99 protein-coding genes, 5 tRNA genes and 1 pseudogene (1 of these 105 running past the window's edge) are annotated in these 113702 nt (G+C 62.9%); 34 read left to right on the top strand and 71 right to left on the bottom strand.

Annotated elements, in window-relative coordinates; translation table 11 throughout:
- A protein-coding gene (locus tag ACF8C6_RS05925) for a glycerophosphodiester phosphodiesterase (protein ID WP_277688939.1) crosses the window boundary here: on the top strand, positions 1-310 show its final stretch. 410 nt of this gene lie to the left of the window's left edge; 310 of the gene's 720 nt are visible here — the last part of the coding sequence; the start codon falls outside the window, past its left edge; the stop codon is at positions 308-310.
- 339 nt (positions 311-649) lie between these two features.
- Here the strand turns inward: ACF8C6_RS05925 and sthA are convergent, their stop codons facing one another.
- The 10 genes from sthA to ACF8C6_RS05875 all read right to left on the bottom strand — a co-directional run bounded on the left by sthA (position 650) and on the right by ACF8C6_RS05875 (position 11180).
- Positions 650-2044: a Si-specific NAD(P)(+) transhydrogenase gene (sthA, locus tag ACF8C6_RS05920; RefSeq protein WP_277688940.1), complete on the bottom strand. Its 1395-nt coding sequence runs from the start codon at positions 2042-2044 to the stop codon at positions 650-652.
- A gap of 106 nt (positions 2045-2150) precedes the next feature.
- On the bottom strand, positions 2151-2384 hold the full coding sequence (gene nqrM, locus ACF8C6_RS05915) for a (Na+)-NQR maturation NqrM (protein ID WP_277688941.1): 234 nt from the start codon (positions 2382-2384) through the stop codon (positions 2151-2153).
- On the bottom strand, positions 2381-3376 hold the full coding sequence (locus tag ACF8C6_RS05910; RefSeq protein WP_392498431.1) for an FAD:protein FMN transferase: 996 nt from the start codon (positions 3374-3376) through the stop codon (positions 2381-2383). The genes nqrM and ACF8C6_RS05910 overlap by 4 nt, the downstream gene beginning before the upstream one ends.
- A gap of 151 nt (positions 3377-3527) precedes the next feature.
- Positions 3528-4754 (bottom strand): NADH:ubiquinone reductase (Na(+)-transporting) subunit F, encoded by a 1227-nt coding sequence (gene nqrF / locus ACF8C6_RS05905; protein WP_277689018.1) that lies wholly within the window; start codon positions 4752-4754, stop codon positions 3528-3530.
- 7 nt (positions 4755-4761) lie between these two features.
- A complete protein-coding gene (nqrE, locus tag ACF8C6_RS05900) occupies positions 4762-5370 on the bottom strand; it encodes an NADH:ubiquinone reductase (Na(+)-transporting) subunit E (protein WP_277688942.1) in 609 nt (202 codons plus the stop codon).
- Positions 5370-6038: an NADH:ubiquinone reductase (Na(+)-transporting) subunit D gene (locus ACF8C6_RS05895; RefSeq protein WP_277688943.1), complete on the bottom strand. Its 669-nt coding sequence runs from the start codon at positions 6036-6038 to the stop codon at positions 5370-5372. Before ACF8C6_RS05895 ends, nqrE begins: the two co-directional genes overlap by 1 nt.
- A 3-nt stretch (positions 6039-6041) precedes the next feature.
- The gene (locus ACF8C6_RS05890; RefSeq protein ID WP_392498429.1) at positions 6042-6827 is read right to left on the bottom strand and encodes a Na(+)-translocating NADH-quinone reductase subunit C; all 786 of its coding nucleotides are present in this window, start codon (positions 6825-6827) and stop codon (positions 6042-6044) included.
- A complete protein-coding gene (locus ACF8C6_RS05885) occupies positions 6820-8028 on the bottom strand; it encodes an NADH:ubiquinone reductase (Na(+)-transporting) subunit B (protein ID WP_277688945.1) in 1209 nt (402 codons plus the stop codon). The genes ACF8C6_RS05890 and ACF8C6_RS05885 overlap by 8 nt, the downstream gene beginning before the upstream one ends.
- 3 nt (positions 8029-8031) lie before the next feature.
- Positions 8032-9369, bottom strand: coding sequence for a Na(+)-translocating NADH-quinone reductase subunit A (locus ACF8C6_RS05880; protein ID WP_392498428.1), 1338 nt, complete (start codon positions 9367-9369; stop codon positions 8032-8034).
- 344 nt (positions 9370-9713) lie between these two features.
- Positions 9714-11180 (bottom strand): glyceraldehyde-3-phosphate dehydrogenase, encoded by a 1467-nt coding sequence (locus tag ACF8C6_RS05875; RefSeq protein WP_392498688.1) that lies wholly within the window; start codon positions 11178-11180, stop codon positions 9714-9716.
- 133 nt (positions 11181-11313) lie between these two features.
- Here ACF8C6_RS05875 and mfd point away from each other — a divergent pair, with 133 nt between their 5' ends.
- Genes mfd through ACF8C6_RS05860 form a run of 3 tightly spaced genes read left to right on the top strand, consistent with a single transcriptional unit; the run spans position 11314 to position 17901 of the window.
- The gene (gene mfd / locus ACF8C6_RS05870; protein WP_392498427.1) at positions 11314-14754 is read left to right on the top strand and encodes a transcription-repair coupling factor; all 3441 of its coding nucleotides are present in this window, start codon (positions 11314-11316) and stop codon (positions 14752-14754) included.
- Positions 14755-14765: 11 nt separating this feature from the next.
- The gene (locus ACF8C6_RS05865) at positions 14766-15290 is read left to right on the top strand and encodes a CsiV family protein (protein ID WP_392498426.1); all 525 of its coding nucleotides are present in this window, start codon (positions 14766-14768) and stop codon (positions 15288-15290) included.
- Between the two features lies 1 nt (position 15291).
- The gene (locus ACF8C6_RS05860) at positions 15292-17901 is read left to right on the top strand and encodes an SNF2-related protein (RefSeq protein WP_392498425.1); all 2610 of its coding nucleotides are present in this window, start codon (positions 15292-15294) and stop codon (positions 17899-17901) included.
- Positions 17902-17904: 3 nt separating this feature from the next.
- Here ACF8C6_RS05860 and ACF8C6_RS05855 read toward each other — a convergent pair whose 3' ends face one another.
- From ACF8C6_RS05855 to ACF8C6_RS05840, 4 genes are read right to left on the bottom strand one after another with little or no spacing between them, the layout of a single operon-like run.
- Complete coding sequence (locus ACF8C6_RS05855; protein ID WP_392498424.1) at positions 17905-18645, bottom strand: S-methyl-5'-thioinosine phosphorylase; 741 nt, start codon at positions 18643-18645, stop codon at positions 17905-17907.
- A gap of 9 nt (positions 18646-18654) precedes the next feature.
- The gene (nagZ, locus tag ACF8C6_RS05850) at positions 18655-19653 is read right to left on the bottom strand and encodes a beta-N-acetylhexosaminidase (protein WP_392498687.1); all 999 of its coding nucleotides are present in this window, start codon (positions 19651-19653) and stop codon (positions 18655-18657) included.
- 22 nt (positions 19654-19675) lie between these two features.
- Positions 19676-20200, bottom strand: a complete 525-nt coding sequence (locus ACF8C6_RS05845) for a L,D-transpeptidase family protein (protein ID WP_392498423.1) — start codon at positions 20198-20200, stop codon at positions 19676-19678.
- Positions 20201-20240: 40 nt separating this feature from the next.
- The gene (locus ACF8C6_RS05840) at positions 20241-20945 is read right to left on the bottom strand and encodes a TetR/AcrR family transcriptional regulator (RefSeq protein ID WP_277688952.1); all 705 of its coding nucleotides are present in this window, start codon (positions 20943-20945) and stop codon (positions 20241-20243) included.
- A 242-nt stretch (positions 20946-21187) separates the two neighbouring features.
- Here ACF8C6_RS05840 and lexA point away from each other — a divergent pair, with 242 nt between their 5' ends.
- Positions 21188-21799, top strand: coding sequence for a transcriptional repressor LexA (lexA, locus tag ACF8C6_RS05835; protein ID WP_392498421.1), 612 nt, complete (start codon positions 21188-21190; stop codon positions 21797-21799).
- Between the two features lie 15 nt (positions 21800-21814).
- The gene (gene sulA, locus ACF8C6_RS05830; RefSeq protein WP_392498420.1) at positions 21815-22285 is read left to right on the top strand and encodes an SOS-induced cell division inhibitor SulA; all 471 of its coding nucleotides are present in this window, start codon (positions 21815-21817) and stop codon (positions 22283-22285) included.
- Positions 22286-22337: 52 nt separating this feature from the next.
- On the opposite strand, the gene ACF8C6_RS05825 is transcribed toward sulA, so the two are convergent.
- From ACF8C6_RS05825 to ACF8C6_RS05795, 7 genes are all read right to left on the bottom strand, one after another.
- The gene (locus tag ACF8C6_RS05825) at positions 22338-22571 is read right to left on the bottom strand and encodes a hypothetical protein (protein WP_277688955.1); all 234 of its coding nucleotides are present in this window, start codon (positions 22569-22571) and stop codon (positions 22338-22340) included.
- Between the two features lie 68 nt (positions 22572-22639).
- Positions 22640-23158 (bottom strand): DUF6586 family protein, encoded by a 519-nt coding sequence (locus tag ACF8C6_RS05820; RefSeq protein ID WP_392498419.1) that lies wholly within the window; start codon positions 23156-23158, stop codon positions 22640-22642.
- Between the two features lie 92 nt (positions 23159-23250).
- Positions 23251-25857 (bottom strand): type I DNA topoisomerase, encoded by a 2607-nt coding sequence (topA, locus tag ACF8C6_RS05815; protein WP_392498418.1) that lies wholly within the window; start codon positions 25855-25857, stop codon positions 23251-23253.
- 90 nt (positions 25858-25947) lie between these two features.
- Positions 25948-26202, bottom strand: coding sequence for a DUF1653 domain-containing protein (locus ACF8C6_RS05810; protein ID WP_392498417.1), 255 nt, complete (start codon positions 26200-26202; stop codon positions 25948-25950).
- Positions 26203-26262: 60 nt separating this feature from the next.
- Entirely contained in the window at positions 26263-27438 is a 1176-nt protein-coding gene (gene fadA, locus ACF8C6_RS05805) for an acetyl-CoA C-acyltransferase FadA (protein WP_392498416.1), read from the bottom strand.
- Positions 27439-27468: 30 nt separating this feature from the next.
- Positions 27469-29616, bottom strand: a complete 2148-nt coding sequence (fadB, locus tag ACF8C6_RS05800; protein WP_277688959.1) for a fatty acid oxidation complex subunit alpha FadB — start codon at positions 29614-29616, stop codon at positions 27469-27471.
- Positions 29617-29956: 340 nt separating this feature from the next.
- Positions 29957-30394, bottom strand: coding sequence for a hypothetical protein (locus ACF8C6_RS05795; protein ID WP_392498415.1), 438 nt, complete (start codon positions 30392-30394; stop codon positions 29957-29959).
- An 84-nt stretch (positions 30395-30478) separates the two neighbouring features.
- Here ACF8C6_RS05795 and ACF8C6_RS05790 point away from each other — a divergent pair, with 84 nt between their 5' ends.
- Entirely contained in the window at positions 30479-30922 is a 444-nt protein-coding gene (locus tag ACF8C6_RS05790; RefSeq protein WP_277688961.1) for a universal stress protein, read from the top strand.
- Positions 30923-30926: 4 nt separating this feature from the next.
- Here ACF8C6_RS05790 and ACF8C6_RS05785 read toward each other — a convergent pair whose 3' ends face one another.
- Both ACF8C6_RS05785 and ACF8C6_RS05780 read right to left on the bottom strand, forming a co-directional pair.
- A complete protein-coding gene (locus tag ACF8C6_RS05785; protein WP_392498414.1) occupies positions 30927-31613 on the bottom strand; it encodes a DUF6901 family protein in 687 nt (228 codons plus the stop codon).
- A gap of 20 nt (positions 31614-31633) precedes the next feature.
- On the bottom strand, positions 31634-33553 hold the full coding sequence (locus tag ACF8C6_RS05780; RefSeq protein ID WP_392498413.1) for an ATP-binding cassette domain-containing protein: 1920 nt from the start codon (positions 33551-33553) through the stop codon (positions 31634-31636).
- Positions 33554-33717: 164 nt separating this feature from the next.
- Here ACF8C6_RS05780 and ACF8C6_RS05775 point away from each other — a divergent pair, with 164 nt between their 5' ends.
- Complete coding sequence (locus tag ACF8C6_RS05775; protein ID WP_392498412.1) at positions 33718-35646, top strand: transglycosylase SLT domain-containing protein; 1929 nt, start codon at positions 33718-33720, stop codon at positions 35644-35646.
- 80 nt (positions 35647-35726) lie between these two features.
- On the opposite strand, the gene ACF8C6_RS05770 is transcribed toward ACF8C6_RS05775, so the two are convergent.
- Positions 35727-36530: an MOSC domain-containing protein gene (locus ACF8C6_RS05770; RefSeq protein WP_392498411.1), complete on the bottom strand. Its 804-nt coding sequence runs from the start codon at positions 36528-36530 to the stop codon at positions 35727-35729.
- Between the two features lie 125 nt (positions 36531-36655).
- Here ACF8C6_RS05770 and ACF8C6_RS05765 point away from each other — a divergent pair, with 125 nt between their 5' ends.
- The gene (locus ACF8C6_RS05765) at positions 36656-38347 is read left to right on the top strand and encodes a methyl-accepting chemotaxis protein (protein WP_392498410.1); all 1692 of its coding nucleotides are present in this window, start codon (positions 36656-36658) and stop codon (positions 38345-38347) included.
- 15 nt (positions 38348-38362) lie between these two features.
- Here ACF8C6_RS05765 and ACF8C6_RS05760 read toward each other — a convergent pair whose 3' ends face one another.
- The 5 genes from ACF8C6_RS05760 to ACF8C6_RS05740 all read right to left on the bottom strand — a co-directional run bounded on the left by ACF8C6_RS05760 (position 38363) and on the right by ACF8C6_RS05740 (position 45132).
- Positions 38363-39289, bottom strand: a complete 927-nt coding sequence (locus ACF8C6_RS05760) for a chemotaxis protein CheV (protein ID WP_277688967.1) — start codon at positions 39287-39289, stop codon at positions 38363-38365.
- A gap of 129 nt (positions 39290-39418) precedes the next feature.
- Positions 39419-40318, bottom strand: a complete 900-nt coding sequence (yegS, locus tag ACF8C6_RS05755) for a lipid kinase YegS (RefSeq protein WP_392498409.1) — start codon at positions 40316-40318, stop codon at positions 39419-39421.
- Positions 40319-40389: 71 nt separating this feature from the next.
- Positions 40390-41949 (bottom strand): FGGY-family carbohydrate kinase, encoded by a 1560-nt coding sequence (locus ACF8C6_RS05750; protein WP_392498408.1) that lies wholly within the window; start codon positions 41947-41949, stop codon positions 40390-40392.
- Positions 41946-43532, bottom strand: coding sequence for a glycerol-3-phosphate dehydrogenase/oxidase (locus ACF8C6_RS05745; protein WP_392498407.1), 1587 nt, complete (start codon positions 43530-43532; stop codon positions 41946-41948). Before ACF8C6_RS05745 ends, ACF8C6_RS05750 begins: the two co-directional genes overlap by 4 nt.
- A gap of 1 nt (position 43533) precedes the next feature.
- On the bottom strand, positions 43534-45132 hold the full coding sequence (locus ACF8C6_RS05740; protein ID WP_392498406.1) for an FAD-binding oxidoreductase: 1599 nt from the start codon (positions 45130-45132) through the stop codon (positions 43534-43536).
- A gap of 123 nt (positions 45133-45255) precedes the next feature.
- Here ACF8C6_RS05740 and ACF8C6_RS05735 point away from each other — a divergent pair, with 123 nt between their 5' ends.
- Complete coding sequence (locus ACF8C6_RS05735; protein WP_392498405.1) at positions 45256-46284, top strand: AraC family transcriptional regulator; 1029 nt, start codon at positions 45256-45258, stop codon at positions 46282-46284.
- Positions 46285-46293: 9 nt separating this feature from the next.
- Here the strand turns inward: ACF8C6_RS05735 and glp are convergent, their stop codons facing one another.
- Both glp and moaB read right to left on the bottom strand, forming a co-directional pair.
- Positions 46294-47490, bottom strand: coding sequence for a gephyrin-like molybdotransferase Glp (glp, locus tag ACF8C6_RS05730; protein ID WP_392498404.1), 1197 nt, complete (start codon positions 47488-47490; stop codon positions 46294-46296).
- Positions 47487-48026: a molybdenum cofactor biosynthesis protein B gene (gene moaB / locus ACF8C6_RS05725; RefSeq protein WP_392498403.1), complete on the bottom strand. Its 540-nt coding sequence runs from the start codon at positions 48024-48026 to the stop codon at positions 47487-47489. Before moaB ends, glp begins: the two co-directional genes overlap by 4 nt.
- A gap of 65 nt (positions 48027-48091) precedes the next feature.
- On the opposite strand from moaB, the gene mobA reads away from it, so the two are divergent.
- The 3 genes from mobA (at position 48092) to ACF8C6_RS05710 (ending at position 49150) form a co-directional block, all read left to right on the top strand.
- Positions 48092-48691, top strand: coding sequence for a molybdenum cofactor guanylyltransferase MobA (gene mobA, locus ACF8C6_RS05720; protein WP_392498402.1), 600 nt, complete (start codon positions 48092-48094; stop codon positions 48689-48691).
- 60 nt (positions 48692-48751) lie between these two features.
- Positions 48752-48973 (top strand): YgdI/YgdR family lipoprotein, encoded by a 222-nt coding sequence (locus ACF8C6_RS05715; RefSeq protein ID WP_277688976.1) that lies wholly within the window; start codon positions 48752-48754, stop codon positions 48971-48973.
- 100 nt (positions 48974-49073) lie between these two features.
- Positions 49074-49150: transfer RNA gene (locus tag ACF8C6_RS05710), tRNA-Pro, on the top strand.
- A 105-nt stretch (positions 49151-49255) separates the two neighbouring features.
- Here the strand turns inward: ACF8C6_RS05710 and ACF8C6_RS05705 are convergent.
- Positions 49256-49332 (bottom strand) — tRNA-Arg (locus ACF8C6_RS05705).
- Positions 49333-49689: 357 nt separating this feature from the next.
- Here ACF8C6_RS05705 and ACF8C6_RS05700 point away from each other — a divergent pair.
- Entirely contained in the window at positions 49690-50019 is a 330-nt protein-coding gene (locus tag ACF8C6_RS05700; protein ID WP_277689021.1) for an Arc family DNA-binding protein, read from the top strand.
- A 54-nt stretch (positions 50020-50073) separates the two neighbouring features.
- Here the strand turns inward: ACF8C6_RS05700 and mgtE are convergent, their stop codons facing one another.
- Positions 50074-51516, bottom strand: a complete 1443-nt coding sequence (gene mgtE / locus ACF8C6_RS05695) for a magnesium transporter (RefSeq protein WP_392498401.1) — start codon at positions 51514-51516, stop codon at positions 50074-50076.
- Positions 51517-51822: 306 nt separating this feature from the next.
- Here mgtE and ACF8C6_RS05690 point away from each other — a divergent pair, with 306 nt between their 5' ends.
- Complete coding sequence (locus ACF8C6_RS05690) at positions 51823-52326, top strand: hypothetical protein (RefSeq protein ID WP_392498400.1); 504 nt, start codon at positions 51823-51825, stop codon at positions 52324-52326.
- A gap of 39 nt (positions 52327-52365) precedes the next feature.
- Here ACF8C6_RS05690 and ACF8C6_RS05685 read toward each other — a convergent pair.
- The 18 genes from ACF8C6_RS05685 to grxD form a co-directional block, all read right to left on the bottom strand.
- Positions 52366-52442: transfer RNA gene (locus tag ACF8C6_RS05685), tRNA-Arg, on the bottom strand.
- Positions 52443-52506: 64 nt separating this feature from the next.
- A tRNA-Arg gene (locus tag ACF8C6_RS05680) sits at positions 52507-52583 on the bottom strand.
- 104 nt (positions 52584-52687) lie between these two features.
- Positions 52688-52778 (bottom strand) — tRNA-Ser (locus tag ACF8C6_RS05675).
- A 61-nt stretch (positions 52779-52839) separates the two neighbouring features.
- Positions 52840-53025, bottom strand: coding sequence for a carbon storage regulator CsrA (gene csrA / locus ACF8C6_RS05670; protein ID WP_003244478.1), 186 nt, complete (start codon positions 53023-53025; stop codon positions 52840-52842).
- Positions 53026-53213: 188 nt separating this feature from the next.
- Positions 53214-54452, bottom strand: a complete 1239-nt coding sequence (locus ACF8C6_RS05665; RefSeq protein WP_392498399.1) for an aspartate kinase — start codon at positions 54450-54452, stop codon at positions 53214-53216.
- A 101-nt stretch (positions 54453-54553) separates the two neighbouring features.
- A complete protein-coding gene (alaS, locus tag ACF8C6_RS05660) occupies positions 54554-57178 on the bottom strand; it encodes an alanine--tRNA ligase (RefSeq protein WP_392498398.1) in 2625 nt (874 codons plus the stop codon).
- Between the two features lie 184 nt (positions 57179-57362).
- Entirely contained in the window at positions 57363-58355 is a 993-nt protein-coding gene (gene astE, locus ACF8C6_RS05655) for a succinylglutamate desuccinylase (RefSeq protein ID WP_392498397.1), read from the bottom strand.
- Positions 58356-58364: 9 nt separating this feature from the next.
- Positions 58365-58649 carry a topoisomerase II gene (locus tag ACF8C6_RS05650; RefSeq protein ID WP_277688982.1) on the bottom strand — a complete coding sequence of 95 codons (285 nt, stop codon included), beginning with the start codon at positions 58647-58649 and terminating at the stop codon, positions 58365-58367.
- Positions 58650-58660: 11 nt separating this feature from the next.
- Positions 58661-60007, bottom strand: coding sequence for an N-succinylarginine dihydrolase (gene astB, locus ACF8C6_RS05645; RefSeq protein WP_392498395.1), 1347 nt, complete (start codon positions 60005-60007; stop codon positions 58661-58663).
- The gene (astD, locus tag ACF8C6_RS05640; RefSeq protein WP_392498394.1) at positions 60007-61470 is read right to left on the bottom strand and encodes a succinylglutamate-semialdehyde dehydrogenase; all 1464 of its coding nucleotides are present in this window, start codon (positions 61468-61470) and stop codon (positions 60007-60009) included. The genes astB and astD overlap by 1 nt, the downstream gene beginning before the upstream one ends.
- Positions 61467-62492, bottom strand: a complete 1026-nt coding sequence (astA, locus tag ACF8C6_RS05635; protein ID WP_392498393.1) for an arginine N-succinyltransferase — start codon at positions 62490-62492, stop codon at positions 61467-61469. Before astA ends, astD begins: the two co-directional genes overlap by 4 nt.
- Positions 62493-62588: 96 nt before the next feature.
- Positions 62589-63605 (bottom strand): arginine/ornithine succinyltransferase subunit alpha, encoded by a 1017-nt coding sequence (aruF, locus tag ACF8C6_RS05630; protein ID WP_392498392.1) that lies wholly within the window; start codon positions 63603-63605, stop codon positions 62589-62591.
- Between the two features lie 173 nt (positions 63606-63778).
- A complete protein-coding gene (locus tag ACF8C6_RS05625; protein ID WP_392498391.1) occupies positions 63779-64999 on the bottom strand; it encodes an aspartate aminotransferase family protein in 1221 nt (406 codons plus the stop codon).
- Positions 65000-66332: 1333 nt separating this feature from the next.
- A complete protein-coding gene (locus ACF8C6_RS05620; protein ID WP_392498390.1) occupies positions 66333-67136 on the bottom strand; it encodes a transglutaminase N-terminal domain-containing protein in 804 nt (267 codons plus the stop codon).
- The gene (locus ACF8C6_RS05615) at positions 67133-68083 is read right to left on the bottom strand and encodes an alpha-E domain-containing protein (protein ID WP_277688989.1); all 951 of its coding nucleotides are present in this window, start codon (positions 68081-68083) and stop codon (positions 67133-67135) included. Before ACF8C6_RS05615 ends, ACF8C6_RS05620 begins: the two co-directional genes overlap by 4 nt.
- 11 nt (positions 68084-68094) lie before the next feature.
- Positions 68095-69504 (bottom strand): circularly permuted type 2 ATP-grasp protein, encoded by a 1410-nt coding sequence (locus ACF8C6_RS05610; RefSeq protein ID WP_392498388.1) that lies wholly within the window; start codon positions 69502-69504, stop codon positions 68095-68097.
- A gap of 553 nt (positions 69505-70057) precedes the next feature.
- Entirely contained in the window at positions 70058-70789 is a 732-nt protein-coding gene (locus ACF8C6_RS05605) for a type 1 glutamine amidotransferase (protein ID WP_277688991.1), read from the bottom strand.
- A gap of 257 nt (positions 70790-71046) precedes the next feature.
- Positions 71047-71376 (bottom strand): Grx4 family monothiol glutaredoxin, encoded by a 330-nt coding sequence (gene grxD / locus ACF8C6_RS05600; protein ID WP_277688992.1) that lies wholly within the window; start codon positions 71374-71376, stop codon positions 71047-71049.
- Positions 71377-71557: 181 nt separating this feature from the next.
- Between grxD and ACF8C6_RS05595 the strand changes: the two genes are divergently transcribed.
- A complete protein-coding gene (locus tag ACF8C6_RS05595) occupies positions 71558-72292 on the top strand; it encodes an ABC transporter substrate-binding protein (RefSeq protein ID WP_277688993.1) in 735 nt (244 codons plus the stop codon).
- On the opposite strand, the gene ACF8C6_RS05590 is transcribed toward ACF8C6_RS05595, so the two are convergent.
- Together ACF8C6_RS05590 and ACF8C6_RS05585 are read right to left on the bottom strand one after the other, a co-directional pair.
- On the bottom strand, positions 72289-74397 hold the full coding sequence (locus ACF8C6_RS05590; protein ID WP_392498386.1) for a molybdopterin oxidoreductase family protein: 2109 nt from the start codon (positions 74395-74397) through the stop codon (positions 72289-72291). The two genes, ACF8C6_RS05595 and ACF8C6_RS05590, sit on opposite strands and share 4 nt — an antisense overlap.
- A gap of 180 nt (positions 74398-74577) precedes the next feature.
- Positions 74578-75009: a hypothetical protein gene (locus ACF8C6_RS05585; RefSeq protein WP_277688995.1), complete on the bottom strand. Its 432-nt coding sequence runs from the start codon at positions 75007-75009 to the stop codon at positions 74578-74580.
- A gap of 325 nt (positions 75010-75334) precedes the next feature.
- Between ACF8C6_RS05585 and argF the strand changes: the two genes are divergently transcribed.
- Positions 75335-76252, top strand: a complete 918-nt coding sequence (gene argF / locus ACF8C6_RS05580) for an ornithine carbamoyltransferase (RefSeq protein ID WP_277688996.1) — start codon at positions 75335-75337, stop codon at positions 76250-76252.
- On the top strand, positions 76249-77352 hold the full coding sequence (locus tag ACF8C6_RS05575) for an ABC transporter ATP-binding protein (protein ID WP_392498384.1): 1104 nt from the start codon (positions 76249-76251) through the stop codon (positions 77350-77352). The genes argF and ACF8C6_RS05575 overlap by 4 nt, the downstream gene beginning before the upstream one ends.
- 23 nt (positions 77353-77375) lie before the next feature.
- On the opposite strand, the gene ACF8C6_RS05570 is transcribed toward ACF8C6_RS05575, so the two are convergent.
- Positions 77376-78152 (bottom strand): PhzF family phenazine biosynthesis protein, encoded by a 777-nt coding sequence (locus ACF8C6_RS05570; protein ID WP_392498383.1) that lies wholly within the window; start codon positions 78150-78152, stop codon positions 77376-77378.
- Positions 78153-78492: 340 nt separating this feature from the next.
- Between ACF8C6_RS05570 and ACF8C6_RS05565 the strand changes: the two genes are divergently transcribed.
- Positions 78493-79746, top strand: coding sequence for a hypothetical protein (locus ACF8C6_RS05565; protein WP_392498382.1), 1254 nt, complete (start codon positions 78493-78495; stop codon positions 79744-79746).
- An 84-nt stretch (positions 79747-79830) separates the two neighbouring features.
- Complete coding sequence (locus ACF8C6_RS05560; protein WP_392498381.1) at positions 79831-80613, top strand: type IV pili methyl-accepting chemotaxis transducer N-terminal domain-containing protein; 783 nt, start codon at positions 79831-79833, stop codon at positions 80611-80613.
- Between the two features lie 2 nt (positions 80614-80615).
- On the opposite strand, the gene ACF8C6_RS05555 is transcribed toward ACF8C6_RS05560, so the two are convergent.
- From ACF8C6_RS05555 to ybaK, 3 genes are all read right to left on the bottom strand, one after another.
- Positions 80616-81401, bottom strand: coding sequence for a substrate-binding periplasmic protein (locus ACF8C6_RS05555; protein WP_392498380.1), 786 nt, complete (start codon positions 81399-81401; stop codon positions 80616-80618).
- 41 nt (positions 81402-81442) lie between these two features.
- Positions 81443-82930 (bottom strand): glycerol kinase GlpK, encoded by a 1488-nt coding sequence (gene glpK / locus ACF8C6_RS05550; RefSeq protein WP_392498379.1) that lies wholly within the window; start codon positions 82928-82930, stop codon positions 81443-81445.
- A gap of 66 nt (positions 82931-82996) precedes the next feature.
- Positions 82997-83467, bottom strand: a complete 471-nt coding sequence (ybaK, locus tag ACF8C6_RS05545; RefSeq protein WP_392498378.1) for a Cys-tRNA(Pro) deacylase — start codon at positions 83465-83467, stop codon at positions 82997-82999.
- A 276-nt stretch (positions 83468-83743) separates the two neighbouring features.
- On the opposite strand from ybaK, the gene ACF8C6_RS05540 reads away from it, so the two are divergent.
- Both ACF8C6_RS05540 and glpD read left to right on the top strand, forming a co-directional pair.
- Positions 83744-84502, top strand: a complete 759-nt coding sequence (locus ACF8C6_RS05540) for a DeoR family transcriptional regulator (RefSeq protein WP_392498377.1) — start codon at positions 83744-83746, stop codon at positions 84500-84502.
- Positions 84503-84776: 274 nt separating this feature from the next.
- Entirely contained in the window at positions 84777-86300 is a 1524-nt protein-coding gene (gene glpD / locus ACF8C6_RS05535; protein WP_392498376.1) for a glycerol-3-phosphate dehydrogenase, read from the top strand.
- Positions 86301-86358: 58 nt separating this feature from the next.
- Here glpD and ACF8C6_RS05530 read toward each other — a convergent pair whose 3' ends face one another.
- The 3 genes from ACF8C6_RS05530 to ACF8C6_RS05520 form a co-directional block, all read right to left on the bottom strand.
- The gene (locus tag ACF8C6_RS05530; RefSeq protein ID WP_392498375.1) at positions 86359-87384 is read right to left on the bottom strand and encodes an alpha/beta fold hydrolase; all 1026 of its coding nucleotides are present in this window, start codon (positions 87382-87384) and stop codon (positions 86359-86361) included.
- Positions 87385-87505: 121 nt separating this feature from the next.
- Positions 87506-89110 carry an ATP-binding protein gene (locus tag ACF8C6_RS05525; RefSeq protein ID WP_392498374.1) on the bottom strand — a complete coding sequence of 535 codons (1605 nt, stop codon included), beginning with the start codon at positions 89108-89110 and terminating at the stop codon, positions 87506-87508.
- Positions 89107-89823 carry a response regulator gene (locus tag ACF8C6_RS05520; protein ID WP_392498373.1) on the bottom strand — a complete coding sequence of 239 codons (717 nt, stop codon included), beginning with the start codon at positions 89821-89823 and terminating at the stop codon, positions 89107-89109. Before ACF8C6_RS05520 ends, ACF8C6_RS05525 begins: the two co-directional genes overlap by 4 nt.
- A gap of 733 nt (positions 89824-90556) precedes the next feature.
- On the opposite strand from ACF8C6_RS05520, the gene ACF8C6_RS05515 reads away from it, so the two are divergent.
- The 9 genes and pseudogenes from ACF8C6_RS05515 (at position 90557) to ACF8C6_RS05475 (ending at position 101741) form a co-directional block, all read left to right on the top strand.
- A complete protein-coding gene (locus ACF8C6_RS05515; protein ID WP_392498372.1) occupies positions 90557-93433 on the top strand; it encodes a ribonucleoside-diphosphate reductase subunit alpha in 2877 nt (958 codons plus the stop codon).
- 399 nt (positions 93434-93832) lie between these two features.
- Positions 93833-95077 carry a ribonucleotide-diphosphate reductase subunit beta gene (locus ACF8C6_RS05510; protein ID WP_392498371.1) on the top strand — a complete coding sequence of 415 codons (1245 nt, stop codon included), beginning with the start codon at positions 93833-93835 and terminating at the stop codon, positions 95075-95077.
- Positions 95078-95252: 175 nt separating this feature from the next.
- Positions 95253-95462 (top strand): annotated as a pseudogene (locus ACF8C6_RS05505) (DUF4062 domain-containing protein); the annotation flags it as partial.
- A gap of 30 nt (positions 95463-95492) precedes the next feature.
- A complete protein-coding gene (locus ACF8C6_RS05500; RefSeq protein WP_392498370.1) occupies positions 95493-96176 on the top strand; it encodes a hypothetical protein in 684 nt (227 codons plus the stop codon).
- 1534 nt (positions 96177-97710) lie between these two features.
- On the top strand, positions 97711-97866 hold the full coding sequence (napE, locus tag ACF8C6_RS05495) for a periplasmic nitrate reductase, NapE protein (protein ID WP_392498369.1): 156 nt from the start codon (positions 97711-97713) through the stop codon (positions 97864-97866).
- A 19-nt stretch (positions 97867-97885) separates the two neighbouring features.
- On the top strand, positions 97886-98143 hold the full coding sequence (locus ACF8C6_RS05490; protein WP_392498367.1) for a chaperone NapD: 258 nt from the start codon (positions 97886-97888) through the stop codon (positions 98141-98143).
- Positions 98143-100647: a nitrate reductase catalytic subunit NapA gene (gene napA / locus ACF8C6_RS05485; RefSeq protein WP_392498366.1), complete on the top strand. Its 2505-nt coding sequence runs from the start codon at positions 98143-98145 to the stop codon at positions 100645-100647. The genes ACF8C6_RS05490 and napA overlap by 1 nt, the downstream gene beginning before the upstream one ends.
- Before the next feature lie 11 nt (positions 100648-100658).
- Positions 100659-101135, top strand: a complete 477-nt coding sequence (locus ACF8C6_RS05480; protein ID WP_392498365.1) for a nitrate reductase cytochrome c-type subunit — start codon at positions 100659-100661, stop codon at positions 101133-101135.
- Positions 101136-101144: 9 nt separating this feature from the next.
- The gene (locus ACF8C6_RS05475; RefSeq protein ID WP_392498363.1) at positions 101145-101741 is read left to right on the top strand and encodes a cytochrome c3 family protein; all 597 of its coding nucleotides are present in this window, start codon (positions 101145-101147) and stop codon (positions 101739-101741) included.
- A 191-nt stretch (positions 101742-101932) separates the two neighbouring features.
- On the opposite strand, the gene ACF8C6_RS05470 is transcribed toward ACF8C6_RS05475, so the two are convergent.
- From ACF8C6_RS05470 to olsB, 7 genes are all read right to left on the bottom strand, one after another.
- Positions 101933-103090, bottom strand: a complete 1158-nt coding sequence (locus tag ACF8C6_RS05470; protein ID WP_392498362.1) for a phosphatidylserine/phosphatidylglycerophosphate/cardiolipin synthase family protein — start codon at positions 103088-103090, stop codon at positions 101933-101935.
- On the bottom strand, positions 103087-103662 hold the full coding sequence (locus tag ACF8C6_RS05465; protein WP_392498361.1) for a YceI family protein: 576 nt from the start codon (positions 103660-103662) through the stop codon (positions 103087-103089). The genes ACF8C6_RS05470 and ACF8C6_RS05465 overlap by 4 nt, the downstream gene beginning before the upstream one ends.
- Positions 103663-103940: 278 nt before the next feature.
- Positions 103941-104276 carry an amidase gene (locus ACF8C6_RS05460; protein ID WP_392498360.1) on the bottom strand — a complete coding sequence of 112 codons (336 nt, stop codon included), beginning with the start codon at positions 104274-104276 and terminating at the stop codon, positions 103941-103943.
- Positions 104273-105370 carry a serine hydrolase domain-containing protein gene (locus ACF8C6_RS05455; RefSeq protein WP_392498359.1) on the bottom strand — a complete coding sequence of 366 codons (1098 nt, stop codon included), beginning with the start codon at positions 105368-105370 and terminating at the stop codon, positions 104273-104275. The genes ACF8C6_RS05460 and ACF8C6_RS05455 overlap by 4 nt, the downstream gene beginning before the upstream one ends.
- A 90-nt stretch (positions 105371-105460) precedes the next feature.
- The gene (locus ACF8C6_RS05450; protein ID WP_392498358.1) at positions 105461-106246 is read right to left on the bottom strand and encodes an MBL fold metallo-hydrolase; all 786 of its coding nucleotides are present in this window, start codon (positions 106244-106246) and stop codon (positions 105461-105463) included.
- Positions 106247-106349: 103 nt separating this feature from the next.
- Positions 106350-107123, bottom strand: a complete 774-nt coding sequence (locus ACF8C6_RS05445; RefSeq protein WP_392498356.1) for a lysophospholipid acyltransferase family protein — start codon at positions 107121-107123, stop codon at positions 106350-106352.
- 5 nt (positions 107124-107128) lie between these two features.
- Positions 107129-107872 (bottom strand): L-ornithine N(alpha)-acyltransferase, encoded by a 744-nt coding sequence (gene olsB / locus ACF8C6_RS05440; protein ID WP_392498355.1) that lies wholly within the window; start codon positions 107870-107872, stop codon positions 107129-107131.
- Positions 107873-108010: 138 nt separating this feature from the next.
- On the opposite strand from olsB, the gene ACF8C6_RS05435 reads away from it, so the two are divergent.
- A complete protein-coding gene (locus ACF8C6_RS05435) occupies positions 108011-108892 on the top strand; it encodes an acyl-CoA dehydrogenase family protein (RefSeq protein WP_392498354.1) in 882 nt (293 codons plus the stop codon).
- A gap of 49 nt (positions 108893-108941) precedes the next feature.
- On the opposite strand, the gene fpr is transcribed toward ACF8C6_RS05435, so the two are convergent.
- Positions 108942-109721, bottom strand: coding sequence for a ferredoxin-NADP reductase (fpr, locus tag ACF8C6_RS05430; protein ID WP_392498353.1), 780 nt, complete (start codon positions 109719-109721; stop codon positions 108942-108944).
- A 116-nt stretch (positions 109722-109837) separates the two neighbouring features.
- Between fpr and ACF8C6_RS05425 the strand changes: the two genes are divergently transcribed.
- Positions 109838-110764: a LysR family transcriptional regulator gene (locus tag ACF8C6_RS05425; protein ID WP_277692063.1), complete on the top strand. Its 927-nt coding sequence runs from the start codon at positions 109838-109840 to the stop codon at positions 110762-110764.
- A gap of 6 nt (positions 110765-110770) precedes the next feature.
- Here the strand turns inward: ACF8C6_RS05425 and ACF8C6_RS05420 are convergent, their stop codons facing one another.
- From ACF8C6_RS05420 to ACF8C6_RS05410, 3 genes are all read right to left on the bottom strand, one after another.
- The gene (locus tag ACF8C6_RS05420) at positions 110771-111130 is read right to left on the bottom strand and encodes a PilZ domain-containing protein (protein ID WP_392498352.1); all 360 of its coding nucleotides are present in this window, start codon (positions 111128-111130) and stop codon (positions 110771-110773) included.
- 61 nt (positions 111131-111191) lie between these two features.
- The gene (locus ACF8C6_RS05415; protein ID WP_392498351.1) at positions 111192-111617 is read right to left on the bottom strand and encodes a DUF4124 domain-containing protein; all 426 of its coding nucleotides are present in this window, start codon (positions 111615-111617) and stop codon (positions 111192-111194) included.
- Between the two features lie 69 nt (positions 111618-111686).
- Positions 111687-112061: a tol-pal system YbgF family protein gene (locus ACF8C6_RS05410; RefSeq protein WP_392498350.1), complete on the bottom strand. Its 375-nt coding sequence runs from the start codon at positions 112059-112061 to the stop codon at positions 111687-111689.
- Positions 112062-112219: 158 nt separating this feature from the next.
- Between ACF8C6_RS05410 and pyk the strand changes: the two genes are divergently transcribed.
- The gene (pyk, locus tag ACF8C6_RS05405; protein WP_277692073.1) at positions 112220-113671 is read left to right on the top strand and encodes a pyruvate kinase; all 1452 of its coding nucleotides are present in this window, start codon (positions 112220-112222) and stop codon (positions 113669-113671) included.
- Positions 113672-113702 lie beyond the last annotated feature (31 nt).

The following is a 113702-nucleotide window of genomic DNA, read 5'->3' as shown; positions in this document are numbered from 1 at the left end:
CGTCACCAGCAGCTCCCGCGAGGTGCTGCGTGCGCTCCGTCGCCTGACCCCGGAGCTTTCCCGCGGCCTGGTCGCCGAGTACAACTGGCTCGACCCGCTAAAGGTAGCCGCCCATCACGGCTGCTCTATGCTGGCGTTGAACTGGACGCTGTGCACGCCGGAGCGCCTGCTCAAGGCCCAGAGAGCCGGGCTGCATGTCTCGGTATGGACGGTGAACGAACCTTCGCTGATGCGGCGTCTGGCCGACTTCGGCGTAGACAGCATCATCACCGATTTCCCTGGCCTGGCAGTGGATACGCTCAAGCGCTAGCTAGCAGCTCCTTGTAGCCCGGATGAAATCCGGGAAACAGGCGGCCACACTCCCGGATTGCATCCGGGCTACGGCTCTACTCGGACACCCCCTCTCCCATTTATGGGAGAGGGTTAGGGAGAGGGGCGCACAGGCCACTCGGGGTAGCCTGATACAACCCTCTCCCCCGCCCCCTCTCCCGCACGCGGGAGAGGGGTGAAAGCAAAAAACCGGCCCTAGGGCCGGTTTTTTCTTGCAGCGTCGCGCCTGGTCAGAAACTCTCCCGGTTCGGCCAGCGCCAGTCGCGGGAGTGGCTGAACGGACTCTCCCCGACCGGCTCAGGCCACCGGTCGGAGCCGCTCAAAAAAGCCGGTTGAGCCCGTCGAACGCCGCTACCCGATAAGCCTCGGCCATGGTCGGATAGTTGAAGGTGGTATTGATGAAGTACTTGATACTGTTCGCTTCACCCTTCTGGTTCATGATCGCCTGACCAATGTGGACGATCTCCGAAGCCTGGTAGCCGAAGCAGTGTACGCCGAGAACTTCCAGGGTTTCACGGTGAAACAGGATCTTCAGCATGCCCACCGGCTCATGGGAGATCTGCGCCCGCGCCATGCCCTTGAAAAACGCCTTGCCGACTTCATACGGGATCTTGGCCTGAGTCAGCTCCTTCTCGGTCTTGCCGATCGAGCTGATCTCCGGAATGGTGTAGATACCGGTCGGTACGTCATCGACGAAGCGCCAGCTGTCATTCTCCACCGCGCTGCCGGCGGCCGAGCGGCCCTGGTCGGCCGCCGCGCTGGCCAGGCTCGGCCAACCGATCACGTCACCGGCGGCGTAAATGTTCGGCACCGCGGTACGGTAATGCTGATCGACTTCGATCTGGCCACGGCCATTGGCCTTCAGGCCGATGTTCTCCAAGCCCAGCTTGTCGGTGTTGCCGGTACGGCCGTTGCACCACAACAGGCAATCGGCCTTGATCTTCTTGCCCGACTTGAGATGCAGGATGACGCCGTTTTCGAGGCCCTCGATGCGCTCGTACTCCTCGTTGTGACGGATCAGCACATTGTTGGTTCGCAGGTGGTAGCTCAGCGCATCGGAAATCTCGTCATCGAGGAAGCTGAGCAGCTGGTCGCGGTTATCGATAAGGTCGACCAACACACCCAGACCACTGAAAATCGAGGCGTACTCGGAGCCGATCACGCCGGCACCGTAGATGATGAGGCGGCGCGGGGTATGGGTCAGGCTAAGAATCGTGTCGCTGTCATAGATACGAGGGTGGTTGAAGTCGACATCGGCAGGACGGTAGGGCCGCGAGCCGGTGGCGACGATCACCTGCTTGGCCACCAAACGCTCAACCACACCGCTGGCGCAGACCACCTCCACGGTGTGCTCATCGTGAAAGCTGGCAGTGCCGAAGAAGACATCGACGCGATTGCGCGCGTAATACCCAGTGCGCGAAGTGACCTGCTTGGCAATCACACGCTCGGCGCTCTTCAGCACGTCCGGGAAGGAAAACCAGCGCGGCTCACCGATCTGGCGGAACAACGGGTTAGTGTTGTATTGCATGATCTGGCGCACCGAGTGGCGCAGGGCCTTGGACGGGATTGTGCCCAGGTGGGTGCAGTTACCCCCGACCAGCGGACGGTTGTCGACCACTGCCACCTTGCGTCCAGCCTTGACGGCGTTCATCGCCGCGCCCTCGCCTGCCGGCCCGGAACCGAGCACCACCACGTCGTAGTTGTAGACCGCCATGCTTACTCCTTTCAGAACTGCTCAGGGCGCCCGTGGCGCCCTGCAGATGCCTTCACGGCACTTTTTGTCATCGCCCCAGCTTAGCCGGGGCGTTTTGCCCGGCACATTAGCGCTTGGTAGCGTCGTAGGCGAGCGTTGCATCCACTACATCAGCGTTCTTGTCGCGATTGACCTCTTCACACTTCTCGCGACTACCGCCACAGATCGAGCACTCCTTCTCGATACCCAGATTGGCGATACCGCCGCAGGAGCCGGCGATGGGCTTGCGCCCGAAAATCACACCGATGGCCATACCCAGCACCACCAGCAACATGAAAGCGAAGACCAGAAGCCAGGTCATGGGGACTCTCCTTCGCCGAAACGGCGAGTGAATGCGGGCGTCGCACGGGTGGCGAAGCCCTGGTCGGTACGGGTGACGAAGAAAGCGGCGATGTCCTTGCCCTCGGCATAGGCGTAGCCGCGCTCAGGGCCCAGCACCATCAATAGAGTAGACAGCCCGTCGGCACGCAAGGTCGATGGATCGACCACGGTAACCGAAGCCAGACGATGATCGATCGGGGCGCCGGTCTGCGGGTCGAGCGTATGCGAGTAACGTTTGCCGTCTTCCTCGAAGTAATTACGGTAATCGCCGGAAGTGGAAACCCCCAGCCCATCCAGCGGCAACACCTTCTGCGCCACCTGGTGATCATCGCGCGGCGCCTCGATGGCGATACGCCAGGGCGAGCCATCGGGCTTGTGTCCGGCCGCGCGCACCTCACCCGTCACATCCAGCAGGTAGCTCTTCACGCCCAGCTCGCCCAGGCGCGCGGCAATACGGTCGACCGTGTAGCCGGCGGCGATGCTGTTGAGATCGACCTGTACGGCCGCATCCTTGCACAGGCGTCGCTCGCCAATCTGCAGATGCGCATGCCCCACACGGGCACGCGCTTCGGCGATCTGCTCGGCACTGGGCACTTTCTCGCCGCGGGCCTGCGGGCCAAAGCCCCAGAGATCGAGCAAGGGTTCCAGGGTCAGGTCGAAAGCGCCATTGCTTTCGGCGCTCAGCACGTCGCCCGCACGCACCAGTTCCAGTACCGCAGCGGGCATGGCACGGCAACTCTTGGCCGGCAGGCGATTGAATTCGGATAGGTCGGAATCGCTGCGCCAGGTGGACATCTGCTTATCCACCTCAGCCAGCAGGCCATCGACTTCGGCCTTGAGCGCGGCGGGCTCGGGAGTACCCTCGCCCGCCACGTACTTGAGCGAGTAGTGGCTGCCCATGGTCGGGCCGCCGAACTGCTCGATCTTCTCGCCGCAGCCGACCAGCAGAACGCTGGACAGCAGGGCGAACAACGCAGGAAAAACTTGGTTTGAGTGGCGTAGCGAGCGCCGCGTATTGGGTCTCAGCCAGCGCGCAGGAACCGCAGTGTACGAGTAGTACATGAGGATTCCGAGCACTGCCTGAGGCACAAGACGCAAGCGCAGCAGCCAATCAGGCTGAGTTTTAACCACCGAAATCGTCCAGCAGGATGTTCTCGCGCTCGACGCCCAGGTCCAGCAACATCTTGATCACGGCAGCGTTCATCATGGGCGGGCCGCACATGTAGAACTCGCAGTCTTCCGGCGCCGGGTGGTCCTTCAGGTACTGCTCGTACAGCACGTTGTGGATGAAACCAGTCAAGCCGGTCCAGTTGTCTTCCGGCTGCGGGTCGGAGAGTGCCAGGTGCCACTCAAAGTTGGGATTCTCCGCGGCCAGCTGATCGTACTCTTCAACATAGAAGGCTTCGCGCAGCGAGCGCGCACCGTACCAGAAGCTGATCTTGCGCTTGGAGCCCAGGCGCTTGAGCTGGTCGAAGATGTGCGAACGCATCGGCGCCATACCGGCACCACCACCGATGAAGACCATTTCGGCCTCGGTTTCCTTGGCGAAGAACTCACCGAAGGGGCCGTACACGGTGACCTTGTCGCCCGGTTTGAGGTTGAACACCCAGGACGACATCTGACCTGGCGGCAGATGATCCTTGCCCGGCGGCGGCGAGGCGATACGGATGTTGAATTTGACGATGCCCTTCTCTTCCGGGTAGTTGGCCATGGAGTAGGCGCGGATCACGGTCTCGTCGACCTTGGACACGTACTTCCACTGGTTGAACTTGTCCCAGTCGCCACGGTACTCGGGCTGGATGTCGAAGTCCTTGTAGTTGACCACGTGCGGCGGGCATTCCAGCTGCACGTAGCCACCGGCGCGGAAGTCCACGCTCTCGCCTTCCGGCAGGCGCAGGGTCAGCTCCTTGATGAAGGTGGCGACGTTGGGGTTGGACTCCACCGTGCACTCCCACTTCTTCACGCCGAACACCGACTCTTCCACCTCGATGTGCATGTCCTGCTTGACCGGGGTCTGGCAGGACAGGCGCCAGCCCTCACGGGCCTCGCGCTTGGTGAAGTGCGACTCCTCGGTCGGCAGCATCTCGCCGCCGCCGCTCTCGACAATGCACTTGCACTGGGCGCAGGTGCCGCCACCACCACAGGCCGAGGACAGGAACACGTTGTTCGCCGCCAGGGTCTGCAGCAGCTTGCCGCCGGCCGGCACGGTGAGGGTGCGCTCACCATTGATGACGATGTTGACGTCGCCGCTGGACACCAGCTTGGCGCGCGCCACCAGGATGATCACCACCAGCGCCAGAACGATGGCGGTGAACATGCCGATGGCCAATACGATTTCAAAACCCATCAGGTGCTCCTTACAGCTGAATACCGCCGAACGACATGAAGCCGAGCGACATCAGACCGATGGTGATGAAGGTGATGCCCAGGCCCTGCAGGCCATCCGGCACATCGCTGTACTTGAGCTTCTCGCGGATGCCGGCCAGCAGTGCGATGGCCAGGGCCCAGGAAAAGCCGGAACCAACGCCGTAGACCACGCTCTCGGAGAGGTTGTAATCACGTTCGACCATGAACAGGGTGCCACCCATGATGGCGCAGTTCACGGTGATCAGCGGCAGGAACACGCCGAGGGCGTTGTACAGGCTGGGCACGTACTTATCGAGCAGCATCTCGAGGATCTGCACGATGGCGGCGATCACACCGATATAGCTGAGCAGGCCGAGAAACGACAGATCCACGTCCGGCAGGCCAGCCCAGGCCAGCGCACCGTCCTTGAGCAGGTAGGCGTAGATCAGGTTGTTGGCCGGCACGGTGATGGTCTGCACCACGATCACGGCGATGCCGAGACCGATGGCGGTTTCCACCTTCTTCGAAATCGCGATGAAGGTACACATGCCGAGGAAGAAGGCCAGCGCCATGTTCTCGACGAACACCGCCTTCACGAACAGGCTGAGGTAATGCTCCATCAGTAGGCCTCCTTGTTGGACACCTGAGGTGCCATCTTGAAGCTCGGTGCTTCCACCTGGTCTTTCTTCCAGCTACGCACAGCCCAGATGAACAGGCCGATCAGGAAGAACGCCGAAGGTGGCAACAGCAGCATGCCGTTGGGTTGGTACCAGCCGCCGTCATTGACGGTCGGGAGGATGGTGTAGCCAAACAGCTTGCCGGCACCGAACAGCTCGCGGATCACACCCAGTGCAACCAGAAACGCGCTATAGCCCAGGCCGTTGCCGATACCATCGAAGAACGACAGCAGCGGCGGATTCTGCATGGCGAAGGCCTCGGCACGCCCCATCACGATACAGTTGGTGATAATCAGGCCGACGAACACCGACAGCTGCTTGGACAGCGAGTAGGCGAATGCCTTGAGCACCTGATCGACCACGATCACCAGCGAGGCGATGATCACCATCTGCACGATCATGCGGATGCTGCTCGGAATCTGGCTGCGAATCATCGAGACGAACAGGTTTGAGAAAGCACACACCAGGGTCAGTGCAACAGACATCACCAGGGCGGTCTTGAGGTTCGAAGTCACCGCCAGGGCCGAGCAGATACCGAGGATCTGCAGACCGATGGGGTTGTTGTTGAACAGCGGATTCAACAGGACTTCTTTATAGGTCGGTTGCGACATCGCTTATGCCTCCCCTTTGCTCAGCTTGGCCAGGAACGGGCCGAAGCCGTTCTCACCAAGCCAGAAATGCAACAGATTGTTCACGCCATTGCTGGTCAGCGTGGCACCGGCCAAGCCGTCCACCTGATGCTCAGCCTTCGGCGACTGCGGATCGACACTGCCCTTGATGATTTCCACCGCCAGGGCACCGTTGTCATCGAACAGGGTCTTGCCGACCCATAGGCCTTTCCACTTCGGATTGTCCACCTCGCCGCCAAGGCCCGGAGTCTCCCCGTGCTGGTAGAAGCCGAAGCCAACCACGGTGTTCAGATCGCCTTTGACCGCGATGAAACCGTGCAAGGTCGACCACAGACCATAGCCACGCACTGGCAGGATCAGGGTCTGCAACTCGCCGTCCTGCTCCACCATGTACACGGTCGTGAACTGCTCACGGCGCTTGATCGAGGCAATGTCCTGCTCACCGGACAGCACCACGGACAACTGAGGGTCCTTGGACGCCTTGAGCGGGTCGAAGGTGGCCGGGTTCTGCGCATCGGAGAAAGTACCCTCCCGCAGATCCACGACCTTGGCCTGGATACGCTCGCCGAACAGTGCTTTGACCTCTTTGGCGCTCATGCCAGCCTCACCCAGACCAGCAATGGCCAGGATGCTGCGCTGCTTGTCCAGCTGACGGTTTTCCACCTGGGTGGGCTTGAGCGCTACGGCAGCACCGGCGACGAACACCGAGCAGACCAAGCACACCAGCACCGCGACGGTGAGGGTACGTACAGTCGATTCTTTGTTAGCCACGTGCGAGCCTCCGCTTGATGTTGGCCTGCACCACGAAATGGTCGATCAGCGGTGCACAGAGGTTGGCGAACAGAATCGCCAGCATCATGCCTTCCGGGAAGGCCGGGTTGACCACGCGAATCAGCACCACCATCAGGCCGATCAGCGCGCCGAAGATCCACTTGCCGGTATTGGTCATGGACGCCGACACCGGGTCGGTGGCCATGAAAATCATGGCGAAGGCAAAGCCGCCAACCACCAGATGCCAGTACCAGGGCATGGCGAACATCGGGTTGCTGTCCGAGCCAATGGCATTGAACAGCGTGCTGGTGGCGATCATGCCCAGCATGACACCGGCAACGATGCGCCAGGAGGCGATCTTGGTCAGCAGCAGGAAAGCGCCGCCGATGAAGATGGCCAATGCACTGGTCTCGCCGATGGAGCCCCGCTCAAGGCCGACGAAGGCATTCCACCAGCTCAGACCGCTGGCAGCGACCTGCTCCATGCCGCTGGCAGCGGCTACGGACAGGGTCGTAGCACCGGCATAGCCGTCCACCGCAGTCCACACCATGTCACCGGACATATCCGCCGGGTAGGCGAAGAACAGAAAGGCGCGACCAGTCAGCGCAGGGTTGAGGAAGTTCTTGCCGGTCCCACCGAACACTTCCTTGCCGATCACCACGCCGAAGCTGATGCCCAGCGCCACTTGCCACAGCGGGATATCCGGCGGCAGGGTCAGGGCGAACAGCACGGAGGTGACGAAGAAGCCTTCGTTGACCTCGTGACGACGGATGGAGGCGAACAGCACCTCCCAGAAACCGCCGACGATGAAGGTGGTCAGGTAGATCGGCAGGAAGAACGCCGCACCCTGGATGAAGTTGTCCCACACGCTGCTCGGGTCAAAACCCGCCAGCGCGCCGATCAGGCCGAAGCGCCAGCCTTCCTGGGCCGCCAGCAGCTCGGCGTTCCCGGCGAAGATGCTGTTGGCCTGATAGCCGATGTTCCACATGCCGAAGAACATCGCCGGGAAAGTGCACAACCACACGGTGATCATCATGCGCTTGAGGTCGATACCGTCGCGCACGTGGGCCGTACTCTTGGTCACGCTGCCCGGGCGGTAGAAGAAGGTATCGATCGCCTCGTACAGGGCATACCACTTCTCGTACTTGCCGCCCTGTTCGAAGTTGTGCTCGATCTTGTCGAGGAATTTACGCAAAGCCATGGATCAGCCCTCCTTCTCGATGCGAGCCAGGTTGTCCCGCAGGATCGGGCCGTACTCGTACTTGCCGGCGCACACGTAGGTGCACAAGGCCAGGTCTTCTTCGTCCAGCTCCAGGCAGCCGAGCTTCTGCGCCATGTCGGTATCACCGACGATCAGATAGCGCAGCAGCTGGGTGGCCAGGATGTCCAGCGGCATGACGGCCTCATAGTTACCCACCGGCACCATGGCGCGCGGACTGCCGTTGGTGCTGGTGTCCATGGCCAACTTCTTGCCACCCATCAACTTGGACACAAAGATGTTCAGCACCGAGTGCTTGTTCACCCCGGCACGCAGGTAGTGCAGCAGCTCACGCTCGCGGCCCTCATGCAGGCAGGAGACCTGCACGTGGTAGCGACCGAGGAAGGCGTAGGCCCCGCGCGCACTGCGCCCACCGAACACCGAGCCGGAAATGACTCGATTATTGCCAGGCTGCAACTCACCGGCGCTCAGCTCGTCGAGGCTGGCGCCCAGACGGGTGCGCAGCAGGCGCGGCTTGTCTACCACCGGACCGGCCAACGCGACGACGCGTTCGACACTCAGTTTGCCGCTGGTAAACAGTGCGCCAATGGCGATCACGTCCTGATAGCCGATCTGCCACACACTCTTGCTGGCACTGACCGGGTCGAGGAAGTGGATGTGTGTACCCGGCAGACCCGCCGGATGCGGGCCGGCGAAGCTCTCACCCTGCACGCCAGCCAAGCTCTCGCCAGGCAGACTCACGCCCTCGGCCTTGCACAGGAAGATCTTGCCCAGGCGGGCCAGCACCTTGAGACCGCTCTCGAAGTCACCGGCTTTGTCAGCGATGATCACGGCCGGGTCGGCCGCCAACGGATGGGTGTCGATGGCGGTGACGAAGATCGAGCTAGGTACAGCATCGACGGCCGGCACCTTGCTGAACGGACGGCTGCGCAGCGCGGCCCACAGACCGGACTGTTGCAGATTGTCACGCACAGCCTGGGGCTCCAGGCTATCGAGCTGAGCCGCTTCGTAGCGGGCGAACTCGATGGCCTCATCGCCATCCAGGTCGATCACCACCGACTGCAGCACCCGCTGCTCGCCGCGATGGATGGCGCTGACCACGCCGGCACCCGGTGCAGTGAAATGCACCCCCGGGTTCTTCTTGTCGGAAAACAGGACCTGACCCAGCTTGACTCGGTCACCCACCTGTACCGCCATGGTCGGCTTCATGCCTTGATAGTCGCAGCCCAATACGGCCACGCTGCGCACCGCACGAGCAGCATCGATACGCTGCTCCGGGGCGCCGCTAATGGGCAGATCCAGCCCTCGTTTGATCTTTATCATTCTTTATCCCAAACACTGAAGGCAGTGTTTCCGCAGGCTTCAACACGACCGGAAAGACAATAAAGAGCGACTGCAGCAGCCTTGCAGTCACTCAATCTCGCGCTATTCCGGGGCAAAAAATCGCAACGATTATAAGGAGATATAAACGAACTGCACACCCACGGGTGTTGTCTGCGACCTGCCAGTCGTAACAACAAGCAACAGAGCACCCCCGGCCCGAAGCTAAGCAGCCGCTCTGCTCTGGCGCCAAAATGAAGTGAGCCATCCGTCTACTAGACCAAAGTCGCACAGATGCAGAAACGAAAAACGGGAGCCGAAGCTCCCGTTTTGTTTGCTGCCTTCGCTTACTGGGGGAAGGCCGGCGGGTTGACCCCCGCCATGTCTTCCATCACACGCACGACCTGGCAGCTGTAGCCGAACTCATTGTCGTACCACACGTACAGCACGACACGGTTGTCGTTGCAGATGGTGGCCTCGGCATCGACCACACCCGCGTGGCGGGAACCGACGAAGTCGGTGGACACCACTTCCTGGGACTGCACGAAGTCGATCTGCTTCTGCAGCTCCGAGTGCATGGCCATCTGGCGCAGGTACTCGTTGATCTCTTCGCGAGTGGTGGCCTTCTCCAGGTTCAGGTTGAGGATGGCCATGGACACGTTCGGCGTCGGTACGCGAATGGCGTTGCCGGTCAGCTTGCCCTTCAGTACCGGCAGAGCCTTGGCGGCGGCAGTGGCGGCACCGGTCTCGGTGATCACCATGTTCAGCGCAGCGCTGCGGCCACGACGGCTGCCCTTGTGGAAGTTGTCGATCAGGTTCTGGTCGTTGGTATACGAGTGAACGGTTTCGACGTGACCATTGACGATGCCGTACTGGTCATTGACAGCCTTGAGCACCGGCACGATGGCGTTGGTGGTGCAGGACGCGGCGGAGATGATCTTGTCGTCGGCGGTGATATCGGCATGGTTGATGCCGTGCACGATGTTCTTCAGCGCGCCCTTGCCCGGCGCGGTCAGCACGACGCGATCGATGCCAGGGCACTTCAGGTGCTGGCCCAGGCCTTCGGCGTCACGCCATTTGCCGGTGTTGTCGACCAGCAGTGCATCCTTGATGCCGTACTGGGTGTAGTCAATCGACGCCGGATCGTTGGAGTAGATGATCTGAATCAGGTTGCCATTGGCGGTGAGGGTGCTGTTTTCCTCGTCGATGGTGATGGTGCCATCGAACTTGCCATGAACCGAGTCACGGCGCAGCAGGCTGGCGCGCTTGACCAGGTCGTTCTCGGCACCCTTGCGCACGACGATGGCACGCAGACGCAGGCCGTCACCGCCACCGGTTTTCTCGATCAGGATGCGCGCCAGCAGGCGACCAATACGACCGAAACCGTACAGCACCACATCAGTACCTTCGCGAGCGGCACCATTCTGCTTGCCGGCCACGTCGGCCAGCTCGTCCTTGGTGAATTGCTCGATGCTGCGACCAGCGCCTTCACTCTTGAACTTGGCAACCAGCTTGCCCAGATCCACGGACGCGGCGCCCAGCTTGAGCTCGCTCATGGTCTTGAGGATCGGGAAAGTATCGTGAACCGACAGTTCAACCTCGCCGTCCAGGCGGTGACGGGCGAAACGGTGGGCTTTGAGAATGTCGATCACCGAACGGTTGATCAGACCACGGCCGTAGATCGAGGTCACCACGCTGTTGTTGCGGTACAGCTGACCAATCATGGGAATCATCGCTTCCGCGATGGCTTCACGATCAATCCACTCACCGAGACACTGGTCGGGCTTCTGGGTCACGGGCAATACCTTCCAAATGTAGGGGCTGAAAAAAGGGGCTACATTATGACGACGAGCGCTAGCCGGAGCAATGCGCGCCTGTCGCCACTGACAGTAACCACCTCCCCTCGTTACAATCGCCCCCTTCATTTCGCCTGGGGCCACGACACCTGTGTCCGTACTGCACTTGCCGAAACTGCCGGCCGCATCCGGCAAACAGCACTGGGGCAACCTGCCCGGTGCCGCACTGAGCCTGGCCGTCGCCGAGGCCGCCAGCGCCGCCAAACGCTTCACCCTGCTGCTGACCGCCGACAGCCAGAGCGCCGAACGCCTGCAGGAAGAGCTGGCCTTCTTCGCCCCGGACCTGCCGGTGATGCACTTCCCGGACTGGGAAACCCTGCCCTACGACGTGTTTTCGCCGCACCAGGACATCATTTCCCAGCGCATCGCCACTCTCTATCGCCTGCCAGAGATCAAGCACGGCGTGCTGGTGGTTCCCATCGCCACCGCCCTGCACCGCCTGGCACCGACCCGTTTCCTGCTGGGTTCCGGTCTGCTGCTGGATGTCGGCCAGAAGCTCGATGTCGAGGAAATGCGCGCGCGCCTGGAAGCCGCGGGCTACCGCTGCGTCGACACCGTCTACGAGCACGGTGAATTCGCTGTACGCGGCGCGCTGATCGACCTGTTCCCCATGGGCAGCGAGACGCCCTATCGCATCGACCTGTTCGATGATGAGATCGAGACCCTGCGCACCTTCGACCCGGAAACCCAGCGCTCGATCGACAAGGTGGAGTCCATTCGCCTGCTACCCGCCCGCGAGTTTCCGCTGGAGAAGAAAGCTGTCACCGACTTCCGTGGCCGTTTCCGCGAGCGTTTCGACGTCGACTTCCGCCGCTGCCCGATCTACCAGGATCTCTCCACCGGCATCACCCCGGCCGGTATCGAGTACTACCTGCCGCTGTTCTTCGAGGAAAGCGCCACCCTGTTCGACTACCTGCCGCAGGACACCCAGGTGTTTTCCCTGCCAGGCATCGAGAAAGCCGCCGAGCAGTTCTGGCAGGACGCGCGCAACCGCTACGAAGACCGCCGCGTCGACCCGGAGCGCCCAATCCTGCCGCCTGCCGACATCTTCTTGCCGGTCGAGGACTGTTTCGCCCGTCTGAAGCACTGGCCACGGGTGGTGGTCGATCAGAACGACATCGAAACCGGCGTCGGCCGCGAACGTTTCGGCGCCCGCGCCCTGCCGGACCTGGCCATCCAGGCCAAGGCCAGCGAGCCGCTGGCGGCGCTGCGCCGTTTCATCGAGGAATATCCGGGCCGCGTGCTGTTCAGCGCCGAGTCCGCCGGCCGTCGCGAAGTGCTGCTGGAGCTGCTGGCACGCCTCAAGCTCAAGCCGCGTGAAGTCGCCGACTGGCCGGAGTTCACCGCCAGCAGCGAACGCCTGGCGATCTGCATCGCCCCGCTGGACGAAGGCCTGTTGCTCGACGACATCGCCCTGGTCGCCGAGAGCCCGCTGTTCGGCCAGCGGGTGATGCAGCGCCGTCGCCGCGAAAAATCGCGCGATGGCGGCGACAACGTGATCAAGAACCTCACCGAGCTGCGCGAAGGCGCGCCGGTGGTGCACATCGACCACGGCGTCGGCCGCTACCTGGGCCTGATCACCATGGAGTTCGATGGCCAGGCCGCCGAATTCCTCGCCCTGCAGTACGCCGACGAGGCCAAGCTCTACGTGCCGGTCGCCAGCCTGCACCTGATCGCCCGCTACACCGGCAGCGACGATGCCCTGGCGCCGCTGCACAAGCTCGGCTCGGAGACCTGGCAGAAAGCCAAGCGCAAGGCCGCCGAGCAGGTGCGCGACGTGGCTGCCGAACTGCTCGACATCTACGCCCGCCGCGCCGCCCGCGAAGGTTACGCCTTCAAAGACCCGGCCGCCGACTACGCCACCTTCAGCGCCGGCTTCCCCTTCGAGGAAACCCCGGACCAGCAGGCCGCCATCGACGCGGTGCGCGAAGACATGTTGGCGGCCAAGCCGATGGACCGCCTGGTCTGTGGCGACGTCGGCTTCGGCAAGACCGAAGTGGCCATGCGCGCCGCCTTTATCGCCGTGCACAGCGGCAAGCAGGTGGCCGTGCTGGTGCCGACCACCCTGCTCGCCCAGCAGCACTACAACAGCTTCCGCGACCGCTTCGCCGACTGGCCGGTGACGGTCGAGGTGATGAGCCGCTTCAAGACCGCCAAGGAAGTGAGCGAAGCCGTCGGCAAGCTGGCCGAGGGCAAGGTCGATATCGTCATCGGCACCCACAAGCTGCTGCAGGACGACGTCAAGTTCCAGAACCTCGGCCTGGTGATCATCGACGAGGAGCACCGCTTCGGCGTACGCCAGAAGGAGCAGCTCAAGGCGCTGCGCAGCGAGGTGGACATCCTCACCCTCACCGCCACGCCGATCCCGCGCACGCTGAACATGGCCGTATCGGGCATGCGCGACCTGTCGATCATCGCCACCCCGCCGGCACGACGCTTGTCGGTGCGCACCTTCGTCATGGAACAGAACAACCCGACGATCAAGGAAGCGCTGCTGCGTGAGTTGCTACGTGGTGGTCAGGTGTACTACCTGCACAACGATGTGAAGACCATCGAGAAATGCGCCGCCGACCTGGCCGAACTGGTGCCGGAAGCGCGTATCGCCGTCGGCCACGGGCAGATGCACGAGCGCGACCTGGAACGGGTGATGAGCGACTTCTACCACAAGCGCTTCAACGTGCTGGTGGCCTCGACCATCATCGAGACCGGCATCGACGTGCCGAGCGCCAACACCATCCTCATCGAACGCGCCGACAAGTTCGGCCTGGCCCAGCTGCACCAGTTGCGCGGCCGCGTCGGCCGTAGCCACCACCAGGCCTACGCCTATCTGCTGACGCCGCCGCGCAAGGGCATGACCGACGACGCACAGAAGCGCCTGGAGGCCATCGCCAACGCCCAGGACCTCGGCGCCGGTTTCGTCCTGGCCACCCACGACCTGGAAATCCGCGGCGCCGGCGAGCTGCTCGGCGACGGTCAGAGCGGACAGATCCAGGCGGTTGGCTTCACCCTCTACATGGAAATGCTTGAGCGCGCGGTCAAGGCCATCCGCAAGGGCGAGCAGCCGAACCTGGAGCAACCGCTCGGTGGCGGCCCCGAAGTCAACCTGCGGGTGCCGGCGCTGATCCCCGACGACTACCTGCCGGACGTGCACGCCCGCCTGATCCTCTACAAGCGCATCGCCAACGCCACCGACGAAGATGGCCTGAAGGAGCTGCAGGTAGAGATGATCGACCGCTTCGGCCTGCTGCCCGAGCCGAGCAAGAATCTGATCCGCCTGACCCTGCTCAAGCTGCAGGCGGAAAAACTCGGCATCACCAAGGTCGACGCCGGCCCGCAGGGCGGGCGCATCGAGTTCGCCGGCGACACCTGCGTCGACCCGCTGACCCTGATCAAGCTGATCCAGAGCGCGCCGAGCCGCTACAAGTTCGAGGGCGCCACCGTCTTCAAATTCCAGGTGCCGATGGAGCGCCCGGAAGAACGCTTCAATACTCTGGAGGCGCTGCTGGAGCGCCTCGCCCCGCAATCCGCCTAAAGGACTGACCCATGCGCGTGTTTCGCCTCATACCCCTGCTGCTCTGCCTGCTGATGCCGGCCGCCTTCGCCGATGGCCTGTACCAGATCGAACTCATCGTCTTCCGCCAGGCTGGCGAAGCGCTCAGCAGCAGCCAGCTGGCACCGGATGACTGGGCCGTAGGCGCCACGCCGATCAGCAGCAACGAGCGCACTACTGCGCTGAACGACGAAGCGGCCAAACTCAACCCTGGCAACGGCTACGAAGTGCTGTTGCACAAGGCCTGGGCGCAGAACCTGTCAGCCGTACCGAGCGCTGCGGCTGTCAGCACTGGCAACGAGCAGTTCGGTCACTACCCGGTCGAGGGCTCGGTCAGTCTCAGCGAACAGGAGCGCCTGGTCGATCTGGAAGCCAACATCTGGATCAACCGCTTCGACGCCGACGGCCTGCTCAGCGGCAGCGAGCGAGTTCGCCAGCGCACTCGCCTGCGCCTGGGCGAGCTGACCTACCTCGACAACGGCAGCCTCGGCCTGCTGGTCAAGGTCACCCAGCCCTGATATGGCCACGCTGCAGGAGCTGCTGCAGCACGACGCCTGGCAAGCACACTTCGACCTGGGCACGCTGGAGCGTGGGCGCCGCTATGCCAGCCAAGGCCGCGTGCGCATCATCAGCCAGGGCACGCAGCAGATCCATGCCAGCTGCCAGGGCAGCAGCGAGCACCGCTATCAGCAATGGATTCGCCTCAGCGGCACGCACCCGACCCTGTCGGCGCGCTGCAGCTGCCCGGTGGCGCACAACTGCAAGCATTGCGCCGCCGTGCTGTTCCAGCTGGACCTGAGCGCCTTCGCCGACCCGCCCAGCGCCCCGCCCGCTCAGGTGATCGACGACCTGCTGCCAGTGGCGCACCTGGCCCTGGGCAGCCACCTGCTGATCACCTATCAACCGGGCAACCGGCGCACGGTACAGCAGTGGCAGCACCGCGCTGGTCTGAGCTTCAACTACGCCGGGCGCCAGGTGCACGGCAAGCGCATCGCCAGCGGTGAACGCATCCGCCTGACCGTCGACGGCCAGCCACTCGCCATCGCCCGCCAGGCCGATAGCGAACAGCGCCTGCGCCAGCAGCTGGAAAGCCTCGGCCTGCGTCCCGCCATGCGCCAGAGCCTGGCCCTGGCGGAAGGCAGCGGGGAGATGTACGAGCTGCTCAGCGACGGCGCCTGGCTGCATTTCGTCCAGCAGGCCCTACCCGAGCTACGCGCCCAGGGCTGGCAGATCGAGGTCAAACCGGGTTTTCACTTCGACCTCAGTCCGCTGCAGGGCTGGTACGCCGAGATTGAGGACGCGCCGAGCCAGGACTGGTTCGATCTGGAGCTGGGCATTCTGGTCGACGACCAGCGCATCAGCCTGCTGCCGGTGCTGCTGCGCCTGATCCGCAGCCGCCCTGAGCTGCTGGCACCCGCCAACCTGGCCAAACGCGGCGACGACGAACTACTGCCCGTGCAGCTGGAGCACAAGCGCAGCAGTGATGGCCAGCCCCTGCAGGTCGCCCTGCCCTTCGCCCGCCTCAAGCCGGTGCTGGCCACCCTGGGCGAGCTGTACCTGCGCGAGCCGGACCCCAGCCCAAGCCTGCGCCTGTCCGCCCCGGACGCCGCGCGACTGAGCCAACTCAATGAGATGCCCCTGCAGTGGCAAGGTGGCCAGCGCCTGCGCGACTTCGCCCAGCGCCTGCAGCAGGATCACGCACAGCCACACGTAGCTCCTCCAGGCCTGCAGACCGAGCTACGGCCCTACCAGCTCGACGGCCTGCGCTGGATGCAAACACTGCGCGAACTGCAGGTCGGCGGCGTACTCGGCGACGACATGGGGCTGGGCAAGACCCTGCAGAGCCTTGCCCACCTGCTCTGCGAAAAGCACGCCGGCCGCCTGGATCGCCCAGCTCTGGCGGTGATGCCCACTAGCCTGATCCCCAACTGGCTGGATGAAGCCGCCCGCTTCGCCCCCGAGCTGCGCGTACTGGCCGTGCATGGTCCGAAGCGTGCTGCCGACTTCGCCCGCCTCGACCAGTACGACCTGCTACTGACCAGCTACGCACTGCTGCCGCGCGACCTGCCGCACTGGCGCAAGCAACACTTGCATGTACTGCTGCTCGACGAAGCCCAGTACATCAAGAACCCCACCAGCAAGGCCTCTCAGGCGGCCTGCCAACTGGAGGCCCGCCAACGCCTGTGCCTCACCGGTACGCCACTGGAAAACCACCTGGGTGAGCTGTGGTCGCTGTTCCACTTCCTCATGCCCGGCTGGCTGGGTGACGCCAGGCGCTTCACTCAGGACTACCGCACACCTATCGAGAAACATGGCGATCAGGCGCGCCTGGAGCATCTCAAGGCGCGGGTCAAACCCTTCCTGCTGAGAAGGCGCAAGGATCAGGTGGCCAAGGAACTACCCGCCAAGAGCGAGATCGTCCACTGGGTCGACCTCGGCCAGGGCCAGCGTGATCTCTACGAGACGGTACGCCTGGCCATGGACCGCAAGGTGCGCGAGGAGATTGACCGCAAGGGCCTGGCCAGCAGCCAGATCGTCATCCTTGAAGCACTGCTCAAGCTGCGTCAGGTGTGCTGCGACACCCGTCTGCTGCGACACGCTGGAGCAGCCCACTCGGCCAAGCTGGATAGCCTGTTGCTGATGCTCGAAGAGCTGCTGGCCGAGGGCCGGAAGGTACTGCTGTTCTCCCAGTTCACCTCGATGCTGGCGCTGATCGAGGCGGAACTGCAACGGCGTGGCATTGCCTATGCCCTGCTGACCGGCGCCACCCGCGACCGGCGCGAACCGGTACAGCGCTTTCAGAACGGTGAAGTGCCGCTGTTTCTGATCAGCCTCAAGGCCGGTGGTACAGGCCTGAACCTGACCGCGGCGGACACCGTGATCCACTACGACCCCTGGTGGAACCCGGCGGCGGAGAATCAGGCCACCGACCGCGCCTATCGCATCGGCCAGGACAAGCCGGTGTTTGTCTACCGCCTGATTGCCCGCGGCACGGTGGAAGAGAAGATCCAGCAACTGCAGCAGCGCAAGGCAGCACTGAGCGCCGGTCTGCTGGAAGGTGGCAACCAGGGCGACTGGCAGCTCCGCGCCGAAGACATCGACGCCCTGTTCGCCCCACTGCCGAAGTAGCCCTCAGGGCTGGGCCAGCACCCGCCCCAGCACGGCCCGCACCTTGTCGATCCCCTGGGCCAGCTCGCGCTCGATATCGGCCATGGTGATCAGACCCGCAGCCTTGCCCGCGGCCGGATTGACCACCAGCGCCAGACAGGCATAAGGCAGATCCAGCTCACGCGCCAGCGCCGCCTCAGGCATCCCGGTCATACCGACGATGTCACAACCATCGCGCTCCAGACGCACGATCTCGGCCGCCGTTTCCAGGCGCGGGCCCTGAGTCGCGGCATATACGCCATGGCTGCTGTGCGGATAACCCAGCACTTGCAGCGCCTCGATCAGACGCTGGCGCAGCGCTTCGTCATAGGGATAACTGAAATCGACGTGGGTGACGTGCTCGATCTCGCCCTCGAAAAAGGTATGTTCCCGACCCCAGGTGTAGTCGACCAGCTGATGCGCGACGCACAGATGGCCGCTACCCATGGCCGGATGAATGCCTCCCACCGCATTGACCGCGAGAATCGCCTCGGCGCCAGCCTGCTTCAGCGCCCAGAGATTGGCGCGATAGTTGATCTGATGTGGTGGGATACGGTGCGGATGGCCATGACGAGCAAGAAACAGCACCTCATGACCGCCATACTCGCCCCGCAGCACGGCGGCCGAAGGCGAACCAAAGGGCGTGTCCAGATTGTGCATCTGCTTGATGCTCAGACCTTCCAGCTGGGTCAGGCCGGTACCACCGATGATCGCGTAGGTCGTCATGGCTCCTCCTTAATCAATCAGCTGCGCATCCCGCAGCGCCGTCACCGCCTGCAGCCAACGCGGCTGCTCGCGGTAGTCGGTGCGCGCATAACCCTGGCCACGCATGCGCGCCAAGCCCTTGGGCGGCAGCACCTGGAGGCGCTGCAAGGCGCTCAGCGCCAGCTCGGCTGCCGCGCGGTCATTGCACACCAGGCCCATGTCGCACCCGGCTGTCAGCGCCGCCTCGATACGATTGGCCGCGTCGCCCACCACATGAGCGCCAGCCATCGACAGGTCATCGCTGAAGATCACACCCTCAAAGCCCAGCTCCCCGCGCAGGATCTCCTGCAGCCAGCGGCGCGAGAAGCCGGCCGGCCCCTCATCAACCTGCGGATAGATCACGTGGGCCGGCATCACCGCCGCCAGCTGGCGACTGAGTTGACGGAACGGCACCAGATCCTTGGCGCGGATCTCGTCCAGGCTGCGCTCATCCACCGGAATCGCTACATGGGAGTCCGCTTCGGCCCAACCATGACCGGGGAAGTGCTTGCCGCACGCCGCCATGCCGGCAGCGTTCATACCACGAATAAATGCACCGGCCATGCGTGTCGCTAGCTCGGGATCACCCTCGAAGCTGCGACTTCCGACTACCGCGCTGCGCTGGTGATCCAGGTCCAGCACCGGGGCGAAACTGAGGTCAAGTCCCACCGCGAGAACCTCGGTGGCCATCAGCCAGCCGCACTGCTCCGCCAGGTACTCCGCAGCCGGATTGTCTGCGAGCGCGCGCATGGCCGGCAGTCGGACGAAACCATTGCGCAGGCGCTGCACCCGCCCACCCTCCTGATCCACTGCCAGCAGCAGGTCCGGACGCTCGGCACGGATGGCCGCGCAGAGCTCACGCACCTGACGCGGCTCTTCAATATTGCGGGCAAACAGAATCAAACCACCCACCTCGGGCTGGCGCAGTATCCGGCGATCCTCGGCCGTCAGCCAGGTGCCTTGGATATCCAACATCAGGGAGCCGTACAAAGGAGTCGTCACAACAAAGTCCTTAGACGAGATCGGCTGCCGTCCACTCAGGGCATGCCGCCTCGTCGATCAACACCGCACAGTGCGGCGGTACACGGGGAAAGAGGTCCAGCAAATCGCTGTTGCGCAGGCGCACACAGCCATGAGACAGCGGCACACCCATGGGTTCCGTATCAGGCGTGCCATGCAGATAGATGTAGCGGCGAAAGGTGTCGACGGCACCCAGACGGTTGATACCAGGCTCGCAGCCACTGAGCCAGAGAATGCGGGTCAGAATCCAGTCGCGCCCGGGAAACTGTTCAGCCAGGGCAGCAGACCAGACCTCTCCCGTCCAGCGTCGACCTCGCAGCACCGCGCCCTCTGGCAGACCGTCACCAATCTTCGCGCGCACCTGATGGCGACCACGTGGCGTGCAGTTGGAGCCGCTGCGTTCACCCGGCCCATTCAGCGCCGTGGAAACCGACAAACGCAGACACAGCTGCCCGTCGGCGAAGCCATACAGGCGCTGGTCGGCAATGGAGATATGCAGGAAATCGAGCAGATACATGGGCCGCTAGCTTAGCCCATCGACCCGCTCGGGCACAGGGTCAGCCGGCCTTGGCGGCAACCGGCTTGCTACGCGGCTTGAACTGGGCGTTGGCCAGCGCTTCATCGCTGACACCACTCTCAGCGCGCATCCCCGCCGCGAGAAACGGCACCATCAGGCGCATCACCTGCTCAAGCGAGGTATCAACACCGAAGTCGTTCTCGGCCATGCCGCGCAACGCCTTGATACCCGACATGCTGAAGGCGGCGGCACCGAGCATGAAGTGAACACGCCAGAAGATCTCCAGCGGCGGCAATTTCGGCGCGACTTCGTTGAGCAGCAGCATGTAGCGACGGAAGACCTTGCCGTACACCTCTTCCAGATACTTGCGCAGGTGGCCCTGGCTTTGACTGAAAGCCAGGCCGAGCAGACGCATGAAGATCGACAGGTCGTTACCACTGCGCGGCTTAACCGCCAGCGCCTGCTCCACCAGCATATTGAGCAAGTCTTCTAAGCTCGCCTTCTCCCCCGCACGCGCCTGACGCCGATCCAATTCACGCTCCAGGCTGATGCAGAACGGCCCAAGGAATCGCGAAAACACTGCCTGAATAAGCGCCTTCTTGGAACCGAAGTGGTAATTCACCGCCGCCAGATTGACTCCAGCCTTGCTAGTGATCAGACGCAAAGAAGTTTCAGCAAAACCTTTTTCGGCAAACAGCTGTTCAGCTGCATCCAGGATGCGCTCAACGGTTTCTGATTGAGCCATGGCACTCTCACCTGACAAACACTTGTTTGAAACATACGTATCAGGCAGACGCCCTGTCAAGCCTGACAGGCCCTTTCATGGCTGACCGGTCACGCATTAAACCATAGAGCAATGACCACAACATCGCCGCCACCTGGCAAGCAGCTTATTTGGCTATTTGGCCTTGGATCAGAAACAGCAGTTGCCAGCGACAGATCACTGTATATAATCACAGCACCTGTATAAACAGACAGACCGCCAGCATGCTCAAACTGACGCCGCGTCAAACTGAAATTCTCTCCTTTATCAAACGCTGCCTGGAAGACAACGGCTATCCCCCCACTCGGGCGGAAATCGCCCAGGAGCTGGGCTTCAAATCACCTAACGCCGCGGAGGAACACCTCAAAGCTCTCGCGCGTAAAGGTGCCATTGAGATGACCCCGGGCGCATCGCGCGGCATTCGCATTCCCGGCTTCGAGCCCGCAAGCAGCGAAGAAGAGGGGCTGCCCGTCATCGGCCGCGTGGCTGCAGGCGCGCCGATCCTGGCGCAGCAGAACGTCGAGGACTCCTGCAAGATCAACCCCGAGTTCTTTCATCCCAAAGCGGACTACCTGCTGCGCGTCCGCGGCATGAGCATGAAGGACATCGGCATCCTCGACGGTGATCTGCTGGCGGTACACACCACCCGCGAGGCACGCAATGGCCAGATCGTGGTGGCGCGCATCGACGATGAAGTCACCGTCAAACGCTTTCAGCGCAGTGGCAACAAGGTGCTGCTGATCGCAGAAAACCCAGACTTCGCGCCAATAGAAGTAAACTTGGAAGAGCAAGATTTGGTCATCGAAGGCTTGAGTGTCGGTGTCATCCGCCGCTGAGTTAAGGAGAGCTTCATGCAGTTCCCGCAGTCGCTGAATCGTTCACAACTCCCTCTTTTTGAAGCCTTCATTGGCAACTCAATCCCCCGACTGCTCGACGAGCTAGTCGAAACACCTTGGATCGAAGAGCCAGAACCATTCAGCGAGCTGCGTCTATCAGCCTCCCCAGGTAACTACCGTCACCTGCTCGGCCCGATGCTGCGCGAGCTCAGCCAACACCAGGATGCACGCTGGCTCACCCTGGTCGCCCCGCCTGCCTCGATCACCAACGCCTGGCTGCGCAGCGTGGGCCTCAACCTGGATCGTCTTCTCCTGCTGCAACCACGCGCAGGCCAGGATGCACTGGAGCTGACCAAGGAAGCCCTGAGGCTGGGACGTAGCCACACCGTGGTCAGCTGGCTTGACTTGCAGGGCACACAGCGCGCACAGCTAAGCGGCGCCGCACGAGTAGGCAGCGCCCAAAGCCTCAATATTCGACTGGATTAACTCGAAGACGGAGCATCCGCTCCAAACCGATGCCCGTTGCGGGCATCGATACTCAATGCAGCACGCGCGGCTGCTCTTCCTGCTCGATATCACCCTCAGCCAGTCGGCCGGCCATCTGCACGCCAACGTTGAGCATGGCTTTGGCCACCTCGACATGGTGTCCCTGCATGAAAGCCCGAGCATCTGCAGAGAAGTCCAGCGTTACCAATACTTCCTCGTCTTCAGCACGACGCAAAATAATGCGGCCATCGGGCATTTCGACGATTTCAAGGAAGGATGTGGTCATAAGGTACTCTCCAGACAAGAGGGCCAGTGTAACAGCCAGAACGGCCCTACCCTAGCCCGTCGATCCTATCAGCACTCGCTGAGCGACTCACGGTAACGCAACACCAGCTGCTTGAGATCCTGTCGCCAGCCTTCAAGATCGGCACTACTCAACGGCGCAGCCTGCTCCTCGACACTGACTGCTTCGATCAGAGGTAGCGTCGGATCGACCTTGGCTTTTTTAGGTGCTTGCGGAGGACGATGAAGCGCCGCATGTGCTGCCAGTAACTGCGCCAGCCAGCTTTGCGGCTGCTGGGCAATTTCGAGCAACTCGGACAGCTCCGGCGTCGGTGAATCCCGCAATACCTGCTGATTGAGTATCAGATCGACACGCGGTGCCGCAGCCGACGCCAGCTTGTAGTAATCCGTTATTTCGTGACAAAGCCCCAGCACTGCACCGTAGAGGTGAAAGAGGACTGCCTCACGTTCCGCCTGCTGCAAGGCAGGCGCATTGGCCACGGCACCATCCTCGGCCTTCCGCAGGCTTTCCAGCGCCAGCCCGGCGAAAAATATCTTCTGATTGGTACGGGTGTAAGGCTCATGGGCCATGACCAACTCCTGAGCGGCAAGCAATCACCGCATCGAGAACGAAACAGACACTGGCGGAGCACCTATTGGCGCCCCACCCGATAGCGAAGGGTTCAGCGCTTGTCTTCCACCTTCCACTTGCCGCCATCGAAGAAGGCGCGCCAGCCAGTGGGCTTGCCGTCCACCTCGCTCTGCACATACTGCTCCTTGGTCTTGCGACTGTAGCGGATCACTGCCGGACGGCCTTCTGGGTCCTTGGCCGGCGCATCCAGCAGGAAGTGGTACTTGGGATCGATCTCGCTCTTGTGCGGAATCAGCTCCAGAACCAGTGGTGCACGGGTTTCACGGTTCTTGGGGAAACCACTGGCGGCAAGGAACAGCCCGGAGGCGCCATCACGCAGCACGTAAGTGTCGTCGACCTTTTCGCACTTGAGCTCCGGCATCGGTACCGCATCCATCTTCGGCGGCGCCGCCTCACCACTCTTGAGCAGCTTACGGGTGTTCTTGCAGCTGCTGTTGGTGCACCCGAAGAACTTGCCGAAACGTCCGGTCTTGAGCTGCATCTCGCTACCGCACTTGTCACACTCAAGGCTCGGCCCTTCGTAGCCTTTGATGCGATATTGGCCCTGCTCAATCTCGTAGCCGGCACAGTCCGGGTTGTTGCCGCAGATGTGCAGCTTGCGAGTCTCGTCCAGCAAGTAGGCATCCATCGCCGTGGCGCATATCGGGCAGCGGTGCTTGCCCAACAGCACGCGCGATTCGGACTCGCCTTCGTCGTCTGCGGCTATTTCATCGCCCGGAATCAGATTGATGGTGGCCTTGCAACGCTCTTTTGGCGGCAATGCATAACCGGAGCAACCGAGGAACACACCGGTGGATGCGGTACGGATCATCATCGGCCGGCCACAGTCACGGCAGGCGATGTCGGTCGGCGTCGGCTGATTGGCACGCATACCCGTGTCAGCGACTTCGGCCACTTCAAGCTTCTTCCTGAAGTCGCCATAGAACTCATCCAGCAGATGCTTCCAGTCCCGCTCACCCTGGGCAACGTCATCCAGATGCTCTTCCATCCCGGCAGTGAAGCCGTAATCCATCAGGTTGGCGAAGCTCTCGTTGAGCCGCTCGGTGACGATGTCGCCCATCTTCTCCGCGTAGAAGCGGCGATTGTGAACGGTGACGTAACCGCGATCCTGAATGGTGGAAATGATCGCCGCATAGGTCGAAGGACGACCGATGCCACGTTTTTCCAGTTCCTTGACCAGGCTGGCCTCGGAAAAGCGCGCCGGCGGCTTGGTGAAGTGCTGGCTCGGGTCGAGCTTGATCAGCTTAAGCGCCTCACCTTCTTTCATATCCGGCAGGACATCATCCTCGCCCGGCTTGCTCTGCTGCGGCAGCACGCGGGTATAACCGTCGAACTTGAGAATACGCCCCTTGGCACGCAGCTCGAAATCGCCGGCCTTGGCGGTTACCGAAGTGGACAGGTATTCGGCGGGCGGCATCTGGCAGGCCACAAACTGACGCCAGATCAGCTCGTAAAGGCGTTCAGCGTCACGCTCCATGCCGGAGAGCTGGGTCGGGCGCAGGTTGACGTCGGACGGGCGAATCGCTTCGTGCGCCTCCTGAGCCCCCTCCTTGCTCGAATAGAAGTTCGGCTTGGCCGGCAGGTACTTTTGGCCGAACTCGCTGTCGATGAAGCCGCGCACCATGTCGATGGCGTCATTCGACAGGTTGGTCGAGTCGGTACGCATATAGGTGATGTAGCCGGCCTCGTAGAGACGCTGGGCCATCATCATGGTCTTCTTCACGCCGAAGCCGAGGCGATTGCTCGCCGCCTGCTGCAGGGTGGAGGTAATGAAGGGCGCGGACGGCTTGCTGGACGTCGGCTTGTCTTCGCGCTTGCTGACGCTATAGGCAGACACCTTGAGCTTGTCCAGAGCAGCCATGGCCTGGGCTTCGTTGAGCGGCTTGAAGGCTTCGCCCTTCTCGCGGGTCACCTCGAAGCGCACCTTGGCGTCCTTGGCGGTGCCCAGGTCCGCATGCACTTCCCAGTACTCTTCCGGTACGAAGGCACGGATTTCCTTCTCGCGCTCCACCACCAGCTTCACCGCCACCGACTGCACGCGGCCAGCGGAAAGACCACGGGCGATCTTGGCCCACAGCAGCGGAGAAACCATGTAACCCACTACGCGATCCAGGAAACGGCGCGCCTGCTGCGCGTTGACCCGGTTGATATCCAGCTCGCCGGGCTGTGAGAAGGCCTCCTGAATGGCCTTCTTGGTGATTTCGTTGAACACCACGCGCTTGTAGCGGCTGTCATCACCACCAATGGCTTCGCGCAGGTGCCAGGCAATGGCTTCCCCTTCGCGGTCCAAGTCGGTTGCGAGATAGATGGTGTCGGCATCCTTGGCCAGGCGGCGCAGCTCCTCGATCACCTTCTCCTTGCCGGGAAGGATCTCGTACTTGGCTTTCCAGCCATGCTCGGGGTCGACGCCCATGCGGTTAAACAGCTGACGCTTGGCTTTTTCCTTGGGCGACAGTGCGGGGGCTTCGGCGGCGGCCTTGCCACGCTTGGCCGGCTCCTTGGTGGCACTGGCGGAACCGCTGGTAGGCAGGTCTCGAATATGGCCGATGCTCGACTTCACCACGAACTGGTTGCCCAGGTACTTGTTGATGGTCTTGGCCTTGGCCGGGGATTCCACGATGACCAGCGATTTGCCCATGGATTGGAGAATTCCTGAATACAAAAAGAAGAGAATAAGCGGCCAGCGCCTATAGAGGCACCGCTATATATAGTGGCCGTCAAGCTCAGGTCAAGGGCGACTACCGCTCGCACCCGGGCCAATCAGCGCGCTTTCCGCCTCGATCAGCGCAAAGCGTGGCACCGTTTCACCGTCCAGTTCGACCGTGCCGCAGAACATCTCCAACGGCCTGACCCAGAGGCCGAAGTCACCATACAGGGCTTGATAGACCACCAGCCACTCCTCGGTCTCGGAATGCTGGGCGACGGCGAACACGCGGTACTGCGGCCCCTTGTAGTGACGGTACAAGCCGGGTTGAAGTTGCATGCATGACTCCTAAAAAACAAAACCGGGGCACAAGGCCCCGGTCTTCCCATCGACTGACGCTTAGACGCGTTCGAAGATGGTGGTGATGCCCTGGCCGAGGCCCACGCACATGGTGGACACGCCCAGCGTACCGCCGTTCTGCTTCATCACGTTCAGCAGGGTGCCGGAGATACGCGCACCGGAGCAACCGAACGGGTGGCCCAGAGCGATGGCGCCGCCATGCAGGTTAACCTTCTGCTCCATCTTGTCGAGGAGTTTCAGGTCTTTCAGTACCGGCAGAGCCTGGGCAGCGAAGGCTTCGTTGAGCTCGACGAAGTCGATGTCGTCCATGCTCAGACCAGCGCGCTTGAGGGCTTTCTGGGTGGACGGCACCGGACCGTAACCCATGATCGCCGGGTCGACACCGGCCACAGCCATGGCGCGAACTACGGCCATCGGCTGGATGCCCAGGTCCTGGGCGCGCTGGGCGCTCATGACGATCATGCAGGAAGCGCCGTCGGTGATCTGCGAGGAAGTACCTGCAGTCACGGTGCCGCCTTTCGGGTTGAACGCCGGTTTCAGGGCAGCCAGGCTCTCGAGGGTGGTTTCCGGACGAATGGTTTCGTCGAAGTCGAAAACTTTCAGGAAACCATTCTCGTCGTAGCCTTGCATCGGGATGATTTCATCCTTGAACTTGCCTTCGACGGTGGCCTTGTGTGCCAGACGGTGAGAACGCTCACCGAAGGCATCCTGCTGCTCGCGGCTGATGCCGTGCATCTTGCCCAGCATCTCGGCGGTCAGACCCATCATGCCGGACGCCTTGGCGGCGTACAGGGACAGGTGCGGGTTCGGATCAACACCGTGCATCATGCCAACGTGGCCCATGTGCTCCACACCACCGACGACGAAGACGTCGCCGTTGCCGGTCTGGATGGCCTGCACGGCAGTGTGCAGGGCGCTCATGGAGGAACCACACAGACGGCTGACGGTCTGGCCAGCACTGGTGTGCGGGATCTGGGTCATCAGCGACGCCATGCGCGCGATGTTCCAGCCCTGCTCCAGGGTCTGGTTGACGCAACCCCAGATCACGTCTTCGACTTCAGCCGGGTCCAGCTTGGTGTTGCGGGCCAGGACGCCACTGATCAGTTGTGCCGACATGGTCTCGGCACGGGTGTTGCGGTGCATGCCGCCCTTGGAACGACCCATCGGGGTACGACCGAAGTCGACAATGACTGCATCTCTCGGATTCAGGCTCATATTTCTACTCTCGCTCTGTTCGCTGCGCGATTAACCGAAGAACTTCTGGCCCTTGGCGGCCATTTCACGAAGTTTGGCGGTCGGGTGGTACAGCGCGCCCAGCTCGGCATACTTGTCAGCCAGGGCCACGAATTCAGCTACACCGATGGAGTCGATGTAGCGCAGGGCACCACCGCGGAAGGGCGGGAAGCCGATACCGTAGATCAGGCCCATATCGGCCTCAGCTGCGGTTTCGACGATGCCGTCTTCCAGGCAACGAACGGTTTCCATGCACAGCGGGATCATCATGAAGTTGATGATGTCTTCGTCGGTCAGCTCACGCTGCTCCTTGACGATAGCCTTGAGGAGTTCGTAAGCCTCCGGATCCTGAACCTTCTTCGGCTTGCCGCGCTTGTCGGTTTCGTAGGCGTAGAAGCCCTTGCCGTTCTTCTGGCCCAGACGATTGGCGTCGTACATCACGTCGACAGCAGTCTTGCCTTCGACAGCCATGCGATCCGGGAAGCCTTCAGCCATTACGTCACGGCCGTGGTGGCCGGTATCGATACCGACGACGTCGGACAGGTAGGCCGGGCCCATGGGCCAGCCGAACTTCTCCATGACCTTGTCGATGCGCACGAAGTCAACACCGAACTCAAGGAGCTTGCCGAAGCCACCGAAGTACGGGAACAGCACGCGGTTGACCAGGAAGCCCGGGCAGTCGTTGACCACGATCGGGTTCTTGCCCATTTTCTTGGCGTAAGCCACGGTAGTGGCAACCGCCACATCGCTGGACTTCTCGCCACGAATGACCTCAACCAGCGGCATCATGTGCACCGGGTTGAAGAAGTGCATGCCGACGAAGTTTTCCGGGCGCTTCAGGGCCTTGGCCAGCAGGCTGATGGAGATGGTCGAGGTGTTGGAGGCCAGGATGGCGTCTTCCTTCACCGCATCTTCCACTTCGGCCAGAACGATCTGCTTGACCTTCGGATTCTCGACTACAGCTTCGACGACGATGTCGACGTTGCCGAAATCACCGTAGGACATGGTCGGGCGAATGGCGTTGAGGGCTTCGGCCATCTTGGCCGGGGCCAGACGGCCCTTCTCGACGCGCTTGCCGAGCAGCTTGGCAGCCTCGCTCAGACCCAGCTGAATACCCTCTTCACGGATATCCTTCATCAGGATCGGGGTGCCTTTGGAGGCGGACTGGTAGGCGATACCGCCACCCATGATGCCGGCGCCGAGTACGGCGGCCAGTTTCACGTCGCGAGCGATCTCGTCATGCTGCTTGGCCTTCTTCTTCAGATCCTGATCGTTCAGGAACAGGCCAACCAGGCTCTCGGCAACCGAGGTCTTGGCCAGCTTGACGAAGCCGGCGGCTTCCACTTCCAGCGCCTTGTCACGACCGAAGTTGGCGGCTTTCTGGATGGTCTTGATGGCCTCGACCGGAGCCGGGTAGTTCGGGCCAGCCTGGCCAGCGACGAAACCTTTGGCGGTTTCGAAGGCCATCATCTGCTCGATGGCGTTGAGCTTGATCTTTTCCAGCTTGGGCTGACGCTTGGCCTTGTAGTCCAGCTCGCCGGAGATGGCGCGTTTGACCAGGTCCAGAGCGGCATCCTTGAGTTTGGCCGGAGCGACTACTGCATCGACGGCGCCTACCTTCAGGGCGTCGGCAGCTTTGTTTTCCTTGCCGGAGGCGATCCATTCGATGGCGTTGTCGGTACCGATCACGCGCGGTAGGCGCACGGTGCCGCCGAAGCCCGGGTAGATGCCCAGTTTGACTTCCGGCAGGCCGATCTTGGCGCTTTCGGAAGCGACGCGGTAGTCACCGGCCAGGCACATTTCGAAACCGCCACCCAGGGCGATACCGTTGATGGCGACGACGGTCGGAACGGCCAGGTCTTCGAAATCACTGAAGATCTTGTTGGCTTCGAGGTTGCCGGCAACCAGCTCTTCGTCGGGCAGTTTGAAGTTCTCGACGAACTCGGTGATGTCGGCGCCGACGATGAATACGTCTTTGCCGCTGGTGACGATTACGCCCTTGATCGAACCGTCGGCCTTGATGGCATCGACCGACTGGCGCAGTTCGCTCAGGGTCAGACGGTTGAACTTGTTAACGGACTCACCCTTGAGGTCGAAATTCAATTCGACGATGCCGCCCTCAAGAGCCTTAACCGTGATGGCTTTACCTTCGTAAATCATCAACTGATCTCCACGGTATGGAAGCTGAACGGTACACATCGGAGCCAACCGGCCGGGGCCGCTCGTGGCATAGAGCCGTCGAGCATAGTCCCATTCGATCCGACACACCCGCCGACGCGATAATCGGGCTGTAAAGGCGCCACCTACAGCGGCAGACGCTCAATTCATACGCCCGTTTGATTTGGGTGGGCGTACATTCAGTGAAAACCGGGCAATTGTCAATTGCCCGTCACAGGCGCCTCCCGCGAGAGCAGCGTCACCAAGTGACTTTGAATAGCGTTTGATTCACAAAACAAAGAAGGACGCAGCCCCAGAGCGGCTTGCAGGTAGAGCACCGCTATCAAGCCACCGCCGCCAGAAACTCGGCGACTCGCTGCAATTCAGGCTCTTCACCGCGCTCCCCCCAGTAGAGCGCCACCATTTGCGGCCCGGCCTCGACCTTGTAGACATCAACCGGCAAACGCTGCAGCTTCTCCAGCATCCCCGCATCGACGCATGGCTCGCGCCATTGATTGCACCACTGCCCAGGCGCTGTCTGCCAATAACTCCAAGTGTCGCTAACGCCGCGCCGCCGGCCACGGTGGTATTGCGCGCAACTGGCTGGCGGGTGACCTTCAAACCAGTGCGGCCAGTCCTGCTGGCTAAGCTGCATACCCAAGCCCAAACGACGAGCCGCCAGGCGCAGCGCCATCTGCCCGCGCTGACGCGGCGAAGGACGCAACCAAACCAGCGGACTGAGCGCCGCCCCGATCAGCAAAAGCACTACCCACCACGTCATATCTGCCACTTGAAAACTAAAGCCTGTGTTATGAAGAGGGCGACGCCATACTGCAAGCATGCCCATTCAATGGAGGAAAACTCGATGCCTTACCAGCACATCCTGATTGCCGTCGACCTCACCGACGAGTGCCATCCCGTGGTAGAGCGCGCCCTGGCCATCGCCGCCAGCAGGGGCGCCAAGACCTCCCTGGTGCACATCGTCGAGCCCATGGCCATGGCCTTCGGTGGCGACGTACCGATGGACCTGTCCATGCTCCAGCAGCAGCAATTCGACCAGGCCCGCGAGCGGCTGGACAGCTTTGCCGGCAAATACCCGCAACTCGGCAGCGAACAGCGCCACTTGGCCTACGGTCAGCCTCGCCAGGAAATCCATCGTCTGGCCGATGAACAGGGCTGCGACCTGATCGTGGTCGGCAGCCATGGCCGCCACGGCTTAGCCCTGTTGCTCGGCTCCACCGCCAATGACCTGCTGCACGGTGCCCCCTGCGACGTCCTGGCCGTACGCCTGAAGAAGCCCAAGGACTAGCGCGCTAGTCCTGAGTCTCGCCCGCGCTCATCACCAGCGGGCGAATCTTCTGCAACTGGGTTTCGAGCGACACCGTCATGCTCGACGACATGGAAAAGAAGGTGAGGAAGGCCTTGAGGTTGGAGTCCCCCTCACAAACATCGAGGATGCGCTGCCAGAACGCCTGATTGACCAGTTGCAACTGCTGGAACTGCTTGACCAGCCCCTTCAGCTCCCAGTCGGCCCGACGGCCTTCGCGGAAATGGAAATACTGCCGCGCCAGATAGAGAGAAATGGTGCGCAGGATGAACTCCTGACTACTGGCAAAAGGCAGATGGTTGTGGGCCATCGGCTTGAGGCGCGCCAGTACCGGACAGGCACTGGTGGCCATGATCACGCCCAGCAACGAGCGCAGCCCCTCTTCCAGCCCCACCAGTTTGCTGTACTCGCGCTCCGGGGTACGCACCCAGACCTGGGCCTTCTTGATGGCCGGCAGCCCCTGAAAGTCTTCGATCACCCGATGCAGATCGACGGCAGCCGGACAACGGGCAAACTTGTCGCGACTCAACGGGCAGTTGCTGCACTGATGGTGCTCAAGGCGCGTCCACTTGGGGGCGGCCTCGGCACTCTGGGCATCGTACTGACGGTCCAGCTCGATCCTGTAGCTGAACTGATGGTTGTCATCCAGCGTGACGCGGTACTCAATCGCCATGCATGTCTCCGGCAGGCTTTTCAGGCTTCCAATTCGGCCCAGCGCTCCAGCAACTGGTCCAATTCCTCTTGCAGGTGCTGCAAGCGCTCCAGCGCAGGCCCGGTGATAGCCACGGCCTGCTGGTAGAACGCCGGATCGGCGATCTGCGCCTGCAGCTCTGCCAGCTGGGCCTCCAGGGCATCGATCTGCCCGGGGATGGCGTCCAGCTCACGCTGCAGCTTGTAGCTGAGCTTCTTCTTGTTGGTGGCCGGTACGTCTTCCACCACCGGAGTAACAGGAGCCGCGGCGGGTGCCACCGCAGCCAGCTCGGCCTTGCCCGACTTGCTTTCGCCGACACCCAGCAGGCGCGGCGAGCCACCCTGGCGCAGCCAGTCCTGGTAACCGCCGACATACTCGCGCACCCGCCCCTCACCTTCGAAGACCAGGGTGCTGGTCACCACGTTGTCGAGGAAGGCCCGGTCATGGCTGACCATCAGTACGGTGCCCGGGAAATTCAGTAGAACCTCTTCCAACAACTCCAGGGTTTCCACATCCAGATCATTGGTCGGTTCGTCCAGCACCAGCAAGTTGGCGGGCTTGCTGAACAACTTGGCCAGCAACAAGCGCGCGCGCTCACCACCGGACAGCGCCTTGACCGGCGTACGCGCACGCTGCGGGCTGAACAGGAAGTCTCCGAGGTAACTCAGCACATGGCGGCTCTGACCGTCGATGCTGATGAAGTCGCGACCTTCGGCGAGGTTGTCTATCACAGTTTTTTCAGGGTCCAACTGATGGCGTAGCTGATCGAAATAAGCCACTTCGATCTTGGTCCCTGCCACTATCGTGCCACTAGTCGGTTGCAGGTCGCCCAGCAGCAGCTTGAGCAGCGTGGTCTTACCGGTTCCGTTGGCCCCGAGCAGGCCGATACGGTCGCCGCGCTGCAGCACCATGGAGAAGTCGTGTACCAGCGCGGCTCCCCCTGGGTGCGCAAAACTGACATTTTCCGCCACTATCACCTGCTTGCCGGATTTCTCCGCCGTATCCAACTGGATGTTTGCCTTGCCCTGGCGCTCGCGCCGTTCGCTGCGCTCCTGGCGCATGGCCTTGAGCGCACGCACGCGCCCCTCGTTGCGCGTGCGACGGGCCTTGATACCCTGACGAATCCACACTTCTTCCTGAGCCAGACGCTTGTCGAACAGCGCATTGGCGGTCTCTTCGGCTGCCAGTTGCTGCTCCTTGTGCACCAGGAAGCTGGCGTAATCGCCGTTCCAGTCGATCAGCCCGCCGCGATCCAACTCGAGGATGCGCGTGGCCAGGTTCTGCAGGAAGGAACGGTCATGGGTGATGAACAGTACGGCGCCGCCAAAATCCTTCAGCGCCTCTTCCAGCCAGGCGATGGCGCCGATATCAAGGTGGTTGGTTGGTTCGTCCAGCAGCAGTAAATCGGGTTCGGAAACCAGCGCCTGGGCCAGCAACACACGGCGGCGCCAGCCACCGGACAGCTCGGCCAGGGTCTTGTCGGCCGGCAGCTGCAGACGACTCAGGGTGCTTTCCACCAGCTGCTGCAGGCGCCAGCCATCCTTTGCCTCCAGCTCCTGCTGAACATGCATGAGCTGATTGAGGTCATCATCGCTGTGGATGTGCTGACTGAGATGGTGATAGCGAGCCAGCAACTCACCAACGCCGGCCAGTCCCTCGGCGACCACATCGAATACTGTCCGTTCGTCGGCACGCGGTAATTCCTGCGGCAACTCACCAATTTTCAGCGCCGGTGCACGCCAGATCTCGCCGTCATCGGGCATCTGCTCGCCCTTGACCAGGCGCAGCATGCTCGACTTGCCCGTGCCATTGCGCCCGATGATGCACACCCGTTCGCCGCGAGCAATTTGCCAGGACACGCGGTCCAGCAGCGGCATGGCACCGTAGGCCAGGGATACATCGGCGAACTTGAGCAGGGTCATGGGAAACACCTTGAAAAACGGGGCGCGCATTCTAACCGAGTTACGGGGCTACCATACTGGCCTCTGCCCATCATCAATGGCGGGTTTTTCCGGCCTGGCCCAACAAGCTAAGCTAGGCCCATTGGAAGCACCCCGCTTCGATTAGCTCTCATCACGGATGTGTCATGCGCCGCCCTCTGCTCTATCTGCTGTCCTCGCTCGTCACCTGTTCCCTCGCCCTGGCCAACGCCCACGCTGCGAACCTGGCCCAGCAACGCCAGATGTATGACCAGGCCAAGCGAGCCCTGGCCAAGGGTGACAGCGGTCCCTACCGGCAGTACGCCAGCGCCCTGCGCGACTATCCACTGGAGCCTTATCTAGCCTACGACGAGCTGACCGCACGCCTGAAGTCTGCCAGCAATGACGAGATAGAAGCTTTTCTTACCGAGCACGGCGACCTGCCCCAGGCCGGCTGGATGAAGCTGCGTTGGTTGCGCTGGCTAGCCGAGCGCGGCGAATGGCAAACCTTCGCCAACCATTACGACCCGCAACTCAACTTCACCGAACTGGATTGCCTGTACGGCCAGTACCTGTACCGACACAACATGAAAGCCGAGGCACGGGCCGCCGCGGAAAAGCTCTGGCTGGTGGGCAAGTCACAGCCTGAGGCCTGCGATGCCCTGTTCAGCACCTGGCGCAGCGACGGACAACTGACCGAGGAGCTGCGTTGGAAGCGCGCCAAACTGGCGGCAGAAAACCGCAACTACGGATTGGCAAGCTACCTGGTCAAGGGCCTGCCGACCCTCGACATGCAGGGCAAGATGCTGCTGGAGGCCGCGCAGAAGCCCCAGGTCATGAGCCAGACCGCCCGCTTCGTCCCCGCCGACCGGCATATGGCAGACGCCGCCGGCCTCGGCCTGCGCCGCCTGGCGCGCCAGGACCCGGAAAAGGCTCTGAACCTGCTCGACGTTTACGCCCGCAAGCTGCCCTTCTCAGCCGAGGAAAAAGTCGCCATCGCCCGTGAGGTCGGCCTGACGCTGGCCAAACGCTTCGACATACGCGCCCTGCAGGTCATGGCTCAGTACGATCCAGAGCTGCGCGACAACACCGTCTCCGAATGGCATGCCCGCCTTTTGCTGCGCCATGGCCGCTGGGACGAGGCCTACCAACTGACCAGCCGCATGCCGGCAGACCTGGCCACCACCAGCCGCTGGCGCTACTGGCATGCGCGCAGCCTGCAACTGGCCAAGCCGCAGGATCAGCAGGCTGCGGCCCTCTACCAGCAACTGGCCAAGGAACGCGACTTCTACGGTTTTCTCGCTGCCGACCGGGTAAAGGCCCCCTACAGCCTCAACCACAAGCCAATGACCATCGCCCCGCAGGTGATGCAGAAAGTTCGCAATACGGCTGGAATCCGACGTGCCCTGGAGTTCCATGACCGCGGCCAGATCGTCGACGGGCGCCGCGAGTGGTACCACGTCAGTCGCCTTTTCAGCACCGAGGAACTGGTGGCTCAGGCCAAGCTGGCCTACGACAAGCAATGGTACTTCCCGGCCATCCGCACTATCAGCCAGGCCAAATACTGGGATGACCTGGATATCCGCTTCCCCATGCCCTACAAGAACAGCCTGATCAGCCAGGCCAAGCTTCGCGGCCTGCATTCGAGCTGGGTGTTTGCCATCACCCGTCAGGAGAGCGCCTTCATGGCCGACGCCCGTTCGCCGGTCGGCGCTATGGGACTTATGCAACTGATGCCGGCTACCGCCAAGGAGACCGCGCGCAGGTTCAGTATCCCCTTGAGCAGCCCACAGCAGGCTCTGGTGCCGGATAAGAACATCCAGCTCGGCGCTGCCTATCTGAGCCAGGTGCACGGCCAGTTCAACGGCAACCGTGTACTGGCTTCGGCTGCCTACAATGCAGGGCCAGGCCGCGTGCGCCAATGGCTACGGGGAGCGGACCACCTGTCATTCGATGTCTGGGTAGAAAACATTCCGTTCGACGAAACCCGCCAATACGTGCAGAACGTGCTGGCCTACGCAGTGATCTACGGCCAGAAACTGGGTTCACCAACCCCCCTCGTGGACTGGCACGAGCGCTTTTTTGACGATCAGTGAACATAAAAAGGGCGCCTTCGGCGCCCTTTTCATTTCACGCACGGCCTGCATGCAAGCCATGCCTGCTGATGAGGTTATACCTACTCCAGCACTTCCACCGGCATACCGACACGCAACTCACCGACGCCACGCGGCAGCAGGTTCTGGCCAAAGTACACCTGCCCTTCGCGCTCGCGATAGGTCTTCAAGGTGGCCAACGGCTCGCGGTCGGCACTACGCTCGCCGGTGAGCGGATCAAGGGTAGTGACGATGCAGCGGCTGCAGCCCTTGGCCACCTTGAACTCTATTCCGCCAATACAGATGCGTTTCCAGCGGTCTTCGGCATAGGGTTCAGCACCCGAAACCACCAGATTGGGACGAAAGCGCAGCATCTCCAGCGAGCGCCCCACACGTGCAGACAGATCATCCAGGGAACCCTGCCCGATCAGCAGCAGCGGAAAGCCATCGGCAAAGCCGACCTTTTCCCCCGGTTCGGCGTAGCCGGTATCGACCTGGCGCGCCCGGCTCTCCGGCACCTGCACCAGACGGCACGGGCGCCCGAGAAAAGCACTGAACCAGGCCGCGGCAGCATCCCCGGCATCCGGCACCCTCAAGCTGTCACTCCAGACGATGACGCCACGCAGCGCGGCATCGGGATCAGGCAGCGCCACCTCGATGCCGTCGCAGCCCGGGGCACTCAGGCGCAAACCGCCCTCGCCGTTGTAGCGTGCCTCGATACGGCCCATCTGCGGCAGTAAGCGCTGGGTCAGGAAACGGCCACTGCTCTCGTCCACCAGCATCCAGCGGCGATCACCCAGCAAGCCCAGAGAGCCGACTGGTGCGCTCTGCAGACTCTCGTGGCATGCGGATTTCAATGGGTAACGATATAGAGCAGATAGCTGCATGAAATCCTCTGTAGACAGAAAGTATGAACCGATCATTAGCACTTTCGAGCGACGTGACCGTGTTCACGATATTGCTAGATTGAGCGACAAATAAGTTCAAATAAAAAACAAGTCCGGTGTACCCCATGCAAGACATCCAGTCCACTGCTACGCCCTTTCAAGCCTCTCGCCTCTCACTCCCTGCTCCCGTCTATCTGCTCCTCATATGCCAGGCCATACTGCTCGCCGCCGTGCTGATCCAGGCTGACAATGGTCTGCGTCTGGTTGCCGCGCTGCTGGCCCTGCCACTCCTGTTACTGACCTGGCAGCTGGGCAAGGGGGCCCAGCGCAATCCGCTGGCCACGCGCCTCGACGCCATCAACGGCAAGCTGATCGATCTCACCGAAAGTGCAGCCGAGGGCGAACTGGAAGGCAGCACCAACCTGCAAAAACTGACGGCACGCCTGCGCGACAGCATCACCAGCCAGCAGCACAGCAGCCTGCAGATCGCCCTGACCTCGGCAGCAACCCGCCTGCAATCCGAACAGGCGGCCAAGGAAGCCGGCGAGCAGCAGAACCTGGCCGAGCTGATTTTCCATGCCAGCGAACAGACCAGCGCAGCACTGCAGGATATTTCCGCCCGCGCCGGCGGCATCACCGAGATGAACAGCCGCAATCTGGACATGGCACATCAATCGCAGCAGCAGCTGGGCGAGGCACGCCAGCAGATGCAGGACGTCAACCAGACCATGGACGGCTTCCGCCACAACATCGAGGCCCTCAGCGCAACCACCGGCAAGGTGCGCGAAATCCTGGTCACCGTGCAGGACTTCTCCACCCAGACCAATATGCTGGCGCTAAATGCCGCTATCGAAGCGGCCCGTGCAGGTGAAGCCGGGCGTGGCTTTGCCGTGGTGGCCGACGAGGTACGCAACCTGTCGCAGAAGGTCGGCAGTGCCGCTCAGCAAATTGGCGTTCTCATGGAGGAAATGACCAATGCGATGGCCGGCGCAGATGCCCAGACCCTGCGCATGATCGAGCAAAGCGCCTCTACCAGCGTCGTGGTCAACACCGCTACCGAACAGTTCGAGCTGATGGTCAATGACTTCCAGCAGGCCAATGACGACCTGCTGATGGTCAGCAGTGCTCTGGAGGAGCTCAACGCCACCAACCAGGAAACCCACCAGCACAGCAGCCGTATCCGCGAACTCAGTCTGGGCATCGGCCAGCGCATGCAACAAAACTTCGCCCAGGCCGATACATTGCGCGACAACACCAACCAACTGGTGCAGCAGCTGTGCAGCTTCCGACTGGGCAGCGGTCGCCTGGAAGCCATCACCGACATGCTGTTCCAGCGCCGCAACGTGATTGAAGCGCAACTGGAGGAACTGAAGGCCTCCGGTGTCGACCTGTTCGATCAGAACTATCGAGCCATTCCCAACACCAACCCGCAGAAACATGATGTCAGCTGGGTCGAACCCTACCGCAAGCGTATTCAACCATTGCTCGATGAATGGGATCAGGGCGGCAAGGATGGCGTGCTCTATCTGGTACCAATGACCGAGCGCGGCTACCTGCCGGCTGCACGCAGCGCGGCATCACAGCCGCCGACCGGCAACCCACAGATCGATGCCGCCAAGAGCATGCATCAGCGTTTCATTCCAGTGACGGAAAGCGAAGCGAACAGTGTGCGCCAGTGCCAGCACCTGAGCATGGGAACCTTCGTCATTCCCGGCACCAGCACCATCGTTTTCGTGATTTACACCCCGGTGCACGTCGGCGGCCGCCGCTGGGGCACCATCAGCGCAGGCATCGTGCCCGCCGCACTCGGCATCTGAGAGCCGCCGCGACGTTCAGGCGTCGCGGCGCAGGCGGTCGGCGATTACATCGACCAGCTTGTCCGGCTGGAACTTGGAGAGAAAGTTGTCGCAACCGACCTTCTTCACCATGGCTTCGTTGAAGCTGCCGGACAAGGAGGTGTGCAGCACCACGTACAGATCGCGCAGGCGTGGGTCGTTGCGGATCTCGGTGGTCAGGCGGTAGCCGTCCATCTCCGGCATCTCGGCATCGGTGAAGATCATCAGCAGCTTATCGGTCATCACCTCGCCACTGTCAGCCCACTTCTTCAGCAGTTGCAGGCCCTTGAGCCCATCACTGGCGCTATGGGTACGAATGCCCAGCTGAGCCAGGGTTTCGCGCAATTGATTCAGGGCCACGCTGGAGTCATCCACCAGCAGCACCTCACGCCCAACCGCCTTGGCCAGCAGCGGATCGGCCAGCTTTTCCTCGGAGACCTTGGTACTCATCGGCGCAATTTCCGCCAGCACCTTCTCCACATCTATGATCTCGACGATCTGATCCTCAACCTTGGTGATGGCCGTCAGGTAGTGCTGGCGCCCTGCTCCGCCCGGCGGCGGCAGGATGGATTCCCAGTTGAGGTTGAGGATGCGGTCCACGCCCCCCACCAGGAAGGCCTGTACCGAGCGGTTGTATTCGGTGACGATGATGGTGCTGTTCTCGTTCGGGGTGATCGGCCGCATGCCGATGGCCTGGGACAGGTCGATCACCGGCAGGGTCTGGCCACGCAGGTTGACGACCCCGCAGACGTAGGGGTGACGGTGCGGCATCAGCGTCAGCTTGGGCAGCTGGAGAACCTCCTGCACCTTGAACACATTGATGGCGAACAGCTGCCGGCCCGTCAGCCGGAACATGAGGATCTCCAGGCGGTTCTCACCCACCAGCTGCGTGCGTTGATCCACTGTGTCGAGAATGCCGGCCATCATGCGCTCCTGTTATCTGTACCGAGTCTAGCCCAGCGCCTTGTGTAGTATCGGCCGCTATGGCGGAAACTGCAGAGCCATGGCCGTTCGCCATCATGCCGCAGGCATAGACTCGAAGCCAGAAGCGCGTCACCGCCCGCCCAACAACCCTGACGCTCTCGGCAGATGCAGACGCAGGGCGCCGGCACGTGCGGCGAAACGCAGGCGCTTACCCTCTAGCGGCTCGCCGTCCAGATTGATGTCCAGCCCTTCCGGTGTCTCTACCTCCAGCCAGGGCACACGGGCACTGACCGATACCGACTCCACACCAAGCATACCGCCGGAAAGGAGCGTGCCCAGAGTGCCGACCACATCCGACGAGGCCGGCACGATGCAGATGTCCAACAGGCCGTCATCGATGCGCGCATGCGGGCACAGCACATGGCCGCCACCGGCCTGCCTGCCGTTGCCGATGCCCAGGGCGAGAAACTCGCCTTCCCAGGCGAAATCAGGGCCACGGAAGCGGCCGAAAGACGAGTGCACCTCGGCAAAGCGGCTCAGACCGGTTAGCAGGTAAGCCGCACCGCCGAGCAGGCTCTTCAGCTCTTCCGAAGTATTGGCCGTGACCTTGGAGCCGAAGCCACCGGTAGCCATGTTGAGAAACAACTGGCCGTCCACTTCGCCCAGGTCGATTGGCCGCGGCTCGGACTCCAGCAGGCTCAGCGCCTCCGCGGGGATCAGCGGAATATCGGCAGCGCGGGCGAAATCATTGGCGGTGCCCAGCGGCAGCAACACCAGGCTGGCAGTACCGTCCGCCAACACCAGTGCCTCGGCCACCTCGCGCAGGGTTCCGTCACCGCCTCCGGCAATCAGTGTCGGGTAGCCCGCAGCCAGGGCCTCCTGCACCAGGCGCGCAGCATCGCCACCCTCCCAGGTCAGGCGCACCGCCAACTCCCAGCCATCCGCCCGCAGTGCCCTCACGGCGCTCCGTACCTCATCGTTCTGCGCCTGTTTGCCATGCAGAATCATCAGCGCCCTGCGCTCGCCCATAAGCCGCTCTCCGTTGCACGTTTATCCGAGTACAGCAGACCACAGGCAATGCGTGAAAGTGCCAGCAGGCGCTAAGCCGGGTAGCCGGTGATCTCGCGAATGCTGCGGTACAGCGGCCTGAGCTGTTGGTACATGCGCAGGTACACTTCACGGTACAACCGCTCGTACACCGCCACCGCCTGCGGGTTGGGCTGGAACACCTTGCCGACGCGGGTCATGGCGGCGATGGCCGTGGGGAAATCCGGGTACAGGCCGAGGCCGACGGCGCAGTCGATGGCCGCGCCCAGGCCGGAGGTCTCGTACAGATGCGGGCGCTCGGCCGGCAGGTTGAAGATGTCGGCAGTCAGCTGCATCGCCGCATCGCTCTGCGAGCCGCCGCCGGAGATGCGCAGGCGCTGGATGCGCGTGCCCGAGCGTTTCTCGATCTTCTCGCGGCCCTGGCGCAACGCGTAGGCCAGGCCCTCGAGGATGGCGCGGTACAGGTGCGCGCGGGTATGCACGTCGCCGAAGCCGATGATAGAACCCTTGGCCTCCAGCCCCGGCTCGCGGATGCCCGGCGACCAGAATGGTTGCAGCATCAGCCCCATGGAACCCGGCGGCACGCTCTCGACCAGCTCGTCGAACAGCGTCTCGGCCTCCACCCCCAGTTCCAGGCCACGCTGGCGCTCGGCGTGGCCGAACTGTTCCTTGAACCAGCTGACCATCCAGAAGCCACGAAACACCATGACCTCGGTGTTGTAGTGGTCGGGGATCGCCGCCGGGTATGGCGGGATCAGCGGGATGGTCTCCAGGTAGTCGGCACGCGTGGTGTTGATGGTTGCCGTGGTGCCGTAAGACAGGCAGGCCGTGCTCGGCTCCACGCCACCGGCGCCGATCACCTCGCAGGCCTTGTCCGAGGCCGCGGCGATCAGCGGCAGCCCCGCGGGAATGCCAGTGTGGGCGCTGGCCTCGGCGCTGATGCTGCCGAGGCGCTCGCCCGGCTTGACCAGCTCCGGCAGCATGTCCGGGCGCACCGGAATGGCCTGCCACTTCCAGTCGCTCGGCTTGGCCCAGCACAGGCGCTTGTAGTCGAACGGCAGGTAGGCCACGCAGCTGCCCACCGAGTCGGCGAAGCGGCCGCACAGGCGGTGGGTGAGAAAACCCGAGAGCAGCAGGAACTTGTGCGTGCGCGCCCAGATCTCCGGCTGCTGCTGAGTGATCCAGTTGGCCTCGGCCTGGCTGCGGAAGTAGTCGATGGTTTCCTCTTCGCGGATCAGCTTGAACAGCCAGCCCCAGGGCCCCTTGATGGTGCCTGCAACTTCTGCCCTGCGCTGGTCGAGCCAGAGGATGGCCGGCCGCAGCGGCTGGCCGGCCGCGTCGACGTTGACAAGGGTCCCGCGCTGTGTGGTCAGCGACACGCCGGCGATCCGGCTCTTGTCGATGTCGACGCTGGCCCACAGCTGCCGACAGGCCTCGCCAAGGCTGCGCCAGTAGTACTCCGGGTCCTGCTCGGCCCAGCCGGGGTGCTCGGAATAGTAGGGTTCCAGCTCCACCTTGCCCTTGCCAACCAGGTTGCCGGCCAGGTCGAAGAGCAGCGCGCGCACGCTCTGGGTGCCGTTGTCGATGGCCAGCAGATAGCGTTGTTCGCTCACGAAGATTCACCCGGCAGGCTGTAGCACTGGCGCCAGAGGGCCAGATAACGTAGTTGTTGTTCTTCCCAGCGCGCATCGCTCCAGCCCAGGCGCGGCTGGCACAGGGCGCGGATGCGCGGCAGCTCGGCCTCGGCGCCGCCCGCCAGCAGCAGGCCGATGCGCGTGCGGCGCAGCAGCAGGTCGTCCAGTTGCAGCACCAGTTCGTCGTCACAGGCCAGGGCCAGCTCGGCCCAGAGTGTGGTGCTGGCGCCGATGCATCCGCTGCCCAGCTCGCCAATCAGCTCGGCCAGGCGCGGCAACGCCAGGCCATGACGACCGGCCAGGCGACGCCGCTGACTCAGGCACAGGCCAGGCAGCGCCACTTCGGGTGCTGCGTGGAATACCGCCTGCCCCACATCCGCCACCTCGCGCCCCAGCATCGGCGCACAGGCGCGCAGCACTTCCAGCGCCAGCAGGCGGAAGGTGGTCAGCTTGCCGCCGGCCAAGGTCACGCAGCCGGGCTCGACCCACAGGGCGTGCTCGCGCTTTTCGTCTGACGGTTTCTTGCCGGAGCTTTCGCCCTCGCTGACCACCGGGCGCACGCCAGCCCAGGTGGACAGCACATCGGCGCGACCGACCCTGGCATGCGGGAACACGCTGGCGCAGGCCGCCAGCAGATAATCCAGCTCTTCTTCCGTGATCCGCGCATCGCGGTTCAGCGCCTCGCCATGGTCCAGATCGGTGGTGCCGATCACCGTGGTGCCCTCCCAAGGGAAGACGAACACCGGGCGCTGGTCCTCGGGGTGCATAAAGCTGATGGCCTGGGCCACCGGCAGGCGCCAGGCCGGCAGCAGCAGATGGCTACCGCGCAGCGGACGGATATGTTCCAGACCGCTCTTCTTTCTCAGCTCGTCGGCCCAGGCACCGGTGGCCTGGGCCACGGCGCGGGCGCGGAAGGCAAAGCGCCGACCAGTCTCGGCGTCCTCGGCAACCAGACCATTAACACAATCGTTATCACGGCTTAGCTCGACCACGCGCAGGCCGTTGAGTGCCTCGCCGCCCTCGGCCCGTGCCTCGCCCAGCACGCGCATGACCAGGCGCGCGTCATCGGTAACGGCGTCGGTGAACAGGGTACCGCCGAGCAGCTCGGCCTCGTTCAGCCCCGGCGCCAGATAGCGCAGCTCGCCGGCCGGGTGGTAACGGTGCAGGCGCTGGCCGGCCAGGGCGTCGTAAACGCCGAGCAGGCCGCCGAACACCTTGGGCCCGGGAAACTTGCCGCGGTAATGCGGGAACAGGAACGGCAGCGCATCGACCAGGCCCGGCGCCTCGCCGAGCAGGCGCTGGCGCTCGCGCACCGAGTCGCGGGTCAGGCCCAGCTGGCCCTTGGCGATATAGCGCAGGCCGCCGTGGACCATCTTCGACGAGCGACTGGAAGTACCCCAGGCGAAGTCGCGTTGTTCCAGCAGCAGGCAGCTCCAGCCGCGTCGCGCCGCCTCGCGCAGGATGCCGGCGCCGCTGATGCCGCCGCCGACGACGATCAGGTCCCAGTCGCGCGCCGCCAGCTCAGGCAGCGCGGCCTCACGCCAGGCGGCGTTCCAGGCCATATCAGTCATCCAAGAGCACGCCAGGAGCCAGGCGCCGCTCCGGATCGAAATGCTGCGCCATGGCCTTGAGCGCGGCCATGCCCAGCTCACCCTTCTCCGCCGCCAGGTATGGCGCGTGGTCACGACCGACGCCGTGCTGGTGGCTGATGGTGCCGCGGTTGGCGGTGATGGCCTGGCTGGCCGCCTGCTTGAGCTTGCTCCAGCGCGCCTGGGTGGCTTCGTAGCTGTCGCCCGGACGGAACACGTAGGTGGTGTAGATGCTCGAACCCTGGCCGTAGACGTGCGACAGGTGGGTGAATACATGAACCCGCTCGCCCTCCTCCGCCAGGCCCTGGCGCAGACTGGCCTCGACCTGGTTCAGCAGGTGGTCGACGTTGCTCCAGTCGGTGGCCGTTTCCAGGGTGTCCACCGCATAGCCGGCCTCCCACAGGCCGTGACGCAGATAGGGGAAGCGGAAGCGGTTCTCCGCCCACTTCTTGCCCAGCAGGGTGCCGGTGAACACGCCGCCAAAGCCCTTCAGCAGTTTTTTCGCCTGTTTCACCGACAGCGCGTTCTGGCTGCGGTTACCGGTGACGCCGAAGGTCAGCATGCACTTGCCGACACGGGCGCCGCGCAGGGCCAGGTATTTCTCCAGCAGGGCGATCTGTTCGGGGTGTCCGGCCAGGGCCAGCTGGGTCTCGGTCTCGATGGCGTTGGACAGGCGCAGCATCGACAACGGGATGCGCGCCTGCACCAGTGCGCGGATGCCGGCCAGGGCCTGCTGCCAGCTGGGCAGGAACACGGCGAAGAACTTCTCCTGCTCGGCCAGCTTGGTCACCCGTACCTTGACCTCGGAGATCACCCCGAAGCGGCCTTCGCTGCCGAGGATCAGCTCGCGCAGGTCGGGGCCGGCAGCCGAGGCCGGGAAGGTCGGGATGTCCAGGGTGCCGGCGAAGGTCTCGACCTTGCCGCCGGCAAACAGCTGCTCGATGCGCCCGTAGCGCAGCGACTGCTGGCCGCTGGAGCGGCTGGCGACCCAGCCGCCGAGGGTAGACATCTCCCAGGACTGCGGAAAGTGGCCGAGGGTGTAGCCGCGCGCGCGCAGCTGCGCCTCTACCTGCGGGCCGTTGGCGCCGGGGCCGAAGGTGGCGATCTGGCTCTGCTCGTCGAGGTCGAGCAGCTGGGTCATGCGCTCCAGCGACAGGGTCAGCACCGGCTTGGCGGACTCGACCGGGTTGATATGCCCGGCCACCGAGGTACCGCCACCGTAGGGGATGACGATGGCGTCCTGCTGCCGGGCCCAGGCCAGCAGCTCGCGGATCTGCGCGGCGGTTTCCGGCAGAGCGACGCCGTCAGGGAACACGCCGAATTCACCGGAGCGCATGGCCAGCCAGTCCGGCAGGCTCTGGCCGCGGGCATGGCGCACACGCACTTCGGCATCGACACTGATCTGCGGGTGGCGCAGGCTCAGGCGCGATTCGGGCACCCGCGCCAGCACCTGCTCCAGACTGGCATCCGGCAGACGCTGCCCCACGCCGACCCGCTGCGCCAGGAAAGCCGCGCCATGCGCCGGCAGCTCCACCACAGTGGCCTCGTCGCCCCATCCATTCCAACGTCGCATGCGTGCTCCCAGTATTCCGGTCATTCTCAATGGCTGCCTATACTAGCCAGCGGCCCGGCTCGGTCACTGTCGAATCGAGCCAGCGCCTGTCGCCAATCAAGACAAGCAGAACAACAAGAAACGATGCTGACCCTCGGCTATACCTCAGTCCCCGCCCTGCTCAAATACCTGCGCCATGCCGAAGCACTCGGCCTGGACCTGGCCGCCGCGCGTGCCGCGGCCGGCGTGACCCAGGAGGACCTGGCCGACAATGGCCGGCGCATTCCCAGCGAAATGCACGAACGCTTGCTGGCGCACCTGCTGCAGGTCTCCAATGACCCGCTATTCGGCCTGCACTCAGCGCGCTACGTACAACCCGGCTCATGGAGCGTGCTCGGCTACATCACCATGAACTGTGCCACCCTGGGCGAGGCGATGGGACGCATCGTGCCTTACGAGAAGCTGGTCGGCGACATGGGCACCAGTCGCGTAGAGCCGGCCGGCGACCATGTACGGCTGATCTGGAACTGTCGCCACCAGGATCCGGAGATCCGCCGCCACATGGTGGAAAATGTGCTGGCCTCATGGATTCTCTACGCCCGCTGGATCGCTGAAATGGACAGATCGCCAAGCGAAGTGTGGCTGGAACATCGGCGCCCCGCCGCCGCAGCCCTGGAGGACTATGAAGCGGTGTTCGGCTGCCCCGTGCGTTTCGACCAGCCCTACAGCGCCCTGCTGGTGCCGCTGGACTACCTGGCCATCCCATTGCGCCAGGCCGATCCCAACCTGCTGCGCACCCTGGAAGAGCACGCGCTGACCATGATGGCCGGGCTGGATGACGGCGAGCCGCTGCCGCAGCGAGTGAAGAATGCCCTGCGCCTGCTGCTCAAGGATGGCCTGCCGCGCAAGGAGAAGGTGGCGGAGAAGTTCCACATGACCGTACGCACCCTGCAGCGCCACCTACAGCAGGCCGGTACCAGCTACCAGGAAATTCTCGACCAGCTGCGCCAGGAGCTGGCCGAGCACTACCTGCTACGTAGCGAACTGGCTATCCAGGATATCGCCAGCTATCTGGGTTTCACCGAGTCGCGCTCCTTCCACCGCAGTTTCAAGGCCTGGACTGGCATGACACCGGGCGAATATCGCGAGCAGCGCAAGAGCGCGCCGCTCTGAGCTGACGTCCTAGCCGAGCAATTCGCTCAGCGGAATAAAGCGCAGCGCGTCGCCTTCGCCATAGGTGCTCCCCTCCATCACCTCGACCAGGCCATCGGCCCAGGCAACGCTGCGCAGCACGCCAGAGCTCTGGTTGGTGTAGAGCACAGCACGTCCATGCTCTACGCGTGCGCGCAGGTATTCACGGCGACTGCCTGGCTTGCCCCAGGTAAAACCTGCCGGCACCGTAAAAGCCAGTGGCTCGACCTCTGCCACACCCAGGCGTCGCAATAGATAGGGCCGTGCCAACAGGCCAAAGGTCACCAGTGTCGAGGCTGGATTGCCCGGCAAGCCCAGCACCGGAATGCCGCGGTAATGGCCACAGGTCAGCGGCTTACCTGGTTTGATAGCCAGCTTCCACAGAGCCAGATCGCCCTCCTCGCGCAGTACCTGGCCGAGAAAATCAGCCTCGCCGACGGAAACGCCACCGGTGGAAAGAATCAGATCAACCTCATCCAGAGCCCCCAGAGCCAGACGGGTTTGCTCTAGGTCATCCGGCAGGATACCGGCATCCACCACCTCGCAGCCCAAACGCTGTAGCCAGGAGCACAGTACGCGACGATTGCTGTTATATATCTGACCGGGCCCAAGCGGCTGGCCTGGCTCGAGCAACTCGTCGCCCGTGGAAAGCACCGCAACCCGGGGCTTGCGACGAACCGGCAGCTGGGCACAGCCGAGCGAAGCAGCCAACCCCAGTTCCACAGGACCAAGGCGCGTACCTGCATTGAGCACCACCTCGCCTCGACGCGTCTCCTGCCCCTGGGCACGGACGTTCTGCCCTGCTCGCAGCGGCTCAAGGAAACGCACACGACCGTCGGCGAGCACCTCACAATTCTCCTGCATCTCCACCGTATCGGCCCCGGGTGGCAGTGGCGCACCGGTAAAGATTCGCGCACAGCTGCCTGGCTGCAGCGCCTGCGGCGCGTGGCCGGCGAAGACGCGCTGGGTCACTGGCATGGCTGCGCCACTGTAATCACCCAGACGCAGGGCATAACCATCCATGGCACTGTTCGGCCAGGGCGGTAGATCCAGCCCTGCGACCAGTTCGGTCGCCAGTACTCGACCATCCGCTGCCGCCAGCGGCAACACCTCCAGCTCACGAATCGGCGCCTGCTCGGCCAGCGTCAGCAGGCGTTCAAGCGCATCCTCAACGGGCAGTAGACTCATCCACGACTCTCACAGGGATCAACGGGCTTGAGATGCGCGACGAAATTGCAGGGACGGTGGCGGTTGTCCAGTTGCTCGGCGAGGATGCCATCCCAGGCCGTGCGACAGGCATTGGTGGAGCCTGGCAGGCAACAGACCAGCGTGCCATTAGCCAGTCCTGCCAGGGCCCGCGACTGCATGGTGGAGGTGCCAATGTCGCCCACCGATATATGCCGGAAATACTCCCCAAATCCATCGACCTGCTTGTCCAACAGACAAGCCACCGCTTCAGGTGTGCTGTCTCGCCCAGTAAAGCCCGTTCCACCGGTGATCAGCACCACCTGAACCTCATCCTCGGCAATCCACTGCGCCACCTGGGCGCGAATGCGGTACAGATCGTCCTTCAACAATAGGCGAGCGGCGAGGTGGTGACCTGCATCGGTAAGCCGGTCAACGAACAGTTGCCCGGAGGTATCGGTTTGTAGAGTGCGGGTATCGCTTACAGTGAGAACGGCAATGTTCAGCGGCACGAAAGCCGCCTCGGCCTTGTGACTCATGGCAGGGTCCGGTTGTGGCGAAAACAGGCCGGTGTTATATCACAGGCCCCAACCCCGAGACCGCCATGACCGATCACCGCCCCCACTGCTCCATCCTCTTGCTGGCCGGCGGCCGCGGACAGCGCATGGGCGGCCAAGATAAGGGCCTGATAGAGTGGCGTGGACAACCCCTGATTGCTCATTTGCATGAGCAGGTGCGCGCCCTCACCGATGACCTGATCATCTCCTGCAATCGCAATCACGAGCGCTATGCCAGCTATGCGGACCATCTGGTCAGCGATGTTGAAACAGGCTTTCAGGGACCGTTGGCTGGCATCCTCGCCGGCCTGCCCCAGGCCCGGCACCCCCGGATGCTGGTATTACCCTGCGACGCACCAAGCCTGGACAAGGCACTGTTGCTCGATCTGATGGAGACTGCGCAGCAGGCGCCAGAGCGACCGCTGATGGTTCGCCAGGATGAGCACTGGCAACCGCTGTTCTGTGTCCTGCCTAAAAACCTGTACCCCGCATTATTGGCGCTCTGGAATGACGGCGAACGCAGCCCGAGGCGCGCATTGCAGCGACTTGATGCCCTGGCCTACCCATGCGCCGCCGACGATCCTCGATTGAGCAACCTGAATACGCCTGAACTGCTCAAGGCTGCATCGACGCATAAAAAGGATTGAACTCACCTGGCTTATCTCCGTCAGAAATTCAGCACTTGCACTGAAATCAAGGAGATAACCATGACCCGACGGAAGCTGTACCTCTGCTTTGCCTTTCTCGGCATCGCCAGCCTGAGCGGTTGCGCCACCCCCAGCGTGATCACACTCAACGATGGCAGCCAGGTTCAGACCGTGGACACACCGGAATTCGATGAAGACTCGGGCTTCTACGAATTCGAGCAACTGGACGGCAAACCGGCCCGGATCAATAAAGACCAGGTCATCACCGTCAAAGAGCTTTAGGCATTTCCCATGCATGCTCCGCATGGATGCGGGGCAACAAAAAACTTCTCGCTAACCCCTTGTGCAGCAAAACTTTTTCGGTAAAATGCGCGCCATCCTTCGGAGCGTAGCGCAGCTTGGTAGCGCGTCTCGTTCGGGACGAGAAGGTCGCTGGTTCGAATCCAGTCGCTCCGACCAAATCCCGATATCGACCTGCACAGGTTGAATAAAAAAACCGGCTATTAGCCGGTTTTTTTTTGCCACCTCGTCACGCCCAGGCCCATTAAGCCAAGCACCATGGTATGGCGTCCCAGAGAGGGGTCGAACCTCCAACCTTCCCCTTAGGAGGGGGATGCTCTATCCAATTGAGCTACTGGGACATATGACGCGCCGAATGGTAGCGGGCAACGCCGTATTTGTCATGCACATCAATCTCTTAGCTGCAACCAAATACCTCCCAAACACAGAGCGGACAGCGCCAAGGAACCTCTAGAGCAATCCTCACTAACTGACCAGCAAGGCAGTTTTGACTAACCGTGCGCATTTCAGACAGCTGGTGCTGGCAATGCGCCTGCATTCAGATGCAAAATACGCCGTGTAATTGGCGTCAATTAGTCGACCGACTAAATAATTCGATGTGGTTACCGGCTGAACGGCTAGCGCCTATCATGGTCAAAGCAGTGATAATTCAATAGCTGAATGCCAGCATCGCTTTCCTGAACTAACCGGTTTAATGTATACGCCCTATGAAACAGGCCATTTATTCCAGCCGTACAGCTGACAAATTCGTTGTCCGCCTGCCCGACGGAATGCGCGAGCGCATTTCCGACGTAGCACGCAATCATCATCGCAGCATGAACTCGGAAATCATCGCCCGCCTGGAACAGAGCCTGCTTCAGGAAGGCGCCCTGGGTGACGAGCCAAGCCTGCGACTGGACAGCCCCGAGCTCTCCCTGCACGAACGCGAACTGCTGCAGCGCTTCCGCCAACTCTCGCATCGCCAGCAAAATGCCCTCGTAGCACTGATTGCTCACGATGCAGGCATGAACACCGAAGAAGATGCCTAATCCAGAGAGAAACAAAAAAGCCGGCTAATGCCGGCTTTTTTGTGGGGATTTTTCCTAGAGGAGGAACAGTGTCGCCAAGCCGAGGAAAATGAAGAACCCCCCACTATCGGTCATCGCCGTGATCATGACACTGGCACCCATGGCCGGATCTCGCCCCAGGCGCATGAGGGTCATAGGAATCAGAACCCCCATCAACGCCGCAAGCAGCAGATTGAGCGTCATCGCACCGGTCATCACCAGGCCCAGCGACCAGCTATCGTAGAGCCAGTAGGCCACCACACCGATCACCCCCCCCCAAAGCAGCCCATTGATCAGCCCGACGCCCAGCTCCTTGCGCAACAAGCGCGAGGTATTACCAGTGCTGATCTGATCCAAGGCCATCGCGCGCACAATCATGGTGATTGTCTGATTACCCGAGTTTCCACCGATACCCGCCACGATCGGCATCAGCGCCGCCAGCGCTACCAGCTTCTCAATTGAGCCCTCGAACAGACCGATCACACGCGAAGCCAGAAACGCCGTGACCAGGTTGACCGCCAGCCACGCCCAGCGGTTGCCGACCGACTTCCAGACCGACGCAAAGATATCCTCCTCCTCGCGCAGGCCGGCCATATTCAGCACTTCGCTTTCACTCTCCTCGCGAATCAGATCGACCATTTCATCGATGGTCAGACGGCCGATCAACTTGCCGTCCTTCTCCACCACAGGAGCAGAAATCAGGTCATAGCGCTCAAAGGCCTGAGCCGCATCGTAAGCATCCTCATCGGGCTGGAAACTCACAGGATCACTGGCCATCACCTCGCTCACCTGCTTGTCAGGATCATTGACCAGCAGCCGCTTGATCGGCAGAACCCCCTTGAGCACACCGTCGTAATCAACCACGAACAGCTTGTCAGTATGCCCCGGCAACTCCTTCAGACGGCGCAGATAACGCAGCACCACCTCCAAACTGACATCTTCACGGATGGTGACCATCTCGAAGTCCATCAGCGCACCGACCTGATCCTCTTCATAGGAGAGCGCCGAGCGAACACGCTCGCGCTGCTGAGCATCCAGGCTCTCCATGAGCTCGAAGACCACGTCACGCGGCAATTCTGGCGCCAGATCAGCCAGTTCATCCGCATCCATATCCCTGGCCGCAGCGAGGATTTCGTGATCATCCATGTCGGCGATCAACGACTCGCGAACCGCGTCAGACACTTCAAGCAGGATATCGCCGTCACGCTCTGCCTTGACCAACTGCCAGACTGTCAGTCGGTCATCAAGCGGGAGCGCTTCGAGAATATGAGCCACGTCGGCAGAGTGCAGATCATCCAGCTTACGCTGGAGCTCAACGAGGTTCTGCCGATGCACCAGGTTTTCAACAAGATCCTGATGCTGCCCTTCCTGGCGATGGGTCAACCCCTCAACCAGCTTGTGGCGATGCAATAGCTCGATCACCTGAGCAAGGCGATCCTGCAGGCTTTCTTGCGGCTTTTTGGCTTCTACTTCAGTCATACGGCACGCTCCACCCCAGCAGCAGGGCGCGCCGCGAGGGTCAATCAGTCAATACACGATTGGGCGGGGGAAGTTTTGAGTAACTACTGGGTAAGTCCATGGTGGTATTCCACAAGCCCCGACGGGGCTGACCTGGCAATGATAGCACCGCCAGCCACATACAGGGCGACCCAATAGCGCCTAGAACAAGTGCTTGCGCCATTGCCTTCAACTTGTTTCTCCGACGCTTGCGCCAGTTCACAAGGCACGCTGGCACCTCAAGGAAGCTCGGCTAGCCTGTTAAGCGAACGTCAAGGAGGACGAATCATGCTGCGACCAATCTGCGCAACGCTCTGCGCATTCTTTTTTATACAGACCAACGAAATCCAGGCATCCACCGTATTTCGCTGCGAAGACGAGAATGGGCGCATTAGCTTCACGCTGAGCGGTTGCCCTAGCCACACCAATCAATCCCTGCACAACGCCTACAACCCAACCCCAGGACAAGGAAAAGTCGTCCCCATGGCAAAAACCAAGAAGAAAGCAGCCAAAGGCAAGGGAACGAGCGACCACGACCAACAAGAATTGACGATAGTTGGCAGCAAGCAAGACGGATGCGGCAACCAGGTGACAGGCACCGAGCGCCGCACCGCCATGATCCGCAAGCAAGTGCGCAGCGGCATGACCCAAGCCGATATAGAAAGTGCCCTTGGCGAGCCCGACAAGATCACCACGCAGAACGGCGATACTCGCTATCACTACGACGACCAGCAAGGAAACAAGCGGCAAGTCATCTTCGACGAGGCAGGCTGCGTAAAGAAAAAACGCTGAAATGCAAAAGGCCCGCATTAATGCGGGCCTTTTGGCTAATGGCGCACTCAGGAGGATTCGAACCTCCGACCGCCCGGTTCGTAGCCGGGTACTCTATCCAGCTGAGCTATGAGTGCGTGTGGTGCTTTTTAGACCAGATCACCGCTGGTTTAGATAACACGTAATACGCATCATCTAGTATGGCGCACTCAGGAGGATTCGAACCTCCGACCGCCCGGTTCGTAGCCGGGTACTCTATCCAGCTGAGCTATGAGTGCGTGGGTGGCGCATTATAGAGAGCTTAACTTTTCGGTCAAGCACTTTTCAGAATAAATTCAATAACTTATCTGACTTAGCACCAACACAACCTAGGTTGTGAATATGGCGGAGAAGGGGGGATTCGAACCCCCGACACCCTTTTGAGGTGTACTCCCTTAGCAGGGGAGCGCCTTCGGCCACTCGGCCACCTCTCCGCAACACGGGGCGCATGATAACCATGTTTTCCCCGTTTGCAAACCAAAATTTTTATAAAAATTAATGGCTTGGTTCGTCACCCTTTTCTTTCTGGATGCGCTGGTAGATCTCTTCGCGGTGCACGGCAACTTCCTTCGGAGCGTTAACGCCGATCCGTACCTGGTTACCTTTCACACCCAACACGGTGACAGTGACATCATCACCCACCATCAGGGTCTCTCCGACCCGGCGAGTCAGAATCAGCATTCCTTTCTCCTCACGGATTTCAATGTTCAGAACAACTAGTCTGCAGAAATAAAAATGGTGGCAGCCGCGTCCTGTTCAAGTCACGACCTTCACCCAAGTATTGACCAGCCCGGACAAAAGGAAAGTTCCCCGCCAAACCGCTCAAAAACGCAAAAGGCGCGGATCAGCCGCGCCTTTCGGATCAACCTTTACTCAACCTGTCGGGCTGGAGCGTCCAGCTCGAAGGCAGTGTGCAAGGCACGCACAGCCAGTTCCAGGTATTTCTCTTCAATCACCACCGACACCTTGATCTCGGAAGTGGAGATCATCTGGATATTGATGGTCTCCTTCGCCAGGGCCTCGAACATGCGGCTGGCGACACCGGCGTGGGAGCGCATCCCGACACCGACGATAGAGACCTTGGCGATATTGATGTCGCCGATGACCTCACGAGCGCCCAGTTCGCGAGCAGTGTTCTCCAACACGCCCATGGCGCTGTTGTAATCGTTGCGGTGCACAGTGAAGGTGAAGTCGGTGGTGTTATCGTGCGCCACGTTCTGCACGATCATGTCCACCTCGATGTTCGCAGCACTGATCGGGCCGAGGATCTTGAAGGCCACGCCCGGAATATCCGGTACACCACGGATGGTCAACTTGGCTTCGTCGCGATTGAAGGCGATGCCGGAGATGATCGGCTGTTCCATGGATTCCTCTTCATCAAGGGTAATGAGGGTGCCCGGACCCTCCTGGAAGCTGTGCAGCACGCGCAGCGGGACGTTGTACTTGCCGGCGAACTCCACCGAGCGGATCTGCAGCACCTTGGAGCCGAGGCTGGCCATCTCCAGCATCTCTTCGAAGGTGATCTTGTCCAGACGCTGGGCCTTGGGCACTACGCGCGGGTCGGTGGTATACACACCATCGACATCGGTATAGATCTGGCACTCGTCGGCCTTGAGCGCAGCAGCCAGGGCCACGCCGGTAGTGTCGGAACCACCACGACCGAGGGTGGTGATGTTGCCCTGCTCGTCCACGCCCTGGAAACCGGCGACCACGACCACACGACCGGCCTTGAGATCGGCGCGAATCTTGGCGTCATCGATCTGCAGAATACGCGCCTTGTTGTGCGCGCTGTCGGTGAGAATGCGCACCTGATTACCGGTGTAGGAGACCGCCGGCACATCGAGCTTGATCAGCGCCATGGCCAGCAGAGCAATGGTCACCTGCTCTCCCGTGGACACCATTACATCCAGCTCACGCGGTACCGGCTGACCGTCGCTGACCTGCTTGGCCAGATCGATCAGGCGATTGGTTTCGCCACTCATGGCGGAAACCACGACGACGATATCGTCGCCCTTCTCGCGGAACTTCTTCACCTTTTCGGCCACCTGCTGAATACGCTCGACGGTGCCGACTGAGGTGCCCCCAAACTTCTGTACGATCAAAGCCATGTCAAAAAGCCGCCTGATTCCCCGAAGGGCGCCCATTAGACCCGCAACGGGTCACACTGCCAAGGCCTGCCGGACGCACTGCAGGCCTTGTCTTATCAACCTTACAGCGCGCCGTCGACGAAGCTGGCGGCCAGCGCCAGCGCTTCATCCAGCTTGCCGGCGTCGGTGCCGCCGCCCTGGGCCATGTCCGGGCGTCCACCGCCCTTGCCGCCCACAGCCGCTGCCGCCTGCTTCATCAGATCACCCGCCTTGAGCTTGGCGGTCAGGTCCTGGGTAACACCAGCAACCAGCACAACCTTGTCTTCGAACACACCGCCCAGGAGGATCACCGCGCTCCCCAGCTTGTTCTTCAGCTGATCGACCATCGCCAGCAGAGCTTTGCCGTCCAGGCCATCGAGACGCGAAGCGAGCACCTTGACGCCCTTGACGTCGACCGCCGCGCCGGCCAGATCGTTGCCCGCCGCACTGGCAGCCTTGGCCTTGAGCTGCTCCAGCTCCTTCTCCAGCTGACGGTTGCGCTCGATCAGCGCGGACAGCTTGTCCAGTACATTGTCGCGACTGCCCTTGACCAGGCTGGCCGCTTCCTTGAGTTGCTCCTCGGCACCATTGAGCCAAGCCAGCGCGGCAGCGCCGGTGACTGCCTCGATACGGCGCACGCCCGCCGCCACACCACCTTCACTGGTGATCTTGAGCAGACCAATGTCGCCGGTGCGCGACACGTGAGTACCGCCGCACAGCTCGACGGAGAAACCGCCGCCCATGGTCAGCACGCGTACGTCGTCGCCATACTTCTCGCCGAACAGCGCCATGGCACCCTTGGCCTTGGCGGTCTCGATATCGGTTTCCTCGGTCTCAACCATGGAGTTCTTGCGAATCTCGGCGTTGACCAGATCTTCCAATGCTTTCAGCTGCTCAGGCTTGATCGCCTCGAAGTGGCTGAAGTCGAAGCGCAGGCGCTGGCTGTCGACCAGCGAGCCTTTCTGCTGGACGTGCTCGCCGAGCACCTGACGCAGCGCGGCATGCAGCAGGTGAGTTGCAGAGTGGTTCAGCGCAGTGGCCTGGCGTACCGAAGCATCCACCTCGGCCTTCAGCGAAGCTCCCACACTCAGCCCCCCCTTGGCGGCCACGCCGTGGTGCAGGAACGCACCGCCAGCCTTGGTGGTGTCGCGCACATCGAAGCGCACACCGGCGCTTTCCAGGTAGCCACAGTCACCGACCTGGCCGCCGGACTCGGCGTAGAACGGGGTCTGGTCCAGCACCACAACGCCCTCCTCGCCCTCGGCGAGACTGTCAACGGCGGCGCCAGCCTTGAACAGGGCAACGACCTTGCCGCTGGCACTGGTGCTGTCGTAGCCGAGGAAGCGGGTATCGCCGTCGACCTTGACCAGGCTGTTGTAGTCCATGCCGAAGGCGCTGGCGGAACGGGCACGCTCGCGCTGGGCCTCCATCTCGCGCTCGAAGCCTTCTTCGTCGAGGGTCAGTTCGCGCTCGCGGGCGATGTCGCCGGTCAGGTCGACCGGGAAGCCGTAGGTGTCGTACAGCTTGAACACGATGTCGCCCGGAATCACCGAACCCTGCAAGCCGGCCAGATCCTGCTCGAGAATCTTCAGGCCCTGCTCCAGGGTCTTGGCGAACTGTTCTTCCTCGGTTTTCAGCACACGCTCGATATGCGCCTGCTGCTGTTTCAGCTCGGGGAAGGCTTCGCCCATCTCGGCCACCAGCGCGGCGACGATCTGGTAGAAGAAGCTGCCCTTGGCGCCCAGCTTGTTGCCGTGACGGCAGGCGCGGCGCACGATGCGGCGCAGTACATAGCCGCGGCCTTCGTTGGACGGTGTCACGCCGTCGGCGATCAGGAAACCGCAGGAACGGATATGGTCGGCGACGACTTTCAGCGAGGCCTGGCCTTCGTTGGCGCAGCCGATGGCCTTGGCCGCGGCATTGAGCAGGCTCTGGAACAGGTCGATCTCGTAGTTGGAATTGACGTGCTGCAGCACGGCGCTGATGCGTTCAAGGCCCATGCCGGTGTCCACGCTCGGCGCCGGCAGCGGGTGCAGCACGCCGTCCGCAGTGCGGTTGAACTGCATGAACACGTTGTTCCAGATTTCGATGTAGCGGTCGCCGTCTTCTTCCGGCGAGCCGGGCGGGCCGCCCCAGATGTGCTCGCCGTGGTCGAAGAAGATTTCGGTGCACGGGCCGCACGGACCGGTATCGCCCATCGCCCAGAAGTTGTCGGAGGCGTACGGCGCCCCCTTGTTGTCGCCGATGCGGATCATGCGCTCGGCCGGGATGCCGACTTCCTTGTGCCAGATGTCGTAGGCCTCGTCATCGGTGGCGTAGACGGTGACCCAGAGTTTCTCTTTCGGCAGGTTCAGCCACTTGTCGCTGGTCAGGAACTCCCAGGCGTAGGTGATGGCGTCGCGCTTGAAATAGTCGCCGAAGCTGAAGTTACCCAGCATTTCGAAGAAGGTGTGGTGGCGCGCGGTGTAGCCGACGTTTTCCAGGTCGTTGTGCTTGCCACCGGCACGCACGCACTTCTGACTGGTGGTCGCGCGGGTGTAGGCACGCTTCTCCAGGCCGAGGAAGCAGTCCTTGAACTGGTTCATGCCGGCATTGGTGAACAGCAGGGTCGGGTCGTTCGCCGGAATCAGCGAACTGGAGGCAACGCGGGTGTGCCCCTTCTCTTCGAAGAAGCGGAGGAAGGCTTCACGGATTTCTGCGCTTTTCATCTATTTCATCCAGGCAAACGGCCGCACGGCTAACACCGGCAAAGGGCCGCATTATATCGGCCCCGCGCAGCATGGACAGCCCGTTTACAGGGAATTTGGATAGAAAACGACTATCAGGCCATGAGCCGGTCACGGGGCTAGCGGATCAAACCCGCCGGCCGCCCCTTCCGGCGAAAGCGAAGGATCAGAGGGTGGTGGGCACGATCAGAATGCCGGCACGCAGGCCGTTCTTCACCTTGGGGTTGGGGAAGATGATGCGCGCGCCCTCCTCCTCCACCAGCCAGCGGGTACCGGCAATGTCCTCGGCCAGTAAAAAGCCAGGCTCCAGCTCGGTGAAGTTCTCGATATCGGCCGGCAGATGCAGCTGGAAAGCGTCGCTGTGCTTGATGACCTCGCGGGCCACAGCAAACAGCTGCAGCCCCTCCAGCGACTCGGTCTCCGGCTCGCACTGCTCCACCAGCTGACGCAGACGGGCTTCCAGCAAGTCGAGGTTGACCGCTTCGTTCTGCCCGAACGGCCGCGCCTTGCCCAGCTCCAGGGTGAAAGCCTCGGCGCCCAGGCGCGCGTAGGTGTATGAGCTGAAGGTGATGCCGGTCTTGCGCTGCAGCAGCACGGCGTCGATGCCGGCGGCGTTGAGGCGGGCCAGCTCGGCGCGCGAATGCTGGCGGCCTTCGACATAGGGATACAGGGCGAACTGCTCGATCTTCGAGCCACGAATGGCCGTATGCAGGTCGTAATGCAAACGCGCCCGGCCTTCCTTGCAGAAGAAAGACGCCGCATAACGTTCCAGCTCGTTGGCGCGCAGCGCCTCGAAACCGCTGCTCTGCTCATGACGCCCATCGAACAGGCGATTGATATCCTGCTCCACGTAACGCTCGCCGCGGCGCATGGCCTCCGGATTGCCGAACAGAAACAGCATGCGCACCTTCGGTAGCAGTTCGCCGGAGGCGATGGCCTGCAGCAGGCGATCGAGCAACTCGATCGGCGCCGTTTCGTTGCCGTGGATGCCGGCCGACAACAGCAGGTCGAGACCGCTGTCGTCGTTGCTGGCGGGCGTCACTTCCAGTGCACCCTCGCCCAGCCAGTGCAGGCGCGCGCCCTCGCGGGTCAGCTGAATCTTCTCGGTCGGCTCGCGGCCGGCCAGGGTCAGTTCGAGCAGTTTGCCGAGGGCGAGCATGGGGTCACCTCAATGTTTGCAGTCGGGACCATGCACATGGTCATCGTCGTCGCCCGCCAGATCGGCCGGCTCCATCTCCAGCTGCAGGCCGACCAGATTGGTGGCCTGCGGGCGCAGCAGCAGATTGGCGTACTCGGTATCGCCCTCTTCCACGTCGACGCCGATCAACAGCTGATCACCGACGGCCTGGATCCACACTTCCTTGCCCTGCCAGACCACGGCGAAGCGGGTGCAGGAGGTTTCCAGCTGGGTGCCGTCGGTATCTTCGAGAATCAGTTGCAGGGCTTCGGACATGTTCAGTGCTCTCAGGCGAGTTGGAAAGGATAGACGGAGCCCAGTTTAAGGATCTGCGTCAGTTCATCCAATGCCGTCCGGCACTCAATCAGCAGTTGCGGGTCGGCCAGATCGCTTTCCGCCAGGCGATCGCGGTAATGCTTGTCGACCCAGGTGTTGAGGGTGGTGAACAGTTCGGGGGTCATCACCACGCCCGGGTTGACCGCCGCGAACTCCTCTTCCTTGAGCGCCACGCGCAGGCGCAGGCAGGCAGGCCCTCCACCGTTCTGCATGCTCTGCTTGAGGTCGAACACCTTCACTTCGCGGATCGGACCGTTGCCGCTGGTCAGCTCGTTCAGGTAGTTCCACACATTGGCATTGTTGCGGCACTCCTCCGGCACGATCAGCAGCATGCTGCCATCGGCGCGGGTCAGCAGCTGGCTGTTGAACAGGTAGGACTTGACCGCGTCCTCCACGCTCACCGCGCTGGCCGGCACGCGCACGGCCTGGAAGTTGCCGCCGCGGCGGGCCAGCTTGTCGCCCAACTCGGCCAATACCTTGTCGGTGTCGAGGAAGGCATCCTGGTGATAGAACAGCACTTCACCGTTGCCCACCGAGATCACGTCGTTGTGGAACACGCCCTGGTCGATCACCGCCGGGTTCTGCTGGGCATAGACCACGCCCTCGTCACCCAGGCCGTGCAGGCGGGCCACCGCCTGGCAGGCTTCCAGGGTCTGCCGCGCCGGGTAGCGCTGCGGCGCCGGGAAGCGGCTGTCGAAGGCGCTGCGGCCGAACACGAAGAACTCCACGCCGGCCTCACCGTAGTTCTTGCAGAAGCGCGTGTGGTTGGCCGCACCCTCGTCACCGAACTGGCCTACCGCCGGCAGCGCGGCGTGATGGGCGAAGTGCGCTTCGTTGTTGAACATGGCGCGCAACACGCGGCTGGTGGTCGGATGCTCGATCGAGCGATGGAACTTGCAGTTGAGGTTGGCGGCGGTGAAATGCACGCGACCATCCGCCGTGTCGGCGCTGGGGCTGACGGTGCAGGAGTTGGCGGTCCACATGCTCGACGCAGAGCTGCAGGCGGCCAGCAGCGGCATGGCCTCCTTGGCGGCTTTGGCGATCACTTCGGCATCGCTGCCGGTGAAGCCCAGGCTGCGCAGCGCGGCGACGTCCTGGCGCTCCTGCGGGGCGAACACGCCCTGCTTGAAGCCCATGTCCATCAGCGCCTTCATCTTGCCCAGACCCTGCTTGGCCGCTTCCTTGGGGTTGGAGACCGCCTGGCTGTTGCTCTGCGACGCCACGTTGCCGTAGGACAGGCCACCGTAGTTGTGGGTCGGGCCGACCAGGCCGTCGAAGTTCATTTCATAGGCGGACATCACAGACTCACTCCCGGGGTCAGGGTGGCGGGCAGGCTCAGGGTTTCACTTTCCAGCGAGGCGACCGGGTAGGCGCAATAGTCGGCCGCGTAATAGGCGCTGGCGCGATGGTTGCCGGAGGCCCCCACACCGCCGAACGGCGCGCTGCTGGCGGCGCCGGTCAGCTGCTTGTTCCAGTTGACGATGCCGGCGCGGCTCTCGATCAGGAACTGCTGGTAGCGCTCGGCCGAATCGGACAGCAGACCGGCGGCCAGGCCGTACTGGGTATTGTTGGCCTCGGCGATCGCAGCGTCGAAGCCGTCGTAGCGGATCACCTGCAGCAGCGGGCCGAAGAATTCCTCGTCCACGCGCTCGGCAACCTGGGTCACGTCGACGATGCCCGGCGTCAGCAGCGCGGCGTTCGGCACCGGCTGGATCATCTGCAGCAGCACCTCGGCGCCCTTCTCCAGCAGATGCTGCTGCGCCTTGAGCAGGTGCTCGGCGGCCTGCAGCGAGATCACCGAGCCCATGAACGGCGCCGGCTGCTCATCGAAGGCACCGACCTTGATGGTCGAGGCTACCGCCACCAGGCGCGCCAGCAGGGCATCGCCCCAGGCACCGACCGGCACCAGCAGGCGACGGGCGCAGGTGCAGCGCTGACCGGCAGAGATAAAGGCGGACTGGATGATGGTGTAAACAGCGGCATCCAGATCCTTGACCTCGTCCACCACCAGCGGGTTGTTGCCGCCCATCTCCAGCGCCAGGATCTTGTCCGGGCGGCCGGCGAACTGGCTGTGCAGCAGGTTGCCGGTGCGGCTGGAGCCGGTGAAGAACAGGCCATCGATGCCGGCACTGCCGGCCAGGGCCACGCCGGTCTCGCGGGCGCCCTGCACCAGGTTGAGCACGCCGGCCGGCAGACCGGCCTCGATCCAGCACTTGACCGTCAGTTCGGCGACCTTGGGGGTCAGCTCGCTGGGCTTGAACACCACCGCGTTACCGGCCAGCAGTGCCGGCACGATATGGCCGTTGGGCAGGTGGCCTGGGAAGTTGTAGGGGCCGAACACGGCGACCACGCCATGCGGCTTGTGGCGTAGCACGGCGGTGGCGTCGGCCAGCGGGCCGCTCTTCTCGCCGGTACGCTCGCGGTAGCTCTGAATGGAGATGGCGACCTTGTTGACCATGCTGGTCACCTCGGTGGCGGACTCCCACAGCGGCTTGCCGGTCTCCTCGCCGATGGTGCGGGCCAGTTCGTCACTGTGTGCCTTGAGAGTGGCGGCGAACTGCTCGAGCACGGCGATGCGCTCGTCGAGCGAACGGCGCGCCCAGGCCGGGAAAGCGGCGCGGGCGGCGGCCACGGCCTGCTCGACCTGCGCAGCACTGGCGCCCAGGCCACTCCACACGGCTTCCTGCGAGACCGGATTGAGCGAATCGAAGGCCTCGCCCTGCCCTGCCTGCCAACTGCCGGCGATGTAATGGGTGGTCATTGCTTGCTCTCCTTGGCCGACAGCGGCACGGCACGCACCTGGCTGCCGGCGCTCAGCTGCAGGCGCTTGGCGGTCAGCGGGTCGACCACCAGGGTGCCCGCAGCGGCACGCGCCGGCGCGGCGGTGATGCGGCAGTCTTCGCGCTTGCGGTTGTGAATCAGATAGGGGATGGCGTCTTCGCCCGGAGTGCCGATGGCCAGTACCAGGGTCTGGCTGTCGCGCACGGCGCGAATCTTGTCGGTTTCCACCTCGATGGCCGGACCGGCATCGAAGATGTCGACATAGCCCTGGTAGCTGAAGCCCTCGCCCTTGAGCATGGCCAGCGCCGGCTCGGTATCGGGGTGCACCTGACCGATCACGGCACGCGCCGCCTCGGACAGGAAGCAGGTGTAGAGCGGAAACTTGGGCATCAGCTCGGCGATGAACGCCTTGTTGCCGACGCCGGTGAGGTAATCGGCCTGGCCGAATTCCATCTTGAAGAAGTGCCTGCCCAGGCTGTCCCAGAACGGCGAGCGCCCCTGCGCGTCGGACATGCCGCGCATTTCGGCGATCACCTTGTTGCCGAACAGCTCGCGGAACTCGGCGATGAACAGCATGCGCGCCTTGGACAACAGGCGACCATTGAGGCCGGTGCGATGATCGGCATGCAGGAACAGCGAGCACAACTCGGAGTTGCCGGTCAGGTCGTTAGCCAGAAACAGCGTGGGAATCTCGCGGTGGATCTTCAGCTCCTGCGAGGCGCTGACGGTCAGGCCGACCCGGTAGTTGTACCAGGGCTCGCGCAGGCCGACAGCGCCGGCCACGGCGGAGATGCCGACGACCTTGCCGTCGTCGTCTTCCAGGACGAACAGGTAGTCGGCGTCGGCGCGCTCGACCTCGCCATTGAAGGTCTTTTCCGCCCAGCCGACCCGGTGCGTCAGGCGCGCCTCGTTGGCCGGCAGCGTGGTCAGACCTGTGCCAGTACTGCGGGCCAGGTCGATCAGCGCCGGCAGATCGGTACTACGGACGGGACGAACGATCATAAATCCTCCAGAGTTATCCCCACTTGCGGGGACCGAGGGAGCCCCCTCATGCAGCCCTGCTGGGCCACCTTCTCCCGGGGAGAAGGCGTGAATGCGTTAAACCGCGACCAACCGGACGCTGGCACCTTCGCCGACACTCAGGGCCTCGGCCGCCTCGGCGCTGAGGGTCACCGGCTTGCCGGGCACCCAGTCGAGGTCGGCGATGATGGCGCGAAAATCCTGCAACTGGCCGTTGCTCACCAGGTACTGGCGGCCGCCCTTGGTCGGCTCACCGATGCGCACCGGCACCACCCGGCTCTGGGCGATGGAACGGATACCGGACGTGCGCGCGTGCAGGGTCGGGCCGCCATCGAAGATGTCGATGTAGTGGTCGGTTTCGAAGCCTTCGCGCATCAGGATGTCGAAGGTGATCTGCGCGCGTGGATGCACCTGGCCCATGGCTTCCTGGGCGCTGTCCGGCAGCAGCGGCACGTAGATCGGGTAATGCGGCATCAGCTCGGCGAGGAAGGTGCGGCTCTTCAGGCCGCACAGGCGCTCGGCCTCGGCGTAGTTCATGTCGAAGAAGTTGCGCCCGACCGCATCCCAGAACGGCGAGTCGCCCTGCTCGTCGCTGTGGCCGACGATCTCCACCACCACCGCATCGGCGAAGCGCTCCGGCTGGCCGGCCATGAACAGCAGACGGCCGCGGGAATTGAGCTCGGCGTACGGGCTGTCGACCAGGTCGCGCTGCACATAGAAGCTGGTCAGCAGGCTGTTGCCGGTCAGGTCGTGGCACAGCGAGAGGACGTGAATCTTGTTGTGGATCTTCAGCTCGCGGGCGGCGTGCACGAAGGTCTCGTTGCGGAAGCTGTAGAAAGGCTCCGAGTAACCCGCCGAGGCGACGATGGCCGAGCAGCCGACCAGCTTGCCGCTGGCGCTGTCTTCGAGGACGAAGAAGTAGCTCTCCTCGCCATTGAAGCTGACCTCGGCGGCAAAGGAGGCCTCCGACGCCGCGATCTTATCGCGCAGGCGATTGGCGTCATCCGGCAGCGACGTCACGCCCACCGGGCTGTCCGCCGCCAGACGCTGCACTTCGGCAAGGTCGGACATTTGCGCGGGGCGCATCACCAGCATGACGTTACTCCTCTCCCGGAACCGCGCTCCGCACACCGGAGCGACCTCGAATAAAAGCCCCAGAGGGCTTGGGGACGCCCGTCTGGAGAAAGACCGGAACCACTGTCCGATCACGCATGGAGCTGCTCATCCTGAGAATAGAGGCGGCGCGTCCTGCGCCGCCCGGCAGGGCATCAGCCCTGGACAACCTTGGCAACGGCGCGCTCGAAGCGATCCAGGCCTTCGCGAATGTCGGCATCCTCAACCACCAGACTGGGGGCGAAGCGCACGGTGTCCGGACCGGCCTGCAGCACCATCACGCCTTCGGCGGCGGCAGCATCCAGCACGACCTTGGCCTTGCCTTTCCAGGCATCGCTCAGGGCGCAACCCAGCAGCAGACCGAGGCCACGAACCTCGCTGAACACGCCGTACTGTTCGCCAATCGCCTGCAGGCGCTGCTTGAACTGCGCATGCTTGGCCTTGACGCCGCTCAGCACTTCCGGGGTGTTGACCACATCCAGCACGGCCTCGGCGACGGCGCAGGCCAGCGGATTGCCGCCGTAGGTGGTGCCGTGGGTACCGACAGCCAGGTGCTTGGCCAGCTCGGTGGTGGTGAGCATGGCGCCGATGGGGAAACCACCGCCCAGGCTCTTGGCGCTGGACAGGATGTCCGGCGTCACACCGTAATTGATGTAGGCGAACAGCTCGCCGGTACGCCCCATGCCACTCTGCACTTCATCAAACACCAGCAGCGCGTTGTGCTCGTCGCACAGCTTGCGGGCGCCTTCGAGATAGGCCTTGTCGGCCGGCAGCACACCACCCTCGCCCTGGATCGGCTCCAGCACCACGGCGCAGGTCTTGTCGGAAATGGCCGCTTTCAGCGCATCCAGATCGTTGTAAGGGATGTGGGTAATGCCCTGGATCTTCGGGCCGAAGCCATCGGAGTACTTGGGCTGACCACCGACACTGACGGTGAACAGGGTACGACCGTGGAAGCTGTTGAGCGCGGCGATGATTTCGCACTTCTCAGGACCGAAACGGTCATGGGCAACGCGACGGGCCAGCTTGAAGGCAGCCTCGTTGGCCTCGGCGCCGGAGTTGCAGAAGAACACGCGCTCGGCAAAGGTGGCATTCACCAGCTTGTGGGCCAGACGCAGGGTCGGCTCGTTGGTGAACACATTGGAAACGTGCCACAGGGTGTTGGCCTGCTCGGTCAGCGCCTTGACCAGCGCCGGATGGCAATGGCCCAGCGAGTTGACCGCGATGCCGCCGGCGAAATCGATCAGCTCGCGACCGCTCTGATCCCACACTCGGGAACCCTGGCCACGCACCGGAATGAAGGCGGCGGGAGAGTAGTTGGGAACCAGATACTGGTCGAAATCGGCGCGTTGCACCGGATCGTGCTGAACGGACATCGAAGCTTTCTCCTGAACAAGGAACACCGCACTCATGGCAGGTGATGGAAGGATTGTAGGGGCTGACCGGGGGACCGCATTGCCGCCATGCGACAACTTCTTACAGCGGCAACCCGCGAATTTCCTGGGCTTTCGGCAATGCGACAGAAAGCTCCGGAATTGCGCAGTTTAAACGGAGCGCGGGCGAATCGGGGCATTTCGCTGCCTCGACAAAATCCGCTTGTAAACCAGCATCTGGCCTTGCGACGGACGCCCCAGGGTGCTGGCTACATCACTTGAACCCACTCGATGGTTTTCCTCAGTACAGGACTAAAGATTGCGCCTCGCACAGTGCCTTACTTTGGCTTGTCGCACTTCCCTGCCGGGTTGAGGCGCAAAGCACCGCAGCCCAGCGACCAGCCATGTTGGGCTTCGCGATGCTCAGCCCAACCTACGTACTTTCTTCACAAACTAGATGCTCGCAGCAAGTAGCCTTAATACTGGCAGGATGGACAGCACTCTGCCTTTCCATCTCCGGAGCGACGCTAGACTTTCTGAATATCTGGAGTTTCGCCTTGCGCCCTTACGGCGCCTCACTTTTCTTTGTTTGCGCAAAGAAAAGTAAGCAAAAGAAAGCGCACCCCGACATCCGGGTCTGGCCTGCGGCCAGACTCCCCTCCTTCCGGTGCCGCTCCGGGGGCCGGCTTACAAGGGCCTTCCATGGCCCTTTAAGCCTCTCGCCGCATCCATGCGGCTCGTCCCCCTGCGCAACACCTCCACTCGGCCTACTGACGGGGACTCAGGCCCCGAGCTGCCTGGTAGTTTTTCTGGGCGCTTCGCGTATTGATCGTTCCCACGCTCTGCGTGGGAATGCAGCCGTTGGCGCTCTGCTCCAGTCGTGGGTTTGCGCTGGCCTCTCTGTGACGCAGAGCGTCACGGGATGGGTTCCCACGCGGAGCGTGGGAACCATCAGGAGGGACTCAAATCTTTCAGGCAGCGCCAAACGCCCCTTCAGGAGGGTGAGCGGAATCGTTGCGTAGAGGGGTGAGCCGCATGGATGCGGCGAGAGGCTTAAAGGGCCAGGGACGGCCCTTGTAAGCCGACCCTCGGAGCAGCGATGGAGCGAACGAACCCGGAGCGAAGCGGAGGGGCGTATGGCAGGGCCGGCCATCCGGGCGACTGCCAAAAGGAACCCGCCCAGCAGGGCGGAACAGATGCATCAACAAACCCGAAAACGAGCAGCGGCAAGAAACCAACAACATCAGGTCAACGCACAGGACATCAGTCCCTCACCCCTGCCCCTCTCCCACAGGGAGAGGGGGTTAAGAAAGAAGCGCGCTCCGCGCGCCACACCTCACTGCTGTTGTTGCTGCGTCTGCATCAACGCCGCCACATTGACCCGCGCATGCATCTGCTCACCCCCGCCCCCCCGGCGCATCCCCCGAACCGGGCAGGCATCCAGGTAATCGAGGCCCACCGCCAATTTCAAATGCCGTTCCGGCCTTGCCAACTGGTTGGTCACATCAAAGCTGTACCAGCCATCCCCCAGCCAGGCCTCGGCCCAGGCATGGCTGGCCAGGTGCCCGCTGTCCTCGGTGTACAGGTAGCCCGACACATAGCGCGACGGCACCCCCAGGCTGCGTGCGCAGGCGAGAAAGGCATGGGTATGGTCCTGGCACACCCCGGCGCGGCCGGCAAAGGCTTCGGCGGCGGTGCTGTCCACCTGGGTCGCTCCCGGGGTGTAAGGCATCTGCTCGTGCAGGCCATGCATGAGCGCGACCAGACCGTCACGATCGCGGCGCCCGCCGCTGCCGGTTTCGGCGAAGTGGCGCAGGGCGTCGTCCGACTGGGTCAGACGGGTGAAGCGCAGGTAGGGCAAGGGCGAACGAGTGTCCTTTTCCGACTCGCAGCGCGAGTCGATCTCCACCTGGCCACGGGCGCCGATCACCAGCGCCTCGTGTGGCTCGTCCAGGGTCAGCACATGCAGGATGTTGCCGTAGGGGTCGCGCTGGGCCCGCACCGGTCGCGGCAGGTCGAGGCGCCAGCTGATCACGTGCTGGCGCGCGCTGTCCTGGGGCGTCAGGCGCAGGTACTGGATGCTCGCGCGCACCTGGTCGTCGTAGTTATAGGTGGTGTCGTGGCGGATCGAGAGTCTCATACGACCTCCAGATAGGACGTGTGGATGGCGCTGCCCAACTGCCGAACGAGCAGGATGAAATCGGTAAGCCAGGTATGCAGGCCCTCGTCGAGCACCTCCTCGACACTGGTGTAGCGCAGGCGCGCATCCAGCTCGGCGGCCAGGCGCTGGGCCGGGCGACCGCTCTCGCCGGGCAAGCCGGAGAGCATCAGGTTCAGCTCCTCCATGCAGGCACGCAGCGAGCGCGGCACGTCGGGGCGCAGCAGCAGCAGTTCGGCGATCTTGTGGGTACGTGGCGAGCCGCGATAGATCTCGGTAAAGGCCTCGAACGAGGACAGCGCCCGCAGCAGCGCACTCCACTCGTAGTAGCCACGGGCCGAGGTGTCGCTGACCTCGTCGGCGGCCTCGCCGAGCATCTCGTAGCGCGCATCGAGCAGGCGCAGGGTGTTGTCGGCGCGCTCGATGAAGGTGCCCAGGCGAATGAAACGGTAGGCCTCGCCGCGCATGATGGTGCCGAAGGTGGCGCCACGGAACAGGTGCGAACGCTCCTTGACCCACTCGCAGAAGCGGCTGATGCCGTAGCGCCCCAGGCCTTCGGCGGCGATGCCGCGCATCTCCAGCCAGGTGGCGTTGATGTTCTCCCACATGTCGGCGGTGATTCGTCCGCGCACGGCGTGGGCGTTGGCCCGCGCGGCCTGCAGGCAGCAATAGATGCTCGCCGGGTTCTCCGCATCGAGGGCGAAGAAATGCAGCATGCGCTCGGCGTGCAGCTGGCCATGGCGGGTCAGGTATTCGTCCAGGGTGCCGGTGATCAGCAGAGGCAGGGCCAGTTCGTCGAGGCCATCGCCTCGGCCGTCGTGCGGCATCAGCGACAGTGAGTAGCTGACGTCGAGCATGCGCGCGAGGTTCTCGGCGCGTTCCAGATAACGCGACATCCAGTACAGATCGGAGGCAGTTCTCGAAAGCATGGCGATATTCCTTAGTCCTCGACCACCCAGGTGTCCTTGGTGCCGCCGCCTTGCGACGAGTTGACCACCAGCGAGCCCTCGCGCAGCGCCACGCGGGTCAGGCCGCCCGGCACCAGGCGGGTTTCGCGACCGGAAAGGACGAACGGACGCAGGTCGATATGCCGAGGCGCGATGCCGTTCTCGACGAAGGTCGGGCAGGTCGACAGGCTCAGGGTGGGCTGGGCGATATAGGCCTCGGGGCGGGCCTTGAGGCGGGCGCGGAAAGCCTCGATCTCGGCCTTGCTGGCGGCCGGACCGACCAGCATGCCGTAGCCACCGGAGCCCTGGGTTTCCTTGACCACTAGCTCGGGCAGGTTGGCCAGCACGTGGGACAGCTCCTCGGGCTTGCGGCACTGCCAGGTGGGCACGTTCTTGAGGATCGGCTCTTCGTCGAGGTAGAAGCGGATCATGTCGCCGACATAGGGGTAGATCGACTTGTCATCGGCCACCCCGGTGCCGACCGCGTTGGCCAGCACCACGTTGCCACTGCGGTAGGCCGCCAGCAGGCCGGGCACGCCGAGCATGGAGTCGGGATTGAAGGCCAGCGGGTCGAGGAAGGCATCGTCCAGGCGGCGGTAAATCACATCCACCGGCTGCGGGCCGGCGGTGGTGCGCATGTACACCTTGTCGTCACGCACGAACAGGTCGGCGCCCTCCACCAGTTCCACTCCCATTTCGCGGGCGAGGAAGGCGTGCTCGAAGTAGGCGCTGTTGAAGCGCCCCGGTGTCAGCACCACCACGCTGGGGTTGTCGATCGGACTGGAGCTTTTCAGGGTATCGAGCAGCAGGCTCGGGTAATGGTCGATGGGCGCCACACGCTGCATGGCAAACAGCTCGGGAAACAGCCGCATCATCATCTTGCGGTCTTCCAGCATATAGCTGACGCCGCTGGGCGTACGCAGGTTGTCTTCCAGCACATAGAACGTACCGTCGCCGTCGCGCACCAGATCGACCCCGGCGATGTGCGCGTAGATGTCGCGGTGCAGGTCGAGGCCCTGCATGGCCAGTTGGTAGCCTTCGTTGGCCAGCACCTGTTCGGCCGGAATGATGCCGGCCTTGAGGATGCGTTGGTCGTGGTAGAGGTCGGCGAGGAACATGTTCAGCGCCTGCACCCGCTGGATGCAGCCGGCCTCGACGATGCGCCATTCGCTGGCGGGGATACTGCGGGGGATGGTGTCGAAGGGGATCAGGCGCTCGGTGCCCTGCTCGTCCCCGTAGAGGGTGAAGGTGATGCCGGCCCGGTGGAACAGCAGATCGGCTTCACGACGACGCTGTGCCTGCAGCTCGGCCGGCGTATCCGCCAGCCAGCGGGCAAACTCCCGATAGTGCGAACGGACTGCACCGTTCGCGTCGTTCATCTCATCAAAAAAAGTGCGGGGCATGCCATGCTCCTTGTCACCCGGACAAGAGAGGCATCGCAAGGCTCGTGCCACGAAAACTTACTCTTATATTTCAATAACTTAAACAAATAAAAAACACACAACGCACCATCTTGGAGCGCTTTGCGAGACGCCAGAACGAGGCGCGCCCCAGCGCGTGGCAGATCGTCTATGGACGACATAGGTAGCTTCGATTTCATCGCGCATGGGCGTTTGGGCAGACTGCGCCACACCGAAGCAGTGGCTCATCAGGCCCGCTGTTTCGTAGATCGGCTCCCCCTTTGGCCGATCGCTCCTACAGGCCGCCCGACGTCGGGCGGTTTTTTTATGCCGAGTGGAAAGCCGGCGTGGTCTGTCACTGCGCTGTAGAAGGGACTGGACGGGACTCAGGCCGTGCAAAAGCCTCGCGACCCAGGCGGAGTGCCCCCTAGCACCTCCTAGAGAAGGCGCCGGGCCCAGACGACGAGCAGCGTGATTCTCATGAGAGCGGCCTCAGCCGCGATGCAGACGCGTAGAGCCCTTATCGCGGCTAAAGCCGCTCCCACTGGAGATGGGGCTAGACCGCGCAGGCTATCGCGGGCTCGCCAAAGGCCAGGTTGAGCCAGTGCCGGTAAAGCCCCTCTGCCACTCGGTTGAGGGCAGCGACCCGGCTGGGCAGGTCAGCCAGCATCTGGTTCAGACCCTGTTGGCTGGCCTGGGTCTCGTCGAGCAGATGCGACCAGTCGCGCAGCCAGCTTTCCACCACCTCGGCGGTGACCTCGGGATGGCCTTGCAGAGCCAGCACCTTGTCACCCCAGGAAAAGCCTTGGTTCGGGCACCATGGGCTGGACAGCAGCCACTGGGCGCCGTCCGGCAAGGCAAAGGTGTCGCCGTGCCACTGGAACACCGGGAACTCACGTGGCAGGTGGGCCAACCAGGGGCTGGGACTGTGCATGTCGCGCCTTACCAGCGGCTGCCAGCCGGCCTCGGTATAAGGCATGCGGTGCACGCTGGCACCCAGGGCGCGGGCAATCAGCTGGCCGCCCAGGCAGTGACCGATGATGGGGATGTCACGCTGGATGAAGTGCCGAATAGCGGCAACTTCTGCCTCTATCCAAGGCAATGGGTCGTTGACGCTCATCGGCCCGCCCATGATCGCCACCGCCCGCGGGCGATCCAGGTCATAGCCTTCAAGCTCGCCAAGGTCGGCGCGCAATACCGTGAAATCCAGCCGCTGAGCCTCAAGCACGGTGGCGAGGTGGCCCGGAGGACAATAATCGACGTGGGTCAGAATCAGAATGTCGGTCATGACTACTCTCCGTTGTCCGCTTGCCAAGGCAAGGCCCGTGCCGAAACACGGAGTACCTGATCTGGCGGACTTATTTTTTTCGAGCAGGCTAACCGAGGCAGGTACGCGCAGCCAAGACTAACGCGCCAGCTACCGATTGGCCGTGGCGGCGTACCTTCTTTATAGGGCCATGCCCCACTGGATCACGCCAAAAGCGCCAGCGTACAAACCAAAAAGCCGATGCAGATGCATCGGCTTTTTTGGCAGAGCGCGCGAGCTTATTCGGCCTTGGCTTTCTCGGCGGCGTCCTTGATCAGGGTCTGCAGCTCACCCTTCTCGAACATCTCGGTAAGGATGTCGCTACCGCCGACCAGCTCACCAGCCACCCACAGCTGCGGGAAAGTCGGCCAGTTGGCGTACTTGGGCAGGTTGGCGCGGATTTCCGGGTTCTGCAGGATGTCCACGTAGGCGAACTTCTCACCACAGGCCATCACCACTTGGGCGGCGCGGGAGGAAAAGCCGCACTGCGGAGCATTCGGCGAGCCCTTCATGTACAGCAGGATGGTGTTGTTGGCGATTTGCTCTTTGATGGTATCGATAATATCCACGACTCACCTCATCTGGACTTTTCCCCGGTCTGAGCCGGGCGCGGTGGCGGCGATTGTAACCGAAAAACCCAGCTGAAGGCTCGGGGATAGACGGCAGGTCTCTTGCCTGAGACGCGGACGAGAGTCTGCTTGCCAGTCAGGCACTAGACTGTCAGGGAATGGTGCGGGTGAGGGCAATTCGGTGAAGTGGCTGAAGCAAGTGGCGAGTCTGCTCTGCCTGGTGTGTGCTGCACAGCATGCTCAGGCAGAGACGTTTGAGGTGGGGTTCTATGACTACCCGCCGATGATGATCGAAGACGGCAAACGCGGCATTTATCAGGACATCCTCGATGAGCTGGCCAAGCTCACCGGCGACACCTTCAACGTGCAGTACTACCCCTACCCTCGCATCAGCCTGTTGTTCAACGAAGGCCAGCTCGACATCGAACCTGGGGTCTATCCCGGCTGGGTCAAGCACCAGGCAAAGCCAGGCATCTTCTCGGTGCCGTTCGGCAAGGTGGTGGATGTGCTGGTCTTCGCGCCGAACAAGGCATTTCCGGTCAAGCAGCCCGAAGACCTGCGCGGCAAATCGCTGGGCATGGTACGCGGCTACGCCTACCCCGAACTGCTGCCACTGATCAGTTCGGGGCAGCTCGACCGGCGCAACGCACTCAACGAGCAGCAGCTGCTTAGCATGCTGAGCAAGTCGCGCTTCGACCAGATTCTGATCAACAAGGCCGTGGCCCAGTACAACCTGCTAATGATCCCGCAATATCGTCAGTTGAAAATCGGCGACGTGGTCAGCTCCTACGATGTCAGCATGCGCGTGCACCCCAGGCACGCTGCCTGGCTGGACAGGCTGGATGCCGCCATCGTGCAACTCAAGCAACAAGGCACCATCGACAAGATCTATGCCCGCTATGGCGTACATCTCTAGGCCGCCTCGACCCTTACCGGCACGCCATTAAGCGCGGCATTGCCGGACACCGCATCCAGCTGACGCTCGTCGGTCAGGTCATTGGCACTGGCGCCGGGCTGGGCGCTGGCAATCCTCATCTGCACACCCGGACGAGCATGGCCCCAGCCGTGCGGCAGGCTGACCACGCCGGGCATCATCTCGTCGCTGGCCAGCGCTTCCACCTCGATCATGCCGACCCGCGACTGCACCCGCACACGCTGGCCATCGGCCAGGCCGCGTCCGGCCATATCATCCGGATGCATCAACAGCTGATGACGCGGCTTGCCCTTCACTAGACGCTGGTAGTTGTGCATCCAGGAGTTGTTGCTGCGCACATGACGGCGACCGATCAACACCAGTTCGTCCGCGGCCGGCTGTGGCTCGGCGGCGAAGCGCGCCAGGTCCGCGACCAGCAGCGCCGGCGCCGCCTCGATGGCCTTGGACTCGGTCTTCAACCGCGCCGCCAGGTTCGGCCTGAGCGGGCCCAGGTCGATGCCGTGCGGTGCCTCATTGAGCACGGCCAGGCTGAGTTTGTGCTCGGACTGGTCACCGTAGGGACCGGCGCGCAGGCCCATGTCGATCATCTGCGCCGGCGGCATGGTCGGCTTGAGTTCGGTGCCATTCTTCGCAGCGAACGCCTTGGCCAGGCCGACGAAGATCTCCCAGTCGTGCAGTGCCCCCTCGGGCTTGGCCAGTACCGGCGGGTTGAAGCGGGTGACGTTGCGCACGGCAAACACATTGAAGGTGGTGTCGTAGTGATCGTGCTCCAGCGGTGCAGTGGGCGGCAGGATCAGGTCGGCGTGGCGGGTGGTCTCGTTGATATAGAGATCGACCGAGACCATGAACTCCAGCCCATCAAGCGCCTGCTCCAGCTGGCGGCCGTTGGGTGTGGACAACACCGGGTTGCCGGCCACGCTGATCAGCGCCTTGATCTGCCCTTCGCCGGGCGTGAGCATCTCCTCGGCCAGGGCCGCCACCGGCAACTCGCCGCCGTATTCCGGCAAGCCGGACACACGGCTCTGCCAGACGTTGAAGTGGCCGCCGGAGGTATTCGCCACCAGGTCCACGGCCGGGCTGGTGCACAGCGTGCCGCCGACCCGGTCGAGGTTGCCGGTCACCAGGTTGATCAACTGGATCAGCCAATGGCACAGGCTGCCGTAGGCCTGGGTGGAGACGCCCATGCGTCCGTAGCACACCGCCGATTCGGCGCCGGCAAAGTCACGGGCCAGCTGGCGAATCTCAACCGCCGCAACGCCGCAACGCGCGGCCATGCTTTCGGCGGTAAAGGGTGCAATGGCTTGCTTGACCTGCTCCAGGCCATTGACCGGCAGCGGGCTCTCCCGCGTCAGTCCCTCTTCGAACAGAGTGTTGAGCAGCCCCAGCAGCAGCGCGGCATCGTTGCCCGGGCGCACGAACAGGTGCTGGTCGGCCATGGCCGCCGTCTCGCTTCGCCGCGGATCGACCACCACCAGCTTGCCGCCGCGTGCCTTGAGCGCCTTCAGGCGCTTTTCCACGTCCGGCACGGTCATGATGCTGCCATTGGAGGCCAGCGGGTTGCCACCGAGAATCAGCATGAACTGGGTGTGATCGATGTCCGGAATCGGCAGCAGCAAGCCATGGCCGTACATCAGATAGCTGGTCAGGTGGTGCGGCAGCTGGTCCACCGAGGTGGCGGAGAAACGGTTGCGCGTCTTCAGCTGGCCAAGGAAGTAGTTGCTGTGGGTCATCAGCCCATAGTTATGCACGCTGGGGTTGCCCTGGTACACGGCCACGGCATTCTTGCCATGCTCGGCCTGGATCGCACTCAGGCGCTCGGCGACCAGCTCGAAAGCCTCGTCCCAGCCAATCGGCTGCCACTGGCCATCGACCTTGCGCACGGGCTGGCGCAGGCGGTCCGGGTCGTTCTGGATATCTTGCAGGGCCACTGCCTTGGGGCAGATATGGCCACGGCTGAAACTGTCCTGGGCATCGCCCTTGATAGACAGGATCTGGCGGCTGCCGTCCTCATGGTCCTGGGTTTCGATGGTCAGGCCGCAGATGGCCTCACACAGGTGACAGGCACGGTGATGGAGGGTCTTGGTCATGGCCTAGCCTCTTTGTTCTTGTCCAAGACGACCGGTCGGGTCGCAATGGCAAGACTATGGAGGCTGGAGGGAGGGTTGGCCAGGGGCCTTCATTTCATGAATCGGCGGGCATCATGCCCGCCGATTCAGACGCAAAGCAAAGCAATCACATGGCGCACCGCGAGGCACGCCCCGGAAGGCTTAGCGAATTGCGGTAACGGTGCCTTTGTTGCCGGTCACTTTGACGTTGACGGCTTTGTACACCACATAATCCTGCACGCTGACTTCATAGCGCGGCGCGACGATCAGGTCGGCACCGGAGGTTTTCACCGCTTTGAAGGCTGCTGCGGATTTGGCGGCTGCTACCGGGTCCAGGCCCAGAGCGAAACCACCTTCGCCACCACCATAGGTCACGCCATCAGCGAACTGGGTATCACCACCCAGCTTGAACATACCGAACAGGATGTTCACCGAAGACTCGCCACTGATGGACTCGCCCACTTTCACGTCTGCTTTCAGGTTGGTTTCGACTTCACCGTTCAGCGGAGCGCTCGGCTGGCTGTAGTTCTGGCTGGCACAGCCAGTCAGCAGGGCCAGAGCGGAAAAAGCGGCGGCATAGGCTACGTGTTTCATGCAAGACTCCTTTGCATAGAAGATCCATAACGCCCCATTGCGGGGCATCGGGGGTGCCTTTCAAGGCGGGGCGCATGGTAGGAGCGCCGCTCTAGGACGGGCAAGCCAGCGTTGCACTTTTGTGACAGCGACCACAGCCTGGACAATTTCCCCTGAAACCTTTCGTCGCAGCCCAGGTCCGGGAGCAATTTGCTCCGCCGCGTCGTTTCCTTATAAGATCGCGCCCTTCCCCTTTGTCGCACCCGCGCGGCTCCAGCCGTTGTGTGGGCTGCTTTTTCCCGGAAAAACCGGGCCGCGACAGCTGTTGAATTAAAGGTAGTGAATGATGAGCGCCAGACACTTTCTCTCGTTGATGGACTGCAGCCCCCAGGAACTGGGCGGACTGATCCGTCGAGCCATCGAGCTGAAAGACCTGCGCCGCCGTGGTGTGCTGTTCGAGCCGCTGAAGAACCGCGTGCTGGGCATGATCTTCGAGAAAGCCTCGACCCGTACCCGTCTGTCCTTCGAAGCCGGCATGATCCAGCTCGGCGGCCAGGCCATCTTCCTCTCGCCTCGCGACACCCAGCTGGGCCGTGGCGAGCCGATCGGCGACACCGCGATCGTCATGTCGAGCATGCTCGACGCGGTGATGATCCGTACCTTCGCCCACAGCACCCTCACCGATTTCGCCGCCAACTCCAGCGTGCCGGTGATCAACGGCCTGTCCGACGACCTGCACCCCTGCCAGCTGCTGGCCGACATGCAGACCTATCAGGAAGCGCGCGGCAGCATTGCCGGCAAGACCGTGGCCTGGATCGGCGACGGCAACAACATGTGCAACTCCTACCTGGAAGCCGCCGTACAGTTCGACTTCCAGCTGCGCATCGCGTGCCCCGAAGGCTACGAGCCCAAGGCCGAGTTCCTCGCCGCCGCCGGTGATCGCGCCAAGATCGTGCGCGACCCGAAAGAAGCCGTCGCCGGCGCCCATCTGGTCAGCACCGACGTGTGGACCTCCATGGGCCAGGAAGAAGAGAACGCCAAGCGCCTGGCCGTGTTCGCCCCTTACCAGGTCAGCCGTGCCCTGCTCGATGCGGCGGCCGAAGATGTGATTTTCCTGCACTGCCTGCCGGCCCACCGGGGCGAGGAAATCAGCCAGGACCTGCTCGACGACCCGCGCTCGCTGGCCTGGCAGCAAGCCGAAAACCGCCTGCATGCGCAGAAGGCCCTGCTGGAAATGCTGGTCGAGCCGGCCTATCACGCATGAGCCAGGTGCTGCTGTCGCTGCGTGAGCTGGCGTGCGGCTACCAGCAACATCGCGTGGTGCAGACGCTCAACCTGCATCTGAACGCCGGTGACATCGGCTGCCTGCTCGGCCCCTCCGGCTGTGGCAAGACCACCACCCTGCGTGCCATCGCCGGTTTCGAGCCAGTGCTGGAAGGCGAGATCGAACTGGGCGGCGAAGTCATCTCCCGCGCCGGCTTCACCCTGGCACCGGAGAAGCGCCGTATCGGCATGGTGTTCCAGGACTACGCGCTGTTCCCCCACCTCAACGTGGCCGACAACGTGGCCTTCGGCATTCGCAAGCATCCCCAACGCGAACAGATCACCGCCGAGCTGCTGGAGCTGGTCAAGCTGACTCATCTGGGCCAGCGTTTCCCCCACGAGCTGTCCGGCGGCCAGCAGCAACGCGTGGCCCTGGCCCGTGCCCTGGCACCGCAACCGCAACTGCTGCTGCTCGACGAGCCCTTCTCCAACCTCGATGGCGAACTGCGCCGGCGCCTCAGTCATGAGGTGCGCGACATCCTCAAGGCGCGCGGCACCAGCGCCATTCTGGTCACCCACGATCAGGAAGAAGCCTTCGCCGTCAGCGACCATGTCGGGGTGTTCCACGAGGGTCGCCTGCAGCAGTGGGACACCCCCTTCAACCTGTACCACGAGCCGCTGACGCCCTTCGTCGCCAGCTTCGTCGGCCAGGGCTATTTCATTCGCGGCCAGTTGCTCAGCCCGGACACGGTGCAGACCGAGCTGGGCGTGATCCGTGGCAACCGTGCCTACACCTGGGCGCCCGGAAGCTCAGTGGACGTGCTGCTGCGCCCGGACGACGTCATCCCGGCGCCAGACAGCGAGCTACGCGCACAGATCGTCGGCAAGACCTTCCTCGGCGCCGCCACCCTGTACCGCCTGCAGCTGCCTACCGGCAGCCAGCTGGAAGCCCTTTTCCCCAGCCATGCCGATCACCTGCCGGGGCAGCAGGTCGGCATCCGCATCGCCGCCGACCACCTGGTGGTCTTCCCCGCCCCAGGCAGCGTGGCCGCGCAGGTCAACCTGGGCGACTCAGGCGTACGCCGCTACAGCAGCAACTGACCCTGCGCGCGACACGGCCAACCTCAGATAAACAGCTTGCCGCTGGCCACCAGCACCGCCTGGCCGGCAATCTTCACCCGATCGCCTTCCAGCCGGCAGTGCAGTTCGCCACCACGCGCCGAACACTGGAAGGCACTCAGCTCGGTCTTGCCCAGGCGCTCGGCCCAGTAGGGCGTGAGGATGCAATGGGTGGAGCCGGTTACCGGGTCTTCGTCGATGCCGATACCTGGGGCGAAATAGCGCGAGACGAAGTCGTGCCGCTCGCCTCGCGCCGTGACGATCACTCCCAGCCCGGGCAAACCCGCTAACGCCTTCAGATCCGGCGCACAGGCGCGCACCGCCTGCTCGGACTCCAGCTCCACCAGCAACTCCTTGCCGATCTGCAGCCGCACCACGCGCTGGCCGAGAATCTGGGCGACCTCTGCCAACTCAGCTGGCGCCAGGTATTGCGCGGGGAAGTCCAGTACCAGGCGCTCAGCTTCACGGGTCACCGCCAGCGCCCCGGACTTGCAGAGCAGATCCAGGCGCTCGCCGGGCTCGCCATACACCTCGAACAGCACGTGGGCACTGGCCAGGGTGGCGTGACCGCACAGCGGTACCTCACAGGCCGGGGTGAACCAGCGGATGTGCCAGCTCGCGCCCTCGCGCACCACAAAGGCGGTTTCGGCCAGGTTGTGCTCGGCGGCAATACGTTGCATCAAGGCGTCATCGAGCCAGGCATCGAGGCGATAGACCATGGCCGGATTACCGGCGAACGGGCGGGCGCTGAAGGCGTCCACCTGATGAAAGTCGAGCGGCATGAAAGGCTCCTGCCAAACGGTGATCGGGCGCTCAGCATGCCCGCAACACCGTCAGCACACCCGGTACAGTCGCGCAACAAGGCAGCACTACAGCTGCACTGTATCAAGGCGCAGCGAGCTAGCGCGGTGCAGCGCTAAATCGCGAAAGGTTCTTAGCCTGTAACTATTTCTCAACAAATCAGTCACTTGAGAATTCTGGCACGCCGCCTGCTATGGCAGGCCCCGGTCAGCACAACGGCGTGTCTGCCACTCAACCGACAACGACGTCACGAAAGCCACCGCTCTCGTTCAGAAGAGCCCGGCATCGTGGCGTTTTTTTTTGCGTTTTTTGGAGACCACCATGCACATGACCAAACTGTCCCTGCTGTCGTTCGCCGTGGCCTGCGCCACCTTCAGCCACGCCGTCAACGCAGCCGAGGATTTCAGCAACCTGTTCACCCAGGGCAAGGTCAACCTCGACGCCCGCTACCGCTTCGAGAACGTCGACCAGGAAAACGCCCTACGCGACGCCCATGCCCAGACCCTGCGCACCCGTATCGGTCTGCAGAGCGGCAAGTGGTACGGCCTCTCGGCCCTGATCGAGGCCGACAACGTCAGCCGCATTGGCGATGCCGCCTACAACAGCACGCGCAACGGCCAGGGCCACTACGCCGTGGTCGCCGACCCGGACGGCAGCGAGATCAACCAGGCCCTGCTGCGCTACGACCATCAGTACGGCAGCGCCGTGCTCGGCCGCCAGCGCATCAACCTGGACAACCAGCGCTTCGTCGGCGGCGTGGCCTGGCGCCAGAACGAGCAGACCTATGACGGCGCCCTGGCCCAACTCAAGCCTGTCGACGGCCTGACCCTGAGCTACGCCTACATCGACCAGATCAACACCATCTTCGGCCCGGACAACGGCCGTTATGACAACCGCACCAACCCGGCCAACATCGACGGCCACAGCCACCTGATCAACGCCCAGTACATCTTCGCCCCCGAGTTGACCGCCACCGCCTACAGCTACCTGCTGGACCTGGACAACCTGGCCATCGCCCCCACCGCCCCCGAAGGTACGCTGTCCAGCCAGACCAACGGCCTGCGCCTGAACGGCAACCTCTCCGGCCTCAGCTACGTGCTGGAATACGCCCGCCAGAGCGACTACGACAGCAACCCGCAGGAATTGAGCAGCGACTACCTCCTGCTCGAACTGGGCTACACGATCAAGGGCATCCAGCTGAAGGCCGGCCACGAGGTGTTGGGCGGCGACAGCGGCCCGGGCAATCGCGCCTTCCAGACCCCACTGGCGACCAAGCACGCCTTTCAGGGCTGGGCCGACGTCTTCCTCACCACCCCGGCCGACGGCATCGAAGACCTCTACTTCGGCGTCACCGCGCCGCTGCTGGGCGGCACCCTGCAGGCCTGGTACCACGACTTTTCTACTGAGCAGGGTAGCGACGACTACGGCAGCGAGCTCGACCTGTCCTACGCCCACCCGATTCCCGGGGTGAAGGGCCTGGTCGGCCTGGTCAAGTACGCCAGCTACAACTCCGAAGACGAGGCCCGCACCGTCGACACCGACAAGTTCTGGCTGCAGCTGCAGTACAGCTACTGAGTGCCATGGCGGCGCGGCACTCGCACCACGCCGCCTTCTCCCAATTCGCTTCCCGGCGCGCTGCCGCGCGCCTCTGGAGTTCTCATGTTGAGTCGTCTTGCCCTACTGCTCGGCCTCAGCCTAGGCCTGCTCTGCCCGCCGGCCAGCGCCGCCATTGGCGCTGCCGAAGCGATGAACCTGTCCGGCATGCAGCGCATGCTCAGCCAGCGCATTGCCAAGAGCTACCTGATGCTTGGCACCCAGGTGCGCAGCGAGCAGGCCATCGAACAGCTTGATCAGAGCGTGGCACGCTTCGAAAGCAACTTCGTGGCCCTCAGCGAATACGCCCCCACGGGCGATATCGCCACGGCTCTCGACCAGGTCGACCACACCTGGCAGGCCTACCGCGAACTGGCTTTGTCGCGCCCCGAGCGCAAGCAGGCCGTACGCCTGCTGCTGCTCAGCGATCAGCTACTGGAGCAGAGCGAAGCCGTGGTGCGCCTGATCGAAGCCCATACCGGCAGTGCCGATGCCCACCTGGTCAACCGCAGCGGGCGCCAGCGCATGCTCAGCCAGCGCATCGCCAAGCTGTATCTGGCGCTGAGCTGGGGGCTGCCCGTCGAGGGCCTGGCGCAACAACTGCAACTGGCCGCCGAGGAGTTCGAGACAGCCCAGCAAGAACTGCTGGCCGCCGAGCAGAACACTCCGCAGATCGCTGCGGCACTGAAGAGAGTCGAGGCCCAGTGGCGTTTCGCCCGCGCCGGTTTTAGCCTGTCTGCGGATGCCCACTATGTGCCGACCGTGATCGCCACCACCACCGAGACCCTGCTCAAGCAAATGAACGAGTTGACCAGCGCCTATGAACAGGTGATGCGGCAGAAAAGCTGAATTCAGTGGCGCTCTACGCCATAGGCCTTCAATAGCGCTTGCAGGCGACCGTTGGCGCGGTAGCGCAGCAGGCCCTGTTCGAACAGTTGAACATGCCGAGAACTGGCCTTAAGCGCCGGAGAGAAGGCCAGGTAGATCGGCACGTCCGGTTCACGGCAGCCCGCCTCGCGCAACTCGCCGCTGCGACCCTGTTCAGCCAGGCGGGCCTGCACCACCCAGCTGTTCTCGATCATGGCGTCGATACGCCGGTGACCGAGCTTGCTGAGGTTGATATCGAGCGCCTTGTCGCCGGCAGCCACCTGCACCTGGTCGACATGACGGTGGTGCGCCGCCACATAGGCATTGATCTCTACGCCGTAGCTGTAGTCGTTGATCACCCCGAGGCGCACCTCGGCCAGCGACGCCAACCCGTCGTAACGCCAGCTGGAATCGGGCAGCGTGTAGAAGCAGTTGCGCGACATCGCCACGGGGGTTTCGGTGAACAGGAAGTCCGGAGCATCGCCTATGCCGGCACCAATCGCTGCGTTGATCTCGCCACGGCGCACCTCCTGCAGTACCCGCGCCCAGTTGCGCATTTCGTAGCGCACTTCGATACCAGCCTCGGCAAAGATGTCCCGCGCCAGTTCGACGAAGATGCCTGGCCGCTCACTCCCCGGCTCGCAGTTGATCGGGCACCAGCGATCAGCCGCGATCACCAGTGTTTCACCGCGCACCCAGCCGCTCAGGGCCAGGCAGGCCAGCAGGGTCAGGACTTTGGCAGGGCGAAGCAGGCGACAGCGCAACTGCATGCGGCGATCTCGAATCAGTAACCGCCGCAGTTGTACCACTCTCAAGCTTCGCTGCGCACCCTCTGCACAGCATCCAGCCAGCCGGCATAGAGCTTGGCGCGATGCTCGTCAGCCATGCGTGGAACGAATCGCTGCTGGCGATGCCAGTGGCTGGCGATTTCCTCCAGGCTGGCATACAGCCCCGCTTGCAAGCCGGCCAGGTAGGCCACGCCGAGGGCGGTGGTTTCCGTGACCACCGGACGTTCCACTGCCACACCGAGGATATCGGCCAGGAACTGCATGACCCAGTTGTTCACCACCATGCCGCCATCGACACGCAGTGCGCTGGGCTCGGCGGCGCCGTCCTGACGCATGGCTTCGAGCAGATCACGGGTCTGGTAGCACACCGACTGCAGGCCGGCGGTGACGATTTCCTTGATCCCTGTATCACGGGTCAGGCCGAAGATCGCGCCACGCGCCTTGGGGTCCCAGTACGGCGCGCCGAGACCGGTGAAGGCCGGCACCAGATAGACGCCGCAGGCATCGCCGGTCTGCTCGGCGAGCAGCTCGGTGTCGCGGGCGTCGCTGATCAGCTTGATGCCGTCACGTAGCCACTGCACGGCGGCGCCAGCGACGAATATGCTGCCTTCTACCGCGTAGGTGACCTTGCCGTTCAACCGATATCCCACGGTGGTCAGCAGTCGATTCTGCGACGCCACCGGAGTGCTGCCGGTGTTCTGGATCATGAAGCAACCGGTGCCATAGGTGCTCTTGACCATGCCCTCCTGGAAGCAGGCCTGGCCAATCAGCGCGGCCTGCTGGTCGCCGGCCATGCCGAGCACCGGGATGGCGGCGCCGAGCAACCCAGGCTCGGTGACGCCGAACTCGGCGGCGCAATCCAGCACCTCGGGCAACAGGCTGCGCGGAATCTCGAACAACGCCAGCAGCTCGTCGTCCCACTGCTGCTGGCGGATGTTGAACATCAGGGTGCGCGAGGCGTTGCTGGCATCGGTGCGATGCACCTTGCCGCCGGTCAGGCGCCACAGCAGGAAGCTGTCGACGGTGCCGAAACGCAGCTCGCCGCGCTCGGCACGGGCACGAGCACCGGGTACGTGGTCGAGGGTCCAACGCAGCTTGGTCGCGGAAAAATAGGGGTCGATCAGCAGGCCGGTCTTCTCCGAAACCTTAGCCTCATGCCCACTCGCCTTGAGGCCGGCGCAATAGTCGGCGGTGCGGCGGTCCTGCCAGACGATGGCCGGATGGATCGGGGCCCCCGTGGCGGCATCCCAGACAATGGTGGTCTCGCGCTGATTGGTGATACCGATGGCCAGTACGTCCTCGGCTCTCAGGCCCTTGCTGGCCAGCGCCTCACGACACACCGCCAGGGTGGTCAGCCAGATTTCTTCGGCATCGTGCTCGACCCAGCCATCCTTGGGGAAATACTGCTTGAACTCACGCTGGGCACTGGCCAGCGGCAGGCCCTGAGCACTGAATACGATGGCGCGGGAACTGGTGGTGCCCTGGTCGATGGCAAGCAGGTATTGGGACATGCGCGTTTCCTTGTTGTTATTCATCTAACCCCCTCTGCCGGCGAAGGGGTGGTGTCAGGCAGTGGATCACTCGCGCCCTATGGCGGCGAAGCTGCCCTGGGTGTGCTGGGCCAGCACCTCGGCCGCCAGCTCGACCTCCAGACCGCGCCGCCCGGCACTGACGTGGATGGTCGGGTACTGCCGGGCACTCTCGTCGATGAAGGTGCGCAGGCGTTTCTTCTGCCCCAGCGGGCTGATGCCGCCGACCAGGTAGCCGGTGCTGCGCTGGGCCTGCTGCGGGTCGGCCATGTCGGCCTTCTTCGCGCCAGCGGCGTGGGCCAGGGCCTTGAGATCGAGCGAACCAGCCACCGGCACTACGGCCACCAGCAACTCACCTTTTTCGGTGGCAGCCAGCAGTGTCTTGAAGACCCGCGCCGGGTCCAGGCCCAGCTTTTCCGCTGCCTCCAGGCCATAGGAGGCGGACTTCGGGTCATGGTGGTAGCTGAGCACCTTGTGCTCGGCCTTGGCTTTTTTCAGCAGATCGATGGCAGGAGTCATGTTCGAATGTGAAAATCAGCTGACGAAGTGGCGTACCTTAACGGAAAAAGCCGCCAGGAGCAGTTGTTAACGCCGCACAGCAATGGCCCGCAGAGTAATCGCATGGTTGGCAGACGATAAAGATGCACTAGGGCAGCACCTCGTTATACTCCGCCAGCCAATAACAACAGCTATGCAATCAGCTTCCGCGGGAGCGGCTTTAGCCGCGATGGACTTGTTTATAGCGCCTGAAGTCGCTCCCGCACCCAGCCAGGACAGCGCTACCAAGGAACGCCCATGAGCCTCCCGCCCCGCCAGCAGAGCATCCTCGACCGCGCCCGCGAACGCGGCTACGTCAGCATCGAAGAACTGGCCCTGGCCTTCGATGTCACACCGCAAACCATTCGCCGCGACATCAACCAGCTAGCCGAACAGGGGCTGCTGCGACGCACCCACGGCGGCGCAGCCTGCGAGACCTCCAGCATCCAGAACACCGCCTACGCCATGCGCGCGGGACAGATGCGCGACGAGAAACAGCGCATCGCCGAGGCCATCGCCGCGGCCATTCCTGACAATGCCTCGCTGTTCATCAGCATCGGCACCACCACCGAGGCCATCGCCCGCGCCCTGCTTGGCCACAAGCACCTCAAGGTGATCACCAACAACCTGCACGTGGCCGCGACCCTGGCCGACAAGGCCGACTTCGAAGTGCTGGTGGCCGGCGGCAGCGTGCGCAGTGACGGCGGCGTGGTGGGCCAGGCGGCGGCGGACTTCATCCAGCAGTTCAAGGTCGACTTCGCCATCATGGGCATCAGCGGCATCGACGAGGACGGCAGCCTGCTCGACTTCGACTATCAGGAGGTGCGCGTGTCCCAGGCCATCATCGACAACGCCCGCCAGGTACTGCTGGCCGCCGACTCCAGCAAGTTCGGGCGCAACGCCGTGGTCCGCCTGGGCTCCATCGCCCTGGTCGACCATATCTACACCGACGCCCCGCCCTCCCCGACCCTGGCTCGCCTGCTGCACGAGCAGAAAATCCAGCTGCACCTGGTCTGAGCCGCACAGAACGTAGGTTGTGGTTGCGGCGCATGGCGCCGAAGCCCAACGCTGCGCAGCCGAACGTCACGTCGAGGCCGATTGTTCGCTGTTGGGCTTCGCTACGCTCAACCTGCGCGGCCCGACCCAACCTACCCTCGCAGCCATGCATCCAACCGTTCGCCCTTGAACTGACCGCCGGACACTTTCGCGCTGGTGAAAGCGAGCACTCTTCGCTAGCATATTTTCGAAATCGAACATTCATTCGTTCACATTACAACTAACGGTGCCTGCCATGCCGCTCAGCCAAACGCCTCGCCTTGCCGAAATCTACGACCTGGCCATAGTCGGCGGCGGCATCAACGGTGTCGGCATCGCGGCGGATGCTGCCGGTCGCGGCCTCTCGGTGTTCCTCTGCGAACGCGACGACCTGGCCAGCCACACCTCCTCGGCCAGCAGCAAGCTGATCCACGGCGGCCTGCGCTACCTAGAGCACTATGAATTTCGCCTGGTCCGCGAGGCCCTGGCCGAGCGCGAAGTGCTGCTGGCCAAGGCACCGCATATCGTCAAGCCGATGCGCTTCATCCTGCCGCACCGCCCGCACCTGCGCCCGGCCTGGATGATCCGCGCCGGTCTGTTCCTCTACGACCACCTGGGCAAGCGCGAGAAACTACCGGGCTCGCATGGCGTGCGCTTCGGCGCCGGCAACCCGCTGAAGCCGCAGATGAGTCGCGGCTTCGAATACTCCGACTGCTGGGTGGACGATGCCCGTTTGGTAGTACTCAACGCAATGGCCGCCCACGAGCGCCATGCGCACATTCACACCCGTACCCGCTGTGTTAGCGCACGGCGCAGCAAGGGGCTCTGGCACCTGCATCTGGAGCGTGCCGACGGCAGCCTGTTCTCCATTCGCGCCCGCGCCCTGGTCAATGCCGCCGGCCCCTGGGTCGCGCGTTTCCTGCAGGACGACCTGAAGCAGAAATCGCCCTACGGCATCCGCCTGATCCAGGGCAGCCACATCGTGGTACCGCGCCTCCATGAGGGCGACAAGGCCTATATCCTGCAGAACGAGGATCAACGCATCGTCTTCGTCATTCCCTGGCTGGAACGTTTCAGCCTGATCGGCACCACCGACCGTGAATACCAGGGCGATCCGGCGCAGGTGACGATCAGTGAGGAAGAGACCGACTACCTGCTCGGCGTGGTCAACGCCCACTTCACCCGCCAACTGAGTCGTGCCGACATCCTGCACAGCTTCTCCGGGGTGCGCCCGCTGTGCGACGACGAATCCGACCAACCCTCGGCCATCACCCGCGACTACACCCTGTCCCTGGCTGGCGCCCCCGGCGAGGCGCCGCTGCTCTCGGTGTTCGGCGGCAAGCTGACGACCTATCGCAAGCTCGCAGAATCAGCTCTGGAGCTGCTCGCACCACACTTCCCGCACCTGTGCCCGGCCTGGACCGACCAGGCACCCCTGCCGGGCGGCGAGAACATGACCAGCCGCGAAGAACTGGTCGATCAGTTGCTCGGCCGCTTCGGTTGGCTCGACCGCGAACTGGCAAAGCGCTGGGCCAGCACCTACGGCAGCCGCACCTGGCGCCTGCTCGACGGCATCCAGCAGCAGAGCGAGCTGGGCGAGCATCTGGGCGCGGGCCTGTATCAGCGCGAAGTGGATTACCTGTGCCGCGAGGAATGGGCGATCAGCGCCGAAGACATTCTCTGGCGCCGCACCAAGCTCGGCCTATTCATGACGGCCGGCCAGCAGGCCCGGCTCAGGGACTATCTGAACCAGACCCCGACCAGCGCCGTAGCCGTGTAATAACCTAAGAGAGAGCCCTGTTCGCAAAGACGTCAGCGACTTCATGCACGAGTCGAAACTACAAGCGCGAACGCTCGGCAGTCTCCCCCTCACGCTGCGCCAGCTGCGCATCCACCATGCGCTGCTGACGCAGGTATGGCAGCACAGCCGCCAGCAGCGGCGCCTTGAATGCCGGCTGGAATCGATGGGCCAGGCCAGGAATCAGACGCAGCTCGCTGCCTTTTATGTGCGCCGCCACGTGCACGCCATGCATCAGCGGCAGCAGGGGATCGGCGGTGCCATGCACCACCAGCGTCGGCAGGCGCAGGCGATTGAGCAGTTGCACCCGGCTCGGTTCGGCCAGGATGGCCAGAATCTGCCGCTGCACACCCTGCGGGTTGTAGGCGCGGTCGTAGCTGTGAGCCGCCTCTTCCAGCAACTGCTGACGCTCACTGACCTGGCTCGGACTGCCGAGAGCCGCCAGCAGATCAGCCTGTTGCTCGATGGCGGCAGCGCGATCCGCTGGCGCCTCGCGACGCGCCAGCTGTTCAAGCAGACGCGCATCCGGCGCCGGCAGGCCGGGGGCGCTGGTACTGGTCATCAGCAGGGTCAGGCTCTCCACGCGCTGCGGTGCCAGGTCAGCCAGATGCTGCGCAATCATCCCGCCCATGCTGGCGCCCAGGACATGGAAACGCCGGATGCCGAGAGCATCCATCAGGCCCAGTGCATCGCGCGCCATGTCGCGCAGCCCATAGGGCGCCTCCACGGCCAACCCCAGGCGATAGCGCAACAGCTCGTAGGTCAGACTGACCGCAGGCGCCTCGTCACGCCAACTGGACAGGCCCACGTCGCGGTTGTCGAAACGCACCACCCGAAACCCTTGCTGACACAGACTTTCCACCACCTCATCGGGCCAGTGGATCAGCTGTCCGCCAAGCCCCATCACCAACAACAGCGCCGGATCGGCCGCGCGGCCAATGCTCTGGTAGGCCAAGCGCACCTCCCCTACCTCCGCCACGGCGGTAGGCACCCTGACATCACATCGCGGAGCCGCAAAGGACGGCGCGCCGCACAGCAGTGCGGCCAGCAGCAAGAATGCTCGCATTACGAAAACACCTAAAACGCAGAACCCCAGTCAAACGCGAGTCTGCGGATGTTTGTTCGCGGCCGCTGCCACAGTTCGATGACAGTTTGATGAAGCGCGCCGAACGGTCGTGACCCGCGCCTCAGTGCGGCGTCTGACGGCGTGGCCAGATCAGGCTGAACTGCGCGCCACCGAAGTCCGCGCTGCGCCCAACATGAGCGCGGCCGGCGTGCCAATAGATGATGCGGCGGACAATGGACAGACCCAGGCCATGACCACCCGAAGCCCGCGTGCGGCTGTCGTCCAGGCGCAGGAAGGGCGTGAAGATACGCTCCCAGTCCTCTTCCGGCACGCCCGGCCCATCATCCTCGACATCCACCCGGCAGCGTTTGTGGCCGATGTGATAGCTCAGGCGCACCCGCGATTCGGCGTGGCGCATGGCATTGCTCACCAGGTTTTGCAGCGCCCGGTGCAGGTAGCGTGGCTCGGCCTCGACCTGTACCTCGCCATGCGGGCCATCCTGACAGGGGCCGCGCTCGACGGTGATACTCGCACGTAGCGGCGCCAGCTCGCCGATTACCTGGTCGACCAGGGCGCAGAGGTCGACCTTCTGGTAATTCAGCTCCGGCGAGCCCTGCTCCAGGCGCGCATAGACCAGCATCTCGTCAACCAGTTTGTCGAGTTCCTGGATGTCGCCGTCCATGCCCAGCATGTACTTGCGTCGCGCCTCGTCGCTCTGCGCATCCTCGATCATCTCCAGACCGAAGCGCAGGCGCGCCACCGGCGTGCGCAGTTCATGGGACACCGCCCGCACCATCTCGCGCTGCACATTGAGCAGACGCTGCAGCTGCTCGGCCATGGCGTTGAAGGTGGTGGCCAAACGACCAACCGAGTCGGCACCCTGAGTCGGCGCACGGGCATCCAGATGGCCGCCGGCAATGTGTGCCGCCGCATCCTCCAGGCCCTGAAGGCGGCGCTCCAGGCGCCTTACCAGCAAATACAGGATCAGCCCGGTCAGGCTCAGGCCCAGGGCGCCGATCAGCACCAACAGCTCGGTCGGGTAGGGATTCATCTGCTCGATCGGACCGACTTCCAACACCCAGGGCGTGCTGACCATACCGGCGATCACGCGGATTGAGTCGCCCTCCTTGCCCAACGCCAGCACGGTATCGCCCTCATCCACCCGACGCTGCTGGTCCTCGTCCAGGTCGACCTTCTCCAGCACCACCAGGCGCAGGGAAAAACCGAACTGCTTCTCTTCCTTCAGCTCCGCCAGACGCCTGGGCTGCTCGGCAATCGGGTAGCGCACCAACTCGTCCATCAACAGGAACACGGTGGCGCGCGCCAGCTGCTCGCTGATCTGCTCCACCTCGGTGCTCAATACCTGGCTTTCTCCAGGAATCTGTACATAGACCCGTGCCGCATGCGGCCCGGTCTGCTCCACCAGCACCTGACCGCGCTGCAGGCGACCACGGGCACGGCCATCCAGCGGCAGGCCGGCAACCGGTTGCAGCTCCAGCGGCACGCCGAGCAGACGCGTCCAGGTGATCAGGGCGCGACGGCGGTCGAGATCGTCCATGTGCTGCAGGTTGTCCGCCATCAGGCGAAAGGTGCCGCGCGCCAGCTTCTCGCGGTACTGGTCGCTGCGCACCTCGTTGGTCAGCTGCAGGGCGCCGACACCGAGCAGCGCGACCAGCACCAGGGCGGCGATGATGCCGCCATAGATGCGCAGGAAGATGGTGTTCATTGCAGTTCTGCAGCGGCCTCGGCGACGAACAGGTAACCCTTGCTGCGCACCGTCTTGATCAGGCGCGGGTGCATCGGGTCGTCACCGATCTTCGGCCGGATGCGCGAGATGCGCACGTCGATCGAGCGGTCCTGGCCGTCGTACTCGATGCCACGCAGGGAGGTGAAGATTTCCTCACGCGAGAGAATCCGCCCGGCATTGGCCGCCAGCAGCCAGAGCAGGTCGAATTCGGCGCTGGTCAGCTCGATCCCCTCGCCGCGCAACCAGGCTTCGCGCATGGCACTGTCGATCACCAGCTGGCCGAACTCCAGGCGACGCTGACCCTCGACAGCTGCGTCGCCCCCCTCGCTGCGCCGCAGCAGGGCACGGATACGCGCCAGCAGCACGCGCGGGCGCACCGGCTTGCACACATAGTCATCGGCGCCCATCTCCAGACCGAGCACCTCGTCCATATCGTCGGTGCGTGCGGTGAGCATCAGGATCGGCCCCTCGTAGCGGCCGCGCACCTTGCGACAGATGGTCAGGCCATCCTCGCCCGGCAGCATCAGGTCGAGCACCACCAGATCCGGCTGCTCGCGCAAAATGCGCGCCACCGCATTGGCACCGTTGGCCTCGATCGCCACCTGCAAGCCGTGGCCCTGCAGATACTCACGGGTCAGCTCGGCCAGCCGCTCATCGTCCTCGACAATGAGAATTTGTGCTTCTTGTTCCAACGTCGGCTCCTTAAACCTGCGCCTGCCGCAGCCCTACGGTAGGCCCGGCATTCTAACCGACTGCACCGGCCATTCCACTGGACATGCCAACCACTATATGTTGTGGCTATGGCCATCAGCCACGGACGCTTTTTCGCCCTTGGGAAGGGCCGGCAAAGGGCGACGAACGGTACAAGCCAGCAATCACGCAGCCTGCGCCGAACTCAGCCCTTTCACCCACAAAAGACCCACAATTTATCCACAGCTTATTCTCGACACGTCACCTTGCATTGCCCCCAGCAGCGCATTATCTTGTATCTCCATAGCGATGACCCACTACATATTGGGTTAAAGCCAGATCACCGGACACTAGAAGAATGAATGTCGAGAAGGTCCTTTCGTTGACCGCACCCGGTGTATCGCAACCCGTTTCACACCAGCCCGGTCTTGTCTGCCGGGCCTCGGACCAGGGTCGTAATGGTTGTCGACCCGGGCGATAGTGGTTGTAGCCCACGAGGGGCACACCACTAGGTATTGTGGTCACGGCTTAGATTGCCGTGATGTTTGACTTAGGCCACGGAGGCGCTTGAGTCCGCCCCCTGCCTTGTTGTTGTAGTACGCGCATACCGATCCTGCCGGTTCTGGTGGCGTGGCTGATTGGAAACGAAATTCGAAATAAAGCTGTGGCCAACTGTCTGGCGGAACACCCTCCGTTGAACAGTGCCCTACTAATAAATGGAGACGGGAGACCCCCATGCAGATCGACACAACTCGCGAGAACCCGCAGGCCGTTGCGCCGCAGGCTGCCGATGCCGGCCAGGAGCTGAACGCCACGGCCCCCGGTCAGCTGCGTGTGATCAAGCGCAACGGCACCGTGGTGCCGTACACCGACGACAAGATCACCGTCGCGATCACCAAGGCCTTTCTCGCAGTTGAAGGCGGTAACGCCGCCGCTTCGTCGCGCATCCATGACACCGTCGCCCGCCTGACCGAGCAGGTCACCGCGACCTTCAAGCGTCGCATGCCCTCCGGCGGCACCATCCACATCGAAGAAATCCAGGACCAGGTCGAACTGGCCCTGATGCGCGCCGGCGAGCAGAAGGTCGCCCGCGACTACGTGATCTACCGCGAAGCCCAGGCCAGCAAGCGCAAGGCCAGTGCCGGCAGCGACGTCGCCCAGCCGCACCCGAGCATCCGCGTCACCGCCGCCGACGGCAGCGTGCAACCGCTGGACATGGGCCGCCTGCAGACCATCATCCGCGAAGCCTGCGAAGGCCTGGCCGAAGTCGACGGCGCGCTGATCGAATCCGAGACCCTGAAGAACCTGTACGACGGCGTGGCCGAGAAGGACGTCAACACCGCCCTGGTGATGACCGCGCGCACCCTGGTCGAGCGCGAGCCGAACTACTCCTACGTCACCGCCCGCCTGCTGATGGACAACATCCGCGCCGAGGCCCTGAGTTTCCTCAACGTCGCCGCCAGCGCCACCCACCACGAAATGGCCGACCTCTACGCCAAGGCCCTGCCGGCCTACGTCGAGAAAGGTGTCGAATTCGAGCTGCTGGACAGCAAGCTGAAGGACTACGACCTGGCCAAGCTGGGCGCCGCGCTGAACCACGAGCGCGACCAGCAGTTCACCTACCTGGGCCTGCAGACCCTGTATGACCGCTACTTCATCCACAAGGATGGCGTGCGCTTCGAACTGCCGCAGGTGTTCTTCATGCGCGTGGCCATGGGCCTGGCCATCGAAGAGCCGAAGAACCGTGAAGAACGCGCCATCGAGTTCTACAACCTGCTGTCCTCGTTCGACTACATGGCGTCGACCCCGACCCTGTTCAACGCCGGCACCCTGCGTCCGCAGTTGTCCTCCTGCTACCTGACCACCGTGCCGGACGACCTGTCGGGCATCTACGGCGCCATCCACGACAACGCCATGCTGTCGAAATTCGCCGGCGGCCTGGGCAACGACTGGACCCCGGTACGCGCGCTGGGCTCCTACATCAAGGGCACCAACGGCAAATCCCAGGGCGTCGTGCCCTTCCTGAAAGTGGTCAACGATACCGCCGTGGCCGTGAACCAGGGCGGCAAGCGCAAAGGCGCCGTGTGCGCCTACCTGGAAACCTGGCACCTGGACATCGAGGAATTCCTCGAACTGCGCAAGAACACCGGTGACGACCGCCGCCGTACCCACGACATGAACACCGCGAACTGGATTCCCGACCTGTTCATGAAGCGCGTGTTCGACGACGGCCAGTGGACCCTGTTCAGCCCGTCCGAAGTACCGGACCTGCACGATCTGACCGGCAAGGCCTTCGAAGAGCGCTACGAGTACTACGAAGCCCTGGCTGGCTACGGCAAGATCAAGGTCTACAAGACCATCGCCGCCAAGGACCTGTGGCGCAAGATGCTGTCCATGCTGTTCGAAACCGGCCACCCGTGGCTGACCTTCAAGGACCCGTGCAACCTGCGCAGCCCGCAGCAGCACGTGGGCGTGGTGCACAGCTCCAACCTGTGCACCGAGATCACCCTGAACACCAACAAGGACGAGATCGCAGTCTGCAACCTGGGCTCGATCAACCTGGTCAACCACATCGTCGACGGCAAGCTGGACACCGAGAAACTCGGCCGCACCGTGAAGACCGCTGTACGCATGCTCGATAACGTTATCGACATCAACTACTACAGCGTGCCGCAGGCGCGTAACTCCAACCTCAAGCACCGTCCGGTCGGCCTCGGCCTGATGGGCTTCCAGGACGCCCTGTACCTGCAGCACATTGCCTACGGCTCCGACGCGGCCATCGAGTTCGCCGACAAGTCGATGGAAGCGATCAGCTACTACGCGATCCAGGCTTCCTGTGACCTGGCCGACGAGCGCGGCAGCTACAGCACCTTCGAAGGCTCGCTGTGGAGCCAGGGCATCCTGCCGCTGGATTCCCAGCAGATCCTGATCGAAGCGCGTGGCCAGAAGTACATCGACGTCGACCTGACCGAGACCCTGGACTGGGCACCGATCCGCGAGCGCGTGAAGAAAGGCATTCGTAACTCGAACATCATGGCCATCGCGCCGACCGCGACCATCTCCAACATCATTGGCGTGTCGCAGTCCATCGAGCCGACCTACCAGAACCTGTACGTGAAATCGAACCTCTCCGGCGAGTTCACCGTGATCAACCCCTACCTGGTGCGCGACCTGAAAAACCGCGGCCTGTGGGACAGCGTCATGGTCAACGACCTGAAGTACTACGACGGTTCCGTGCAGCAGATCGAGCGCATCCCGCAGGACCTCAAGGACCTGTACGCCACCGCGTTCGAAGTGGAAACCAAGTGGATCGTCGACGCCGCCAGCCGCCGCCAGAAGTGGATCGACCAGGCCCAGTCGCTGAACCTGTATATCGCCGGCGCCTCGGGCAAGAAGCTGGACGTGACCTACCGCATGGCCTGGTACCGTGGTCTGAAAACCACCTACTACCTCCGCGCCCTGGCCGCTACCAGCACCGAGAAGTCCACCATCAACACCGGCAAGCTCAACGCCGTGTCCAGTGGTGCGATCGACGAGGGCAACTTCGCCGCGCCGGCAGCGGTGCCGCAGGCGTGCAGCATCGACAACCCCGACTGCGAAGCCTGCCAGTAATGGGGGCCGCACGAATCTGAGCGGCGCCCGCGTTGTTGCCCGGCAGCTCCGCCCCCATCACGTGCACCAGCACGCTCAGGGGCTCGGAGCTGCCAGGCGCCTAGCGCTCACTCGCTCAGCTTCGCGCTTGCACCGAGTGGCCGAGGTAAAAGCCCAAAGCCACTCGTGCCGCTTGTTTCCCCTCTCCCCCTGGGAGAGGGGCTAGGGGTGAGGGACCCAGGCCCAGCGCCAGCCCTCCCCCACGAACATCTCCCCTCGCCCGCCTTGCGGGCCTGGGTGCCACCGACGGGTGGCAGGGTTTAACCCTTGCGTGCAGATCGCAACGGAACATAATCAGAATTACTGGACATTCATACAGGCCACCCAACAGCGGCCATGAGAACCAAGCAGGAGACCACCATGCTCAGCTGGGACGAATTCGATAAGGAAGACACCACCGAAGCGGCCGCCAAGCCCGCCGCTCCTGTCGTGGCCGCCGCGGCCGACAAGCTCGACGACGAAGCCGCCGGCTCCGTCGAGCAGGCCCGCGCCGTTGATGCCAACGACTCCGACGCCATCGCCCGCGCCAAGAAAGCGCTGAACGACCTGGACATCCAGGAAGGCCTGGACGACCTGGAAGGCGCCAGCGCCCGCGTGCATGTCGGCGACAAGCAGATGATCAACGCCCGCGCCGACCTCAACCAGCTCGTACCCTTCAAGTACGACTGGGCCTGGCAGAAGTATCTGGATGGTTGCGCCAACCACTGGATGCCGCAGGAAGTGAACATGAACGCCGACATTGCCCTGTGGAAGAGCAAGGACGGCCTCTCCGAAGACGAGCGCCGCATCGTCATGCGCAACCTCGGCTTCTTCTCCACCGCCGACAGCCTGGTGGCCAACAACCTGGTGCTGGCCGTGTACCGCCTGATCACCAACCCCGAGTGCCGCCAGTACATCCTGCGTCAGGCCTTCGAGGAAGCGATCCACACCCACGCCTACCAGTACTGCATCGAGTCGCTGGGCATGGATGAAGGCGAGATCTTCAACATGTACCACGAGATTCCTTCGGTCGCGAAGAAAGCCTCCTGGGGCCTGAAGTACACCCGCTCGATCTCCGATCCGCAGTTCCAGACCGGCACCCCGGAGACCGACCGCCAGTTCCTGCGCAACCTGATCGCCTACTACTGCGTACTGGAAGGCATCTTCTTCTACTGCGGCTTCACCCAGATCCTCTCCATGGGCCGCCGCAACAAGATGACCGGCACCGCCGAGCAGTTCCAGTACATCCTGCGCGACGAGTCCATGCACCTGAACTTCGGCATCGACGTGATCAACCAGATCAAGATCGAGAACCCGCATCTGTGGGACGCGCAGATGAAAGACGAAGCGACCCAGATGATCCTGCAAGGCACCCAGCTGGAGATCGAATACGCGCGTGACACCATGCCGCGCGGCGTACTGGGCATGAACGCGGCCATGATGGAGGACTACCTCAAGTTCATCGCCAACCGTCGTCTGACGCAGATTGGTCTGAAAGAGGAATATCCGGGGACTACCAACCCGTTCCCGTGGATGAGCGAGATCATGGACCTGAAGAAGGAGAAGAACTTCTTCGAGACTCGCGTCATTGAGTATCAGACTGGTGGGGCGTTGAGCTGGGATTGATGCCTGGGTCTAGATCGTTAGGACAGATTAGAAGCGCTTTACCTGATTACGGATGTTCGGGGTAGCGAGAGAAACTAAAAGCCCCGCCTAGTGCGGGGCTTTTTTTGGGGGGAGGGCTAACTCATGGCAAAACCACGCATCTTTATAAGCTCGACATACTTTGATTTAAAAAAATCTGCGAGCAGATTTAGAGCGCTTCATAAAAGTTCAAGGCTATGAGCCAATTCTCAACGAGAGAGGCCACATCCCTTATGGCAACAGAGAAAAACTAGAAGAATATTGCTACAAAGAAATTCAAATATCAGACATTCTAATATCAATTATCGGCGGAAGATTTGGCAGCCAATCCGCAAAGACCGAAATACACTCGATATCCAACACCGAGCTACGCACAGCCATAGAACTCGGAAAACAAGTGTACATATTCATAGACAAAAGCGTTTTTAACGAATTCAGAACATACGAACGCAACAAAGAAAACAAAGACATTTCATATGCCTCTGTTGACGACATAAGAATCTTTAATTTCATAGATGAAATAAACAACCTACCTATTGGCAACCCCATCGCCAGCTTTGAAACAACCTCAGACATCACCGACTACCTAAAAGAGCAGTGGTCCGGCCTATTCCAGAGGCTTTTATCTGAGAGTTCAAAACAAAAAGAAATAACCGCATTAAACGAAATAAAATCAACCGCAAAGACTTTAAATCAACTTGTCAGCTTTTTGATCGAAGAAAGGAAAAATGGCGACCAAGCATTCAAGGAAATCCTCTTAAGCAACCATCCTGCATTCTCTCAGATCCGAGAGTTATTAAAAATCCCATACAGGGTATTTTTTACCAACCTAGATGAATTAAACGACCTCCTTCTGGCGCGTCAATTTTCAGCCATAGATGAAAGCGAGTGGGACAACAAAAATATTTGGGAGTGGATAAATCCCAGCGTAACACCTAGGAAACTTCTAAAAATAAAAAGCGACATATTCGATGATGACTTGAAATTAAAGGTTTACACCCCAGACACTTGGGACAAAAAGCTAATAGCCCTTAAAGACATTTCTGACATTGCTGAGTTCGACGACGACATACCGTTCTAAAATGAGAAAAGCGGAAAAGGGGACAGATTTATTTTCTGAGCCACTGCGCCAAACCAGTCCTCCCTTTTCGCCCTTACGGCGAGTCACTTTCTCTTGTGTGCCCAAGAGAAAGTAACCAAAGAGAAGGGCACCCCGACATCCGGGTCTGGCCTACGGCCAGACTCCCCTCCTTCCGGTGCCGCTCCGGGGGCCGGCTTACAAGGGCCATCCATGGCCCTTTAAGCCTCTCGCCGCATCCATGCGGCTCGTCCCCCTGCGCAACACCTCCACTCGGCCTACTGACGGGGACTCAAGCTCCGAGGCGCCTGCCAGCCCGATCATTCCCACGCTCCGCGTGGGAATGCAGCCCTCGACGCTCTGCATCCGCCTGCCAGGCTGCGACAATCGTGGTGGACTAGGAAGCAGCTGGTAGCCGTAGGTTGGGTTGAGGCGCAAAGCGCCGAAGCCCAACAGCCAACCACGTTGGGCTTCGCGATGCTCAGCCCAACCTACGTGCTGGTCACATCCACACTCCGAGCGCCATACCCTTCCCTCTCACTTTCAGGCAGCGCCAAACGCCCCTTCAGTAGAGTGAGTGGAATCGTTGCGGAAGGGGTTGAGCGGCATGGATGCCGCGTGAGACGCGATGGGCCAAGGATGGCCCTTCGCGGCGTGCCCCTGGAGCGACGATGGAGCGAACGAACCCGGAGCGAAGCGTAGGGCCGGATGGTGGGGCAAGCGCTTTTGGTTACTTTTGTCGCGACTGACAAAAGTGACCCGCCCAGCAGGGCGGAACAGAAAGCATCAATCTGCTCGACAAACAGCAGTACAACAAATCCGATCATTTGCAGCCCTCGACGCTCTGCGTCCACCTGAGCTACTTCGCACACGCAATCCCGTAGTGACACAGAGCGTGGGAGCTATCGGGTAAACCGCTGACTTTCAGGCAGCACCAAACGCCCCTTCAGTAGGGTGAGTGGAATCGTTGCGGAAGGGGTTGAGCGGCATGGATGCCGCGAGAGACGCGATGGGCCAAGGATGGCCCTTCGCGGCGTGCCCCTGGAGCGGCGATGGAGCGAACGAACACGGAGCGAAGCGTAGGGCCGGATGGTGGGGCAAGCGCTTTTGGTTACTTTTGTCGCGACTGACAAAAGTGACCCGCCCAGCAGGGCGGAACAGAAAACATCAATCTGCTCGACAAACAGCAGTGCAACAAATCCGATCATTTGCAGCCCTCGACGCTCTGCGTCCACCTGAGCTACTTCGCACACGCAATCCCGTAGTGACACAGAGCATGGGAGCTATCAGGTAAACCGCTTTTGTAGGAGGGGCCTTGGCCGCGAGGCAGGCAGCACCGAGGCTGAGACGGTCGCAGCCAATACGGATGGCCCCTTCTACGAACAGCAAGAGCGGCTGGGGTAGCTCTGGCATTGGCCAATGCCGCTTCTGCGGCATGGGCAAGTCTCAAGCGCAGCCGGCTAATCGCCACAGGGCATTTGTCCCCATAAAAAACAGGGTCTAATCTCCAGATGCTCGCCTTCTGGAGACTCACGGCATGTCCAACCATGTGCCCAAGGCCAAGGAAACCAGGCTCTTTCTGTTCCTGGTGATCTGCTTGTTCCCCATTCTCTCGGTCGCCATCGTCGGCGGCTACGGCTTCGTCATCTGGTTCCTGCAAATCCTCACTGGCCCGCCCGGGCCTCCCGCCTGAGTCCGCAGGAGCATTGTTCATGGATGCAACCCTGCATATCGCCAGCCTGCTGGTGCATGCGCGCCCGCAATATCTAACCAGCCTGAAAGACAACCTGCGCCTGCTGCCCGGCCTGGAACTGCACCAGGAAAGCCCCGAGGGCAAGCTGGTGGTGGTGCTCGAAGCCGAGAGCGAAAGCCAGATCCTCACCCGTCTGGAGCAGATCAGCAGCCTGCCCGGTGTGCTCAACGCCGCACTCGTCTACCACGAGATGCTCGGTGCAGAAGGAGATGCCTGATGAAACTGACTCGTCGTGAGTTCGCCAAGGCCCAGGCCGCTGCCATTGCGGCGGCGGCAGCCGGGCTGCCGATCGTGACCAGCGCCAGCAACCTGGTGACCGATGCCGACATGACCACGCTGGACTGGAACAAGGCCCCCTGCCGCTTCTGCGGCACCGGCTGCAGCGTGATGGTAGCGACCAGGGACAACCAGGTGGTGGCCACCCACGGCGACATCAAGGCCGAGGTCAACCGTGGCCTTAACTGCGTCAAGGGCTACTTCCTGTCGAAGATCATGTACGGCGTCGACCGCCTGACCCAGCCGCTGCTGCGCATGAAGAACGGCCAGTACGACAAGCAGGGTGAGTTCCAGCCGGTTACCTGGGAACAGGCCTTCGACATCATGGAGGAGAAGCTCAAGGCCACGCTCAAGGCCAACGGGCCGGAATCGGTCGGCATGTTCGGCTCGGGGCAATGGACGGTGTGGGAAGGCTACGCCGCCAACAAACTGATGAAGGCCGGGCTGCGCAGCAACAATATCGACCCTAACGCCCGCCACTGCATGGCCTCGGCGGTGATGGGCTTCATGCGCACCTTCGGCATGGACGAGCCGATGGGCTGCTACGACGACATCGAGGCTACCGACGCCTTCGTGCTATGGGGCTCGAACATGGCCGAGATGCACCCGATTCTGTGGAGCCGGGTTACCGACCGCCGCCTCAGCTATCCACACGTCAAGGTCGCCGTGCTATCCACCTTCGAACACCGCAGCTTCGACCTGGCGGACATCCCCATGGTGTTCTCGCCACAGACCGACCTGCTGATCCTCAACTACATCGCCAACCACATCATCGAGTCGGGCGCGGTCAACCAGGATTTCGTCAACAAACACACCCGCTTCGCCCAGGGCGCCGACGATATCGGTTACGGCCTGCGCCCGGATGATCCGCGCGAACAGCAGGCCAAGAACGCCGACAAGGCCAATACCTGGAGCGATATCTCCTTCGAGCAGTTCGCCGCCTTCGTCAAACCCTACACCCTGGAGCGTACCGCCAAGGAGTCCGGCGTGCCCGCCGAGCGCCTCAAGGCCCTGGCGGAGTTGTATGCCGACCCAAAGCGCAAGGTGGTGTCGTTCTGGACCATGGGTTTCAACCAGCACACCCGCGGCGTGTGGGCCAACAACCTGATCTACAACATCCACCTGCTCACCGGGAAGATCAGCGAGCCGGGCAACAGCCCCTTCTCACTCACCGGCCAGCCCTCGGCCTGCGGCACCGCACGCGAGGTGGGCACCTTCGCCCATCGCCTGCCGGCCGACCTGGTGGTGACCAACCCGAAACACCGCGCCACCGCAGAAAAGATCTGGAAGCTGCCCGCCGGCACCATCCAGGAAAAGGTCGGCTTCCACGCGGTACAGCAGAGCCGCATGCTCAAGGACGGCGTGCTGCGCTTCTACTGGACGCAGGCCAGCAACAACATGCAGGCCGGCCCCAACATCATGCAGGAGGTGCTGCCCGGCTGGCGCAACCCGGACGCCTTCGTGGTGGTATCGGACGTCTACCCCACCGTCTCGGCCCAGGCTGCCGACCTGATCCTACCCAGTGCCATGTGGGTGGAAAAGGAAGGCGCCTACGGCAATGCCGAGCGACGCACCCAGTTCTGGCATCAGTTGGTCAAGGCACCCGGCGAGGCCCGCTCCGACCTGTGGCAACTGGTCGAGTTCTCCAAACGCCTGACTACCGATGACACCTGGCCCGCCGAACTCTTGGCCAAAGCCCCGCAATACAAGGGCAAGAGCCTGTACGAGGTGCTGTTTCGCAACGGCAATGTCGATCGCTTCCCCAGCAGCGAACTGGCCAAGGGCTATGCCAACGACGAAGTCGACGCCTTTGGCTTCTACCTGCAAAAAGGCCTGTTCGAGGAATACGCCGCCTTCGGCCGCGGCCACGGCCACGACCTGGCACCCTTCGACACTTACCACGAAGCCCATGGCCTGCGCTGGCCCGTGGTGGAAGGCCAGGAAACCCGCTGGCGCTACCGCGAGGGCTATGACCCCTACGTGGAGAAAGGCAGCGACGTGCAGTTCTACGGCCACCCGGACAAGAAGGCGATCATCTTCGCCCTGCCCTACGAGCCGCCGGCCGAGGCGCCAGACAAGGACTATCCGTTCTGGCTCAGCACCGGCCGGGTACTGGAACACTGGCACACCGGCTCCATGACCCAGCGGGTCGATGAACTCTACCGCGCCGTACCCGATGCCCTGGTGTACATGCACCCGGACGATGCCAAACAGCTGGGCGTGCGCCGTGGTAGCGAAGTCAAGGTCATCAGCCGGCGCGGCGAAATGCGCGCGCGCATCGAAACACGCGGTCGCAACAAGCCGCCGCAGGGGCTGGTGTTCGTGCCCTTCTTCGATGCCAACAAGCTGATCAACAAGGTCACCCTGGACGCGACCGACCCGATCTCCAAGCAGACCGATTACAAGAAGTGCGCGGTGCGCATCGAACTGGTCAGCCTGGCCTGAGGAGCTTGATCATGAAGACCCTGCCTCTTGCCTTACTCCTGCTCGCCGGCCTGGCCCAGGCCGCCGAGTACCCGCTGGATGCGCCGGCGCCGGACGGCCGTCGTCCCGGCGGCACAATCAGCCAGGAGTTGCCGACTCCGGTCATCCCCGCGGACGAGAACAAGGACATCAAGCGCGAACGCAATTACCCCGAACAGCCCCCGACCATTCCCCACAGCATCCGCGGCTACCAGATCACCGGCGACGCGAATAAATGCCTGGCCTGTCATAGCCGCGCGGGCAGCGCCGTCAGCCAGGCGCCGATGATCAGCATCACCCACTACATGGATCGCGACGGACAGGTCCTGGCGGCGGTATCGCCACGCCGCTATTTCTGCGTGCAGTGCCATGTACCGCAGAAAGAGGTGAAACCGCTGGTGGAAAACCGCTTCCGCACCATCGACGACGTGCTGCGCGACGCCGTCGATGGCACCTCCAAGCAGCCCTGAGGAGGCGTCATGAAGGCACTGTTCGCCTTGCTCAAGGACTACTGGGGCATCCTGCGCCGCCCAAGCGTGCACTACAGCCTGGGCTTTCTCACGCTCGGCGGCTTTATCGCCGGCATCATCTTCTGGGGCGGCTTCAACACCGCACTGGAGGCCACCAACACCGAGCAATTCTGCATCTCCTGTCATGAGATGCGCGACAACGTCTTCGTGGAGTTGCAGGACACCATCCACTACAGCAACCGCTCCGGGGTGCGCGCCACCTGCCCGGACTGCCACGTGCCGCACCAGTGGACGGACAAGATCGCGCGCAAGATGCAGGCCTCCAAGGAGGTCTGGGGCAAGATCTTCGGCACCATCAACACGCGCGACAAGTTTCTGGAAAAACGCCGCGAACTGGCCGAACACGAATGGGCACGGCTCAAGGCCAACGACTCGCTGGAATGTCGCAACTGCCACAACTTCGACTACATGGACTTCACCAAGCAGAGCCAGCGCGCCCGGCAGATGCACTCCACCGCGCTGGCCAGCGGCGAGGCCACCTGCATCGACTGCCACAAGGGTATCGCTCACCAGCTGCCGGACATGAGTGGGGTGCCGGGCTGGTAAAGCTGACGGCCATGGTTCTCCCTTGGCCGAGTGCAGATGCGTCGCGGCCAAGGCCCCTCCTACAGCGCTCAGGCGACATTTTGTGGGAGCGGCTTTAGCCGCGGTGCTCTTGGCGCTGCCCCAATCGCGGCTGAAGCCGCTCCCACAGAAGCAGAAGCCAGGTGCCTGAACCGAAATCGCGGCGCAACAGCCTAGCGGCGCCGGTCGAGCAGGTTCACTGCCAGCCGATCCAGCCAGCCCCACAGGCGCTGACGAATGCGCTTGAGCAGCGGGCGGCGCTGCCAGTCTTCCAGGGTGATCTCGCGGCTCTGCTCGAAGTCGTTGATAAAACAGGCGCTCACAGCCTGTGTCAGCTGCGGATCTAAGGCTTCCACATTGGCTTCCAGGTTGAAACGCAGATTCCAGTGGTCGAAATTGCAGGAGCCGATGCTGACCCAGTCATCCACCAGCACCATTTTCAAGTGCAGAAAGCGCGGCTGGTATTCGAAGATACGCACCCCGGCCTTGAGCAGCCTCGGGTAGTAGCGCTGGCCGGCATAGCGCACGGGCGGGTGATCGGTATTGCGGCCGGTCAACAGCAGGCGCACTTCCACGCCGCGTGCTGCAGCGCGCATCAGAAAGCGCCGAACCTTGCGACTGGGCAGGAAGTAAGGGGTCGCCAACCACACCTGGCGTTTGGCGTGACCGATGCTGCGCAGCAATGACTGGACAATGTCCAGGTGCTGACTGGCATCGGCGTAGGCCACACGGCCCATGCCCTGCCCCGCTGGCGGAACCGGCGGCAGATGGGCTAGCCCGGGTGCCTGGCCAGGTTTCCAGGGCCGACGTCCCTCACTGGCCAGCCACTGGATGTCGAAGAGTATCTGCCAGTGCGCCACCAGCGGCCCCTCGATGCGCACCATGACGTCATGCCACACCGCCTGCTGCGCTTCGGTCGTCCAGAACTGATCGGTGGCCCCGGTACCGCCGGTGTAGGCACAGCGCTGATCCACCACCAGCAACTTGCGGTGATCGCGATACAGGTTGCGCACACCTCGGCGCCAGCGTAACGGGTTGTAATAACGCAGATGTACGCCGGCCTCAGCCAGGCGCTGACGCTGAGCCTGACCGAAACGCAGCGCACCAAAGCCATCGAACAGGCAGCGTACCTCCACGCCACGCATGGCGGCGACGCACAGGGCCTCGACCAAAGCCGCGCTGCAATGCCCGTCCTCCACCAGATACAGCTCAAGCAGCACCATGTGCTGCGCCGAGGCGATATCGATCAGCATGGCCGGAAAGAAAGCGCCACCATCGACCAGCAGCTCAAAGGCGTTGCCTGCTTTCCAGGGAAAGATGTCGCCACTCATCGCGAGGTAAAGATCATCACCGCGCCGACCGGTATCGACAGGCTGATGGACTCCAGCCGAGCGACCTTGCGCAGCGCCTCGACGCCAGACTCCAGGCCAAAGTGCTCGGCGTGCAGCACCAGCGGCGCCAGGGTAACGACCTGAAAACGGTGCATATCCAGGCGGGTGACCAGTAGCTCCGCCATATAGCCGTGTTTCCTGTCACGGATCTGCACCTGTACCGGCAGTCGTATCTCCAGTTGGGCACCGGGAGCCAGATCGGTCATGGGGCCGAGGTCGAGCTGAGCCATGACCAGGGCATCGGGAAACTGCTCGACGTCGAACAGCAGGCTGCGCATACGCTCGTCGCGTACCGGAATACCGGTGTTCAGAGAGTCCATCTCGATGCGCAGACGGGCCGCTCCCTTTGCGTCAATGCGGCCGTGCAGCGTGAGGAAACGATGTACCTCGGAGAAGTTGCCGGCCTTGGTGGAGATAAAGGAAAGGCGCGAGGACTCATTGTCCAGGTACCAGTCAGCCTGCGCCGGCAGGGCCAGGCAACAGGCGAGCAATGCTGGAATAAATCTGACCATGGGCTCACTTTCGTTACATTTGCCCGCAACGATAGCGGCCCCGGCCGGCCTTGCCAAACCACAAGTACCAACTCACCGCGCGGTTGAACACAGCGCATCTGTCACGTTGATCGGGCGCGGCTGGCGGCCTCTCACTGCAGCTGCAACCTTGGGCAGCTATCCGGATTGATCGCGGCTGAAGCCGCTCCCACAAAGACAGAGCGGCAATGTGGGAGCGGCTTCAGCCGCGATTGAGGCAGGCATGGCAAAACGCATCTGCGCGCTGCAGGAGAAGTCGATCAGTGCGGCAAGGCGTGCTCGTCCGGCATCAATACGCAGCCACTGCGCTGATCGCGCCACATCGCCACGCGCGTCTGCCCAAGCCCCGAAGCCGTGACCTGCTTGCGCTCGGCATCATCACGCAGCTCACCTAGCGGCACATACTGCTCGACATAGCCCTCACAGTACTCGGCTGGGTTGTCGGTGACATAACGACAGGAGCAGTACTCCTTGGCGGCATAGGCAGGCAGGATGCCGGGAAAGGCCGCCAGGTGCGCACGATTGCTCCAGGCCAGCACGATGAGGCCCACGAGCAGCGCAAGAAACACCGAGAGAAACGGGCGACGACGGATCATGGTTGTTCTCCATAAGCAGCCAGGACACGCTTGAGCAGTTCGTTATCGTTGAAGCTCTTGTCGCGATCATCGGCATAACGCACCACGACCAGCTGCCTCGAAGGCATCACATACAGCGCCTGTCCCCAGTGGCCCAGTGCCGCGAAACTATCATCAGGGGCATCCGGCCACGGCAGTGGCATGCCTTCCACCACAGTGTTCAGCCACCACTGTCCTCCCGGTACGGCGCGACGTGGCTCTTGCGGATCGGGCTGGTAGTTGGCAAAGGGCGTGCGGTTGAACGCCACCCAACTCTGCGGCAACAGCTGGCGCTCGCCCCAGCGACCGCCACGCTGCATCAGTAGGCCGACTCGCGCCAGATCCCGTGCCGTCATGTAGGCATAGGACGATGCCACGAACGTGCCGCTGGCATCGCGCTCCCACACGGCGGAGCGAATACCCAGCGGTTCGAAGAGCGCAGTCCAGGGGTAGTCGGCGTAGGCCTGCTCACCAAGCATGGATTTGAGACTGGCGCCCAGCACATTGCTGTCGCCGCTGGAGTAACGAAAACGCGTTCCCGGTACAGCCCCCAGGCCATGAGTCGCGGTAAAGGCGGCCATGTCGCCGCGCCCGCGGGTATAGAGCATGGCCACCACGGAGGACTTCAACGGGGCGTATTCGTAATCCTCCTGCCAGTCCAGGCCGGAGGCCCAGTTGAGCAGGTGCCCCATCTTCACATCGGGGTGAGCCGCAAAAGGGGCGTAATGCTGAGCAACCGCATCGTCCAGTTTGAAGCGCCCCTCGCCGTAGGCCACGCCAAGCACACTGGCGAACAGGCTCTTGCTCATCGACCAGGTCAAATGCGCGGACTGGGCGCTGGTCGGTGCGGCATAACGCTCGTGGACAATGACGCCGTCCTTGATCACCAGCAGCGCATCGGTACGCACGCCTTTGCGCGTGACGTCGTCACGCAGCGGAAAGGCATAGTCATCCAGGGCCTGCGCGGCAGGCGTTTCCGCGGCTGGCTGGCTCTGCCAGTCCGCAGCGGGCCAGGTTTCGGCCAATACAGGGCCAGCAGCCACAAGGCATCCGGCCATAAAGATTCCACGCAACATCGGGCTCGCTCGCGACAGTTGATGAGGAGCCGACGCTAGCACGCCCGACATGACGGCAATAGCGCCGATCACGCCGATCAGGGGGACGAATCAGTCCGGCAGGCGATAGTCCTGCTGGGTCATCAGGTCGAGCCCGCACTCCAGGTGCTCGATCCAGTCGAGGAAAGCACCGATCATTGCCTCGCCCACGAAGGGCCGACCGTGCTGCGGCACGATCTGCGCCACCTCCATCTCGCGCACCATCTGCGCCCAGAAGCGGCACGCCCTGTTGCTGGCCATGTAGCGCCGATGAAAACCCGCCATGTGGGGGATGTGGTTGACGAAGTCGAGCACCGGGCTGGCGTCATCCACCAGCGACGCGCCCATATCGCCGGAGAACAGGATTTTGCTCACCGGGTCGTACAACTGGAAGTTACCCACCGAGTGCAGGAAGTGCGCCGGCACGGCCTTGAGCTGGCACTTGCCCAGGGTGAAAGACTGGCCTCGATCCGGCAGCGCGACGATGCGGTCATAGGTATTGATGCCATGGCTCAGGGCCAGGTAGTTGGCCGTCAGGTGCGGCAGGAAGCGCGCCCACAGCTTGGAGCAGATCACCCGCGCGCGGGTGTGCAGCAGCCACTTGTCCAGCGAGGCGATGATGTCCGGGTCCTGGTGCGAGGCGAAGATGTAGGTCAGCGCCTGCACCGGAATGTGCTGGGACAACGCCAGCGACAAGGGTGTGTAGGTCAGGTCGCCACCCGGATCGAGCAGCAGGTACTGGTCGTGATCGATGATCAGGAACTGGTTGGACTGCACGCCCTCGCCGCTGACCAGGTCATCGAACATCAGGCATTTGTGGCTACCGTTATCGAACAGCACGATGGGCTCGCGGCGCATGGAAACCTCGCAAAAAATGGCGAGGCGACCTTAAGCCAGAACAAGGCTCCGCTTACTGACCTGGATCAAGCCAGCCAGAGCCTTTGCAGTCGCAAAGCGGGCATCAGGCCGCCTGCCGGCCCGGCTCCTCTGCCGCACCGAACAAGGCGAAGTGCACGGCATGCTGCGCCTGACGGGCCAGGGCATTGCGCTCCAGCCCGGCACTGGCAATCGGCGCGAGCAACTGGATCTGTACTCGCGCCCGCTCGGCACGGAACAGGCGCAGCAGGTGCGACGGCAGGTCATCATCACCGATGAAAGGCGCCAGTACATCGTGCTCGCCGCCACGCCGATAACGAATCGCCACCGGCTGCACGGCAACACCGGCCTCGATGGCGCCAGTCAGCAGGCGACCATGAAAAGTACGCACCTGCTGGCCGTCGGTAGTGGTGCCCTCGGGAAAGATCAGCAGGTGGCGACCGGCATTGAGGTGGCGGTGCAGTTGCCGCGCCAGCAAGGTGCTGTCGCCCGAACCGCGACGGATAAACAGCGTACCGGCCTTGTGCGCCAGCCAACCGGCCAGTGGCCAGGTACGTACCTCGGCCTTGGACAGGAACGACAGCGGCATCAACTGACCGAGCAGCGGGATATCGGTCCAGGACACATGGTTGCTGACCCACAGCATCGGCTCGGCGGGCAGCTCGCCCTGCACCTCAACCTCGAACGGCAGCGCCGCACTCAAACGGCGCAGGTACCAGCAGGTCAGACGCTGGCGCAGATCCATCAGGTCGTGACGGCGCAGCCGCTCCAACAGCGCGACAAAGCTCGCCAGTATCAGCCCCAGCAGCAAGACCACAGCCAGGCGCGCCAGGCGCAGAAACAGCCGGAACCTGCTCATCCACATCACACCGCTGCCTTGAAATGACGGGCATAGCGCGGGCACAGCTCGTCGCGCTTGAGCAGGATGAACACGTCGGCGACCTGGAAGTCCTGATCCCAGCAGGGCTCGCCGCACACCTTGGCCCCCAGGCGCATATAAGCCTTGAGCAGCGGCGGCATCTCGGCGATGACGTTGCTCGGGATATCCAGGCTGGGCAGCGGGTTCTTTGGCTCCGCGCGCAGGTGCTCGGTGCACAGGTGACGTTCGCGCAGGCGCTGCATGATCGCCTGGGCCTGGATACCGCCGTCCTGCATGGGAATGCTGGCGCAACCCATCAGGTAGCGGTAGCCACCCTCGTTGAGCACCTCCGCCAGCTCGCTCCACAACACCGCGATGGTGCCGCCGTTGCGGTAGGCCGGGTCGACACAGGTGCGCCCCAGTTCCAGCACCGGGCCTTCGAGATGGGCCAGGCCATGCAGGCTGAACTCCTCTTCGCTGTAGAAGCGCCCCAGGCTGGCAGCCGCATGGTGATCGAGCAGGCGGGTGGTGGCCACCAAACGCCCACTGCTGAGGTCACGCACACCAATGTGCTGGCAGTGCGGGTCGTAGTCATCCATATCCAGGCCCAGCTCGGCGCCCTTGAGCTTGGCATCGAATTCGCTACTGAATACCGCGTAGCGCAGTGTCTGGGCCTCGCGCAGTGCAGCCGGGCCGATCAGACGTTCGGCTTGCAGACGACGTTCGGCAGTGCGGGCGATCTGGGTCATCGAGTAGCCTCCGTGAGCCAGCCTGGCAATGGGTTGCGGCCGGTCGATGTTGTTGGGCAAGCTCAGGCTAGGAAGACCCGGTGTCACCCCCATGAAGGTTTGGTGATGCTTGCATGACAGACAACGAGGACTGCCCCGATGCCCTGGCAAAACCTGCTGCACACCCGTGACCGCCTGCCGGCAATGAGCCTGGAGGACTGGTACGCCGCCCTGCTGGAGCGTGTCGGCGACAGCACACCGCTCAATCTGGCCCTGCTTGGCGGGCGCCTGGCCGCCACCCCGGGGCTGGCCTTCCTTGCCGGCTACCAGGCCGCCCTGCGCGCGCTCTGGCCGGCCGCACCGCACAGCCTTGGCGCCCTGTGCGTGACCGAGAACAAAAGCACGCGCCCAGCCGACATGAGCACCCGCCTGGAGGATCTGCACCTCTCCGGGCGCAAGGACTTCGTGACCGCCGCCGAGGCGGCCGACTGGCTGCTGGTCGTCGCCCGTGAGGAGGAAGCCGGCGCCGCGCCGCGCCTGGCCATGGGCGTGGTGCGCAACGGCGATCCGGGGGTTCATATCGAGCCATTGCCGGCGCTGCCGCTGATGCCGGACATTGGCCATGGCCGCCTGCACCTGGATCGCGCGCACTGCGAGCGCCTGCCGGGCGATGGCTGGGACGCCTACGCCAAGCCCTTCCGCACCATCGAGGATCTGCATGTACTGAGCGCGGTATGCGCCTGGCTGTACGGTGTGGGTCAGGACAGTCACTGGCCACGCGAGCTGCAACTGCGCCTGCTCGGGCTGCTGGCCGGCTGCGCCGAAGTCGCCCGCCTGTGCCCGAGCGCCGCCAGCTGCCACCTGCTGCTGGCCGGCCTGTTTACCCAGTTCGCCAGCCTGCGCGCGGCCGTCGATGCCGCCATGGCCAGCGGACCCGAAGAGTGGAGCAGCCTCTGGCAGCGCGATGGCAAACTGCTGGAAATTGCGCGTACGGCGCGTGAAAAGCGCCTGGAGAAAGCCCTGGCCGAACTAGGCCTTTAGAAACAACAAACCCGCCGATTGGCGGGTTTGTTGTCGCAACACTTGGCGCTTATTTCTCGACGAAGGCACGCTCGATCAGATAGTCGCCCGGCTCGCGCATACGCGGAGAAATCTTCAGGCCGAAGCTGTCGAGCACTTCGCTGGTCTCGTCGAGCATGCTCGGGCTGCCGCAGATCATGGCGCGGTCGTCCTGCGGGTTGATCGGCGGCAGGCCGATATCCTCGAACAGCTTGCCACTGCGCATCAGGTCGGTCAGGCGCCCCTGGTTCTCGAACGGCTCGCGGGTCACGGTCGGGTAGTAAATCAGCTTTTCCTTCAGCGCATCACCGAAGAACTCGTTCTTCGGCAGGTGTTCGGTGATGAACTCGCGGTAGGCCACTTCGTTCACGTAGCGCACGCCGTGTACCAGGATCACCTTCTCGAAGCGCTCGTAGGTTTCCGGGTCCTGAATCACGCTCATGAAGGGCGCCAGACCGGTTCCGGTGCTGAGCAGGTACAGATGCTTACCGGGGTTGAGGTCATCGAGCACCAGGGTGCCAGTGGGCTTCTTGCTGATGATGATCTCGTCGCCTTCCTTGAGGTGCTGCAGCTGCGAGGTCAGCGGGCCGTCCGGCACCTTGATGCTGAAGAACTCCAGGTGCTCTTCCCAGTTCGGGCTGGCGATGGAGTAGGCACGCATCAGCGGGCGGCCGTTGGGCTGCTGCAGGCCGATCATGACGAACTGGCCGTTCTCGAAGCGCAGACCCGGATCACGGGTGCATTTGAAGCTGAACAGGGTGTCGTTCCAGTGATGCACACTGACGACACGCTCCGAGTTCATATTGCTCATGCTGAATTCCTTGATAGATCGCTCTGCCCGACTCGGCAGGATTGCGCGCCATTCTAGGCAAGCGCACAATATCTGTTAAGTGGATTATCAAGATATGGAATATTGGTTATATAGATATGCGATTCACACTCAGACAGTTGGAAGTCTTCGTCGCCGTGGCCAAGCAGGAGAGCGTCTCCCGCGCCGCCGAATCACTCGCCCTCTCGCAATCCGCCGCCAGCACCTCGCTCAGCGAGTTGGAGCGCCAGTCCGACTGCCAGCTATTCGATCGTGCCGGCAAGCGCCTGTCGCTCAACGCGCTCGGTCGCCAGTTGCTGCCCCAGGCCGTAGCGCTGCTCGACCAGGCCAAAGAGATCGAACGCCTGCTCAGCGGCAAGACCGGCTTCGGTCTGCTGGAAGTCGGCGCCACGCTGACCGTGGGCAACTATCTGGCGACCCTGCTGATCGGCAACTTCATGCAGCGCCACCCCGAATGCCGCCTCAAGCTGCACGTACAGAACACTGCCAACGTGGTGCAGCAGGTCGCCCACTACGAGCTGGATCTGGGATTGATCGAAGGCGACTGCCAGCACCCGGACATCGAGGTCCAACCCTGGGTGGAAGACGAACTGGTGGTGTTCTGCGCCCCGCAGCACCCCCTGGCCGAGCGCGGCACGGCGAGCCTGGAGGAGCTGTCGCGGGAGGCCTGGATTCTCCGTGAGCAGGGTTCCGGCACACGCCTGACCTTCGACCAGGCCATGCGCCACCACCCGGCCCAACTGAACATCCGCCTGGAACTGGAACATACCGAAGCGATCAAGCGTGCCGTCGAGTCAGGCCTGGGCATCGGCTGCATCTCACGCCTGGCACTGCGCGATGCCTTCCGCCGAGGTAGCCTGGTGGCCGTGGCAACACCGGAGCTGGATCTGATCCGCCAGTTCTACTTCATCTGGCACAAACAGAAGTACCAGACCGCCGCGATGCGCGAGTTTCTCGAGCTCTGCCGGGAAATGACCGCGGGGATCCGCCGCAGCGACGAAATCATCCTGCCGCCCTTCAACTAGACGGATTCAGGCCGAGGCGGCCAGGGGATGAAAGCTGAAGTACAGTCGCAGGGCATCGACCATCTCGACATACTCCGCCGGCGGGGCGACCAGGGCGAAACCCGAATCATAGGTGCCAGGCGTGATGTCTTCGCGACTCCACTGGCAGGTGGCGGCGAAATCAATGTGATGAATACGACCGTCCTGGCCAGGGATCTTCAGGCGCATGTCGAAACGCGCGCAGACCAGCATGGGGTACTGGCTGATCAGCATTAACCCGTCCAGCGACACATTGCCGATATAGCCCATGGGTTTGTCGGTGACGCGATTGAACACCTTGAGGTAGTAAGGCAGCTGGTGACGGTCGATACGGCGCTGGATATGCATGATGGCCAATCGCTATGGGCGAGGTTTCGAGTATGGTCGCAGAGGCAGCGCAGTACCAGAGTTAGCCACACCGTGCGGCAATTCGAGACGACAAACGGCTGCGGACCGCCTCGACTTCATCCGCACTGATATAACTGCGCTCTCCCTTGGCATCGGTGGTGAAGTAGCGGCCATCGCGCTCAATCTGGCTCAGCTGATGGCGCAACTTGCCGCACTCCTTGTTGCGTTCGGCACGGGAAGAGGCCGCACGTGACTGAGCCTGGGCTTTCTCGTCGCGGCGCGCGTCGAAATACTTCTGGCTGCGCTCCTCACGCTCGCGGGTGGCAGCATCACGCTCCACGACTTGCGGCCGCACCTCAACCTGCTCAGCGCCTGCCCCGCCGGGTCTCTCGGAGAAATGCACACGCCCCTGGGCATCGGTCCAGCGATAGATTTGCGCACTGGCCATGGCCGGAACGAGCAAGAACACGACGAGCAGATGACGCATGGCAACCCTCCCTACACGCAGCTTAGCCGCGCTGAAAACTCCCTGATGATGCGCCGACTGGCGGCCACATCAGAGGGATGCAGGAGACGCCTTGGCCGGTTCGCTGGCCGAATAATGCCCAAGCTGGCGCAGAGTCTCCAGTCGCGCACGGGCGCGGTAGGCATACTCGCTGGCCGGATAGCGGCGCAGGATGAACTCGTAGGTCTGCGCCGCATCGACGAACAGGTTTTGCCGCTCCAGGCACTGCCCGCGCAGCAGGGAGATCTCCGGTTGCACATAACTGCGCGAGCGGCTGGTACGTTCGGCGCGCGAGAGGTCGAGCATGGCCTGCTCGCAATCGCCCTTGTTGTAGTGGCGATAGGCATCGTCCAAATGACGATCAAGGGAGATGCGATTACAGCCAGCCAGGCTGGCCACCGCAAGAAACAGGATCAGGGTACGCATGGTCGGTTCCTCCATTGCGCAGGGTATCGGCTGGCTGGCATTTTCCTGCAGTGGCCGAGCGTTCACCAGCAAATCAGCGCTGCGTAGTGCAGGCGAACAATGACTACAGTGAAAGGCCGTAGTAGCCTCGCCGCACGCATAGAGAATGGAGTTACCGCATGACCCTGCGTCGCACCAAAATCGTCGCCACCCTCGGCCCGGCCAGCAGCTCGCCGGAAGTGCTGGAACAACTGATCGTCGCCGGCATCGACGTCGCCCGTCTGAACTTCTCTCACGGCAGCCCCGAAGATCACAAGGCCCGTGCCACGCTGGTGCGCGAACTGGCCGCCAAGCACGGCCGCCACGTTGCCCTGCTTGGCGACCTGCAGGGTCCGAAGATCCGTATCGCCAAGTTCACCCACAAACGTATCGAACTCGAAGAAGGCGACCTGTTCCGCCTGTCCTCCAGCCATTCGCGCACCGAAGGCACTCAGGAAGTGGTCGGCATCGACTACCCGGCGCTGATCCAGGACTGCGACGTGGGCGACGAGCTGCTGCTCGACGACGGCCGCGTGGTGATGCGCGTCGAACTCAAGGGCGCCGACGAACTGCACTGCCGTGTGGTGATCGGCGGCCCGCTGTCGGACAACAAAGGCATCAACCGCCGCGGTGGTGGCCTGACCGCCCCCGCCCTGACCGAGAAGGACAAAGCCGACATCAAGCTGGCCGCCGAGATGGAGGTGGACTATCTGGCCGTGTCCTTCCCGCGTGATGCCGCGGACATGGAACTGGCCCGCCGCCTGCGCGACGAAGCCGGCGGCAAGGCCTGGCTGGTAGCCAAGATCGAACGCGCAGAAGCAGTGGCCGACGATGCCGCGCTGGACGGCCTGATCCGCGCCAGCGATGCGGTGATGGTGGCCCGTGGCGACCTCGGTGTGGAAGTCGGTGATGCCGAGCTGGTCGGCATCCAGAAAAAGATCATCGCCCACGCCCGCCGCTACAACAAAGCGGTGATCACCGCGACCCAGATGATGGAGTCGATGATCCACAGCCCGATGCCGACTCGCGCCGAAGTGTCGGACGTGGCCAACGCCGCGCTGGACTACACCGACGCCGTGATGCTCTCGGCCGAGAGCGCCGCCGGCGAATACCCGGTGGAAGCCGTTGAGGCTATGGCCCGTGTGTGCCTGGGCGCCGAGAAGCACCCGACCAGTCAGAAATCCAGCCACCGCATCGGCCGCACCTTCGAACGCTGCGACGAGAGCGTGGCCCTGGCCACCATGTACACCGCCAACCACTTCCCGGGCGTGAAAGCCATCATCAGCCTGACCGAGAGCGGCTACAGCCCGCTGATCATGTCGCGCATCCGCTCGTCGATCCCGATCTACGCCTTCACCCCGCACCGCGAGGCCCAGGCTCGCGTGGCGCTGTTCCGCGGCGTCTACACCGTGCCGTTCGACCCGGCCTCCCTGCCGGCCAACAAGGTCAGCCAGGCGGCGGTGGACGAGCTGCTCAAGCGCGGCGTGGTCGAGCCCGGCGACTGGGTGATCCTGACCAAGGGCGACAGCTACCACGGCACCGGCGGCACCAACACCATGAAGATCCTGCATGTGGGCGATCCGATGGTGTAAGCACGCGCTGCAACGAAAAGGCCGCTCGATG

Origin of the sequence: Pseudomonas sp. zbq_18 (genome assembly GCF_043102245.1) — a bacterium.
GTDB lineage: Bacteria > Pseudomonadota > Gammaproteobacteria > Pseudomonadales > Pseudomonadaceae > Aquipseudomonas.
The sequence above is the reverse complement of the archived record's forward strand: the minus strand, read 5'-3'. Positions and strand labels throughout refer to the sequence as shown.

What these genes read in the sequence shown, in the direction of transcription:
- aruF (WP_392498392.1), bottom strand. Translation starts at nt 63,605, where the DNA reads ATGCTGGTGATGCGCCCCGCGCAAATGTCCGACCTTGCCGAAGTGCAG.
- ACF8C6_RS05665 (WP_392498399.1), bottom strand. Translation starts at nt 54,452, where the DNA reads ATGGCTTTGATCGTACAGAAGTTTGGGGGCACCTCAGTCGGCACCGTC.
- ACF8C6_RS05480 (WP_392498365.1), top strand. Translation starts at nt 100,659, where the DNA reads ATGAAGACCCTGCCTCTTGCCTTACTCCTGCTCGCCGGCCTGGCCCAG.
- ACF8C6_RS05780 (WP_392498413.1), bottom strand. Translation starts at nt 33,553, where the DNA reads ATGACCCTGCTCAAGTTCGCCGATGTATCCCTGGCCTACGGTGCCATG.
- ACF8C6_RS05565 (WP_392498382.1), top strand. Translation starts at nt 78,493, where the DNA reads ATGCACATGACCAAACTGTCCCTGCTGTCGTTCGCCGTGGCCTGCGCC.
- sthA (WP_277688940.1), bottom strand. Translation starts at nt 2,044, where the DNA reads ATGGCGGTCTACAACTACGACGTGGTGGTGCTCGGTTCCGGGCCGGCA.
- ACF8C6_RS05470 (WP_392498362.1), bottom strand. Translation starts at nt 103,090, where the DNA reads ATGAGTGGCGACATCTTTCCCTGGAAAGCAGGCAACGCCTTTGAGCTG.
- ACF8C6_RS05740 (WP_392498406.1), bottom strand. Translation starts at nt 45,132, where the DNA reads ATGCGACGTTGGAATGGATGGGGCGACGAGGCCACTGTGGTGGAGCTG.
- ACF8C6_RS05690 (WP_392498400.1), top strand. Translation starts at nt 51,823, where the DNA reads ATGCTGCGACCAATCTGCGCAACGCTCTGCGCATTCTTTTTTATACAG.
- ACF8C6_RS05530 (WP_392498375.1), bottom strand. Translation starts at nt 87,384, where the DNA reads ATGCGAGCATTCTTGCTGCTGGCCGCACTGCTGTGCGGCGCGCCGTCC.
- ACF8C6_RS05885 (WP_277688945.1), bottom strand. Translation starts at nt 8,028, where the DNA reads ATGGCTTTGCGTAAATTCCTCGACAAGATCGAGCACAACTTCGAACAG.
- argF (WP_277688996.1), top strand. Translation starts at nt 75,335, where the DNA reads ATGAGCGCCAGACACTTTCTCTCGTTGATGGACTGCAGCCCCCAGGAA.
- ACF8C6_RS05475 (WP_392498363.1), top strand. Translation starts at nt 101,145, where the DNA reads ATGAAGGCACTGTTCGCCTTGCTCAAGGACTACTGGGGCATCCTGCGC.
- alaS (WP_392498398.1), bottom strand. Translation starts at nt 57,178, where the DNA reads ATGAAAAGCGCAGAAATCCGTGAAGCCTTCCTCCGCTTCTTCGAAGAG.
- fadA (WP_392498416.1), bottom strand. Translation starts at nt 27,438, where the DNA reads ATGAGCCTGAATCCGAGAGATGCAGTCATTGTCGACTTCGGTCGTACC.
- ACF8C6_RS05715 (WP_277688976.1), top strand. Translation starts at nt 48,752, where the DNA reads ATGACCCGACGGAAGCTGTACCTCTGCTTTGCCTTTCTCGGCATCGCC.
- ACF8C6_RS05745 (WP_392498407.1), bottom strand. Translation starts at nt 43,532, where the DNA reads ATGGCCTGGAACGCCGCCTGGCGTGAGGCCGCGCTGCCTGAGCTGGCG.
- yegS (WP_392498409.1), bottom strand. Translation starts at nt 40,318, where the DNA reads ATGGGCGAGCGCAGGGCGCTGATGATTCTGCATGGCAAACAGGCGCAG.
- ACF8C6_RS05540 (WP_392498377.1), top strand. Translation starts at nt 83,744, where the DNA reads ATGAGCCTCCCGCCCCGCCAGCAGAGCATCCTCGACCGCGCCCGCGAA.
- ACF8C6_RS05865 (WP_392498426.1), top strand. Translation starts at nt 14,766, where the DNA reads ATGCGCGTGTTTCGCCTCATACCCCTGCTGCTCTGCCTGCTGATGCCG.
- ACF8C6_RS05775 (WP_392498412.1), top strand. Translation starts at nt 33,718, where the DNA reads ATGCGCCGCCCTCTGCTCTATCTGCTGTCCTCGCTCGTCACCTGTTCC.
- olsB (WP_392498355.1), bottom strand. Translation starts at nt 107,872, where the DNA reads ATGACCCAGATCGCCCGCACTGCCGAACGTCGTCTGCAAGCCGAACGT.
- ACF8C6_RS05770 (WP_392498411.1), bottom strand. Translation starts at nt 36,530, where the DNA reads ATGCAGCTATCTGCTCTATATCGTTACCCATTGAAATCCGCATGCCAC.
- nqrM (WP_277688941.1), bottom strand. Translation starts at nt 2,384, where the DNA reads ATGACCTGGCTTCTGGTCTTCGCTTTCATGTTGCTGGTGGTGCTGGGT.
- csrA (WP_003244478.1), bottom strand. Translation starts at nt 53,025, where the DNA reads ATGCTGATTCTGACTCGCCGGGTCGGAGAGACCCTGATGGTGGGTGAT.
- ACF8C6_RS05790 (WP_277688961.1), top strand. Translation starts at nt 30,479, where the DNA reads ATGCCTTACCAGCACATCCTGATTGCCGTCGACCTCACCGACGAGTGC.
- ybaK (WP_392498378.1), bottom strand. Translation starts at nt 83,467, where the DNA reads ATGACTCCTGCCATCGATCTGCTGAAAAAAGCCAAGGCCGAGCACAAG.
- sulA (WP_392498420.1), top strand. Translation starts at nt 21,815, where the DNA reads ATGCAGTTCCCGCAGTCGCTGAATCGTTCACAACTCCCTCTTTTTGAA.
- ACF8C6_RS05760 (WP_277688967.1), bottom strand. Translation starts at nt 39,289, where the DNA reads ATGGCCGGCATTCTCGACACAGTGGATCAACGCACGCAGCTGGTGGGT.
- ACF8C6_RS05620 (WP_392498390.1), bottom strand. Translation starts at nt 67,136, where the DNA reads ATGAGACTCTCGATCCGCCACGACACCACCTATAACTACGACGACCAG.
- glpK (WP_392498379.1), bottom strand. Translation starts at nt 82,930, where the DNA reads ATGTCCCAATACCTGCTTGCCATCGACCAGGGCACCACCAGTTCCCGC.
- astD (WP_392498394.1), bottom strand. Translation starts at nt 61,470, where the DNA reads ATGACCACCCATTACATCGCCGGCAGTTGGCAGGCAGGGCAGGGCGAG.
- nqrE (WP_277688942.1), bottom strand. Translation starts at nt 5,370, where the DNA reads ATGGAGCATTACCTCAGCCTGTTCGTGAAGGCGGTGTTCGTCGAGAAC.
- lexA (WP_392498421.1), top strand. Translation starts at nt 21,188, where the DNA reads ATGCTCAAACTGACGCCGCGTCAAACTGAAATTCTCTCCTTTATCAAA.
- mgtE (WP_392498401.1), bottom strand. Translation starts at nt 51,516, where the DNA reads ATGACTGAAGTAGAAGCCAAAAAGCCGCAAGAAAGCCTGCAGGATCGC.
- ACF8C6_RS05455 (WP_392498359.1), bottom strand. Translation starts at nt 105,370, where the DNA reads ATGTTGCGTGGAATCTTTATGGCCGGATGCCTTGTGGCTGCTGGCCCT.
- astA (WP_392498393.1), bottom strand. Translation starts at nt 62,492, where the DNA reads ATGATCGTTCGTCCCGTCCGTAGTACCGATCTGCCGGCGCTGATCGAC.
- ACF8C6_RS05445 (WP_392498356.1), bottom strand. Translation starts at nt 107,123, where the DNA reads ATGAGCAGGTTCCGGCTGTTTCTGCGCCTGGCGCGCCTGGCTGTGGTC.
- ACF8C6_RS05810 (WP_392498417.1), bottom strand. Translation starts at nt 26,202, where the DNA reads ATGCAACTTCAACCCGGCTTGTACCGTCACTACAAGGGGCCGCAGTAC.
- ACF8C6_RS05735 (WP_392498405.1), top strand. Translation starts at nt 45,256, where the DNA reads ATGCTGACCCTCGGCTATACCTCAGTCCCCGCCCTGCTCAAATACCTG.
- ACF8C6_RS05795 (WP_392498415.1), bottom strand. Translation starts at nt 30,394, where the DNA reads ATGACGTGGTGGGTAGTGCTTTTGCTGATCGGGGCGGCGCTCAGTCCG.
- ACF8C6_RS05515 (WP_392498372.1), top strand. Translation starts at nt 90,557, where the DNA reads ATGCAGATCGACACAACTCGCGAGAACCCGCAGGCCGTTGCGCCGCAG.
- ACF8C6_RS05410 (WP_392498350.1), bottom strand. Translation starts at nt 112,061, where the DNA reads ATGCGTACCCTGATCCTGTTTCTTGCGGTGGCCAGCCTGGCTGGCTGT.
- glpD (WP_392498376.1), top strand. Translation starts at nt 84,777, where the DNA reads ATGCCGCTCAGCCAAACGCCTCGCCTTGCCGAAATCTACGACCTGGCC.
- ACF8C6_RS05845 (WP_392498423.1), bottom strand. Translation starts at nt 20,200, where the DNA reads ATGTATCTGCTCGATTTCCTGCATATCTCCATTGCCGACCAGCGCCTG.
- ACF8C6_RS05420 (WP_392498352.1), bottom strand. Translation starts at nt 111,130, where the DNA reads ATGCATATCCAGCGCCGTATCGACCGTCACCAGCTGCCTTACTACCTC.
- ACF8C6_RS05650 (WP_277688982.1), bottom strand. Translation starts at nt 58,649, where the DNA reads ATGTCCGAAGCCCTGCAACTGATTCTCGAAGATACCGACGGCACCCAG.
- ACF8C6_RS05585 (WP_277688995.1), bottom strand. Translation starts at nt 75,009, where the DNA reads ATGAAACACGTAGCCTATGCCGCCGCTTTTTCCGCTCTGGCCCTGCTG.
- ACF8C6_RS05615 (WP_277688989.1), bottom strand. Translation starts at nt 68,083, where the DNA reads ATGCTTTCGAGAACTGCCTCCGATCTGTACTGGATGTCGCGTTATCTG.
- ACF8C6_RS05560 (WP_392498381.1), top strand. Translation starts at nt 79,831, where the DNA reads ATGTTGAGTCGTCTTGCCCTACTGCTCGGCCTCAGCCTAGGCCTGCTC.
- ACF8C6_RS05825 (WP_277688955.1), bottom strand. Translation starts at nt 22,571, where the DNA reads ATGACCACATCCTTCCTTGAAATCGTCGAAATGCCCGATGGCCGCATT.
- ACF8C6_RS05435 (WP_392498354.1), top strand. Translation starts at nt 108,011, where the DNA reads ATGCCCTGGCAAAACCTGCTGCACACCCGTGACCGCCTGCCGGCAATG.
- ACF8C6_RS05895 (WP_277688943.1), bottom strand. Translation starts at nt 6,038, where the DNA reads ATGTCGCAACCGACCTATAAAGAAGTCCTGTTGAATCCGCTGTTCAAC.
- ACF8C6_RS05425 (WP_277692063.1), top strand. Translation starts at nt 109,838, where the DNA reads ATGCGATTCACACTCAGACAGTTGGAAGTCTTCGTCGCCGTGGCCAAG.
- napE (WP_392498369.1), top strand. Translation starts at nt 97,711, where the DNA reads ATGTCCAACCATGTGCCCAAGGCCAAGGAAACCAGGCTCTTTCTGTTC.
- ACF8C6_RS05785 (WP_392498414.1), bottom strand. Translation starts at nt 31,613, where the DNA reads ATGGCGATTGAGTACCGCGTCACGCTGGATGACAACCATCAGTTCAGC.
- fpr (WP_392498353.1), bottom strand. Translation starts at nt 109,721, where the DNA reads ATGAGCAATATGAACTCGGAGCGTGTCGTCAGTGTGCATCACTGGAAC.
- ACF8C6_RS05590 (WP_392498386.1), bottom strand. Translation starts at nt 74,397, where the DNA reads ATGACCAAGACCCTCCATCACCGTGCCTGTCACCTGTGTGAGGCCATC.
- astB (WP_392498395.1), bottom strand. Translation starts at nt 60,007, where the DNA reads ATGTCCGCCTATGAAATGAACTTCGACGGCCTGGTCGGCCCGACCCAC.
- ACF8C6_RS05855 (WP_392498424.1), bottom strand. Translation starts at nt 18,645, where the DNA reads ATGACGACCTACGCGATCATCGGTGGTACCGGCCTGACCCAGCTGGAA.
- moaB (WP_392498403.1), bottom strand. Translation starts at nt 48,026, where the DNA reads ATGAGTCACAAGGCCGAGGCGGCTTTCGTGCCGCTGAACATTGCCGTT.
- ACF8C6_RS05465 (WP_392498361.1), bottom strand. Translation starts at nt 103,662, where the DNA reads ATGGTCAGATTTATTCCAGCATTGCTCGCCTGTTGCCTGGCCCTGCCG.
- ACF8C6_RS05625 (WP_392498391.1), bottom strand. Translation starts at nt 64,999, where the DNA reads ATGTCCGTTCAGCACGATCCGGTGCAACGCGCCGATTTCGACCAGTAT.
- ACF8C6_RS05415 (WP_392498351.1), bottom strand. Translation starts at nt 111,617, where the DNA reads ATGCGTCATCTGCTCGTCGTGTTCTTGCTCGTTCCGGCCATGGCCAGT.
- ACF8C6_RS05860 (WP_392498425.1), top strand. Translation starts at nt 15,292, where the DNA reads ATGGCCACGCTGCAGGAGCTGCTGCAGCACGACGCCTGGCAAGCACAC.
- pyk (WP_277692073.1), top strand. Translation starts at nt 112,220, where the DNA reads ATGACCCTGCGTCGCACCAAAATCGTCGCCACCCTCGGCCCGGCCAGC.
- ACF8C6_RS05525 (WP_392498374.1), bottom strand. Translation starts at nt 89,110, where the DNA reads ATGAACACCATCTTCCTGCGCATCTATGGCGGCATCATCGCCGCCCTG.
- topA (WP_392498418.1), bottom strand. Translation starts at nt 25,857, where the DNA reads ATGGGCAAATCGCTGGTCATCGTGGAATCCCCGGCCAAGGCCAAGACC.
- ACF8C6_RS05460 (WP_392498360.1), bottom strand. Translation starts at nt 104,276, where the DNA reads ATGATCCGTCGTCGCCCGTTTCTCTCGGTGTTTCTTGCGCTGCTCGTG.
- glp (WP_392498404.1), bottom strand. Translation starts at nt 47,490, where the DNA reads ATGAGTCTACTGCCCGTTGAGGATGCGCTTGAACGCCTGCTGACGCTG.
- ACF8C6_RS05575 (WP_392498384.1), top strand. Translation starts at nt 76,249, where the DNA reads ATGAGCCAGGTGCTGCTGTCGCTGCGTGAGCTGGCGTGCGGCTACCAG.
- ACF8C6_RS05570 (WP_392498383.1), bottom strand. Translation starts at nt 78,152, where the DNA reads ATGCCGCTCGACTTTCATCAGGTGGACGCCTTCAGCGCCCGCCCGTTC.
- ACF8C6_RS05765 (WP_392498410.1), top strand. Translation starts at nt 36,656, where the DNA reads ATGCAAGACATCCAGTCCACTGCTACGCCCTTTCAAGCCTCTCGCCTC.
- ACF8C6_RS05555 (WP_392498380.1), bottom strand. Translation starts at nt 81,401, where the DNA reads ATGCAGTTGCGCTGTCGCCTGCTTCGCCCTGCCAAAGTCCTGACCCTG.
- ACF8C6_RS05490 (WP_392498367.1), top strand. Translation starts at nt 97,886, where the DNA reads ATGGATGCAACCCTGCATATCGCCAGCCTGCTGGTGCATGCGCGCCCG.
- ACF8C6_RS05880 (WP_392498428.1), bottom strand. Translation starts at nt 9,369, where the DNA reads ATGATAAAGATCAAACGAGGGCTGGATCTGCCCATTAGCGGCGCCCCG.
- ACF8C6_RS05820 (WP_392498419.1), bottom strand. Translation starts at nt 23,158, where the DNA reads ATGGCCCATGAGCCTTACACCCGTACCAATCAGAAGATATTTTTCGCC.
- fadB (WP_277688959.1), bottom strand. Translation starts at nt 29,616, where the DNA reads ATGATTTACGAAGGTAAAGCCATCACGGTTAAGGCTCTTGAGGGCGGC.
- ACF8C6_RS05510 (WP_392498371.1), top strand. Translation starts at nt 93,833, where the DNA reads ATGCTCAGCTGGGACGAATTCGATAAGGAAGACACCACCGAAGCGGCC.
- mobA (WP_392498402.1), top strand. Translation starts at nt 48,092, where the DNA reads ATGACCGATCACCGCCCCCACTGCTCCATCCTCTTGCTGGCCGGCGGC.
- ACF8C6_RS05840 (WP_277688952.1), bottom strand. Translation starts at nt 20,945, where the DNA reads ATGGCTCAATCAGAAACCGTTGAGCGCATCCTGGATGCAGCTGAACAG.
- ACF8C6_RS05450 (WP_392498358.1), bottom strand. Translation starts at nt 106,246, where the DNA reads ATGCGCCGCGAGCCCATCGTGCTGTTCGATAACGGTAGCCACAAATGC.
- ACF8C6_RS05605 (WP_277688991.1), bottom strand. Translation starts at nt 70,789, where the DNA reads ATGACCGACATTCTGATTCTGACCCACGTCGATTATTGTCCTCCGGGC.
- ACF8C6_RS05610 (WP_392498388.1), bottom strand. Translation starts at nt 69,504, where the DNA reads ATGCCCCGCACTTTTTTTGATGAGATGAACGACGCGAACGGTGCAGTC.
- napA (WP_392498366.1), top strand. Translation starts at nt 98,143, where the DNA reads ATGAAACTGACTCGTCGTGAGTTCGCCAAGGCCCAGGCCGCTGCCATT.
- astE (WP_392498397.1), bottom strand. Translation starts at nt 58,355, where the DNA reads ATGCTCGCCCTCGGCAAACTGCTCGAACTGACCCTGGCCGGCCGCGAG.